This is a genomic window from Rhodococcus sp. NPDC127593 (assembly GCF_042671975.1).
GTDB lineage: Bacteria > Actinomycetota > Actinomycetes > Mycobacteriales > Mycobacteriaceae > Rhodococcus_F.
The window spans coordinates 1-115,343 of record NZ_JBHXWI010000016.1; the positions used below are offsets into that span (position 1 = coordinate 1).

At 68.3% G+C, this 115,343-nt stretch carries 70 protein-coding genes and 3 pseudogenes (1 of these 73 running past the window's edge); 38 read left to right on the plus strand and 35 right to left on the minus strand.

The features are described from left to right. The first annotated feature begins 123 nt into the window (after positions 1-123). A complete protein-coding gene (locus tag ACFVJ3_RS16740) occupies positions 124-663 on the plus strand; it encodes an alpha/beta fold hydrolase (RefSeq protein WP_378453093.1) in 540 nt (179 codons plus the stop codon). Here ACFVJ3_RS16740 and ACFVJ3_RS16745 read toward each other — a convergent pair. Continuing rightward, the gene (locus ACFVJ3_RS16745) at positions 639-1,385 is read right to left on the minus strand and encodes a response regulator transcription factor (protein WP_378453094.1); all 747 of its coding nucleotides are present in this window, start codon (positions 1,383-1,385) and stop codon (positions 639-641) included. The genes ACFVJ3_RS16740 and ACFVJ3_RS16745 overlap by 25 nt on opposite strands. 158 nt (positions 1,386-1,543) lie before the next feature. On the opposite strand from ACFVJ3_RS16745, the gene ACFVJ3_RS16750 reads away from it, so the two are divergent. Further along, the gene (locus ACFVJ3_RS16750) at positions 1,544-2,392 is read left to right on the plus strand and encodes an alpha/beta fold hydrolase (RefSeq protein WP_378453095.1); all 849 of its coding nucleotides are present in this window, start codon (positions 1,544-1,546) and stop codon (positions 2,390-2,392) included. Here the strand turns inward: ACFVJ3_RS16750 and ACFVJ3_RS16755 are convergent. Beyond that, on the minus strand, positions 2,352-3,059 hold the full coding sequence (locus ACFVJ3_RS16755) for a hypothetical protein (RefSeq protein ID WP_378453096.1): 708 nt from the start codon (positions 3,057-3,059) through the stop codon (positions 2,352-2,354). The genes ACFVJ3_RS16750 and ACFVJ3_RS16755 overlap by 41 nt on opposite strands. A gap of 250 nt (positions 3,060-3,309) precedes the next feature. On the opposite strand from ACFVJ3_RS16755, the gene ACFVJ3_RS16760 reads away from it, so the two are divergent. Beyond that, complete coding sequence (locus ACFVJ3_RS16760; protein WP_378453097.1) at positions 3,310-4,791, plus strand: MFS transporter; 1,482 nt, start codon at positions 3,310-3,312, stop codon at positions 4,789-4,791. Positions 4,792-4,948: 157 nt separating this feature from the next. Further along, the gene (locus tag ACFVJ3_RS16765) at positions 4,949-5,374 is read left to right on the plus strand and encodes a hypothetical protein (RefSeq protein WP_378453098.1); all 426 of its coding nucleotides are present in this window, start codon (positions 4,949-4,951) and stop codon (positions 5,372-5,374) included. Here the strand turns inward: ACFVJ3_RS16765 and ACFVJ3_RS16770 are convergent, their stop codons facing one another. Both ACFVJ3_RS16770 and ACFVJ3_RS16775 read right to left on the minus strand, forming a co-directional pair. Then, the gene (locus ACFVJ3_RS16770) at positions 5,375-6,199 is read right to left on the minus strand and encodes a mycofactocin-coupled SDR family oxidoreductase (protein ID WP_378453099.1); all 825 of its coding nucleotides are present in this window, start codon (positions 6,197-6,199) and stop codon (positions 5,375-5,377) included. It lies immediately after the preceding gene. 92 nt (positions 6,200-6,291) lie between these two features. Then, entirely contained in the window at positions 6,292-6,828 is a 537-nt protein-coding gene (locus ACFVJ3_RS16775) for a carboxymuconolactone decarboxylase family protein (RefSeq protein WP_378453100.1), read from the minus strand. Positions 6,829-6,951: 123 nt separating this feature from the next. Here ACFVJ3_RS16775 and ACFVJ3_RS16780 point away from each other — a divergent pair, with 123 nt between their 5' ends. Next, the gene (locus ACFVJ3_RS16780; protein WP_378453101.1) at positions 6,952-8,112 is read left to right on the plus strand and encodes a zinc-binding dehydrogenase; all 1,161 of its coding nucleotides are present in this window, start codon (positions 6,952-6,954) and stop codon (positions 8,110-8,112) included. 13 nt (positions 8,113-8,125) lie between these two features. Beyond that, positions 8,126-8,998 (plus strand): DUF4436 family protein, encoded by an 873-nt coding sequence (locus ACFVJ3_RS16785; protein ID WP_378453102.1) that lies wholly within the window; start codon positions 8,126-8,128, stop codon positions 8,996-8,998. A 6-nt stretch (positions 8,999-9,004) separates the two neighbouring features. On the opposite strand, the gene ACFVJ3_RS16790 is transcribed toward ACFVJ3_RS16785, so the two are convergent. Then, a complete protein-coding gene (locus ACFVJ3_RS16790; RefSeq protein ID WP_378453103.1) occupies positions 9,005-9,163 on the minus strand; it encodes a CGNR zinc finger domain-containing protein in 159 nt (52 codons plus the stop codon). Positions 9,164-9,321: 158 nt separating this feature from the next. Between ACFVJ3_RS16790 and ACFVJ3_RS16795 the strand changes: the two are divergent. From ACFVJ3_RS16795 to ACFVJ3_RS16810, 4 genes and pseudogenes are all read left to right on the plus strand, one after another. Beyond that, positions 9,322-10,352: pseudogene (locus ACFVJ3_RS16795) on the plus strand (MFS transporter). Positions 10,353-10,385: 33 nt separating this feature from the next. Beyond that, on the plus strand, positions 10,386-10,859 hold the full coding sequence (locus tag ACFVJ3_RS16800) for a DinB family protein (protein WP_378453104.1): 474 nt from the start codon (positions 10,386-10,388) through the stop codon (positions 10,857-10,859). Next, on the plus strand, positions 10,856-12,070 hold the full coding sequence (locus ACFVJ3_RS16805) for a MalY/PatB family protein (protein ID WP_378453105.1): 1,215 nt from the start codon (positions 10,856-10,858) through the stop codon (positions 12,068-12,070). The genes ACFVJ3_RS16800 and ACFVJ3_RS16805 overlap by 4 nt, the downstream gene beginning before the upstream one ends. A 54-nt stretch (positions 12,071-12,124) precedes the next feature. Next, a complete protein-coding gene (locus ACFVJ3_RS16810; RefSeq protein ID WP_378453106.1) occupies positions 12,125-12,577 on the plus strand; it encodes a nitroreductase family deazaflavin-dependent oxidoreductase in 453 nt (150 codons plus the stop codon). A gap of 5 nt (positions 12,578-12,582) precedes the next feature. Here ACFVJ3_RS16810 and ACFVJ3_RS16815 read toward each other — a convergent pair whose 3' ends face one another. Both ACFVJ3_RS16815 and ACFVJ3_RS16820 read right to left on the minus strand, forming a co-directional pair. After that, positions 12,583-13,020: a cupredoxin domain-containing protein gene (locus ACFVJ3_RS16815; protein WP_378453107.1), complete on the minus strand. Its 438-nt coding sequence runs from the start codon at positions 13,018-13,020 to the stop codon at positions 12,583-12,585. A 107-nt stretch (positions 13,021-13,127) separates the two neighbouring features. After that, positions 13,128-13,838: an enoyl-CoA hydratase/isomerase family protein gene (locus tag ACFVJ3_RS16820; protein WP_378453108.1), complete on the minus strand. Its 711-nt coding sequence runs from the start codon at positions 13,836-13,838 to the stop codon at positions 13,128-13,130. 119 nt (positions 13,839-13,957) lie between these two features. Between ACFVJ3_RS16820 and ACFVJ3_RS16825 the strand changes: the two genes are divergently transcribed. From ACFVJ3_RS16825 to ACFVJ3_RS16835, 3 genes are all read left to right on the plus strand, one after another. After that, on the plus strand, positions 13,958-14,407 hold the full coding sequence (locus ACFVJ3_RS16825) for a DUF6292 family protein (protein ID WP_378453109.1): 450 nt from the start codon (positions 13,958-13,960) through the stop codon (positions 14,405-14,407). Then, complete coding sequence (locus tag ACFVJ3_RS16830) at positions 14,404-15,570, plus strand: AI-2E family transporter (RefSeq protein WP_378453110.1); 1,167 nt, start codon at positions 14,404-14,406, stop codon at positions 15,568-15,570. Before ACFVJ3_RS16825 ends, ACFVJ3_RS16830 begins: the two co-directional genes overlap by 4 nt. Before the next feature lie 119 nt (positions 15,571-15,689). Next, positions 15,690-17,075: a wax ester/triacylglycerol synthase family O-acyltransferase gene (locus tag ACFVJ3_RS16835; RefSeq protein WP_378453111.1), complete on the plus strand. Its 1,386-nt coding sequence runs from the start codon at positions 15,690-15,692 to the stop codon at positions 17,073-17,075. A gap of 3 nt (positions 17,076-17,078) precedes the next feature. On the opposite strand, the gene ACFVJ3_RS16840 is transcribed toward ACFVJ3_RS16835, so the two are convergent. Further along, complete coding sequence (locus ACFVJ3_RS16840) at positions 17,079-18,125, minus strand: iron-containing redox enzyme family protein (RefSeq protein ID WP_378453213.1); 1,047 nt, start codon at positions 18,123-18,125, stop codon at positions 17,079-17,081. A 24-nt stretch (positions 18,126-18,149) separates the two neighbouring features. Between ACFVJ3_RS16840 and ACFVJ3_RS16845 the strand changes: the two genes are divergently transcribed. The 3 genes from ACFVJ3_RS16845 to ACFVJ3_RS16855 all read left to right on the plus strand — a co-directional run bounded on the left by ACFVJ3_RS16845 (position 18,150) and on the right by ACFVJ3_RS16855 (position 20,625). Next, on the plus strand, positions 18,150-18,365 hold the full coding sequence (locus tag ACFVJ3_RS16845) for a CDGSH iron-sulfur domain-containing protein (protein ID WP_378453112.1): 216 nt from the start codon (positions 18,150-18,152) through the stop codon (positions 18,363-18,365). A 368-nt stretch (positions 18,366-18,733) separates the two neighbouring features. After that, positions 18,734-19,189, plus strand: coding sequence for an STAS domain-containing protein (locus ACFVJ3_RS16850; RefSeq protein WP_378453113.1), 456 nt, complete (start codon positions 18,734-18,736; stop codon positions 19,187-19,189). Continuing rightward, positions 19,186-20,625: a trehalose-6-phosphate synthase gene (locus ACFVJ3_RS16855; protein ID WP_378453114.1), complete on the plus strand. Its 1,440-nt coding sequence runs from the start codon at positions 19,186-19,188 to the stop codon at positions 20,623-20,625. Before ACFVJ3_RS16850 ends, ACFVJ3_RS16855 begins: the two co-directional genes overlap by 4 nt. Before the next feature lie 22 nt (positions 20,626-20,647). Here ACFVJ3_RS16855 and ACFVJ3_RS16860 read toward each other — a convergent pair whose 3' ends face one another. Then, complete coding sequence (locus ACFVJ3_RS16860) at positions 20,648-20,905, minus strand: ANTAR domain-containing protein (protein ID WP_378453115.1); 258 nt, start codon at positions 20,903-20,905, stop codon at positions 20,648-20,650. Positions 20,906-20,997: 92 nt separating this feature from the next. Continuing rightward, positions 20,998-22,140, minus strand: a complete 1,143-nt coding sequence (locus tag ACFVJ3_RS16865; protein ID WP_378453116.1) for an aromatic acid exporter family protein — start codon at positions 22,138-22,140, stop codon at positions 20,998-21,000. A 103-nt stretch (positions 22,141-22,243) separates the two neighbouring features. Here ACFVJ3_RS16865 and ACFVJ3_RS16870 point away from each other — a divergent pair, with 103 nt between their 5' ends. Beyond that, a complete protein-coding gene (locus ACFVJ3_RS16870; RefSeq protein ID WP_037203835.1) occupies positions 22,244-22,498 on the plus strand; it encodes a hypothetical protein in 255 nt (84 codons plus the stop codon). Between the two features lie 10 nt (positions 22,499-22,508). On the opposite strand, the gene ACFVJ3_RS16875 is transcribed toward ACFVJ3_RS16870, so the two are convergent. From ACFVJ3_RS16875 to ACFVJ3_RS16885, 3 genes are all read right to left on the minus strand, one after another. Continuing rightward, complete coding sequence (locus ACFVJ3_RS16875; protein ID WP_378453117.1) at positions 22,509-23,306, minus strand: SigB/SigF/SigG family RNA polymerase sigma factor; 798 nt, start codon at positions 23,304-23,306, stop codon at positions 22,509-22,511. Beyond that, a complete protein-coding gene (locus ACFVJ3_RS16880) occupies positions 23,306-23,737 on the minus strand; it encodes an ATP-binding protein (protein ID WP_378453118.1) in 432 nt (143 codons plus the stop codon). The genes ACFVJ3_RS16875 and ACFVJ3_RS16880 overlap by 1 nt, the downstream gene beginning before the upstream one ends. Positions 23,738-23,881: 144 nt before the next feature. Beyond that, complete coding sequence (locus tag ACFVJ3_RS16885) at positions 23,882-24,127, minus strand: cold-shock protein (protein ID WP_378453119.1); 246 nt, start codon at positions 24,125-24,127, stop codon at positions 23,882-23,884. Positions 24,128-24,607: 480 nt separating this feature from the next. Between ACFVJ3_RS16885 and ACFVJ3_RS16890 the strand changes: the two genes are divergently transcribed. From ACFVJ3_RS16890 to ACFVJ3_RS16920, 7 genes are all read left to right on the plus strand, one after another. Beyond that, entirely contained in the window at positions 24,608-25,147 is a 540-nt protein-coding gene (locus tag ACFVJ3_RS16890; RefSeq protein ID WP_378453120.1) for a Dps family protein, read from the plus strand. Between the two features lie 41 nt (positions 25,148-25,188). Beyond that, positions 25,189-25,425, plus strand: coding sequence for a hypothetical protein (locus tag ACFVJ3_RS16895; protein ID WP_005570747.1), 237 nt, complete (start codon positions 25,189-25,191; stop codon positions 25,423-25,425). Between the two features lie 100 nt (positions 25,426-25,525). Next, positions 25,526-25,804 carry a GlsB/YeaQ/YmgE family stress response membrane protein gene (locus ACFVJ3_RS16900; protein ID WP_009472647.1) on the plus strand — a complete coding sequence of 93 codons (279 nt, stop codon included), beginning with the start codon at positions 25,526-25,528 and terminating at the stop codon, positions 25,802-25,804. A 162-nt stretch (positions 25,805-25,966) separates the two neighbouring features. Continuing rightward, positions 25,967-26,221, plus strand: a complete 255-nt coding sequence (locus ACFVJ3_RS16905) for a DUF6328 family protein (protein ID WP_378453121.1) — start codon at positions 25,967-25,969, stop codon at positions 26,219-26,221. Between the two features lie 75 nt (positions 26,222-26,296). Then, positions 26,297-26,716, plus strand: a complete 420-nt coding sequence (locus ACFVJ3_RS16910) for a phage holin family protein (protein ID WP_378453122.1) — start codon at positions 26,297-26,299, stop codon at positions 26,714-26,716. A 97-nt stretch (positions 26,717-26,813) separates the two neighbouring features. Beyond that, complete coding sequence (locus ACFVJ3_RS16915) at positions 26,814-26,966, plus strand: hypothetical protein (protein WP_378453123.1); 153 nt, start codon at positions 26,814-26,816, stop codon at positions 26,964-26,966. A gap of 38 nt (positions 26,967-27,004) precedes the next feature. Continuing rightward, a complete protein-coding gene (locus ACFVJ3_RS16920) occupies positions 27,005-27,328 on the plus strand; it encodes a hypothetical protein (protein WP_378453124.1) in 324 nt (107 codons plus the stop codon). A 232-nt stretch (positions 27,329-27,560) separates the two neighbouring features. Here the strand turns inward: ACFVJ3_RS16920 and ACFVJ3_RS16925 are convergent, their stop codons facing one another. Beyond that, on the minus strand, positions 27,561-29,279 hold the full coding sequence (locus ACFVJ3_RS16925) for a cutinase family protein (protein ID WP_378453125.1): 1,719 nt from the start codon (positions 29,277-29,279) through the stop codon (positions 27,561-27,563). Between the two features lie 114 nt (positions 29,280-29,393). Beyond that, positions 29,394-30,471 (minus strand): annotated as a pseudogene (locus tag ACFVJ3_RS16930) (HNH endonuclease signature motif containing protein). 210 nt (positions 30,472-30,681) lie between these two features. Here ACFVJ3_RS16930 and ACFVJ3_RS16935 point away from each other — a divergent pair. The 3 genes and pseudogenes from ACFVJ3_RS16935 to ACFVJ3_RS16945 all read left to right on the plus strand — a co-directional run bounded on the left by ACFVJ3_RS16935 (position 30,682) and on the right by ACFVJ3_RS16945 (position 32,821). Then, positions 30,682-31,407 (plus strand): ANTAR domain-containing protein, encoded by a 726-nt coding sequence (locus tag ACFVJ3_RS16935; RefSeq protein WP_378453126.1) that lies wholly within the window; start codon positions 30,682-30,684, stop codon positions 31,405-31,407. Between the two features lie 371 nt (positions 31,408-31,778). Continuing rightward, entirely contained in the window at positions 31,779-32,129 is a 351-nt protein-coding gene (locus ACFVJ3_RS16940) for an STAS domain-containing protein (protein WP_378453127.1), read from the plus strand. A gap of 11 nt (positions 32,130-32,140) precedes the next feature. Next, a pseudogene (locus ACFVJ3_RS16945) lies at positions 32,141-32,821 on the plus strand (endonuclease). A gap of 15 nt (positions 32,822-32,836) precedes the next feature. Here the strand turns inward: ACFVJ3_RS16945 and ACFVJ3_RS16950 are convergent. Both ACFVJ3_RS16950 and ACFVJ3_RS16955 read right to left on the minus strand, forming a co-directional pair. Beyond that, positions 32,837-32,986: a hypothetical protein gene (locus ACFVJ3_RS16950; protein ID WP_378453128.1), complete on the minus strand. Its 150-nt coding sequence runs from the start codon at positions 32,984-32,986 to the stop codon at positions 32,837-32,839. A gap of 72 nt (positions 32,987-33,058) precedes the next feature. After that, complete coding sequence (locus tag ACFVJ3_RS16955; protein WP_378453129.1) at positions 33,059-33,283, minus strand: hypothetical protein; 225 nt, start codon at positions 33,281-33,283, stop codon at positions 33,059-33,061. Positions 33,284-33,355: 72 nt separating this feature from the next. On the opposite strand from ACFVJ3_RS16955, the gene ACFVJ3_RS16960 reads away from it, so the two are divergent. The 3 genes from ACFVJ3_RS16960 to ACFVJ3_RS16970 all read left to right on the plus strand — a co-directional run bounded on the left by ACFVJ3_RS16960 (position 33,356) and on the right by ACFVJ3_RS16970 (position 35,263). Continuing rightward, entirely contained in the window at positions 33,356-33,580 is a 225-nt protein-coding gene (locus tag ACFVJ3_RS16960) for a hypothetical protein (protein WP_378453130.1), read from the plus strand. Between the two features lie 123 nt (positions 33,581-33,703). Then, complete coding sequence (locus ACFVJ3_RS16965) at positions 33,704-34,111, plus strand: YciI family protein (protein ID WP_378453131.1); 408 nt, start codon at positions 33,704-33,706, stop codon at positions 34,109-34,111. A gap of 6 nt (positions 34,112-34,117) precedes the next feature. After that, a complete protein-coding gene (locus ACFVJ3_RS16970) occupies positions 34,118-35,263 on the plus strand; it encodes an RNA polymerase sigma factor (RefSeq protein WP_378453132.1) in 1,146 nt (381 codons plus the stop codon). 375 nt (positions 35,264-35,638) lie between these two features. Here the strand turns inward: ACFVJ3_RS16970 and ACFVJ3_RS16975 are convergent, their stop codons facing one another. Beyond that, positions 35,639-36,622, minus strand: a complete 984-nt coding sequence (locus ACFVJ3_RS16975; protein WP_378453133.1) for a magnesium transporter CorA family protein — start codon at positions 36,620-36,622, stop codon at positions 35,639-35,641. Between the two features lie 74 nt (positions 36,623-36,696). On the opposite strand from ACFVJ3_RS16975, the gene ACFVJ3_RS16980 reads away from it, so the two are divergent. Continuing rightward, positions 36,697-37,116 (plus strand): hypothetical protein, encoded by a 420-nt coding sequence (locus ACFVJ3_RS16980; protein WP_378453134.1) that lies wholly within the window; start codon positions 36,697-36,699, stop codon positions 37,114-37,116. A 3-nt stretch (positions 37,117-37,119) separates the two neighbouring features. Here ACFVJ3_RS16980 and ACFVJ3_RS16985 read toward each other — a convergent pair whose 3' ends face one another. Together ACFVJ3_RS16985 and ACFVJ3_RS16990 are read right to left on the minus strand one after the other, a co-directional pair. After that, positions 37,120-38,742: a phytoene desaturase family protein gene (locus ACFVJ3_RS16985; protein ID WP_378453135.1), complete on the minus strand. Its 1,623-nt coding sequence runs from the start codon at positions 38,740-38,742 to the stop codon at positions 37,120-37,122. Between the two features lie 4 nt (positions 38,743-38,746). Next, positions 38,747-39,190: an SRPBCC family protein gene (locus ACFVJ3_RS16990; RefSeq protein WP_378453136.1), complete on the minus strand. Its 444-nt coding sequence runs from the start codon at positions 39,188-39,190 to the stop codon at positions 38,747-38,749. A gap of 112 nt (positions 39,191-39,302) precedes the next feature. Between ACFVJ3_RS16990 and ACFVJ3_RS16995 the strand changes: the two genes are divergently transcribed. Then, the gene (locus tag ACFVJ3_RS16995; RefSeq protein WP_378453137.1) at positions 39,303-39,992 is read left to right on the plus strand and encodes an HAD family hydrolase; all 690 of its coding nucleotides are present in this window, start codon (positions 39,303-39,305) and stop codon (positions 39,990-39,992) included. On the opposite strand, the gene ACFVJ3_RS17000 is transcribed toward ACFVJ3_RS16995, so the two are convergent. Continuing rightward, positions 39,989-41,305 carry an NAD(P)/FAD-dependent oxidoreductase gene (locus ACFVJ3_RS17000; RefSeq protein ID WP_378453138.1) on the minus strand — a complete coding sequence of 439 codons (1,317 nt, stop codon included), beginning with the start codon at positions 41,303-41,305 and terminating at the stop codon, positions 39,989-39,991. The two genes, ACFVJ3_RS16995 and ACFVJ3_RS17000, sit on opposite strands and share 4 nt — an antisense overlap. 134 nt (positions 41,306-41,439) lie before the next feature. On the opposite strand from ACFVJ3_RS17000, the gene ACFVJ3_RS17005 reads away from it, so the two are divergent. Further along, positions 41,440-41,709 carry a DUF4235 domain-containing protein gene (locus ACFVJ3_RS17005; protein ID WP_037203470.1) on the plus strand — a complete coding sequence of 90 codons (270 nt, stop codon included), beginning with the start codon at positions 41,440-41,442 and terminating at the stop codon, positions 41,707-41,709. 39 nt (positions 41,710-41,748) lie between these two features. Continuing rightward, entirely contained in the window at positions 41,749-42,396 is a 648-nt protein-coding gene (gene phoU / locus ACFVJ3_RS17010; RefSeq protein ID WP_378453139.1) for a phosphate signaling complex protein PhoU, read from the plus strand. Between the two features lie 13 nt (positions 42,397-42,409). On the opposite strand, the gene ACFVJ3_RS17015 is transcribed toward phoU, so the two are convergent. From ACFVJ3_RS17015 to ACFVJ3_RS17030, 4 genes are read right to left on the minus strand one after another with little or no spacing between them, the layout of a single operon-like run. Beyond that, complete coding sequence (locus tag ACFVJ3_RS17015) at positions 42,410-43,027, minus strand: class I SAM-dependent DNA methyltransferase (protein ID WP_378453214.1); 618 nt, start codon at positions 43,025-43,027, stop codon at positions 42,410-42,412. Then, positions 43,021-43,794, minus strand: coding sequence for a PIG-L deacetylase family protein (locus ACFVJ3_RS17020; protein WP_378453140.1), 774 nt, complete (start codon positions 43,792-43,794; stop codon positions 43,021-43,023). Before ACFVJ3_RS17020 ends, ACFVJ3_RS17015 begins: the two co-directional genes overlap by 7 nt. A 2-nt stretch (positions 43,795-43,796) precedes the next feature. Beyond that, entirely contained in the window at positions 43,797-44,762 is a 966-nt protein-coding gene (locus ACFVJ3_RS17025; RefSeq protein WP_378453141.1) for an acyl-CoA dehydrogenase family protein, read from the minus strand. Further along, on the minus strand, positions 44,759-45,424 hold the full coding sequence (locus ACFVJ3_RS17030; RefSeq protein ID WP_378453142.1) for a glycosyltransferase: 666 nt from the start codon (positions 45,422-45,424) through the stop codon (positions 44,759-44,761). The genes ACFVJ3_RS17025 and ACFVJ3_RS17030 overlap by 4 nt, the downstream gene beginning before the upstream one ends. A gap of 125 nt (positions 45,425-45,549) precedes the next feature. On the opposite strand from ACFVJ3_RS17030, the gene ACFVJ3_RS17035 reads away from it, so the two are divergent. From ACFVJ3_RS17035 to ACFVJ3_RS17045, 3 genes are read left to right on the plus strand one after another with little or no spacing between them, the layout of a single operon-like run. Continuing rightward, complete coding sequence (locus ACFVJ3_RS17035; RefSeq protein WP_378453143.1) at positions 45,550-46,077, plus strand: 2Fe-2S iron-sulfur cluster-binding protein; 528 nt, start codon at positions 45,550-45,552, stop codon at positions 46,075-46,077. Then, a complete protein-coding gene (locus ACFVJ3_RS17040; protein WP_378453144.1) occupies positions 46,074-47,066 on the plus strand; it encodes an FAD binding domain-containing protein in 993 nt (330 codons plus the stop codon). The genes ACFVJ3_RS17035 and ACFVJ3_RS17040 overlap by 4 nt, the downstream gene beginning before the upstream one ends. Next, a complete protein-coding gene (locus tag ACFVJ3_RS17045) occupies positions 47,063-49,159 on the plus strand; it encodes a xanthine dehydrogenase family protein molybdopterin-binding subunit (RefSeq protein WP_378453145.1) in 2,097 nt (698 codons plus the stop codon). The genes ACFVJ3_RS17040 and ACFVJ3_RS17045 overlap by 4 nt, the downstream gene beginning before the upstream one ends. A gap of 10 nt (positions 49,160-49,169) precedes the next feature. Here the strand turns inward: ACFVJ3_RS17045 and ACFVJ3_RS17050 are convergent, their stop codons facing one another. The 7 genes from ACFVJ3_RS17050 to ACFVJ3_RS17080 form a co-directional block, all read right to left on the minus strand. Next, positions 49,170-49,490, minus strand: coding sequence for a hypothetical protein (locus ACFVJ3_RS17050; RefSeq protein ID WP_378453146.1), 321 nt, complete (start codon positions 49,488-49,490; stop codon positions 49,170-49,172). Positions 49,491-49,495: 5 nt separating this feature from the next. Beyond that, positions 49,496-49,885, minus strand: a complete 390-nt coding sequence (locus ACFVJ3_RS17055) for a Zn-ribbon domain-containing OB-fold protein (RefSeq protein WP_378453147.1) — start codon at positions 49,883-49,885, stop codon at positions 49,496-49,498. 275 nt (positions 49,886-50,160) lie between these two features. After that, positions 50,161-52,518 (minus strand): ATP-binding protein, encoded by a 2,358-nt coding sequence (locus ACFVJ3_RS17060; protein ID WP_378453148.1) that lies wholly within the window; start codon positions 52,516-52,518, stop codon positions 50,161-50,163. A 75-nt stretch (positions 52,519-52,593) separates the two neighbouring features. Further along, on the minus strand, positions 52,594-53,280 hold the full coding sequence (locus ACFVJ3_RS17065) for an SDR family NAD(P)-dependent oxidoreductase (RefSeq protein WP_378453149.1): 687 nt from the start codon (positions 53,278-53,280) through the stop codon (positions 52,594-52,596). Positions 53,281-53,401: 121 nt separating this feature from the next. Then, positions 53,402-54,622, minus strand: a complete 1,221-nt coding sequence (locus ACFVJ3_RS17070; RefSeq protein ID WP_378453150.1) for a lipase family protein — start codon at positions 54,620-54,622, stop codon at positions 53,402-53,404. Positions 54,623-54,739: 117 nt separating this feature from the next. Beyond that, positions 54,740-81,526, minus strand: a complete 26,787-nt coding sequence (locus ACFVJ3_RS17075; RefSeq protein ID WP_378453151.1) for a non-ribosomal peptide synthase/polyketide synthase — start codon at positions 81,524-81,526, stop codon at positions 54,740-54,742. 215 nt (positions 81,527-81,741) lie between these two features. Then, entirely contained in the window at positions 81,742-82,074 is a 333-nt protein-coding gene (locus tag ACFVJ3_RS17080; RefSeq protein WP_005246337.1) for a hypothetical protein, read from the minus strand. 172 nt (positions 82,075-82,246) lie between these two features. Here ACFVJ3_RS17080 and ACFVJ3_RS17085 point away from each other — a divergent pair, with 172 nt between their 5' ends. Beyond that, on the plus strand, positions 82,247-82,585 hold the full coding sequence (locus ACFVJ3_RS17085) for an RNA polymerase-binding protein RbpA (RefSeq protein ID WP_073359666.1): 339 nt from the start codon (positions 82,247-82,249) through the stop codon (positions 82,583-82,585). 536 nt (positions 82,586-83,121) lie between these two features. On the opposite strand, the gene ACFVJ3_RS17090 is transcribed toward ACFVJ3_RS17085, so the two are convergent. The 3 genes from ACFVJ3_RS17090 to lnt all read right to left on the minus strand — a co-directional run. After that, positions 83,122-114,171, minus strand: a complete 31,050-nt coding sequence (locus ACFVJ3_RS17090) for a non-ribosomal peptide synthase/polyketide synthase (protein WP_378453152.1) — start codon at positions 114,169-114,171, stop codon at positions 83,122-83,124. 269 nt (positions 114,172-114,440) lie between these two features. Then, entirely contained in the window at positions 114,441-115,223 is a 783-nt protein-coding gene (locus ACFVJ3_RS17095; protein ID WP_378453153.1) for a polyprenol monophosphomannose synthase, read from the minus strand. Continuing rightward, positions 115,150-115,343, minus strand: the final stretch of a protein-coding gene (lnt, locus tag ACFVJ3_RS17100; protein ID WP_378453154.1) for an apolipoprotein N-acyltransferase. Its footprint extends 1,510 nt past the window's final position; the window shows 194 of its 1,704 coding nt (coding positions 1,511-1,704); its start codon lies off the right edge, out of view; its stop codon occupies positions 115,150-115,152. Before lnt ends, ACFVJ3_RS17095 begins: the two co-directional genes overlap by 74 nt.

Below are 115,343 nucleotides of genomic sequence, written 5' to 3' on the forward strand. Positions count from 1 at the left end.
CCGCCGCCCCGCCCAGCACCATCACGTCGGGAAACGCACGAAAATCGACATCACGGAGCCAAAAAGTGAAACCCAACCAGGTTAAATAACAAGCTGAGCGCGCCCCACCGTGTCCGGAAGTACGTGAGCCTCGGTGTCCCCCACCCGTTCATCCGGCTCGATCCACGGCTGCTGCTGACGATCGCACGGCACGGCTGGTTCGAGCCCGTGATCGCCGCACCGTTCCTCGGTCCACGCCTCCTCGGCCGGGGACGTCAACGGCTGACCCACCACCTATTGCGGAGTTTCACCACGAACCGGAACACCTGGTCGGAGCACGACATCGCGCTCTTCGCCGGACAGCTGCGCGAACCGGCCCGCGCCGACGCGGCGTCCGTCCTCTACCGCTGCTTCATCATGCGTCAGGCCGCGCGGATCATGACCGGCGCGTACAGGCGCAGCCGGCTCGGCACCCCCACCCGGGTGCTCATCGGCGCCGAGGACCCCATCATGCGCCCGGAATTCCTCGGCGGATTCGAGGAGCACACCGACGACTTCGGTGTCGAGTTCGTCGACGGCGCCTCACACTTCCTCGTCGACGAAAGGCCGGATGTCGTGCTCGAACGCGCGCTCGAATTCTTCGCGCCGCCGGGTCGGTGTCACGAGGCGGCGACGGGTACCTGACGGACGGGATCGATACTCCCCGGACGTTCGACCTCGCCGAGTGCGAATCCGACGCCGCGCACGGTGTGGACGACGTACGGCGATCCGACGGCCACCAGCTTCCGCCGCAGGGAGCAGACGTAGGCGTTGAGGACGTTCGTCTTCGATTCGACCGTCACACCCCACACCATGAGCATGAGGTCGCGGCGGGTGACGACTCGGTCGACATTCTGCGCGAGCACGGTGAAGAGGACGAATTCCGTCCTGGTCAGTGTGGTGCGCAGCCCGTCGTGGTCGGGTTCGTGAGGCTCCTCGCACAGGCAGACGTCCTGTGCGCCGGCGGCCGCCCGTGCCGGCACCTCGGGTTTCACCCGCCGGAGGATCGCGCGGAGCCGTGCGACGAGCTCGTCCGCCCCGACCGGCATCTCCATCACGTCGTCGGCGCCGGCCTCGAGGAGGTCGCTGCGACGGTTGCCGGAACGGAAGGTGCCGATCACCACGATGGCGAGCGCGAATCGCATCGCTTTCAAGGCCCGCACCGTGGTGTCGGCGTCGAGGTGTGGTGATCGCGCGTCGACGATCACCACGTCGGGAGGTTCGATCCGCGACCGCACCGGTTCCGCATAGGTTCTCGTGACGAAGAAGCCCGCATCCCGAAGGCGATCGACGAGGGATCTCTCCACGTCGGCGTCGATCAGCAGGAGACGCGGACGAGCGATGACCGGGCTCGACACAGAATTCATGCGGGTTCCTCCTGTTTTCGAGCCTCGCGTTGGTGTGCCAGCTAGATCAACCGGGTGCTGAGATCAAGTTCCCACGCCGCAGTCGATGACGATATCGAGCGAAACTCCCCTATCGTTACCGAGGAGACCACTACACCACCCGATCGGGAGGTCGTTGTATGTCCCAACTCCAGCACCTCGCACTGCACGGGGACGCAGTCGCATACCGGATGAGCGGTGAGGGCGAGACACTGCTGCTCGTCCACGGGATGGCGGGAAGTTCCGCGACGTGGCGTGCGGTTCTCCCCCAGTTGGTGCAGCGGTACCGGGTCCTGGCGCCGGACCTGCCCGGCCACGGTGATTCCGCCAAGCCTCGCGGCGACTACTCGCTGGGCGCGTTCGCGGCGTGGCTACGCGACCTACTGCAAGAACTGGACATCGAACGGGTGACCGTGATCGGTCAATCGCTCGGCGGAGGGGTGGCGATGCAGTTCAGCTATCAGCATCCCGAACTGTGCGGCCGACTGGTCCTCATCGGCAGCGGCGGACTCGGACCGGACGTGAACTGGACCCTGCGGTTGCTGGCGGCGCCGGGGTCCGAGTTCCTCCTGCCGTTGGTGGCGCCCGCCGCGGTTCGTGACGTCGGCAACAAGGTCCGTGGCTGGCTGGCGGCGGTCGGGGTCCACTCGGTGCGCGGCGACGAGATGTGGAACGCCTACTCGTCACTGTCCGATTCGGACACCCGGCAGGCGTTTCTGCGGACGCTCCGCGCGGTTGTCGACCATCGGGGGCAGGCGGTGAGCGCGCTGAGCCGCCTGTACCTGAACGAGGGTCTCCCGACGCAACTGATCTGGGGCGATTCCGACGGCATCATCCCGGTCGCGCACGGATATGCGGCGCACGAGGCGATCCCCGGGAGCCGACTCGCCGTCCTCGACGGTGTCGGGCACTATCCCCACCTCGAGGATCCCGCCGCGGTGGTCGACATCATCGACGACTTCGTCTCCACGACGCCGGCGCGAGCCTGAGCGATCGGTCGGCGTCGGCGCCCACGCGGCGTCCGGTGACGAGGATGTAGACGCTGATCAGCAGCACCCACGCCGGGAACGCCAACGTCGACCACAGGCTGAAGTCGACGATCACCAGCAGAGCCAGGGCCAGCAGATACGTGGTCACGACGAGCCATCGTGGCATCAGGCCGGTCCGCAGCCAGATCGTCCCCAGCGAGATCATGAACACCGCGGCCATACGCAGCGCGTAGACATGGTTGATCTGCAGCATGATCTCGCGGCCGAAGTAGACGATCTCGTTCGCGGAGCTGCCCGAGTGGCGGGCAATGGCGAGTACGCCGCCCGCCACCCCCATCGAGACGAAACCCATCGCGAGAAACAGCAATCCGCTGCCGAGGAACACTGTCGCGAAGAATCGGTCCTCGAGTTCGCCGAGACGGTCGCGGATGACGCCGATGAACCAGAGGAAGGCGATCCCCGCGAACGGAGCAAGTATGAGGGCCGTCTTGATCCGCGTCTCGCCGCTCCCCACCCAGGGGGTCTCGTCGAACGGGTCCGCCGGCAGCGCGGTCCGCAAAAGAACGAGGCTGGTTGCGAACAGCACGGCGAAGACGATCCCCGCGACGGCCGCCGAGCGTGGCGTTCTCAGCCGGCGGACCTCCTTCGCGCGCTGCGTTTCGGCCATGAGTCAATCCTCGCTCGAGCAGCGATCGGGATTCACCGATTCGGGTCAACCGGCGAAACACTCGCCGGTCGGTTTCCCGCTGGGCGGAACGCTGCATGGCGTGCCGCATCCCCGAGAACTGTGATGTCAATTACACATTCACGAGACTTCGACCACCGAATGTGACCACCCACCCCTACCGCCCGGCTCGGGCCCGCCGCAGTGCCGCGGCGCCGCCACGAGTTCCCGTGCAGGTATTCGAAAGGACCCGATGATGGTCACCCACGCGACTACCGAGCGATGGACGCCCCGCCTGATCTTCTCGCTCGCCTCGATCGTGTTGCTGCTGGAGATGCTCGCGGTCAGCTACATGATGATCTCGATCGCGTTGCCGCAGATCGTCACCCACTACCAGACGACGCAGGGCGCGTGGTTGCTCACGTCGTTCCTGCTGGTGGGAGCGATCACCTGCCCGCTGATCGGCAAACTCGCCGACACGCACGGCAAACGCAAGCTCCTCCTGACGGCCGTGGGCCTGTCGGCGGTCGGGTCGCTGATCTCGGCGATCGCACCGACGTACGCGGTGCTGATCGCCGGCCGCGCCCTGACCGGTCTGCTAGTGCCGTGCCTGTTCCTGAGTTATTCGCTCATCCGCGACGTCTTTCCCACCCGGACGGTGGCGTTGGCGGTCAGCATCGCCACGAGCGGTATGGGGCTCATCGCGATCCCCGCACCGTTCTTCACCGGCTGGCTGATCGATAATTTCGGCTTCCGGAGCATCTTCTGGTTCTTCCTGGCCGGTCTGGTGGTCCTCAGTGTCCTGATCCGGGCGACGACCGGCGAATCGTCCGTGCGTCTGCGTTCCCGCATCGACCTGATCGGTGCGGCGCTCCTCGGCGCCGGACTCGCCGGCATCCTCGTCGGTGTGAGCTTCGGGCCCTCCTGGGGCTGGACGTCGGGGTCGACGATCGGATTCATCGCCGGCGGTGCCGCCCTGCTGGTGGCGTGGATCGTGTCCGCCCGCCTGCTCGCGGACCCGCTGATCGACATCCGGTTCTTCAGTAAGCGGCCGGTGTTTCTGACGGCGCTCGGCGCGGGATTCTGCTACGGCACGTCCGCGGTGTTCACGATCATGCTCCCGATGATGTGCATGACCCCGGCGATCCTGGGGCTCGGCTACGGATTCGGCATCAGCGCAGAGGGATTCGCCATCTTCCAGGCACCGCTGGGTGGCGCGGTGGTGATCGGCGGACTGATCGTCGGAACCCTGGTGCCCCGCAGCGTCCGCCCGCGGATCCTGATGATCGTGGGCATGCTCGTGATGGCCTCCGCCTGCCTGCTCACGGCGATGATCCACGACGACAAGGCACTCCTGATCGGCTTCGCCGCACTCCTCGGTGTGGGGATGGGCATGGGGTACGCCTCCATCCCGAACCTGCTCATCGCCGCGGTGCCGCCGCAGTTGCAGGCGACGACGGCGAGCATGGTGGCGGTGTTCCAGAGCATCCTGCCCGCCATCCTTCCGGTGATCGCCTTCTCCGTGTTGAACTCGCACATCGCGACCGTCATGCAAGGTGCGGTCTTCTACACGGACACCGGCATCACGATCGCGTTCGTGATCGGCGCTACCTCGGCACTGCTGGGCGCGGTCGTGGCCCTCGCGTTGCCCCGCCGGATTTCGCAGCTGAGCGCACCCGGTGTGGGGTCCGCGGTCGCGGCCGACACGGACGGGGCCGTCGTCCTCGCCCACTGAGCCGCCGATCGCACACCGTCGTCGCCGCGACTCAGAAGGGTCGCGGCGACGACCACGATGCGCTCCCGCTCCGTCGAAACCGCTCCCGGCCGTCGACCGAGTGGGAGGCTGAGGAGAGGAACAGTTCTCTGGTTCGACCCGACGACAGGAGACCACCATGCGACTGACCACACTCGGCGACCTTCCCGCACGCATCGCGACCGGGGGTTTCATCCTCCATACGGGGATACAGAAATGGTCGGCGGACGAGCAGACCGCCCAGGGCGTTCACGGTATGGCGGCGGGAGCGTTCCCGTTCCTGAACGCGATTCCGCCGGACCGATTCATCAAGTTGCTCTCGGTCGCCGAGATAGGCACGGGCGCAGCGCTACTCGCGCCGTTCGTGCCCTCCGCCGTGGCCGGGGCGGCGCTCACCGGGTTCTCCGGGGGCCTCGTGGCCATGTACGCGAGGACACCCGCTCTGCGTAACCCCGGCAGCATCTGGCCCAACGAGAACGGCATCGCCGTCGCCAAGGACGTGTGGATGCTCGGCATCGGATTGGGCTTCGTGCTCGATGGGTTGTCCCGTTCCCGCTGCCGTTGACTATCTGGCGGTGAATCCGGCGTCGACGGGAAGCGCGACGCCGGTGACGTACCGCGCCTGGTCGGACACCAGCCAGGCGATGGCGTTGCTGACGTCCTCGGCCTCGATCAGGCCCACATTCAGGAGGTTGCCGACGTCCGCGCCACTGGACGCGGGGGCGTCGGCGAACAGTGCGGCCACCGCATCGTTCATCACCATCGGTGTGTTCGCACCCGCAGGATGCACCGAATTGACCCGAATGTCGTAGGGGGCCAGCCAGTGCGCCCACGTCCGTCGCAGTCCGACGACGGCGTGCTTGCTCGCGCAGTAGCCGTCGGACCCGCCGCGGCCGTTGCCCCCGCGCCCGACCAGACCGAGAGTCGAACCGGTCAGCACCACCGCGCCGCCGCGCCCGCGTTCGATCATCCCGGGCGCCGCCGCCTGCACGGTGTTCCACACGCCGAACAGGTTGACCTCGAGTTGGTCGCGGAACGCCTCCTCCTCGCCCGCGTCGTCCGACATCATCCCGATTCCGGCATTGGCGAGCACGATGTCGATCGGACCGAGCTCGGAGACCCCCTCGGCAACTGCCGCGCGCATCGCGGCGGCGTCGCGCACGTCGGCTTCGATGCCGACGATCCGGCGGCCGAGCGCCTCCACCTGCGCCTTCGTCTGCTTCAGGTCCTCCGGCGTCGCCATGGGGTAGGCGACCGAGTCGATCGGCCCGCAGATGTCGACGGCGATGACGTCCGCCCCGTCCTGCGCCAGACGCACCGCATGACTGCGGCCCTGCCCACGTGCGGCTCCTGTGATGAATGCGACCTTGCCTTCGAGCGGAGCTGTCATGAGCGCGGACCTCTCAGTCGGTGATGCGGCGGACGCCCCTCCGGACGTCTTCACAGATATCGACTTCCGCGCGTCCGCGAACTCATCGCGGGCTACTGCTCGGGCACGACGCAGAAGTCGCTGTCGGAGAAACCCGAGGGCCGGACACCGAGCGCCTGATTGAGACGTCCGCGGTGGTTCTCCCAGGCGATGGCCGCGGCGAGTTCGGTCAGTTGCGCCTCGGAGAACTCGGCGAGCAGCGAGCGCCGCAGGTCCTCGCCGATGTGCGCGGGCGTGCGGGTGATGGCCTCGGCGAACTCCAGCACCAGCTTCTCGGTGTCGTCGAATTCGCTGCTCTCACGAAATTTCGGGAGGGCGCGCAACTGGGCGTCACTCACTCCGAGTGCGCGGCTGAACGCCGATCCGATATCGAGGCAGTACTCGCAGTTGGTCAGCGCGGCCGCCTTGATCTCGCCGAGCGCTTTGAGGCGGGGGTCGACCCTGGCGCTCGTCGCGAGCGCGAACTCGTGGAACCCGACGGCGGCGAGCAGCTGCGGCCGGCGCCGCAACCAGCGCAACAGGTCTGCCCGGTTGCGGCGGGCGGTGGGAAAGACACGACGAAACGAGTCCATCTGACCGATGACGCTCATGCTGTCGGTCTACACCCATCGCGGGGACGGGACAACCCTGCGGCCATTCGGCAATCGTGGTGTCTCGGCGACGGGAGTGTTCTACGTTCGGAGCGGAGGCCCACCGCACCCCGAGGAGTCAGCATGAAGGCTGTCATCTGCACCGAGACTCGCCTGGAGGTGGGTGAGATCCCGGCTCCGATCCCGGCGAGGGGTCAGGTGTTGATCGATGTGTCGCGGTGCGGGATCTGCGGCTCGGACCTGCACGCCCGCGTGCACGCCGACGAGATGGCGGAACTGGCGGCCGAGACCGGCTACCGCGACTTCATGCGTTCCCACCAGCGAGTCGTGCTCGGGCACGAGTTCAGCGGCACCATTGCCGGCTACGGGCCCGGCTGCCGGAAGCGTTGGCCGGTGGGTACTGCGGTGGTTGCGTTGCCGATCGTCCGCACCCGGTCGGACATCCACCTGACCGGGCTGTCGGCCTCGGCGCCGGGCGGCTACGCGGAACAGGTGGTGGTGCAGGAGTCGATGACCCTGCCGGTGCCCAACGGGCTGTCGGCGGAGAAGGCCGCACTGACCGAGCCGATGGCGGTGGCGTGGCACGCGGTGCGGAAGGGTGACGTCGGCAAGCGCCGCACCGCGATCGTCATCGGATGCGGCCCGATCGGTCTCGCCGTGATCAGCATGCTGAAGGCGTCCGGTGTCCGCACCGTGGTGGCCGCCGACTTCTCCACCCGCCGGCGGGAGCTCGCCCGGCAATGCGGTGCCGACGTCGTGGTCGACCCTGCCGCGGCGTCGCCGTGGACGTCCTATCCGCGACGCAGGGAGACGACCTCGATCACGGAGGTGCTCGGCCTCGGACTGGACACAATGGAGAAGCTGCGTCGCATCCCGAAGCTGCCGTGGTGGCACGCCTTCGCCCTCGCCGACGCGGTGGGCGCGACACCGTCCGGGCCGGTCGTCTTCGAGTGTGTCGGCATGCCCGGGGTCATCGACGGCATTCTGGCAGGCGCCCCGCTGCGGTCACGTGTCGTCGTGGTCGGGGTCTGCATGGAGACCGACACCTTCCGGCCCGCACTGGCGATCAACAAGGAGATCGACCTGCGCTTCGCCATCGCCTACGACCCCCGTGAATTCCGCGACACGCTCCACATGCTCGCCGACGGAAAGGTCGATCCGACGCCGCTGATCACCGGAACGGTCGGACTGGCCGGTGTCGAATCCGCGTTCACCGCACTCGGCAACCCCGAGGTGCACGCGAAGATCCTGATCGACCCCGAGAACACCTCCGCGTCGCTGTGATTCGCCGACGCCCATGACATCCCACCATCCCCGGCTCCAGTGGGCCGTGCCGGCGCTTCTCCTCGCGCTGATCTACGCCGCGTCGCTCATCGTGTACGGGTTGAGCAGCCGCACCGGCGACGACGACGCACCGTTCGAGGTCGGTAGCGACGAGGTCGTGGTCCTCGTCACGGCGAAGTCGCTGCAGCCGACGACCGACCGGGTGCAGGCCGAGGTGACGATCAAAGCAGGTGAGGATTTCCTCCACGCCAACGGCGACACGTTGAACCGGGACATCACCCTGCTGCTCCTCCCGAGCACCGGTCACGAGGAGATCGTCTTCCGTGCGGGCGCCGCGCCCACGACGTTCGACACCGAGTTCATCGCCACCGGCAACGCGGCCTACTGGCCGTTCGACCGGTTCGAGGTGAACCCGATGGTGGTGGAGGCGTACCAGGGGCTCGGCGCCGACCGTGAACTGGTGCCCACGGCCCTGCTGCTGGACGGCCGGGTGGACGGGTGGAAGGCGCGCGCCGAAGCGGTGGCGGTCGATACGGACCTCTCCCGGAACGGCACCGGTGCCGCGTTGACGTTCGCGCGCACGGGCGGGAACCTGATCTACGCCGGAATCCTGCTGCTGATGATGACGATCCTGGCGGGGCTCGCCGCCTTCGTCGCGCTGCAGACGTTCCGCCGCAGACGTGCCGTCAACACCGACATGCTGGGCTGGATGGCGGCGATGCTGTTCGCCGTCGTGCCGTTGCGCGGAATCCTGCCGGGAAGCCCGCCGATCGGGTCGTGGGTCGACATCGCCCTCACGGTGTGGGTGGTCTCCACACTCGTCGCGTCGCTGGCCCTGTTCGTGTTCTGCTGGTGGCGCGACAGCGACGCGCCCGCCCAGCCCTGAGTGCAGCTACTCGATGCCCTGCAATTTCTTGCGGCGGCGGTAGTCTGCGGCCTTGATCCGGTTGCCGCACTCCGCCATTCCGCACCAGCGGCGCGAGAAGCCGCGGGAGAGATCGACGAACAGCCGGGTGCAGTCCGGGTTCGAGCACTCCTTCACCTTCGCCATCGCCGGGGAGCCGATCAGATCGATGGTGTCCCGGGCGAGGAGGCTCAGTGCGTTGCCGGGTGTGCCGGTGCTGGTCGTGTCGCCCTCGCGGGTGAGGGTGAGGGTGGGTCTTCAAGTACAGCATCGTCGCCTGGGGCCTGGCGAGCATCGGACTCGCCTTGTCCTGGAACTTCGAATCCCTGCTCACCTTCCGATTCCTGCTCGGTGTCGGCATGGGAGCGGAGTTCCCGGTGGCCGCGGCGATCCTCGCCGAATTCATGCCCTCGTCGAAGCGCGGGCGCTACGCCGCCCTGCTCGAGGGTGCTGGCCGATCGGATTCATCACCGCCGGCGCCGTGTCCTACCTCCTGGTCGCCTCCACCTTCGGTTGGCGCGGATTCTTTCTCATGCCGGCGGCCCTGGCCGTGGTCGCACTGATCATTCGGCGCAACCTGCCGGAGTCACCCCGGTGGCAGGTCTCCCGGGGGCACACAGCCGCAGCGGAACGCACCCGCGCCTCCATCGAAAGCGCAGTGCGTGACGCGACCGGACGGCCACTACCCGACCCCCAGCCCGTGCGCGGCGCACAGGGTGAAAACACCGGACGGGGCGGCTTCCGCGCACTCGTCCTTCCCGAACACAAAGCGCGCACCCTGACGGTATGGGCAGTGTGGTTTTGCCTGATGACCGGCTACTACGGGCTGACGACCTGGATCGGCAAGCTCCTGACCGACAACGGCCTCGACGTCACCAAGAGCATCGGGTTCGTCCTCGTCATGGCCCTGTGGGGAATCCCCAGATTCCTGTCGGCCGCGTACCTGATCGAGCGGCTCGGACGGCGCTACTGCCTGGCCGGGTACACCATCGGGTCCGGCATCGCCGCCTTCTTCTACGGCCAGAGTTCGGGCACGTTCGAGCTGATCCTCGCCGGATCGTTCCTGCAGTTCTTCTTCTTCGGCATGTTCTCCTCGATCTTCGCCTACACCCCCGAACTGTTCCCGACCCGCAGCCGCGGCGCGGGAATCGGCTCCGCCACCGCCCTGGGCCGGCTAGGTTCGGTCTTCGGCCCCATCGCGGTCCCCTTCCTGCTGGGCTTCGGCGGCACCGGCCTGGTCTTCTCCACCAGCGCGGTCCTGTTCGCGATCGGTGCGCTGATCGTGCTCACCCGCCTTCCCGAAACGAAAGACACTGTCCTCGAACAGATTCACTGACCCTCCGCACATCCCACCACGAAAGCGAATCCCGTGAACACCGACGAATACCTGTACTTCCTCGACCGCGCCTTCGACGGCATGCTCGCCGTTCTCGGCGAACTCGGCGACGAGCGCGCCAATCAGGCACCACCCTTCGACGGCGCGAACTCCCCCTGGGCCATCACCTACCACTGCACCGAGGTGGCCGAGTATTGGATCGGGCACCTGATCGGCGGCCGCGAGAGCAACCGGGACCGTGAATCGGAGTTCACCGCCCGGGGAACCATCGCCGACCTCACCCGCACGATCACCGCCCTGCGGGCGAACCTGCACAAGGACCTCGCGGGCTTCGACCCCGATGCGCCGCTGACGAATACCCCACCGGCCGACTACGAGGGGCCGAGCCGCCAACTGACCCCGAACGGGATCCTCCTCCACGTTCTCGAAGAACTCGCCCAACATCACGGACAGGTCGAGGTTTCCCGCGACGCCCTGTCGACCATACGAGTGGAAGCAGCACTGTGACTACCTCGACGACACCCCACCCCCTGTTCCCGGGATTCGACGACCTCGACCTCGGTGCCCTGTCCCGGCGCACCGGGGTGAAATGGGCGCGCGCTGTCGAAGCCGGGGCACTCCCGTCGTGGGTCGCCGACATGGACTTTCCCGTCGCCCCGGAGATCCGCGATGCACTGAAGGACGTCATCGACCGCGGCGACCTCGGCTACCCGAACTGGTTGGGCGGCACGCCCTTGCGTGCCGAGTTCGCCCGGCGGATGTCCGACCGCTACGGCTGGCAGATCGACCCCGCCGACGTGCGGGAGCAGACCGATCTGATCCAGGCACTGCAGCTGATCCTTCGTCTCGGCACCCGACCCGGGGATGCGGTGGTCATTCAGACCCCGAACTATCCACCGTTCCTGGCGACGATCGAAACGATGGGGCGGCGCACCGTCGAATTCCCCTTCGTCGACACCGGGAACGGGTGGGCGCTCGACTTCGACGAGTTCGAGCGGACCCTGGCACGGAATCGTCCCAAGGTGCTCGTCCTCGTCAATCCGCACAATCCGACGGGTCGAGTGCACACGCGCGGCGAACTCGAGCGCATCGCCGAACTCGCCGAACGGTACGACCTGCTGGTGATCAGCGACGAGATCCACGCCGAACTGATCTACGAACCGCACCGGCACATCCCGTTCGCCTCGATCAGCGAGGACGCCGCCTCGCGGACCGTCACGGTCACGTCCGCCGGGAAGGCATTCAACCTCGCCGGTTTGCGCTGTGCGGTGGTGCACTACGGTCCCACGGACCTGTTGGCGGTCCGGGACAACGAACCCCCCGACCTCTACGGCGCGGTGTCGGTTCTCGGGGTCGTCGGATCACTCGCCGCATGGCAGCACGGGCAGGCGTGGCAGGACACCCTCATACGGGTCCTCTACCGCAATCGCGCACGGGTCCACGACGTCCTGACCCGGGCGCTGCCCGAGGTCCGCCACCACACGCCCGAGGCCACGTACCTCAGCTGGGTGAACGTCTCGGCGCTGCCGGTGGACGATCCGATCGACCGCATCCGCCGCGCCGGGCACGTGCTCGTCGACGGCGGTGTGCCCTTCGGAAGGGCCGGGGACCGGTTCATCCGGATCAATTTCGCCACCTCGGAGGCCCTGCTCGACCGGGTGCTGTCCGGAATCACCCTCGCTCTCACTACCGAACTCGACCCCTGCAGTCTGACGTAGAGGACCGATGGAGGTGGTTGCCACGAGAGCGCCGCGTTCGGAATAGTCGAGGACATGGTGCGCCGGACCGGAAGAGTGCTGCCGCCCTGGTATCTCGCCCACGTCAACAAGGTGATCGTGGGCCTGCATCGCCTGGGCGTTCCGATGCCGATGCCGGCGCTCACCGTACCCGGCCGGAAGACGGGCGTACCCCGGTCGACCCCCGTCTCACCGTACGAGGTGGACGGCCGGCGCTACGTCGTCGCGGGATACGCCGAATCGGATTGGGCGAAGAACGCCCGGGCCGCCGGGCGCGGTGAGCTGACTCGGGGACGTCGTCGCGAGCGTGTCCGACTGGTCGCGCTGCCGGTGTCGGAGCGGGGCCGGATCCTCCGCGAATTCCCGACCCGGGTGCCGCACGGGGTCACGATGTTCCTGAAGGCCGGGACGGTCGCGAACTCCTCCCCGGAGGCGTTCGCGGCCGCCGCGGACCGGTGCGAGGTCTTCCGCATCGAGCCGCTCGACTGACGGGGTCACCGAACCTCGAGCGTGCCCACCATGTTCGGGTGATAGGTGCAGTGGAACGCGAACGTGCCCGGCTGGCCGGGGACGGTGAACGTCGCGGTCGCACCCGGTTCGACCTCCACGTCGAACAGGTCGCCGGTGTCGGCCGTCACCGTGTGTTCGGCGGTGTCGTCGTTGCGGACGGTGACCTGTTCTCCCGGCGCGAACGTGCCGGGCAGGGTGTACTTGAAATCGGAGATCACGATCTCCCGCCCGCCGGGCTGATCCGCCCCCGCAGGCATGGACATCGGCATCGACATGGACATCGACGGCATGCCGGACATGGAATGGTCCCCGCCGGTCGCCGATTCCGCCGAACCCGACGAGTCGTCACCGTCGCCTCCACACGCGGCCAGCGCAAAGACGGCCAGCAGGATCGGCAGGACAAGTGTCAGAACGCGTTTCATGGTGGTCGCCTCCGGATGACGGTGAGAACGGATGCCCGACGCCCCGCTCCTCGCGGGAGTAGTACCCGTTTTCACGCCAGACACCCCTCGAAGCACCTGGTGACTCGTCAGCCGTCGTTCAGCGCCTCCTGCGACTCGAGGTTCGCCACCGGAGTGCGGAGCGAGGCGACGGCGTCCGCGTAGAGGGAGGACTTGATCTCACCCAGTGTGCGTCCGCGGGTCGCGACGAGCCCCTGCGCGTGTTCGACGGCCCTGGCGAGCACCTGCTGCTCGGGGGCGACCTCGTCGACGAACCCGAGTTCGCTCGCCGCGACGCCGCCGTACCGACGGCCGGTCACCAGGGCGGTGTGCACGGCCCGCGCGGGCAGGCGGGCCGCGAGCAGCGCGATGCTGCCCGGCGCGTAGCTCGCCCCGATGGTGATGCCCGGCAGGCAGAAGTAGCCGCGGTCCTCACGCATCACCCGGTGATCGTGGGCCGCTGCGAGGATGGCGCCGCCGCCGAAGGTGTGCCCGGTCAGCGCGGCCACGGTCGGCAGGGGGAAGGTGAGGATCCGCGCGAACAGGGCCTGCACACGGTCGATGTAGGAGTTCAGCTTGTCGGTGTTGGCGACGACCCAGGCGGTGTCGAGACCGGTGGAGTAGAACTTGCCGAGTCCCGTCGTCACCAGTGCGGCGGGACCGTCGTGCTGTTCGACCTGATCGAGGAGGGCGTCGACCCTGTCGATCCAATCCGGGTGGAAGGCGTTCTCGCTGTCGGGTTCCCCCTCCTCGCCGAAGTACAGGACGAACACATCTCCCGAGCGCTCCACGTAAGGCATGCGGCGAGGCTACCCGGAGACGGGCGCGTCGCGCCGCTCGAGCACACACCTCGGTGGGTGAAGTTTCAACTGTCGCGGGGCAGGGTATGTCGATCGTCTAGCAGCTGAGGCGGTGGACGATGAAGAGCGGAACAGGCATTGCCGACACCCGCACCGTTCGGGACTACATCCACACGGTGGCCGGTAGCGTTCACGCCGATTCCATCGACTGGTGGGACAGCGACGGCATCGAAGTCGTCCTCGTTCTGCCGCTCCGGTTGCACTATCTGCCGGGACGCAACGCGGTGCTGGCGTGGAACCGGACCTTCGGCTGGTCGCTCGGCGTCGAAGGGCTGGGCCGCCGCAGTGTCATCGTGATCGACGGCCTCGGTGTCGGGCGGATGCCGTCGCCCGCCGTGTGCGCGGAACGTGCGGTGGAGTTGATCGACGACTATTGCCGCTCGACACCCGCGTTGCCGAGCGCGCCGGCCGCCGCGACCGACACGTCGACCCCCGCGGATCGGTGTCCCCGCATCGGTCGGGACACCGCCGCCAGCGGACGGCGGGACAGAGTCGTCAGACGGCCGTGAGCAGTGTCGCCGGGGGCCACGACGACAACGTGGCCCAACCGCATTCCCCCGCGGAGGAGCAGCCGATCATCGCCGCGGAGGAGGGCGCGGCGCGCATCAGTACGGCGGCGCATCCGCTCGGGAAGCCCGGACCGCGGTTCGATCGTCGGTCCCCGTTCCTCATCGGGATGGCCGGGGCCGCCGGTGTCGCCGTCACGTACGCCCTGATCGAGGTCGTTCTCGCGGCCCGCGGGGTGCTGGTCCTCATCGCCGTCGCCGCATTCCTCGCGATCGGTCTCGAACCCGCCGTGTCCTGGTTGGTGCGGCACAAATTTCCCCGATGGGCCGCGGTCGCAACGGTTTTCGTCCTGGCGTTCGCCGTGCTGGCGGGGTTCCTGGCCGCGGCGATCCCGCCGATGGTGACGCAGGGCGGCGCACTCGTGCACAACGCCCCGGACTACCTGGGGCACCTCGAACAGCGCTACCCGGTACTGGGGGAACTCAGCACCCGCTTCCACCTGCAGGACGAACTGCGCCGGGCACTCGATGCGGGCAACGTGCCGATGGTGGTCGGCGGGATCGTGGGTGCGGGCAAGTTCGTGTTCAGCGCCATCAGCGGCACCGTGATCGTGGTCGTGCTCACCGCCTATTTCCTGGCCGACTTCGCACACATCCGGTCGTCGATCTATCGCCTGGCCCCGAGCTCGCGGCGACCACGCACAATTCTGATCGGCGACGAAATCTTCGCGAAGGTCGGCGGATACGTACTGGGAAATCTCCTGATCTCGCTGATCACCGCCGTCCTCACGTTCGTGTGGCTGGTCGCCTTCGACGTCCCCTACCCGTTGCTGCTGGCCGTCCTGGTCGCCGTGCTGGATCTGATTCCGGTGATCGGATCCACCCTCGCCGGTGTCGTGGTGGCGCTGGTCGCCCTCACCGTGTCCCTGCCGGTGTCACTGGCCACCATCGTCTTCTTCATCGCCCTCCGCCTGTTCGAGGACTATCTTCTCGTTCCCCGCATCATCGGCCGAACCGTCAAGGTGCCCCCGATGGTCACCGTCGTCGCCGTCCTCGTCGGCGGCGCACTGCTGGGGATCGTCGGGGCGCTGCTCGCGATACCCGTCGCCGCCGCCGTTCTGCTCCTCGCCCGTGAGACGGTGTTTCCACAGCTCGACCGCGGCTGAGCAGGCGGGGCACGAAAACGGCCTTGCGGAAGAAGTTTCCGTGTTCTGCTTACCCTGGAGACGTGGGATGCGCCGGGGCATGCTCGGGCCGTGTCCCGAGCATGAGAAAGAGGCGCTGGATGTCGGTGATGAGTCCCACCGAGGCGATGTTCGTGCTGTTCGAGACGCCGTCGCATCCCATGCACGTGGGTGCGCTCGAACTGTTCGAACCGCCCCGCGAGTCGGGGCCCGATCACGCCCGGGCCATGTTCGAGGCGTTGATCTCGCACGAGGGTGCGTCGGACACGTTCCGCCGGCGCGCCGTCCGCCCGCTGCGCGGCGCCAGTTACCCCTGGTGGTCGTTCGACGACCGCATCGATCTCGGCTATCACGTCCGGCACACGGCGGTCCCGGGCCGCGGCCGGATGGAGGACCTGCTGTCGCTGGTGTCGCAGATGCACGGCATGCCGCTCGATCCGCAGCACCCGATGTGGGAGATGCACGTCATCGAGGGGCTCGCCGACGGACGGACGGCCGTGTTCTCGAAGATTCACCTGTCGCTGATGGACGGACCGGCCGGACTGCGGCTCCTCCATCACGCCCTGTCGACCGACCCCGACGCCCGCGACTGCCCCGCACCGTGGACGCCCGGGGTCGCCGGCACGTCGCGGCGGGAATCCGCGTTGCCGGTCGCGGTGGTCCGGGCGGGGGTGCGGGCCGCCACCAGCATCGTCGGGGTGGTGCCTGCGCTCGCGAAGGTCGCCTACGACGGCGTCCGCGAGCAGCATCTGACGCTTCCCCTGCAGTCACCGCCCACGATGCTCAACGTTCCGGTCGGCCGGGCACGGAAACTGGCGGCACGGTCGTGGCCGATCCGGCGCCTGGTGTCGGTGGCCACCGCGGCCCGCACCACGATCAACGCGGTGGTGCTCGCGATGTGTTCGGGGGCGCTGCGCCGGTATCTCCTCGAGCAGTACGCGCTGCCCGAAGCCCCGCTGACGGCGATGCTGCCCGTGCCCCTCGACCTCGGCGGCACGATGATCGGACCGCGCGGCCGCGACCACGGCGTCGGTGCAATGGTCGTCGGCCTGGCCACCGACGAAGCGGATCCGGCGGCACGCCTCGCCCGGATCAGCGAGTCGGTCGAGCACACCAACCGTGTGTTCGGCGCGCTGAGCCACACCCAGTTCCAGCTGATGAGCGCGCTGGCGATCAGCCCGATCCTGCTCGAACCGGTCCGCCGGTTCGTCGACGACACTCCCCCGCCGTTCAATGTGATGATCTCGTACATGCCGGGCCCGTCGAGGCCGCGGTACTGGAACGGCGCCCGCCTCGACGCGGTGTATCCGGCGCCGACGGTCCTCGGAGGTCAGGCGTTGAGCATCACCCTCACCAGCCGGTCCGGTCAGCTCGACGTCGGCGTCGTGGGCGACCGGCACGCCGTCCCGCATCTCCAACGGATCATCACGCACCTGGAGACGTCGCTCAGCGATCTCGAGCACGCGGTCGCCGCGTCCGGCTCCTGACCCTCAACCGGGCGGCTGCCGCAGTGACGTGCGATTCTCCTCCCAGCACCGTGTGACGTGGTCACCGACGAGGTCGTCGAAGGCGAGGCAGGCCGCGGCTCCCAGCAGGATGTCGTCGGCCACTGCGGGCCGTGCCGCGACCATTCCGCCGGCGAGGTCGCGGCAGACGATCTGTTCGTGCACGGAGTCGGCCTCCACGTGCTCGTCGAAGAACAGGGTGGCCGCCTTCCCGAATCCGAGGCGGCGCAGTCCGGCGGCGTATTTCTTACTCGGCAACGCGGACGTGGTCTCCACCGCGCACAGGTGCCCCACCAGGGCCCCGAGACGGCTGCGGTGCACGCCGAACAGGGACAGCGCGTTCAGGGACGCCAGCGTCACGGCTGGCACCTCGTCGATGTAGTGCGCGTAGTCGTCGCACAACCCGAGTTCACGCATCGTGGTCGCGAACAGCGCCGAGTGCATCCGCTCGGGCCTGCCGCCGCCGTACTCGTCGGACTGCACCTCCACCAGCGCCGCTTTCGGTGCGCCCGCGAGCCGCGGGATGCCGAGCGTGTGCACGTCGGCCTCACGCAACTGATTCAGGGAACGGTGGATCAGCAGTTCACGGAACTGGGTGAGATCCGCGTCGTGGGCCATGTGACCGGACAGCCCCGGCGCCGTGCTGGGGGCGGTCATCGCCCACAGCGCCGCCACCACGTCGTCGGCGCCGGTCGGCGCGTCCGCGACGTCACGGATCGCGGCGTCGAACGGAACCTCGAGCACCGACCGGGCGGCGATCAGGTCGCTGTTCCATTCCCACTCGTCGCCGACACCGGTGATCCCCTGCAGGTGCAGTTCGTAGAGAGCGGTCAGGCAGATCTGCGCGTCCTCCTCGAAGAGGAACGCCCGTGGACTGTCGCGCGCCGACGAGGCGAGGGAGCGTGCCGCCGCCACGAACGGTTCGGCATCGGCACCGTCTGCGCGCAGAATGGAGAACAGGAGATCGCTGACGGGACCGCGCGGCTTCGGAAAGGGCATGGACGTCCCAGACTGCGCCGCCGTGTCCGACATCGACCGAGAGTGCAAGGTAGTCATATGAACTCCATTCCCATTGCCGGGACCGACGAATCCGACGTCACGATCACAGTCTGCCCTGATGGTCCACTCCTGGTGCGTGGTGCTGCGCGGATCCTCGACACCGAAGGTAACCCGATCGACAACGACCGGGCCACCGTGGCGTTGTGCCGGTGCGGGCGGACGAGCATCGCCCCCTTCTGCGACTCTTCGCACAAGAAGCGGCGCCGCCCGTAGGACTGTCCCGCATCAGTACTGCTTCCGATTCTGCGTCCGTCGGCGCGCGATCACGAATGTCACGACGCCGACAAGGATCACGATGGCGATGATTTCCATCCGCACCGATTACCCAATCCGCGGAAAAGCTACGCCGCGCCGCGATTGCGTCCCCCGATTCGACGGCGAGAAGTGCAGTGGGACAACCGGAAACCCCGACGGCGTGGTGTCGGCGGCGGACCTGGGGCGAAAAGCGCGGCCCCCGCGATTGACACCATGGGGTAACGTCAGAGTCCTGCACGGTTGAGCCCCCAGCCGCAATGGACGGGCACGGTTCACGCGCCTAATTCGTGCCTGTCTCCTACGTCGCTCGACCGTGAGGAAACGACATGAAATCTGTTCTCAGTGCGCTGCCGACACGCTACGACCCTGCAGCGCAGTCGACGCTGTTCAGCTGGGCCGTCGAACCCGAGCACGGCCGGCTCTCCGTCGACAATGCACCGGGTGCCGGCGGGATCCTCGTCGTCCGGATATCCGGGGACGTCGACGTCACCACCCTCCACACCTTCGGGAACCACCTCGACGAGGCGATCAACGAACGACTTCCGTTCGTGCTCGACCTGACCGACGTGCAGTTCTTCTGCGCGTCTGCCCTGCCGATCCTCGACATCATGGCCGCCCGCGCCCGCAGGCTCACCGTGCCGTGGGCGGTGACCGGCAACAACGCTCTCCGCAGACCGTTGACGGCCATGAACATGGCCGCACAGATCCCCTTCTGCGCCGACCTCGAGGCTGCCTTCCGGCTGGTCGCCGCGGGAAGTCGCCAGGGTGGGCGCTCGGCGTGAAAGACACTGCTCCGCACGGCACGTCCGACTTCGTGGTGGTCGCCAACCGGCTGCCCGTGGACATGGAGACACTCGACGACGGGACGACACGCTGGAAGCGGAGCCCGGGAGGCCTCGTCACAGCGCTGGAGCCGATCCTTCTCGACCGGGAGCGCGGTTCCTGGGTTGGCTGGCCCGGGGTGCCCGACACGAAGGTCGAACCGATCCTCTCCGGTGGGATCGACCTGTACCCGGTGGAGCTGAGTTCGGACGAAGTATCTCGGTACTACGAAGGATTCTCGAACGCGACGCTGTGGCCGCTGTACCACGACGTGCTGGTGGCACCGGTCTTCGACCGGGACTGGTGGCACTCGTACCTGGATGTGAATCGCCACTTCGCCGAAGAGACCGCGCGCACCGCGGCCGAGGGCGCGACCGTGTGGGTGCAGGACTACCAGCTGCAGCTGGTGCCCCGTCTGCTGCGGGAGATGCGCCCCGACCTGACCATCGGGTTCTTCCTCCACATCCCCTTCCCGCCCGTCGAACTGTTCATGCAGTTGCCGTGGCGCAAGGAGATCGTGGAGGGGCTGCTCGGGGCCGACCTCATCGGCTTCCACCTGCCCGGCGGCGCCAACAATTTCCTGTTCCTGGCGCGCAGGCTGCTGGGACTCGACACCACCACCGCAGGCGTCGGCGTGCGCAGCGCACTCGGCCGGGTGACACTCGACGACCGGGTCGTGCAGGTCGGCGCGTTCCCCATTTCCGTCGACTCGCGGCAACTGGTCGAGCAGGCCACCGATCCCGCCATCGTCGAACGGGCCGCCGAGATCCGCCGCGAGCTCGGGAACCCTCGGAAGATCCTCCTCGGAGTCGACCGACTCGACTACACGAAGGGCATCGATATGCGGCTCTCAGCGCTCGGCGAACTGCTCGACGAGGGCCGTCTCGATCCGTCCGACACCGTGATGGTGCAGCTCGCCACCCCGAGCCGCGAACGCGTCGAGCACTACATGAAGATGCGCAGCTCCATCGAGGAGCAGGTCAGCCACATCAACGGTGATCACGGTCAGATCGGCCGGCCCGTCGTGCACTACCTCTATCAGCCGGTCGATCGCAGCGAGCTGATCGCGCTGTTCCTGGCCGCCGACGTCATGCTCGTCACCCCGATGCGTGACGGGATGAATCTCGTCGCGAAGGAGTACGTCGCCTGTCGGGCGGACCTGGGCGGTGCGCTGGTGCTCAGCGAGTTCGCCGGTGCCGCCGCCGAACTCCGGGGCGCCTACCTGGTGAACCCGCACGACCTCGACGGGGTGAAGAACACCATCGTGGCCGCGCTCGACCCGGAGCGCGAGCCGGGACGACGGCGCATGTCGCGGCTGCACCGCCAGGTGCTCGACCACGACGTGCACCGGTGGGCGCAGTCCTTCCTCGGCGCGCTTTCTCCGGTCGCGGACTGAGCGCACTGTCCCCGGCCCCGGTTCACTCGGGATTCGTCGTCACCGATTCGGCGATGCGGTGCGCCACCTCCGCCAACCTGATGTGCTCCTGCTGCGATTGCGCGACGAGGATCTCGAACGCCCGGTCCACGGAAACTCCCCGCAGCGCCATCACAATTCGCTTGGCCTGCTCGATGACCGCGCGGGTCTTCATGGCCCTCGTGAGCCCGAGACCTCGTTCCTGGCCAACTCCACGCTGCGGGCACTCCTGATCGCAGACCCGCTGAAGCAACAGGCTCATCTTCACCGCGAACCGGAATTGCGATTGAACTCGTCCAACGCGGTTGCCAAGGAGCCCAATTGGGCAGCGATCGTCGCGCTGTCCGGAAGACGTTACTCGACCCCGGGACCTTCTTCGTCCACCGATCCCGCCCCGGACGGCGAGGCGGGAGATTCCCCGGTCAGCAGACTCAGCGCCGCCGCGGACGGCCGCAGGATGCTTCCGGCGCTCATCGACGAACCCCGGGTCAGACCGCAGTGGGAGGACACAGCATCCTCGAAGTTGCGGAGCCGTTCCGCCGCCGTCCGGCAGGCGGCGACATGAGCGTCGCTGCTGTCGGCGAAGGCGAATTCGGCTCGGACCACGTCTGCGAGTGCTTCCACGAACGTGGCCGCACTCTCACGGATCTCCGGGTCGAGAGGACCGAACGGAGGTTGCGGTTCCAGCGCCAGCGACGTGGCGCGGACGATCTCCGTGCACTGGGGCCAGCCCTCGGACAATGCCACAACCGCCTGTCCCCATTTCCTTCCGGCGGCGACCGGACCGGCGGCGCGTCGCACGTTGGCTCGCGCACTCTCCTCCGTCCAGGCCACGGCATCCAGGGCGTCGTCCAGTTGCACCCGCACGTTCGCCGACCGTTCGGCCCATCGACCGGGATGTCCGCCGGTTCCCGGTTCTCGCAACTCCCGGGCGACGTCGCACAACAGCGCGGTGGCGGAGGAACCCAGTCCCGTCAGTGCGCGCTCCGACCGCCTCAGGTACAGCGGGGGCAGGAGCAGCGCGTTCACGGCCACCCCGGTTCCGGCACCCAGCGCGATCGCCAGGATACGGTCGCCGAGCATCGCCGGTTGATCGGAATCGCCGTACGTCACCATCAGCAGCGCGGTGACCGCCACCCACACCCCGCTCGAACCGAACCGGCGCCAACGGCCGAGCAGGAGACCCGTCAGGACCGCCACACCGACACCGACGGTGACCGAATCGAACAACATTCCGACCACCGCGGCCAGCGTCACCCCGAGCGAGACCGCCGCGAGTTGTTCGCCGGCCACCCTCAGTGATCGCGACACCGTCACCTCGATCATGAACACCGCGGCGTAGGGCGCGAGGAACGGCTGCGGCAGTCCGAGAAGGCGCTCGGCCAGAATCCACGCGAGCACGGCAGCGGTCGCGGCCTTCACCGACTGCACGACCACAATGTTTCGCTGACTGTCCCCCACCCACGAGCGCAGGCGCCGGAGTGCGGTGACGTGCAACAGTCTTCTCTCCCTTCGTGCAACGACAAGTGCCGTGTGCCCGACTCGTGGCAGCTCCAACCGGCGCGGTTCGAACGCGGCACGTCCGGGTATGCCGGGCACTATGAACACCCACGTGACCGCGACCCACCTGCAAACGCTCCTCGATTCGCCACTGCCGGATCCCGCCCTGATCCTGCAGAGCGGCGCCCCCACCATCGTCGATTCAGGCGAACTGGGTGACGAGCATCAGTCCCTGGTCATCGTGACCCGGGACGAGTTGCGCGAGCAGCTCCCGCAAGACCGCGACTGCTCGCAGAGCGATCTCGAGTTCCACGCCGCGTCGCTCGAATCGACCGTCGCGGGGCTGGGTGGCTGACGCGGGGTGATCAGCCGCCGCCCAGCTGCTCCCGCAGTCCGGACAGGGTGCGCGCCAGAATACGCGAGACCTGCATCTGCGAGACGCCCACGCGCTGGGCGATTTCCGTCTGGGTCATCGAGCCGAAGAACCGCAACATCAGCACGCGGCGTTCGAGCGGCGGCAGTTTCTCCAGCGCCGGCCGCACGGCAGCGTGACTTTCTACGTTCGCGAGCTCCGGATCCTCCTCACCGAGCGTCTCGGCGAGGGGAAGGTCGTCGGGATCATCACCCATGGCCGCATCCATCGACAGGGTTTGGTAGGCATTCTTCGCGAGCAGGCCCTCGGACACTTCCCGGACGTCGAGTTCGAGTTCGGCGGCGATCTCACTGGCCGAGGGCGAACGTCCCAGTTCCTGTGACAGTTCGTCGACGGCCTTGGTGATCAGCGCGTGGAGTTCCTGCATACGCCGGGGCACTCGCATCGACCAGCCGGTGTCGCGGAAGTACCGACGAACCTCGCCCATGATCGTGGGCACCGCGTAGGACACGAAGTCGAAACCGCGGTCCGGATCGAAACGGTCGACGGCCTTGACCAGCCCGAGCCGGGCGACCTGCAGCAGATCCTCGTGCGCCTCGCCGCGCCCACCGAACCGGCGGGCGATGTGATCGGCGAGCGGAAGGCAGCGTGTGATGACTTCGTCGCGCAGCGCGGACGCTTCCCCGGACGCCTCGTCCAAGGCTCGCAGGCGCGCAACCGTGGGCGCCACGTCCTTGTAGTCGTCTCTGCCGGGACGGTGCCGTTCACTGCGTTCCGAAACCGGTGACACTAGATGGTGCCCCGGTATTTGACCAGTTCCACCGCCACGGTTCGTTCGACGGACCCGTTGCCGACGGGTCCCTCCGATACCGAAACCGCATTCATCAACGTCTCGAGCACGTGCCAGCCGAAGCTCTCCCGGTTGGGCACTCCGCCCCGGCTGAGGGGTGCACTGATCGTCACGTGCAACCCCGTCTCCGTGACGGCGAACGAACACGTCAGTTCGGCACTTCCCGGCGTAGCCGCGATCAGTTCCGAACACACCTCGTCCACGGCAAGTTTGATATCGGCCACGTCGTCGAGCGTGAAGTCTCCCAGAACGGCGAGAGTTTCCGCGACGGCGCGCACCACAGGCAACTGTTCGAACTCCGCCGCCACACGAAGCTCCACGGGCACACCGGATCTCGTTTTCATTCGTCTAACCTCGTCGACCTCGGCCATCTGCACTCCACGTCTCTGTCGTCGGTTTCTGCGACTCTCGGCAGCGTACCCAGCTGCCGCGACCCTCAACCCGCCGGAACGAAAGTGTGAGCGTGTGCCGAATGCGTCCCGACTTGCGGGTTCGACGAACTCGATGCGGTGGGCTCAGGCGACCCGGACGTCGCGCGCCTGGTTACCGGTCTCGGTGCGGCAGACGGCGAAGCTGACGCGCTGACCTTCCTCGAGAATGCGGTGACCGTCTCCGGCGATTTCGGAGACGTGCACGAAGATGTCGTCGGATCCGTCGGCCGGGGCGAGGAAACCGAAACCCTGTTCGGCGTTGAACCATCGCACCGTGCCCGTCCGCAGTGCCGTCGACTGCGGGGCCGGCAGCGTGTGCCCGGCGCTCATCGCGCCGCCCTTCTATCGGCCAGTCCGTGGAGCGCAGCGCCGCCCCACAGACTCGCAACGAGCAGAACCACAAGTAGGGCCACGTTGAGCATTGCTCCTCCTCGGCGTGCGCACGGTCGACCCCTGGTCGAATCAGACCGAAGGTAATGCCTCGCTTTCGGGTGTGGGGCGATTCGGGCGCAGCGTTTGCACAATCGAGATCTGCCGGCCCCAACGCATCCGCTTCGCACCCCGCAGAAGATCTGATTTGCTCGACATAGATTTTGTAGTACGGTCGGGTTGTCGGAACTTCAGCGATCGAGTCAGGAACGTTGTTCGACACGAACGCAAGTTGCGGCGAGGCAGGGTCCCGGTGATTCGAGACTTCTCACCACGGGTACGCGGTGAGTTCATCCGACGCCTCGTCTCCCCGCAACCGGAGCGGGGCACCCAATGCCTCGAAGTTTCGCCGGCAGGTAGTAGCGAAAGAGAGGACCGAGAATGTCGAAGTTCACCGTGCCAGGTCTTTCCGACGATCAGGGAGCGCGAGTCGCCGACATACTTCAGAAGCGGCTCAGCGCATACAACGATCTTCATCTGACGCTCAAGCACGTTCACTGGAACGTGGTGGGTCCGAATTTCATCGGCGTGCACGAAATGATCGACCCGCAGGTCGAGCTGGTGCGTGGCTACGCGGACGCCGTCGCCGAACGCATCGCCGCGCTGGGGAAGTCGCCCGACGGCACCCCGGCCGCGATCGCCCGCGACCGCACCTGGGATGACTACTCGGTGAAGCGCGACACGGCGCAGGCGCACCTCGGTGCCCTCGACCTCGTCTACAGCGGTGTCGTCGAGGACAACCGCAAGGCCGTCTCCGAGACGGGCGAGCTCGACCCGATCACCGAGGACCTTCTCATCGGGCAGACCGGAGAACTCGAGAAGTTCCAGTGGTTCGTCCGCGCCCACCTCGAGAACTCCGGCGGCAGCCTCTCCAACGACGGCGCGCACTCCGAGAAGCAGGCAGCCGCGCAAGCGCGGTGAGCACTGGCAGATCTCCCACCCACAACCGAAAGGTGACGAACATGGCTGAGAACAACAGCGGTCCGGCAGAGGCCGTCAAGGGCGTCGTCGAAGACGTCAAGGGTAAAGCGAAGGAAGCCGCGGGTGCGGTGTCCGGTCAGGACGATCTCACCCGCGAGGGCAAGGCGCAGCAGGACAAAGCCGCGGCGCAACGCGAGGCCGCCGCAAAGGAAGCCGAAGCGGAGAAGGCCCGAGGCAAGGCCGAAGCGCAGGAAGCACGCCAGCGCGCCGAACAGTGAGACGGGTGCGGGCCGGATCACGACCGGCTGCACCGAGCGTCTCTTCTCCGAGTGGAATCGACCATCGCCGGTCACCACTCTCCCCTGAAAGGACTGATACGTGCTAGGACTGGGAATTCTGGGCTGGATCATCATCGGCGGCCTCGCCGGGTGGATCGGCAGCAAGATCATGAAGACCGACGCTCAGATGGGGATCATCCTCAACATCGTCGTCGGAATCGTCGGCGGTCTCCTCGGCGGCTTCATCCTCCGCCTCTTCGGCACCGATGTCGAAGGCGGCGGTCTGTGGTTCAGCTTCTTCACCTGCCTACTCGGCGCGGTGATACTCCTGTTCCTGGTCAAGCTCGTGACCGGGCGAAGCACCGCCGGGCGACGCTAGTACCCCGCACCCCGGAACCGGGCCTGTCCATCTCACGATGGGCAGGCCCGGTTCCGTCGCTCTCCCCGTACCCACGCGAAATCGTGCCCTCGACACCGGGAGTCGGATACTCGTGACGGATGGACAGCCGAGGACCGGCGTGCAGCTACGCACCGGGTCCTGTTGGCGTTGCCGTCCCTGCAACGGTTCGAGGACCTCTCGGACAGCCAGGTTGCCATCCAACTGGCGATCGTCGCACTGTCGGTGACGTCGACCATGCTCCCGGTGGCACCTGCCGGCCTGCTCCGCATGCTCGTCCGTCGGCACGAGCTCCCGGATCTCGTCGCTGCGTCGCATCGCCTCGCAACCTGCGGCATCGCCACCCTCGCGCCGGCGCTGATCGGCGTGGTGGCGTTTGGCGAATCCGCCGATCAATGAGCACGGCGGGAGAGCATCCTGTTTCGCCCGGAACTCTCGCGGGTAGGCGGAGCGGAGACGAGGAAGGAGCCGGACATGACCGATATCCATCGCGCCGATGCCCCGCGGGTCCAACCGCCCAGCGCTGCACACGATCTCGACGAGCTGCCGACGGTCCAACTCGTCGAACGACTCACCGAACAGGTATCGGGACTCGTACGGACCGAGATGACCCACGCACTCACCGAAGTGAAAGACAAAGGAGCACGCTTCGGGATCGGAGCGGGAGTCTCTGGAGCGGACGGCGAACAGCGTTCGCGCCGACGTCGACACCGTGAAGGAAGGGCTTCGATGACCGACCCACAGCCGCAACCGGAAGATTCCGTCGACCAGCGCGAGCCGCGCTGGCGTCCACCGTCGATGCGCTGCACCGCAAAGTGGACGTGCCCGCACGCGCGAAAGCCGAAGCGCGTCACGAACTCGCGAGGGTTCGTGAGCAACCCCGCGGTGCCATGACCGCCGGGCTCGTCACCGCATTCGTCGTTGCCTTCCTCGTCGTGCGAAAGCGCCGTCGGCACAGCCACAGCCACAGCCACTGAAGGAGAGTGTGATCATGACCGAGGACACCACCCATGGTGAGAAGGACGAGCCGAAAGGTGGCCGCCCGGGACCTGTCGACCACGGCAAGGACGGCGGCATGGCCACCAGAGAGAACGCACCTGAATTGGCGGAGGACTCCGCCGCCGCCGAAACCGAGACCGACTGACGACACTCGGATCACCGCTCGAGCACAGGAGGAACGCAGTGACGTACCAGCCGGACAACGGACCCAGCCGTGAGTTGAACTCCGAGCCGCGCCCGCAGGACGATGCCCACACCATGCGCAATCACGCCGGCGAGGCGATCACCGACAGCCGGAACTGGCCGGGATACATCCTGATCGCCGCCGGAATCGCCGTGCTCGGATTGACGTTGGTCGCGGCCGGCTACGGATTCGAGGGCTGGGCGCTGATCGGTGGAATCGCGTGCGTCCTGTGCCTCGTCCTTGGTACGGCTCTGGTCCTTCTCGAGCGGCGACGCGTCAAGGCTCTCGAGGGTCAGACACTGACCGATCAGGAAGGGCATTGACAGATCCGAAGGTGGACCTCCACCGCTGCCTACAGGCCGCCCGCGACGCAATGTGGACATGTGGGCGACCGCTGACGAGTCATGCGAGTACGTCGTCGGGCAGTACCGCACAGCGTGGGCGCACACCGACGACACCATCCGGACGCTGCCGCTCGACGCGCCCGGCCGGGGCAGAGCTACCGGACCCGTCTCGAACGTGCGGCACGCGAAGCCGAGCAGGGCTGATCGGGCGTCACCCAGCCGCCGGCTGAAGCGTCGTCGTGGTCACGACCGGCGTGGTGGTCGTCGGTGACTCCGATGCCGTGGTCGCAGTGGGTTCCGCCGCGGTGGTGGTCACCACGGATGTTTCCGAGACGGCCTGCGTCGCCGACGGCGGGGTCGTGGTTTCTGCCGCCACCTCCACGGCTGTCGTGGGTTCCGGCGAAGTAGTCGTCGCGACCGTTGTCGTGGGTGTCGGCGAACTGCTGGTCGTCGTGGTCGCGCCGACCGGGTTGCTCGCCAGCTGAGCCTTTTTCGCGCTGTCGGTGGTGGTGGGAGCGACCTGAGCCGTTTCCGTTTCCTTCGTGGAGGCAGCGGCGAGCTTCGCGGTCGACGGTTCCGCTGCGGCCGCGCGCGCCTCGCCCTTCTCCGCCTCCTGCGCCAGGTGCGTCAACCAGGCCGCAGCGTACTGGGCAGAAGTCAGCGGTTTCCCGCTGCCGGCGTTCGCATCACGCCAGTAGTCGAAGTGATGGCCGGTCCCCTCCCCCAGTGTCTGCTGATACGGGTCGCTCATCGCCACCTGGATCGTGTTCTGGTTGTCCGCGATGAACCCGATGATCTCGTTCCGCACCTTCGCGGGCAGGTAGACCAAGTCGACCGCCTGATTCGACGAGATCGGACCAGCTGACGTGTCCGATTGCGCCGCAACGGTATCGGGCTTGTAGGCCGGATCGGACACCTTGACCAGGACATCGAGGAACGTCTCATCGGACTGCATCCAATTGTCTTGCGACTGAATGTCCGCGAACGCGGCAAGAGCGACCTGCCCGAGTACCACCGCGAGGTCCTGTCCCGTCGCAGGGGTCAGCCCATCCTTCTGCAACGAGTCGACGTTCAATTGCCGTCCCACGTTGATCGCGAGCTGCAGTAGTGCAATGTTCTCGGGTGCGGAGCAGGTCAAGTCGCCTTCCGAGCAGAACGAGGCCACCTTCCCGTCCAGGGCACCGAAACTGCCCGACGTGCCGGGCAATGCTCCCCGCCCGGACGTGCCCGACTGCCCCGACTGATAAGCAAGGTCGAAGCCGTCGGGATTGCGGAATTCGTTCTCGGCGCCGGGAAATGCTCCTCCCCCGAGGTTGCGGCCGGCATCCGCCAGGATGACGACGCCGACCACGGACGCGGGATCGAGAATGTCGTATGAGCCGTCCTGGCCGTCCTGGTTGCCGACCTCCATCGCAACCCGCCGCGCCACATCGGCGCCCTCGCTGTAGCCGACAATCGAGAACTTCGTGTCCGGGCACGACGCGTGAATCGAACGCATGACGGTTTCGGTGTTGTCGACGCCGGCGTTCACGGCGTCCTCGTACGAATTCATGTTGGCCGGATACTCGACGTAGACCGCGGCATAGGACCCCCCGCCGACGGATTGCTGCGGCGCATTCACCACCTCGTCGATCCAGGGACTGCTGTAGTCGCTGGAGTACGACGCGGGAAGCCGCGTGCCGTCGGGCGCCACGAGCATCCGGGTCCCCTCGCGTGGGGTGTCACCGCGCCCGGCAACGGCGATACTCACCATGTCGTAACACGCGTCCGAGGCCGCCGCCGTCAGGGCTGTCGCCGTCGTGGCGGGTGAACCCGGGTTCGACCACGGTGTCGCGAGCAAGGCCGCCAGCCCCAACGCGCCGGGCGCGACCAGACTGCCTGCGATCCTTCGTCGATGCGCGACCTTGCGTACTGAAACGCGACGTTCCATGGTCTACCCCATCCGTTCGTAGCCCGTGTCGAACACCCGAGTAGGTGTCAACGCGTTAACAGACAAGTCGCACATTGCAGCAACGGTGTTACACCTCCGCTCGGCAGACGTCGTTCACGAGGCGCGGAGGTGTGTGATCAGAACGGTCTCGACCTTCGACTCTCGGGCCGGGGCCGGGAGTGGTGGCGCGACCGAGCGGTAGTGGTGCCCGGTCGGGGTGCCGAGGTCGATGAGGTGGGTGCGGCCCGGGTTGTGTACTGGGCGGGCCGTCCACCCCGGTGCTTCCTTCGCGTAGTTGCAGGCCTCGCACAGCCCGGACCCGTTGTGCACGCTCGTGGCACCCCGCCTTCGGCGGGAGCGGATGTGGTCGTGACGGCGGATCGGGGTATCGCCCCAGGGGTGCGGCACGTGCGGTCGCGAAGGTCGATCAGCGTCCGCAGGCTTTTCGGGAACGTCCGAGACTGCGACTCCATCGCCGTCAACGCACCCGACTGCGGGCACGAATACACCCGCCGCAGCGACGTCTCGGTGTCACTATCGATGGCGTTGGCCACCAGTTGCCGCGCGATCTCCGCCGGCACCGGCCCGAACCCCTGCAGCAGCGCAGCCTCCTGGCCGCCGGCCAGCAGCGTCTCGTCCGAGAGCACGAGATTCACCGCTACCGGCACACCCGACGCCAACGAGGCTCCGTTTCCGCGGTCGCCGACCCCGTCGAGGATGGCCGGCCCCGTCGAGGGTGGCCGGGACCGAGCACAACCGGCGGTCGACGATTCCCCGATCTGCCGCGGACAGGCACGCTGTTTCCCGCACGAGCAACGTCGCACGCCATTCGTTCAACCGGCCGGTCCGCAACATGGCCAACGTGTGGGGCATCTCGTGCACCAGAGCCTGCGCGAACCCCAGATGTCGACCGCCGCGGTTCGGAGACTCCCTGCGCGCCAACGCAATCTGCGACGCAATACCCCGACCCCACTCGGACTGCGGAAGTCGCCGAGCCCTGCGGTCCGCACGAATACTCGTCGCGACGTCGTCGGTGATCACCGCCTGCGCCGCACACCCCGACCGACTTCAACGCCTCGATCGCATCGAGCAGATCGATCCCCAACCCCGCATCCCCGTCAGCGGAAACCGCCCGCAGCCGCGCCGTGAACGCGCGCAACTCAGCCAGATCCGGCGCCATCAATTCTCCCACAACCAACCTCCCCCAAGGTCGTTCGAATACATGTTCGACTCTAGCAACCAACTCCGGGACCGGGCAATACCCGAGCGGAGGACTCCCCCGCGCGATGCCGACCCACCCTCGGCCCACCGGTGGTCGTTACCGTTCTGGCAGAATTGATCGGACGTCGCGAGAACTGCGACGCCGGTTCACGCCGCGTTGGTGCACCTCGGGAGGCGAATGATGCCGAATGATCCTTCGGAGATGACGCGTATCGGAGGCGACGGACCCAGCGCTGTCTTCGCGAAGCTGGCCGAGATGGTGTACAACGGCGACGACTTCGCTCAGGTCTACCAGGCCATCTGTGATGCCGCCGCCACCCTGATCCCCGGGTGTGCCCACGCCAGCCTCATGCTGAAGGAGAACGGTCGCCACGTCACCGTGGCTGCGAGCGACGACGTCGCAGCCCAAGTCGACGCGCTCGAACGAGCCGAGCAGGAAGGGCCCTGCCTCGATGCGATCGAGACCGACGCACCGCAGGTCGAGACCGAGCTCGCCCGTTCGACGCAGTGGCCACGCCTTGCCCGTCGGGCTGTTGCCGAAACCCCGGTCCGGGGCGCGGCCGGCTTCCGGCTCATGATCCGCGGCCGCAAGGTAGGCGCACTCAATCTGTTCTCGGACAACGCCGGAGAGTTCACCGACGACGCGATTGATCAGGCGATTCTGATCACGGCGTTCGCGGCGGTGACGCTGACAGCGCTCCACGAACACCAGGAAGCGCAGACGCTGCGTGAGGGTCTGGCAAGCAACCGCGAGATCGGAAAGGCCATCGGACTGTTGATGGCATTCCATGACATCTCCGAGGGCAGGGCCTTCGACCTGCTGCGCAAGACGTCGCAGGACATCAACATGAAGCTCACGGGTGTCGCACGGGAAGTCATCGCGCATCACAATTCGAAGTTCGACTGACGCGAGCTCACCGTTCGAGATCGGGCGGGTGACGGCGGTTCATGTGGTTGGGTCGCCGCCGTTCGACCGGCCTTGGCAATCGGTTGATGCCCGTCTGGTGTAGAAGTAGTGTTGATCGCGCGTGGTTGAGAACACAGCCGCAGATTGTCCGAAGGCCGCAGCAGTGCGCGGTGGACAAATATCGTGTGCACTCCCACTGCGGGCTTGGTGCCGCTGTGCTCCTTCCGGCCCACGGCTCGCGACCCCCGCAGATTGCACGCGATGGGAGGATCATGAAACCATCACGCACGTCGTTCCGAGTCGCTCCCCTGACTGCACGGCGGACCCGGCGCCGCACACGGGATGCGCTCACCAACGACCGTGGACTGCGGATGGCCGTCGAATTCGCGCCGGACGTCGACGCCACTGTGGGACGAATCTCCGGCGACATCGATGTGCTCGCCGCGCCTTCCTTCGCGCTTGCCCTCGCACACCTGACTGACGGGGGCTCCTCGTCACGCATCATCGTCGATATGACTGCAGTCGACTTCGTCGGAACCTCGGGCTTGTCGATACTGTCGGAGTTTGCGGAATCTGCTAGGCGGCAGCACATTACATGGGTGTTGGCAGGTAATCGGGCGGTGCTCCGGCCTGTCGAGGCCATCGGCCTCGACACGAGGATCCCCACGTGCCGCACGGTTCGCGACGCCTTCGACAGGGTGGAGAAAATCGCACACAGCTGATCGGAGTGGACATGTCCGGGCAGCAGCCCACTCGTAAGCATCCGAAAGCAGGCGTCGCGGAATTGGCGCGTGTGCTTCTCGACAAGGCCGGTCCGACGTACGCTTCTGCGTCGCACGTGACCCTGAAGGACACCCCCGCGCCTCTTTCCAACTGCTGACGCTGCCATTGCTGCTGAGCGCGCGGATCTCCTCGGAGATCGCTGTAGCGGCGGCCAGGGAACTGTTCCGAGCGGGCATGCGGAGCCCACGCGCGGTGCGCGCGGCTGACCACCACACGATCATCTCCGCACTCGGCAGGGCAGGTTACGTGCGCTATGACGAGAGCACAGCTACCCGTCTGCACGCTGCCGCGGTTCGCGTCGACGACGAGTATGGCGGCGACCTGCGTCGGCTTGCCCGCGCCTGCGAACACGAGATCTCCGCGGCAGTGCGGTTACTGACGGAGTTCGACGGGATCGGTCCGGTGGGCGCCGACATCTTTCTCCGGGAAGTGCAGGACGCGTGGACGTGGGTGCGCCCCTACTTCGACACGCGAGCGAGCGAGTCTGCGCGTGAGCTGGGGCTGCCCGACGATCCCGATGCACTGTCCGCCCTTGCCCCGGAGGGCCCGAGTTGCAGAACTGGCAGCGGCCCTGGTGCGGGTCTCTCTCGACTCGCAACTTCTGGCGGAAGTGCGCAGCGAAAGGGACTGAGAGCCGACGAAGGGACTACTCCGCTCGGACTGCCTTCGACTCGCGCTCGTCGTCCTCGCGGAACATTGCTTCGATACGGTTCTTGATCTCCACTGTGCTCATCGAGCCACGGGAAGGGGCGAAGCCGCGATTGCGGGCGGAAGTGGGCGTGATGAAGGCGTTCATATGAGTGCTTTCTGTCTGCTGCGCCGGCGAGTGCCGCGTGGTGGTCGAGGGGTTTGTCCGCGAGAGGGACGGTCAGATCAGGAGCGCGGCGAGTACTACGGCGGCGAGAACTGATACGGAAGTGGCCACCGCGACGAGGACGGATCCTGTCACGACGACGGCAGGCGCGGTTGCGGTTGCAGCCGAGACAGAGGCGATGTACACGGTCGGACGCAGCGTGTGGCGGCGTGGCGGCTCCTCCGCAGAGGGCGGCGACATTGTGCGCTGATCGTCCTGGTGCACCGTGGTGCGGGTCATGTGTTGGCGTTCCCCGTTGTAGCAGCTGAGTGACCTGAGTCACAAACTTACGAGTATGTTGTACATCACAACGTGCCCCTCGCGCCAGTCGGTGCTATCCACCACCAATCGCAGGCGCTCCCCGATCCGCTCACACTCAGCACCTCACCGTTCGCGTATTCGATCTGGGGTGCCAGGAACTCCGCACGCTTCCGGGTGTCGAGAATCGAGCTGGAGCGCTACGAGGACAGCTATCGGCTCTGCCACGTCCGCGGCCCGGAGGGGATCATCGTCGAACCGGCGGAGCAGATCAGCTGACGGTCCGTCGCGGAAAACGACAATGCGAGGGATATCCGTGCAGGGATGTCGAGAACACGCGCGCGGCTTCGTCCCCGGAGTGAAAACGGCCAGAATGGGCCTCACCGCACCAAGGAGAACATGATGACCAAGTACCTGCTGCTCAAGCACTACCGTGGCGCGCCGGCATCGCTCAACGACGTGCCGATGGACCAGTGGACGCCGGAGGAGATCTCTGCCCACGTGCAGTACATGCAGGACTTCGCCGCTCGGCTCGAGGGCACCGGCGAGTTCGTCGACAGTCAAGCACTCTCCCCGGAGGGCACGTTCGTCCGCTACGACGGCGAGGGACGGCCGCCGGTCACCGACGGCCCGTTCGCGGAGACCAAGGACCTGATCGCCGGCTGGATGGTGATCGACGTCGAGACCTACGAGCGGGCGCTCGAGCTGGCCGGCGAGTTGTCCGCTGCTCCGGGTGCGGGTGGGAAACCGATCCACGAGTGGCTCGAGGTGCGCCCGTTCCTGACCGCGCCCCCGACCATCACGGAGTGACACACGGTGGACGACGCCCTGCTGCGGACCCTCACCCCCACCGTGATCGGCGTCCTCGTCCGTCGCGGAGCCGACTTCGCCGCGGCCGAGGACGCCGTGCAGGACGCCCTGATCGAGGCCGTGCGCGCGTGGCCGGACGACCCGCCGCGGGACCCCAAGGGCTGGCTGGTCACCGTGGCCTGGCGCAAGTTCCTCGACGCCACCCGCGCCGATTCCTCGCGACGGCACCGCGAGGTCCGCGTCGAGGCCGAACCCTCGCCCGGCCCGGGCGAGGCGGTGGACGACACACTCCAGCTGTACTTCCTGTGCGCGCACCCGTCCCTGACACCCGCTTCGGCCGTCGCGCTGACGCTGCGCGCGGTCAGCGGCCTGACCACGCGACAGATCGCGCAGGCCTACCTCGTGCCCGAGTCGACCATGGCCCAGCGGATCAGCAGGGCCAAGCGGACCGTCTCGGAAGTCCGGTTCAACCAGCCCGGCGACGTCGCCACGGTGCTGCGCGTGCTCTACCTGGTCTTCAACGAGGGCTATGGCGGCAGTATCGATCTCGCCGCCGAGGCGATCCGGCTCACTCGCCAGCTGGCGGCCAAGACGAACCATGAGGAGGTCGCGGGCCTGCTCGCGCTCATGCTGCTCCACCACGCGCGGCGCCCGGCACGGACCCGCACCGACGGCAGCCTCGTGCCGCTTGCCGAGCAGGACCGCAGCCTGTGGGACACCCGCCTGATCGCCGAGGGCGTCGTCGTGCTCCAGGCAGCCCTCACCCGCGACCGACTGGGCGAGTTCCAGGCCCAAGCCGCCATCGCTGCGCTCCACGCCGACGCCCAGACGGCCGCGGAGACCGACTGGTTGCAGATCGTCGAGTGGTACGACGAACTGGTGCGCCTCACCGACAGCCCGGTGGCCCGGCTCAACCGGGCCGTCGCGGTCGGCGAGGCAGACGGCCCGAGGGCAGGCCTGGCCACCCTGGCTGGACTCGACCCCACCCTGCCCCGCTACGCCGCGGTCGCGGCGTACCTCCACGAGCGTGACGGTGACCCGGTAACCGCAGCACGGCTCTACGCCGAAGCTGCCCGATCGGCGCCCAATCTCCCCGAACGCGACCACCTCACGCGACAGGCCGCACGGCTCAACACGCAGCTGCGCAGTTGACCTGAGCGGCAGGCATTCGCTCTGCTCCCCCAGCCGTTGCGTATTTGCTGGGTATTGACGTGATTGTTGTGGTGAAGAACGGTGATGCTCGCGGTGACGACCGTTGTTGCGTGCTTAGGTAACCAAGGTGAGTTCGGAAAACTACGTAGTTCCGTGACGGTCCGACTCATGCATTGGAAATCGACGAGAATCGAGTGCGATGACCGGTGGAGACGCCATTCGCGCTCGCACGCGACCCCCTGACCGACTGATTGTTGGGCGAGATGCCCCACTTCCCTGTGGTCACTTCGGGCGGCCCGGCAGCGCCCTCCCCCGCGACAGGCGCGCCCTGCCGCCGAATCCACCACTCCCGAGTTGAACGCAACTACACGCGCCTCAGAACCAGCCTTTGCGCTTCGCCCAGACGAGCAGGGCCCCGGACATGGCGAGCATCACGAGCACGATCGCGGCCACCGCGAGCCATTGTGTCCGTTCGTTCACGATCACATTCATGCCGATGATCGAGGACAGGGCCGTGATCGGCAACGTGACGGCCGCGATGACGGCGAGTCGCTCTGCGGCGATGGTCATCTTGGTGTTCGTGCGTGCCTGGTAGAACTCGATCGTGCCCTGGAGGTAGTCCTTCTGCCCCTTGGCCATCACGGTCAGATGCTGGAACTGGTCGACCGCATCGAGCAGGAGGTCTTGCCCTTTACCGATGCCGAACGCCTCGATGGTGACCATCCGGCCGTAGACCTCTCGACTCAACGCGGCCATGGTGCCGACGGTGAGTAGACCGTGTCGGACCCGGAACATCTCGTCGAGAAAGGTTTCCGGATTACCGAGGTGCCCGCCGGTGACCTGTTGCTCGAGCTTCCACACGTCCTTGGTCAGCTCGGCGGTGTACGCCCGCATCCGAGCCGTCAACGCGGCGAGCAACGCGAACGACAACTCGAACGCGGTGCCCGGCTGCAACTTCCCCGACTCCAGCCGGCCCAGTACCGCATTCACCTCGACCATTGCGGTCGAGGGATCGATCGCGGGATTCACCGGGCCGTGCACCGTCACCAGGTACCGGCTGCCGATGAACTGGTCCAGTTCGACGTAATGCACGTGCCCGTGTGCTCCCGACTGTGGCGCGTGCAGAACCACGAAGAGGTGGTCCACATATCTGTGCACCTTCGGCACCTGATTGCGGTTCATCGAATCCCGCACGGCGAGTGGGTGAAAGCCGAAAACCGTGGTCAATGCGTCGTTCGCCTGGTCGTCCCAGGTCGGGACATCCACCCAGACCAGTCCGTCGGGCCGACCCAGCAACTCCCTCAGTTCCGTCACCGCACACGAACGGACACCGTCACGGGAGATGAAGCGGACATCCATATCGGCCTCCTCGCCACGACGGACCCTCACCTCTGTCATAGCACCTACAGCACGCGAGAGAGGAGACTGAGGGCGTGGCTGACGACAGGACTGCGCTGGTTGTGGTGGATGCTGCGAACGTCGTCGGCTCGCGACCCGACGGTTGGTGGCGTGATCGTGCCGGCGCGGCCCGACGACTGCTCGCCGAGCTCGGCACCCTCGAACAGCGCCTGGACCAGCCCGCCGAGGTGGTGGTCGTCCTCGAAGGCGCGGCGAAGGCCGCGGTCACCGATGCGACGGATCCGGAATTCGAGGGCCTGCACGTGGTATCGGCGGACGGTTCGGGCGACGACGCGATCGTGGACGTGGTGGCCGCAGCAGCCGAGGAGGACGGCGCCCGGCCGATCACCGTCGTCACCGCAGACCGGGGACTCCGCGACCGAGTCGAGGCGCTCGGGGCCCGCACGATCGGTCCGCGCTGGCTACTGGACCGCATCGACTCCAGACGGTCCTGACACTCAGCGGTGGCGCGGCGACCGCTTACCGTCGGGGGTGACCACGAGGTCGAGGATGCGACCACGGACCTTCCGCCGCACCAGCCCCCACCGTCCGTGGTCGGCCAGGGCGGCACGGGCGGCGTTGTATCCACACATACCGTGGACACCGCCGCCCGGATGGGTGGCCGAGCTGGCCAGGTACAGCCGGTCGATCGACGTGTAGGGCCCGGACGAACCCGGGGTCGGGCGGAAGACGAGCTGCTGGTACAGCTGGGCGGTGCCGCCGTTGACGGCGCCGCCGTGCAGGTTCGCGTTGCTCGCCTCGAGGTCGCCCGGACGCTGCACGTTGCGCCCCACCACCCGCTCGGCGAACCCCGGCGCGTGCGCTTCGAGCATCGCGTCCACCCGGTGCGCCAGCAACTCGGCCGACTCGTCGTCCGTGACTCCCCGTGGCAGATGCGTGTAGGCCCAGGCACTTTCGGTTCCCTCGGGCGAACGGCTGGGGTCGGACGTCGTCATCTGACCGAACAGCAGGAACGGGTGCGTCGGGATCACGCCTGTGGTCAGGTCGGCCATCCACCGGACCAGTCCGTTGTCGTCGGCGCCCAGATGCACGGTTCCGGCGGATTCGAGGCTCCGCGACCGCCACGGAATCTTGCGGTCGAGCGCGTAGTTCACCTTGACGACGGGGGTATCCCATTCGAACTTCTCGAGGTCTGCTCGGACGCCCGCCGGGACCACCGAGGAATCCAGCAACCGTCCGTACAGTGCGGGCGCGGAGACATCCGCGAGCACCGCGCGTCTGGCCAGATAGCGGTCGCCGCCCGCTGTCCGAACCTGTGTCGCCGCTCCCCCGGTGACCTCGATCGACGTCACCTCCTCGCCGCAATTGATTTCTGCGCCGTTCCGTCTCGCCCGTTCCGCCATCGCGGCGGTGAGCGCGCCGGCCCCACCGACCGGGACGACGTACCCGTCGTCCTGGGCGAGCATGGTCAGGAGATATCCCATGACTCCGCTTCCCGGTGCGTCGACAGGCGTGTCGGCGTGCATTGCGTTGCCCAGCAACAATACTCGGGCCGAGTCTCCGTCGAACAACTCGTGCGTCATCCGGCGTGCGGGTAGCATGAGGAAACGCACGAACCGGAGGGCTTCCGCGGTGCCGAGCTGCGACAACAGTCGCCGTGGTCCACGGATTGGGGGAAACGGGCTGAAGAGGGTGTCGAGGAACGGTTCCTTCACGTCCTTCCACTGCTCGAAGAGGCGGAGCCACGCCTGTCCGTCCCCAGGTTGCCTGCGCTCGAGGTCGGCCGCGGTGTAGGTCGCGTCCCGGTGGATCAGTGGGGCATCGTCGTCGTCCGGGTGCCTGGGGTGCCCGACCGCGGCGGGTGCCTGACTCCATCGCAGCCCCACACCCTCGAGGTCGAGGTGCCGGATCGCCGGAGACACCGCCGCCAGGGGATAGAACGCGCTGAACAGGTCGGTGCGGAAACCCGGGAAGAGTTCTGCCGACCTGACGGCGCCACCCGGTTCCGGTTGCTGTTCGAGGAGGACGACATCCCAGCCGGCCTCCGCCAGGGTCGCCGTCGCGGCGAGCCCGTTGGGCCCGGCACCGATGACGACGGCGTCAACTGTCCGCACTGTCACGGCGTCAGGGTTTCGTGTTTCGCTCGGCGAGGAACGAGAGCCGGCGCAGGCACTCCAGATTTCGCGGGAGGACCGCGAGGTCTTGCGCCATCCGCGGAACCCAGGTCAACGGTGCGGAGGCCGCGGCCTCGGACATCTGGAGGTGGCAGCCGGATTCACGCGGCTCCAGTCGCAGACGCACAACTGCCTTCGTGGGGGTCACTTTTGCCAGCAGCCGAAGTTCACGATTCTCTTCGGCGAAGAGGACCTCGGTGGAGTCGTCGATCAACGCCGGCCAGGCACCGACCGAATGATGCAAACGGCTTCCGACGGCGGGCCAGTCGGCGGAGACGGCCCGCATGCGTGACGCGCCGACCACCCAGGACGGGTACAGCCACCCGTTGGCGAGAACGGACCACACGTCCGAGGCCGAAGCCGACGTGTCGTGATGTGCCTCGATGACGACCACTCCCTCGAACGAGTACCTGACGGACTCTCCGCGCTTACCCTCGTTTACCGCATCGAAAACGTGAGCCGCGCAACGGTCGCCACGGACCGGGCACTGTGGTTTGCTCGAGACCATGTCTCCGGAATCCCCGTCCGCCGCCCGAGCAGTGCTGTTCGACGTCGACGGCACGTTGGTCGACTCCAACTATCTGCACGTGCGGGCGTGGCAGCGGGCGTTCCGGGAGGTCGGGCACGACGTGGACGCGTGGCGGGTGCATCGCGCGATCGGACTGGATTCGTCGCTTCTCCTGCAATCGCTACTCGGCGGCGACGCGGACACGCTCGGGGACCGCGCGAAGGATCTCCACACGACGTATTACCTCGGCGCGCGGGACAGCATGCGGCCGCTTTCCGGAGCCCGGGAGTTGATCCGGGAGTTGCACCGGCGCGGTGTGCAAGTCGTCCTCGCCACCTCCGCTCCCGAGGAGGAGCTGGACGTGTTGCGGGAGATCTTGTCGGTCGACTCGCACATCGCGCACACCACGTCGTCCGGGGACGTCGATCATGCCAAGCCGGATCCCGGAGTGGTTCGCGCAGCGATGGACCGATCTTCCACGTCGTCGGACACTGCGGTGATGGTGGGCGACGCCGTGTGGGACGGCGAGGCGGCGTCGCGGGCAGGTGTCACCTTCGTCGGTCTTCTCAGCGGAGGCATTTCCCGGGCCGAATTGACCGAAGCCGGCGCGGAGGCGGTGTTCGAGGACGCACAGGACCTGCTGGATCACCTCGAGTCCAGTCCGCTGGCAAGGTTGCTGGGGTCCTAGACTCCTACGCCCTCGCCGGCCGCGAACCGTGATTCCGAATCGGTGACCAGCCCGATCGACACGAGTGGGCGGGGGAACAGCAGATCGGTGAGGTAGGCGAGAGCGACCGCCCACCGATTCGCCGCGTTCGGCATGGCATAGAGGTGGTAGGCGCGCGTGACCACCTTCGCCAGGAACCCCGACAGCTGGATGCCGAGGGGGTTCGCGACGGCGAATCCCGGGCCGAGATCCACGACGAGGCCCATGTCGCGGTGGCTGTACGGTTTCGGGTCGCCGACGCCCAGGCTTGCCGCGACGTTGCGGGCCAGGGCCTGGCCTTGCCGGACGGCGTGCTGGGCGGTAGGAGGGGTGATCGAACCGCTGTTCTTCGGATCGGGAACAGCCCCGGCGTCGCCGCCTGCGAAGACGTCGGGATGCCCGTCCACCGAGAGGTCGGGTCGCACCGTCAACCGTCCCTTCTCGGTGGGCAGCCCGAGCGTGTCGATGAGGGGGCTGGCGGTCACTCCCGTCACCCAGGCGACGGTGCGGGTGGGGATCACGGTGCCGTCGTCGAGCGTGACATGTTCGGGTCCGAGTTCCGTCAGGGTGGTTTCCAGTCGAACGTCGATGCCACGGGCGCGCAGCACGTCCAGCACCTTGGCGCCCAGCTTCTCCCCCACCTCCGGCATCACCTTGTCGGCGGCGTCGAGCAGCAGGAACCGAATCTTCGCGGGGTCGAGGTTCCGCCGCGCGGCCGCTTCGTCGGCGAGGGCGCGCAGTTGGGCGGTGAGTTCCGTGCCCGCGTAGGACGCACCCACCACGACGACCGTCCGGCGGGCGTCGGCGACCCGGGGGTCGGTGTCCCGTTCGGCGAGTTCGATCTGGGTGAGGAGTTGGTCGCGGAAGTACAGCGCCTCAGCCGGCGTCTTGAGCCCCCTGGCGTGCGCGGCGAGACCGGGAATGTCGAACAGGCGGGTCACCGATCCCGGGGTGAGCACCACCCGGTCCCAGGCCACGTCCTCGACGCCCTGCTCGCAGTCGGTCACGTGCACTGTGCGGGCTTCGAAGTCGACGGAATCGACGCTGCCCTTCACCAGTTCGACGTTCGGCAGCGCCTCGGACAGAGGAACGGTGACGAACCGTGCGTCCAGGATTCCGCCGGCCACCTCGGGCAGGAGTGGGGTGTAGAGCATGTAGTCGTGCGGCGAGATCATGGTGATGCGGGCATCGGTCCCCCGGAGGCGCCGCGCGAGAGCGCGTGCGCATTCGAATCCGGCGAAGCCGCTTCCCACCACGACGATGCGAGTTGGCTCTCCAGCTGATTCGTTGGTCATACAGAACACTTTCCCCAACCTGGCCTCGAACGAAACAATCACCTGGCGTCGCGGCATCGCGGTGTGAGGACGGCGAATACGGGTACTCGCCGTACCGAGAGCGATCGACGGGATCGAATGCGAAGGGCGGGAACATGAGTGCCGTATCGAAGGCAATGTACAAACCGTTGGCGCTGGCCGCGAGTGTCGCCGGCGGAATCGCGGCCAGCGCGGTATTCGGTCAGGTGTGGAAGCGTGTCGCCGGCGAATCCGAGGCTCCCGACCCCAAGGATCTCTCACGCAGCACCCGCGAGGTGCTGATCGCGGCGGCCGTGCAGGGCACCGTATTCGGCCTGGTCAAGGCGGCGGTAGACCGCGCGGGCGCGCAGGGATACCGGAAGCTGGCCCACGCCGACCCCCGGTAGATCGAAGCAGTTGTCACAGAACACCCCTAGGCTGAGCCGATGCGCACTCAATTCGCGGAAAATCTCGACAGTCTGTCCGGCGATCTCGCCTCCATGTGCCGGCTGTCCGTTACCGCGATGTCGGAGGCGAGCGACGCACTGCTGCAGGCGGACCTCGAGCTCGCCGAGCACGTCATCGACGTGAGCGGCGAGCTCGACGATGCCGCGGCGCACTGGGAGAAGCGCGCCTTCGCCCTGCTGGCGCTGCAGGCGCCGGTCGCCCACGACCTCCGATTCATGGTGGGCGGCCTCCATATTTCCGCGGATCTGCACCGCATGGGAGGTCTCGCGGTGCACATCGCGAAGATCGCCCGCCGGCGGCATCCCGACCACGTCGTTCCCGACGAGGTCCTGGACGTGTTCACCGAGATGGGCGCCGTCGCTGTTGCTCAGGCGAAGGAAACCGAGCAGGTGCTGCAGCACCGCGACCCCGAGCGCGCGCGCGGATTGCTGACGGCGGACGAGGCGATGGACGATCTCCATCGGAGCCTGTTCACGATCACGCAGGCGGAGGACTGGCCGCACGGTGTCCAGTCGGCCGTCGACATCACCCTGCTGGGCCGCTTCTACGAGCGGTTCTGCGACCACACGGTCGAGGTCGGCAGGCGCGTCATCTTCCTCGAGACCGGCACCCTGCCCGAACAGTGAGGGCGTGGCCCGGTCAGCTCAACCCTTCCGCCGCGGCCACCGAGGGCATCGGTCCCCGGGTGTAGACGTCGAGGTGGAAGTCCGCGTCCTGGTACGACCCGGCACGGTGGAGGCCGGCGGTCGCGGCGACCGTCTCGTGCACCGCGCGGCCGGTCTGCGGATACTCGGCTACCGGATGTTGCCAGTGGACCGCCACGAGGGTGCCACCCTCTTCCAGGGCGTCGACGGCACGTCCCAGCGTGGTGGCGAGGTCGGCGGGCGTCAGGTAGTACAGCACCTCACTGAGTACGACGAGGTCGAAGACGCCGGGTGGCCACGCGTCGAGCAGCGATGCCCGGCCGAGTTCCACCCGGTCGGCCACTCCTTCGCGGCGCAGACGGTCCCGTGCGCTCTCCAGCGCACGGGGAACCACGTCCGTTGCGACGACCCGGTCGCAGCGTCTCGCCAAGTGCGTCGTCAGCACGCCGATCGAGCATCCGGGTTCGAACGCCCGGCGATAGTGCGGACGGGGCAGGGCGGCGAGAGTGAGCGCGTACTTGCGGCGTTCGTACCACCGTTCGTCGAAGCCCCACGGATCCGCCGATTCCGCGTACATCGTCTCGAAGTAGCCCGGATCCATCGCGTTCACCACAGCACCCACTCCGCCGTCCGAATCAGTCTCGTGAGCACCCACGGCGGGAGGATCGCGGCGTCCCGCGGGTCCTCGGACAGCGGGAGGATCTGGGTGCGGAATTCGTCGACGGCACGGCGTTTGCGTGCCAGGATCTCGGCGGCCGGGGTCAGTACGCGTATCCGGTCCCAGGGCACCGCCGGATCGGCCGGCCGCGCCCAGTGCCACATCCAGACCGGATACTCCACCAGATGGTGACCGGTGATCGAACATGCCTCTGCCGCAGCTCTTCCGGTGGCTTCGTGATCGGGGTGGCCGTCGCCTCGCCAGGTCGCGAGCACCCACACCCTCTCCCCTTCCCCGGAGGTCGCGGTGAACACGTCGACGAGGCGAGTGACGAGTTCCTGCTCGTGCGCGCTCACCCCGCCGTCCGGTAGTCCGAGTCGCAGTGGTTCGGAGACACCCAGCAGCGCTGTCGCCTGGTTCGATTCCGCGATCCGTGCGGCGGCCAGCCCGTCGGGCGACAGCGTCGGCGAGTCCGGGTGGGATGCCGCACCGTCCGTCACCGCCACCACCACGACGGGTACGCCGGCGGCCGCGGCGGTGGCCATCAACGCGCCCACGCCGAGTACCTCGTCGTCGGGATGTGGGGCGACGACGACCAACCGGTCGCATTCCGTGAGTGGTACCGGCAGGAAGTGGGTGGTCGCCAGCCACCGCTGCCACTCGTCCTCCGGTGTGCCGCGCGCGGCCACGGGGATCGCCTGGAATCTGGTGCCGTTCTCCACTGTCAGTCCTCCCCCGCGACGAGTGCGCCGAGTGTCGCGAGATCGCGCTCGGCGTGGGATTGCCGGATGTAGACGAGGAGGTCCGCGACGTTGCGGGCATGGTCGGCATCCGTCGCGAGCGGCGCGGCGCCCAGCGCGCGGCCGACGCGGTCGATCACGTCGCTCGCGGTCCGCTCGATCAGCCCCCGCACCCGGAAGGCACGCACCTGGGCGGACCTCCGATCGAGGGGACTCGTATCCACCTCCCCGGCCGCGGACCCCAGTGCCCATCGCGCCGCGCTGACGGCGACGTCGATCGCGCCGAGGTGCGCGAGCTGGTGACTGTCCGCGCGGCCACTCCGGGCTCGCACCCGCAGCGGTTCCGCGACGGCGAGCGCACCCCCGAACCAGCACGCCGCCACCCCGATGCCGCCGTGCCAGAACCCGGGACGGTCGAGGTACTCGGCCGCCGCGCCGACCGGTCGTGCGGGAACGCCGTCGAACGTCACCGACTCGGTGCCGGTCGCCGCCATGCCCGGATTCCGCCAGCCTCCGTGGCCCGCCGTGACCCCCGGTTCCCGCAGGTCGACGGCGAACAGCCGGGGCTGCCCGTCGACTCGTGCCGTGACCAGGGCGTGCGTGCACATCGACGCCCCGGAGCACCACGCCTTCGTCCCCTGCAGGTGCCACCCGGCCGCGTCGCGGAACGCGTTCAGCACCGGTTGCGGTGGCTCGCTGGCCCACACGCCCCAGAACTCGTTCCGGCCGGCGCGGGTGCCGTCGATCTCGGCGAGGATCGCGTCCGCGTCTGCGTGTGCCTCGAGGAGTCGGCCGGCCGAGAGGTCGTGGCGGCACCATTCCGTCAGCCGCGACCATCTTGCTGCGGTCGACCCACCGCCGGGCAGCGGCAGTTCCGCGTCCCCCGAACGGATGGTCGCCCGCACTGCGGCGTCGGTGGGACTGCTGTCGTGGGTCACGTCGGCGCTCATCGGTCCTGCAGTCCCTCGAGGTAGGTGGCGAAACCCTGCGGGGCTCGGGCCTCGACTCGCGCCGACGTCTCCACCGGGGCGTCGATACTCCACACCACGTTCGCTCCCCGCTCGACCATCCGCTGCACCAGATCCACGTCCTCGTGCGCGGGCAGTGCGGCAAACCCTCCCACCGTCCGATACAGATCCGCGGAGAATCCGAGGGACGCGCCGTGCACGTGCCCGTGGGCGGCCCCGGACCGGTAGGTGCTGCCGTACCGCGACCGGACATGGTCGGGCCACCCCGACCAATCGGTCACCGCCACCGTGCCCGCCACCAACTGCGCCCCACGACTCGCGTGCTGCAGGTGGGACGACAGCCAGTGCGCGGGGACGCGCGAGTCCGCGTCCGTCGTGGCGAACCACTCGTGTGGGCGCGGGGCGACCGACTCGAAACCCGCACGCCGGGCCGCGCCGACGTTCCGCGCACCCAGGACCACGACGTCGACGTCCGCCCTGCGGACGACGGCTTCGCTGCCGTCGGTGCACCCGTCCAGCACCACCACCGTCGTGACCGGCACGGACACCGCCCGCGCGGCGGTACGCAACCCCTCCAGGCAGCGCGGCAGCAGCGCTTCCTCGTCGTGGGCGGGCACGACCACCGTGATGTGCTCGACGCGCATGACGTCCCCTCCTGATCACTCACTGTTTCCGGGTTCAGCAAGTACCCAGTCCGCCGTCAGGGGAACCACCACTGTGGCACCGCCGACACTGATTCGGGATCTGTCACCGCGGGTAACCTTCCGCCATGAATGTCGCGGACAGCCCCCGCTACCGGAAGATCACCCTCACCGTGGACGGTGAGGAACGGACCCTCGAAGTCGACACCCGCACGACCCTGCTCGACGCGCTCCGCGACCACCTCGGGGTGACCGCACCGAAGAAGGGCTGCGATCACGGCCAGTGCGGCTCGTGCACCGTTCTCCTCGACGGCCGACGCGCCACGTCCTGCCTCACGTTCGCTGTCGCCCACGACGGGGAACGCGTCGTCACCGCACACGGACTGGCCGACGGCGAGGTGCTGCACTCCGTTCAGCAGGCGTTCGTCGAGCAGGACGGATTGCAGTGCGGTTACTGCACGCCTGGTCAGATCTGTTCGGCGATCGGGATGTTCGACGAGTTCCTGGCCCTGCACCCGAGCGCCGTCACCGACAACCTGACCGCACCGCCCGAACTCACCGACGACGAGATCCGGGAACGGATGAGCGGGAACCTCTGCCGGTGCGGCGCGTACCCGAACATCCTCGCGGCGATCAGGCAGGCGGCGGAGGCATGATTCCCTTCGACTACGAGCGGGCCGCCGACGTCGACAGTGCCGTCGCCACGGTCACGGGTGATCCTCGGGCGTCGTTCCTCGCCGGCGGCACCAACCTCGTCGACCACATGAAGCTGGGGGTGGCGCAACCGCATCTCCTCGTCGATGTGAGCCGTCTCCCCCTCGGCGACGTCGACGAACTACCGGACGGCGGGCTCCGGATCGGGGCGGCCGTCCGCAACAGCGACCTCGCCGCGCACGACGTCGTCCGCGCCCGGTACCCGATGCTGTCGCGCGCGCTCCTCTCCGGTGCGTCGGGACAATTGCGCAACCTCGCGACCACCGCAGGAAATCTGCTGCAGCGGACTCGCTGCGTGTACTTCCAGGACGTCACGACGCCGTGCAACAAGAGGGAGCCCGGCACCGGGTGTTCCGCGATCGGCGGTTACGTCCGCTACCACGCCATTCTCGGTGCCTCGGAGCACTGCGTCGCGGTGCACCCGTCCGACATGGCTGTCGCGATGACGGCGCTCGACGGGGTCGTGGTGGTGCGCGGTGCCGACGGTGAACGGCGAATCCCGCTGAGCGAGTTCTACCGGCTTCCCGGAGAGCGGCCCGACCACGACACCGTCCTCGCGCACGGCGACCTCGTGACCGCCGTGGAGCTGCCCCCGCCGCCTGCCGGGAACCGGTCCGCGTACCGGAAGGTGCGCGACCGCGCCTCGTTCGCGTTCGCGCTGGTGTCGGTGGCCGCCGAGCTGACGATCGGGGATGCGTCGATCACGTCGGCGCGGGTCGCGCTCGGCGGGGTCGCGCACCGGCCCTGGCGCGCCACGCTCGCCGAGGGGGTCCTCGTCGGGTCGCCGCCCACCGAGGACACGTTCACCGAGGCCGCCGCAGCGGAACTGGCAGCGGCGCAACCGCTTCCGGGAAACGAATTCAAGGTCGCACTGACCCGGCGGGTGCTCGCGTCGGTACTCCGTTCACTCGCCGAGGAGGCGCGCCGATGACCCTCGTCGATCCGAAGGTGATCGGAACCTCCGCCGAACGCCTGGACGCCCACGACAAGGTGACCGGTACCGCGTTGTACGCGTTCGAGTACCCGGTGGACGAGCCGACGTATCTGCATCCGATCCTGTCGACGATCGGACGCGGCCGGGTCACGGCGATGCACACGGCCGACGCAGAAGCCCTGGACGGGGTGCTCGCGGTCCTGACGGTGTTCGATGCGCCCCGCCTCGCGGACGCCTCGGACGGGGAACTCGCGATCCTGCAGGACCCCGAGGTCCACTTCCGCGGCCAATTCGTGGGTGCGGTGGTCGCGGAGTCACCGGAGGTCGCCCGGCACGGCGCGAGCCTCGTGCGCGTCGACTACGCCGTGGCATCCCACGACACCGACTTCCGTTCCGGCCGAGACGATCTGTACGCCCCCGAGGACGTCAACGCGGGGTTCCCGACCGACACCGAGGACGGCGACGTCGACGCGGCACTCGCCGCCGCCGCGGTCACCGTCGATCAGGTGTACTCCACCGCGATGGAACACAACAATCCGATGGAACCGCACGCCGCCATCGCCAGGTGGACCCCGGGCGGCAGCGGACCGGTTCTGACGCTGCACGATTCGACCCAGGGCGTCCACTCCGTGCGGCAGACGCTGGCACCGCTGTTCGGACTCGAAGTCGAGCAGATGCGGGTGATCGCCCCGTACGTCGGCGGCGGCTTCGGCTCCAAGGGACTGCCGCACGCGCACGACGTGCTCGTGGTGATGGCGGCGCAGCGGGTGGAAGGCCGGCCGGTGAAGTTCGCGCTCACACGGCAGCAGATGTTCGCCCTCTCCGCGTATCGCACGCCGACGGTGCAGCACATCCGACTCGGGGCGGATGCGGACGGACGGCTGACCGCGCTCTCCCACGAGGCGATCGTGCAGTCCGCGAAGATCAAGGAGTTCGCCGAACAGGCGGCGGTCCCGTCGCGGCTGATGTACTCCGCGTCTACCCGGTACACCACTCACCGTGTCGCGTCCCTCGACGTGCCGGCCCCCTCCTGGATGCGTGCCCCCGGCGAGACCCCGGGCATGTTCGCGGCCGAGGTGGCGATGGACGAACTGGCCGTGGCCCGCGGACTAGACCCGATCGAACTGCGGATCCGTAACGAACCCGAGGTCGACCCGAGTACGGGCCGTCCGTGGTCGGGGCGGCGCCTCACCGACTGTCTGAGGGAGGGCGCCCGGCGTTTCGGGTGGGCGGACCGCGACGCGACGGTGCGGGCCCGGTCGGACTCGGAGTGGCAGGTGGGGATGGGCGTCGCGTCCGCGACGTATCCCGCCAACACGTCACCGGGATCGGTTGCCCGGATCGTGTACGAATCCGACGGCATGTACACCGTGCAGATCGGGTCGGTCGACATCGGTACCGGCGCGTGGACTGCGCTCACCCAGATCGCCGCCGACGCGCTGAGCTGTCCCCTGGACGGGATCGCCCTGCAGATCGGTGACACGAATCTTCCGCCGGCGTCTGTCGCAGGCGGCTCCACGGGAACCAGTTCCTGGGGCAGTGCGATCGTCGCGGCGGCCCGCGCGTTCCGGGACGAGCACGGCACGTCCCCCGACCCGGGGGCGGAGGCGAGTGCGGGGACGCCCGACAACCCCGACGCCGGAAAGTTCGCGCTCCATTCGTTCGGTGCCCACTTCGTGGAGGCGCACATCCACCGCGACTCCTGCGAGATCCGCATCGAACGCATGCTCGGGGTGTTCGCGATCGGCCGGGTGATCAATGCCCGCACGGTTCGGTCGCAACTGCTCGGCGGGATGACGATGGGGATCTCGATGGCGTTGCACGAGAGCAGCGTGAACGACCCCCGGTTCGGTCACGTCGTGACCCAGGACCTTGCCTCCTATCACGTCAGCACGCACGCCGACATCAGGTACCTCGACGCGGTGTGCCTCGACGACGTCGACGAGCACGCCAATCCGATGGGATCGAAGGGCGTCGGTGAGATCGGCATCGTCGGGGCCGCGGCCGCGGTGGCGAACGCTGTCCGCCACGCCACCGGGGTCCGGGTCCGGAAGGTGCCGATCCACCTGGACGATCTGCTGCCCGGGTGATCGACCGGGGTTACTGCACGCCCCACGCCTGCGCGAGGGACGTGCGCAGGTGACTTTTCATCGCACGGATCTTCTGGACGTCGGTGGACTTCGGTGCGAGTCCCTCGAGTACGAGTTCCATGAAGCGCCGGCGGCTGACGCCGAATCGCTCCAGCAGTTCCGCCGCGCTCGCACCACCGAACGGTGCCCACTGGATCGCGAAGCTGATCATCCACCGGGCATCCGAGCTCACCGAGTGCATCTGCGCGAGCAGATCGCACCGGCGAAGCGCCAGGCGCAGCCAATCGGTGCCGAACGCTTCCTCCGGTTCGTCCGCGGTCTGTGTCGTCACGCCGATCACCGCTGACCGGCGGAGCGGACCGCGAACACCGGCAACTGTTCCGACCTCGACGCGGGACGGAACTCGACGCGAACCGGACAGTCTGACGGTGCCGGGACGTCGCCGTCGATCCAGGTGTACACCCACGGCCCCTCGTCGAGTTCGACGATCGCGATGGTGCAGGGGACGAGACCGCGGTCGGCCTCGTTCACCTCACGGTGGACCACTTTCGAGGACACGATCGATCCGACGCCGCACGACGGGACACGCTCGAGGTTCGAACCCTGACAAGCGGAGCAGGTGGCCATCAACGGCGCGAGCAGGGTCGTGCAGTTGAGGCAGCGTTGGATCATCAGTTCGCATTTCTGGGCAAGTCCCTGCCAGCGGGTCATGCCGTCCGTGGTCACGCCGTCACCCCCGCGAGTTCCTGCCCCACCACGTCGTCTGCCATTCGGTTTCCCCCGATCCACACAAGACACCGGTCGGTGTGCGCCCGACGGAGAATCGGGGGCCGTGGAAGTTGGGGGTCGGGCTTTCGGTGTGTTCGGGGATCAGTGGACATCGGGGGCCTCGGTCTGGAGCCGGATTGGGGGGACGCGTATGAGCATCCCGTCCGCGGCGGGGAAGTACAGCGGCTGAACGACCCGGGGACATACCTGTTTCGTCCCGTGCGGGTGCCCGGTCAGGGGTGCGGGTCCTGTGCGTGTTCGACGATCCACGCCGCGATCTGGGTGCGCGAGTTGAAACCCAGCTTCGCGAGAATGTGCTCGACGTGCCCCTGCGCCGTGCGCTGCGAGATCACCAACCGGGCTGCGATCGCCTTGTTGGTGAGCCCCTCGGCGACCAGTTCTGCGACCTGCCATTCACGTCGGGTCAGGTGCGACGCACCGTTCGACGCCGACACCGTCTCCGGTCGCTGCTCGTCGAGCGCGTAGGCGACCGCATCGTCGAAGGACGTGTGCATACCGTGGTCGAAGGCGGCGTCGAACGCGCGGTCCCCGATCACGGCGCGGGCCTGCTGCTCGCATTCCGCGTGGTGGACGAGCAGATTGGGGTAGACGGTGCTCGGGTTGCCGACGGTCTGCGCGACGGCCTCCGCGGCGCCCATCAGTTCGGCGGCCTGCTGCGCCCGGCCGGAGCCGACGGCGACCCAGGCGAGCACCTCGAGTGCCCCGCAGGCGCTGATCCGGTCGTCGACCAGATGGGACAGCCGCAGCCCCTGCTTCACGTAGTCGTCGGCGAGGGCGAGGTGTCCGCGTTGCCAGGCCGCCATTCCCGCCGCCCACAGCGACCAGCCCCGGTAGACGGACTCGCCGTGGGCCTCGGTGAGCGCGAAGATCTCGGATCCGCACATCTTCGCCACCGCCCCGTCACCCTGCATGCCGCTGACCAGTGCCACCCCGAGCAGTCCCCACGTCAGTTGGAGCAGGTTGCCCTTGTCGCGGAACTCGGCGAGCGCCTCCTCGAAGCACGCCCGTGCGCGAGGTAGGTCCCCGGCGAACATGGCGCAGCATCCGGCGGCGTGGACCACCAGGGCACGCATCAGCGTGTCACCGTTCCTCTCGGCGAGGACGACCCCCTCGTCGACCAGTGCTTTCGCGGCCTCGCGGTCGCCGTGCATGCCCGCGAGCACGCTGTCGACGTACAGCGCCTCGATCCGTTCCCGGCTCTCGCCGCCCGGGTGCCGTCCCAGCAGCTGTCCGAGCCAGCGGCGACCCTCGCGGAGCAGTCCGCGGGCGCGCCAGTACGGGTACAGTGCGGCGGCGATCCGCAGCCCCGTCTCGGCCTCCCCCGGTTCGGTCAGGCAGAAATGGAGAGCTGCCCGCACGTTCAGCTTCTCCGCGTCGAGCCGGCTGATCCACATCACCTGCCGGGGTCCGATCCACTCGGCCTCGCACTGCACCACCAACTGCTCGTACCAGTCGCGGTGCCGCCGGCGCAGCGACGCGTACTCCCCGGCCTCCTGCAATTTCTCGCGGCCGTAATCGCGCACCGTCTCGAGCAGGTGATAGCGCACCGCCGGCCCCGACTCCTCCCGAATCAGGATCGACTTGTCGATCAACGACGCGACCACGTCGAGGACGTTCTCCACCGGCAGGTCGCCGGCGCAGATTCCCTCGACCGCGTCCAGTTCGAAGCCGCCGGCGAACACCGACAGCCTCGCCCACAGCTCGCGTTCCTCCTCGGTGCACAGCTCGTGACTCCAGTCGACGCACAGCCGCAGGGTCTGCTGCCGGCTCGGCGCGCCCCGCGATCCGACCGTCAGCAACCGGTAGCGGTCGGTCAGCCGCTGCAGGATCTGTTCCGCCGACATCACCCGCAGCCGCACCGCCGCCAGCTCGATCGCCAACGGCAACCCGTCCAGCTGGCGGCAGATCCGGGCCACCGCCTCATGGTTGTCCTCGGTGAGTTCGAACTCCGGCACCGCCGTGGCCGCCCGCTCGACGAACAACGTCACCGCCTCGTACTGGGGCAGGCCCTGCAGGGACGAGCGGCCGGGTTCGGGCACCGTCAACGGCGGCACCCGCAGTACCGCCTCGCCGCCGATGGCCAGCGGTTCGCGGCTCGTCGCGAGGATCCGTAACTCCGGGCAGCTCCGCAACAACGTCTCCGACAACGCGGCGGCCGCCGCGACCACGTGCTCGCAGTTGTCGAGCACCAGCAGCAGTTGCCGGGTGGCGAGGAACTCGGTCAGCAGCACCTCCGGGTTCCCGGAGCGCTGCTCGCGCAGTCGCAATGCCGCCGACACCGCGTCGACGAGTGTCGTGTCGTCGTCCAGTTCCCCCAGCTCGACCAGCCACACGCCGTCCTCGAATGCGCGACTCGCGTCGGCGGCCACCCGCAACGCCAGCCGGGTCTTCCCGACACCACCGATCCCGGCGAGTGTCACCAGACGTGACACGGACAGCAGACGTCGCGCCTCGGTCACCTCACGGCGACGGCCGACGAAACTCGTCAGTTCGTGGGGCAGATTTCCCACTGTGCCCTTCACTGCCGCCGGCATCACACCGTCACTCTCGACTCGCAGCCCCCTGCGCACACGGTACTCCCGGTGCGCGGCGGCAACGACGCTTTCGGCTGCGGGTCCGCGAGTTTCGGGGTCCCGCGAACCGGATCACCGCGTCCAGCGGGTGGGCGCCCAGCGACCGGTGTAGGACCGGATGCGGTTGGCGCGGCGGGCCGGCCGCCGAGTGCCGGCCTCGGTCAGGCTGTGCGGGATCATGGCGATCCGGGTGCCGTCGACCACGTAGGCGGCCCCGGTGACGAACATTGCGGCAGGCGCGGTCAGATACGACGCGACGGCGGCGACTTCGCTGTCGTCGGGGCCGGGCGATGCGAAGTCCGATTCGTCCGCGGGCACCACGACCGAATTGACGGTGATCGAATATCGCGCCAGTTCGGCGGCGAGTAGACCGGTGAGTCCGCCGAGCCCGGACGAGGAGGGGGTGATGTTGACGATCCGGCCACCCTCGCCGCTCGCGATCATGTATCGCACGGCGCGCTGGATGCACTCGACGGCGGTACTGCCGGGGCAGCTGACGAGAACGCCGATTCCGCCCAGCTCCCGGGCGAACTCGTCGACGGCGGCCGCGGAGTCGGGCAGGTCCGCCAGATCCATGCGCTGCACGGCCGCGTTCACCGATCTGGACCGGACCTCGGCGGCGGTGGATTCGGCACTGTCCCGGTCCGCGGCGTAGGCGAGGCCGATGTGGAACCCGTCATCCGCGAGCGCCAGTGCGACCGCCCGGCCCATCGGCGAGTCCGATCCCGTCACGACTGCGGTGCGTGTGCTGGGGTGCATGGATTCCGAATACCCCCTGGTAGATCTGCTCAAACGCTCAACTTTCGGACTGTGTACGGGCAGAACACAATCCGGCGACGAGCCGCACGGGCGACCCGTCGCGGATCGGCGCCCCCGTCGATCAGCAGTTGGACGGCGCCGGGTCGCCCCGGAACCGGGCGTCGAGGTAGTCCAGCGCGGTCGGCAGGCCCAGCACGGCGGTGGTCAGGTGGTCGGGACTCGGGAAGAGATCGGACTGCACCTTGGCGCCGGCGGCGCAGTATCGCGCGATGGTCGCCTCGATCGAGTCGACCGGGATGAGCACGTCGGTCGGGCTGTGCCATTCGAAGATCGGCGCGGTCGGAACCCCCGGGTACAGCTCGACGCTGTTCTCGTTCAGCACCTCCCAGGCCTGCGGACTGCTCATGAGGTCGGTGGTCTTGGCGACCTCCGTCGCGCTGCGGCCGGCGCCGGCCGCGAGAATGCCGTTGGTGCACGCGTTGACCATCTCGTCGCGCATCGCCAGGCCGCGATCGTTGAGTTGCTCGCTGATCGGAAGGCGGTCCGGGTACTCACGCTCGAGTCCGAGTGCCGCCGCCATCGCGAGGCCGAACGCCGGATGCGGTTGCATGCCGAGTCCGTTGGCCATTTTGCCGATGTTCATGGGCACGCCGCCCTCGGCGACACCGACGATGTTCAGTTCCGGCGCGTACGTGGGTGCGAGCGCCGCGGCCCAGGCCGACGCCATGCCGCCGCCGGAGTATCCGGCCAGCGCGACCGGGCTCTCCGCCACGGCGAGTTCCGGCACCCGCTGAACCGCGCGGATGCCGTCCAGGGTGATGGTTCCGCCGAGTCTCGCGGCGCCGTAGGCACTGTTCGGGCCGAGGTGGTCGGGAAGGGCGACCGTCCAGCCGCGCTGCAATGCGAGGTTCAGTGCCGGCGCCTCCTTGATCTGGAGGTCGGGGTCGTTCGAGTACAGCGTCCGCGACGGCGCGCACCGCGGTCCGAGCGCGTTGATGATGTGCTGATACGACAGCAGCGGCCCGTTCACCGGCCGGGTGCGGGGTACGAGCACGGTGGTGACCGACGAGATCGGGTGGTCCTCCGAGTTGGTGGTGCGGTACTTGACCTGCCAGACGTCGGTGTCGGGGAAGGCGAGCAGCGGCGGCATCGGACGGACCGCGAGCGGCTCGCCGACCGCGGTAGCCGCCAGACCCTGCGGCTGCAGATAGAAGGGGTCGGGGTCGGAGGCAGGATAGATCGGCATGGCGGCCGCGACCCCGACGTTGGCGACCGTGGCGCAGGCGACGAATGCGGCACACAGTGCACCCGCGGTGAGGCTCGTGATACGTGAGCGCTTCATGCCGCCTCCTAGTTTGCGTAGAGCTCGATTGTTACCGAGTTCGCAGGAGATATCGGTATTCGGGCCCGCCCGTTACGGCAATGCAATCGACGGCGGGCCCGCCGCAACGAAAACGGGTCAATGCGCGCTCAGATAATCCTCGAGGACCGGCCCCACCACGGCCAGGACCTCGGGTTCGATCATCTGGTTGTGCTCGCACTCGATCTTCACTTCCCGGATGCCTCCGGTGACGGAACTCCGCCACTCCTCCGGTGAATGCTGGTCCGTCGACGCCGATCCGGCGGCGGTGAAGAACAGCAGATCCCCGTCGAACACCTGCGGGCGGAAGTTGTTCATGATCCGCGAGGAGTTCGTGAATCCGGCGCTGATCCGCTCGAGGTGCTGCGGGGTCAGCCCCGTCTTCTGCCCGAATGCGTCGTCCAGCAACTCGACCGCCCGCTCGTAGGTGAGTTCCTCCCCGGAGACGGACTCGAGGTCGAGTCCGAGCCCGTGGAGCAACTCGGACACGGTGAGGCTCTCCGGGCCCTGGTCGGTCCCGTTCGTCACGTAGCTGTCCATGACGGCCAGCGTGTCGACCGCCTCGCCTTCCCGCCGCAGTTCGACGGCCATCGCGTGGGCGATGACGCCGCCGAGCGACCAGCCCAGCAGGTGGTAGGGCCCGTGCGCCTGCACCTTGCGCATCTCCAGCACGTACTGGTGCGCCAGCTGCTCGATCGACTCGAAGCTCGGGCCGCCGCTGATGATCGGCAACTGCAGGCCGAACGCCGGACGGTCCTGCGAGAGGTGCTGCAGGAGACCCGCGTACCCCCACGACAGGCCGATCCCGGGATGGATGCAGAACAGGGGCGGCTTCTCCCCTGTCGGACGCAGCGGGATGACCACGCCGAGCGCCTCGTCCACCGGCGACCCCGCCGCGTTCTCGGTGTCGACCCGCAGTGCCAGGCCCGCGGGCGTCGGGTCCAGGAACATGGACTGCAACGGGATCTGCCGTCCGAGGCGTTCCTGCAGCACCGTGATCACGCGGGTGGCGACGATCGAGTTACCGCCGAGGTCGAAGAAGCTGTCGGCGGTGCCGACCCGGTCCACGCCCAGCACCTCGGCGAAGGCCTCGACGATGATCCGCTCGGTCGCCGTCGTCGGGGCCCGGAAGGCCGCGCCGGTGGTGCCGAACTCGGGCGCGGGCAGCGCCTTACGGTCGAGCTTGCCGACCGGGGTCATCGGGATCTGATCGAGAACGACCACGGCGGACGGGACCATGTGCGCGGGCAGGCGGTCGGCCGCGTGGGTACGCAACTCCGCCGGCTCGAGATCGTGTCCCTCGGCCGCCCGCACGTACGACGCGAGGAGCGTGTCGCCGGACGGCCCGGTGTGACCGATGGTGGCCGCGAACGCAACCGCAGGGTGGCGGGCGAGGACGGCGTCGATCTCACCGAGCTCGATGCGGAAGCCGCGGACCTTCACCTGGAAGTCGGTGCGGCCGATGTACTCGATGGTGTGGTCGCCGCGCCAGCGCACCACGTCGCCGGTGCGGTACATCCGGCGACCGGGCTCCCCGAACGGGCAGGCGACGAACCGTTCCGACGTCAGAGCCGACCGGTTGTGGTACCCGCGTGCCAGTCCGGGTCCGGTGATGTACAGCTCGCCGGGCACGCCGACCGGGACGGGCTGCAGGCGTTCGTCGAGGACCAGCGAACCGAATCCCAGCGCGGGTGCGCCGATGTTCACGACCCCACCCGGTCGCATCGGGGCACTGACGCTCGCCTGGATGGTCGTCTCCGTCGGCCCGTACCCGTTGTGCATGTTGCGGTGCTTGCCCCAGATCTCCACCAGCTCCGGCGGGCACGCCTCACCGGCCACCGCGAGGACCCGGAGCGATTCGAGTCCCACATCCTCGATGGACGACAGCGCGGTAGGCGTGATGAACGCGTGCGTCACCGCGTTCCGCCGGAACAGGTCGGCCAGCTCCGTGCCACCGAAGACGGTCGGCGGCACGATCACGACCCGCGCCGACGCGCCGAACGCCATCATCAGCTCGAAGATCGACGCGTCGAAGCTCGGAGACGCCAGATGCGAGACCCGGGAGTCGTGCGTGACGTGGAACCGTTCGTGTTCCTCCGCGGTGAGGTTGGCCATGCCGCGGTGAGTGACGATGACCCCCTTCGGTTTACCGGTCGACCCCGACGTGTAGATCAGGTACGCCGGGTTGGCCAGATGGAGCGGGCGGGTGCGGTCGGCGTCGGTGACCGGCGCCGAGGAGACGGCCGCGACCTGCTCGGCGAAGGACTCGTCGTCGAGCACCAGCCACGGCACGGTGTCCGGCAGGTTGTCGCGGCGATCGGCGACGGTCAGGCCGACCGAGGCCCGGCAGTCGGTCAGCATGTAGTCGATGCGGTCCCGCGGGTAGGTCGGGTCGACGGGCACGAACGCCGCACCCGACTTCGCGACCGACCAGATCGACACGACTTCCTCGATCGACCGCGGCATTCCGATCGCCACGAACGTCTCCGGTCCGACCCCCTGGGCGCACAGCACCCGCGCCAGCCGGTTCGACCATTCGTCGAGTTCGCGGTAGGTGACCTGCCGGTCCTCGAAGGACAACGCCACCGAATCGGGGTCGAGCGCCGCAGCGGCCGTCAGCAGGTCGGGCCACACCTCGGGCCGCACGTCGGGCTTGCCGCGGGCGGGGACCATCTCGTCGATCTCTGCCTCGTCGAGCAGCGGGAGGGTGCCGATCGGCCGGTCCGGATCGGCGGTGACGGCCGCGAGGATCCGGACGAAGCGGTCCGCGATCGAGCGTGCCGTGGCGGGGTCGAAGAGGGAGACCGCGAAGTCGAGTCCGCCGGCGACGCCCGCGGGCGCGCCGTCCTGATCGAACCGCTCGGCCAGGATCACCTCGAGATCTTCTTTCACCACCTTGGTTTCGAGGTCCACGTTCTCGACCCGAAGGCCCGGCAGTTCCAGTGTCGGGTTCTCGTTGTTCTGGAATTCGAGGGCCACCTGGAACAGCGGTGAGTACGACGTGGACCGGGTCGGGTTGAGCTCCTCGACGAGCCGCTCGAACGGCAGGTCCGAGTGCTGGAACGCGGCCAGGTCGGTTTCCCGGATCCGCTGCACCAGTTCGGTGAACGTCGAGGCCGGGTCGATCCGGTTCCGCAGGACCAGGGTGTTGACGAACATGCCGACCATGTCGTCGAGGGCGGCTTCACCGCGCCCGGCGACGGGGGTGCCGATGACCACGTCGTCGGTGCTGCCGAGCCGCGCGAGCAGCACGGCCAGTGCGGCATGGACGGTCATGAACATGGTGGCGTTGTTGGCCCGGGCCAGCGCCGTCAGCCGCTGATGGAGGTCGGCGTCGATCGCGAACTCGACCCGATCGCCCTCGAACGTCTGCTGGATCGGGCGGGGCCGGTCGGTCGGCAACTGGATGACGTCCGGCACCCCGGCCAGCGTCTCCGACCAGAACCGCAACTGCCGGTTGATCATCGACTCGGGATCGTTCTCCGAGCCGAGTCCGGCGTGCTGCCACAGCGTGTAGTCCGCGTACTGGACGTCCAGCGCGTTCCACGCCGGGCCGTCGCCGCCGAGCCGGGACGTGTAGGCCACCATCACGTCGCGGGCGAGCGGCGCCAGGGAGAACCCGTCCGCGCTGATGTGGTGCACCACGATCGTCAGCACGTGATGGTCGGGCGCGGTCCGGAACAGGGCTGCGCGGACCGGGACGTCGGTGCTGACGTCGAACCCGCGCGACACCAGATCCATGATGTGCCGCGGCAGGTCGTCCGCTGCCACGGCGACCGTGTCGACGTCCGGTTGCGCATCGGCGGCGGGCAGGATCCGCTGGGTCGGTTCGTTGTCGACCGTCGGGAAGACGGTGCGCAGCGTCTCGTGGCGTTCGAGGACGTCGGCCATCGCCAGCCGCAGGGCGTCCTCGTCCAGGGTTCCGGTCAGCCGGACGGCCAACGGAATGTTGTAGGCCGGTGAGGACGTGTCGAACTGGTTGAGGAACCACATCCGCTTCTGCGCCAGCGACAGCGGAATCCGGTCCGGACGTTCGACCGGTGCGAGGGCGGGGCGGGCGCCGCCGCTCACACTGTCGGCGACACGTGCGGCCAGCGACCGGACGTCGGGGGCCTCGAACAGGGCGCGCACACCGATGTCGGTGTCGAGGGCGTCCCGCAACCGTGCCGTGACACGGGTGGCGACCAGCGAGTTTCCGCCGAGATCGAAGAAGTTGTCGTCGATGCCGATCCGTTCGATTCCGAGGACGTCGGCGAAGATGTCCACGATCTTGCGCTCGAGATCGTTGGTCGGCGGCTGGAACTCGGTGGTGGTGACGTGGAATTCGGGCGCGGGCAGCGCCGACCGGTCCAGTTTGCCCACCGGGGTCAACGGGATCTCGTCCAGGAACATGATGCTCGTCGGGACCATGTGCCCGGGGAGCCGGGTCGACAGGTGCGCGGTCAGCTCGGCCGGGTCGACGCCGTCGGCGGTGTTGGGCAGCAGGTAGGTCACCAGCACCGTGTCACCGGACGGGCCGGGGACACCGAGGGTCGCGGCGAAGCTGACCCCGGGGAACGCGGCGATCTCGTTGTCGATCTCGCCGAGTTCGATGCGGAACCCGCGGATCTTCACCTGGAAGTCGCTGCGGCCCACGTACTCGACGGTGTGGTCGGCGCGCCAGCGGACGATGTCGCCGGTGCGGTACATCCGCTCCCCCGCCTCCCCGAACGGGTTGGCGACGAACCGCTGGCTGCTCAGTTCCGGGCGCCGGTGGTAGCCGCGGGCGAGACCCGCACCGGTGATGTACAGCTCGCCGGGAACTCCGACGGGCACCGGCTGGAGACGTGAATCGAGCACGAGCTCACCGACTCCGCGGATCGGGCCGCCGAGAGTGATGGGGTCGCCCACCGTCATCGGGTCGCTGATGTTGGCCATCACCGTGGTCTCGGTGGGGCCGTACGCGTTGGACAGCTGCCGGCCGGGTGCCCAGCGGGTCACCAGTTCCGGCGGGCACGCCTCGCCGCCGAACACGACGTGCTGGAACTCGTCGAGCCCCTCCGGGTCGACCGTGGACAGCGCCGCGGTGGTGACGAATGCGTGGGTGACGTGTTCGGTCCTGATCAGTTCGGCCAGTTCCGCTCCGCCGTACACCGTCGGCGGTGCGATCACCATCGTGGCGCCGACCCCGAACGCCTGCAGGTACTCGAACACCGACCCGTCGAAGCTGGGCGTCGAGAAGTGCAGTGTGCGGGACGTCTGCGCGGCGGCGAAACGCTGCCGCTGGTCCTCGGCGAAGTTGTCGAGGCCCTCGTGGGTGACCACGACACCCTTCGGCTTGCCCGTCGAACCGGACGTATAGACGATGTAGGCGGCGTTGTCGAGGCTTATCGGCGAGCGCCGATCCGAATCAGCCACCGGCAGAGCCGGTTTCGACTGGCACGCCTTCTCGAACTTGGGCGAGTCGAGCTGCAGCCACGGCACCGAGTCGGGCAGCGCCTTCTCGTACGCGGCCATGGTCAATCCAATGGTGGCACCCGAATCGGTGAGCATGTGCTCGATGCGGTCCATCGGGTAGTTCGGGTCGACGGGGACGAATGCGGCGCCCGTCTTGGCCACCGCCCACACGGCGAGGACCGACTCGATCGATCGGGGAATGCCGAGCGCCACGAATGTCTCCGGGCCGGCCCCACGGGAGATGAGAACCCGGGCGAGCTGGTTGGAGCGTTCGTTGAGTTCCCGGTAGGACACGTTGCGGCCCTCGAACGTGAGCGCCGTGCGGTTCGGATCCAGTGCGGCGGCGTCCTCGAAGATCTGCGGCAGCGTCCGGACGGAGAACCCGGGGCGGCCGCGTACCGGCGCGAACTCGGCGAGTTCGGCCTCGGTGAGCAATTGCATGTGGGCCAGCGGGATCTCGGGCCGGTCGGCGAGGGCGTCGAGCACCCGCTGCAGCCGATCCGCGATCTCGTCGACCGCGCTTTCCTCGAAGACCTCGGGGAGGTACTCGAACTTGAAATTCAGCCGCGTGTCCCCGGAGGCGACGACGGCGAGCGGGTAGTGCGCGGAGTCCTTGCCGTCGATGCCGGTGACGAACATCCCGGCGATGTCGGTCTGTTCCGTCAGCCCCGCCTCGTCCACCGGGTACGACTCGAACACGGTCAGCGTGTCGAAGGCACCGCCGCCGCCGACCGCCGACTGGATGTCGGTCAGACCCACGTAATGGTGATCGAGCAGCGTGGCCTGTTCGCTCTGCACACGTTCGAGCAACTCGCCCAGCGACTCCCACGGGTCGAGAGTCACCCGCACCGGCAGCGTGTTGATGAACAGACCCACCATCGACTCGATGCCCGCGATCTGCGGCGGCCGGCCCGACACCGTCCCGCCGAACACCACGTCGGAGCGGCCGACCAAGCCGCCCAGCACGATTCCCCACGCCGTCTGGACGACGGTGTTGAGGGTGAGCCCGCGTTCCCGGCTCAGGTCCCGCAACCGGGTGGTCTGCTCCTCCGACAGCGTGAAGGCGGTCTCCTCCGCGACGGCGGAGTGCGCCTCACCCCGCTCCAGCGGGGCCAGGAGGGTCGGCTCCTCGACACCGTCGAGCGCGGTGCGCCAGGCGTCGAGGGAGTCCGTGGTGTCGTGCCGCTTCATCCACGACAGGTAGTCGCGGTAGGAGTGGACCCGCGGAAGCAGGCTGCCGTCGGCGTCCAACGCGTACAGCGTCAGCAGGTCGCGGATGACCAGCGGAGTCGACCAGCCGTCGAGCAGGATGTGGTGGTTGGTCAGGATCAGCCGGTAGTCCTCCTCGGTGAGCCGGACCAGTGCGAGGCGCAGCAACGGCGCGTTCGCCATGTCGAACTTCACCGACCGGTCCCGTGCCGCGATCCGGTCGTATTCGCGGGTGGTCTCGTCCGGGTCGAGTGCCGAGAGGTCGAACTCCGACCAGGGCAGTTCCACATGCTGCTGGATGATCTGCGCCGAGGCGCCCGCACTGTCGTGGACGAACGCGGCCCGCAAGTTGGGGTGCCGGTCCAGCAGGGCCTGCCCGGCCCGGCGGATCCGGTCCGGGTTGATGTCGCCGCGCAGTTTCAGCGCCAGCTGCACCAGGTACGGGTCGACCGAGGCGTCCGAGAACTGGGCGTGGAACAGGAGCCCGGACTGCAGCGGTGACAGCGACCAGATGTCCGACAGCGCCGGGAACCTGGCCTCGAGCCGGTCGATCGCGTCCTGGTCGAGGGTGACCAGGTCCAGATCGGACGGGGTCACGCCGCCGGCGTCGGGCCGCGCGACGTGGGTGGTCAGCGCGGTCAGCGCCTGCACCCACAGGTCGGCGAGCGCGCGGACCTCGGACGGGGTGAGGACCCCGGTCGGGAACGCCCACGTGGCCCGCAGCCGGTTGCCGTCGGCCCCGGTGCCGGTGACGGCGTTGATGTCGAGCGCCGACGCCACCGGGATGTCGGAGGCGGGAATGTCGTCGAGCTTCGTGTCCGTCACCGGAACCCAGGCGTGACCGTGGATGTCGGTGGACGTCGCACCGCCCAGCCGTCCCAGGTAGTTGAACGTGACCTGCGGCTTCGCCAGCGCCCGCAGCTGATCCGCGCTCTCCGCGTCCAGGTAGCGGAGCATGCCGTAGCCGATGCCGTGGTCCGGGATGGCCAGCAGTTGTTCCTTGATCGCCTTGACCGCGGAACCGGCGGCCTTGCCACCGGCGAACGCGTCGTCGAGGTCGATGCCCGACAGGTCCAGGCGCACCGGGAACATCGCCGTGAACCAGCCGACGGTGCGGCCCAGATCGGCGCCCGGCAGCACCTGGTCCTCGCGGCCGTGGCCTTCGAGGCTGACCAGCGACTCGCGCGTGAAGTCGCCGTGGGTGCGCCGCCACTGCGCCAGTGCCAGCGCCAGCGCGGTCAGCAGTCCGTCGTTGACGCCGCCGTGGAACGCCTCCGGGACACGGGTCAGCAGCGCGTCCGTGACGTCGGCGGGCACCTCCACGGTGACCTTCTCGACGGTCCCCGCCACGTCGATCGCGGTGTCGAGCGTCCGCGATCCGATCAGCGGGTCGTCGGCCTCGAGCACCCGGCGCCACAGTTCTATCTCGTCGGTGCGTTCGCGGGTCGCCTCGACGAGTCCGTGCGACCAGCGCCGCATCGACGTGCCGACCGGCTCCAGGGCCGGTTCCTGACCCGCGGAGATCTGCGCCCACGCGGTCGCCAGGTCGGGGACGAGGATTCGCCACGACACACCGTCGACCACCAGGTGATGGGCCACGACCAGCAGCCGCCCACCCTCGTCGCCGGCGTCGAACCACACCATCTGCAGCATGACCCCGGCCTCGGGGTCCAGTCGTCCCGCCGCGGCATCGAGTTCACCGGTCGCGACCTCCGCGAACCCGGAACCGACCACCGACGCGACCTCGACACGGTGCAGCACGTCGTCGACGTCGACCGCGCCCACGGCCTGCACCTCGATCCGCCACTGCGGCTCGGCACCGAGGAGACGCGCCCGCAGCATGTCGTGGTGATCCACGACGGCCGCGATCGTGCGCTTCAGCAGCGTCTCGTCGGCCGCGGCGGGCAGGGAGAGCAGCGCGGTCTGCGTGTAGCGGCGGAAGTCGCCGCCGCGTTCGAGCAGCCACGCGGTGATCGGGGTGACCGGCATCTCGCCGATCCCGCCGCCCGGCAGTTCGTCGAGTACCACCACCTCGGCGGCGCCCGCCCAGGAGGCGGACTCGGCGAGCGCGGCAACCGTCTTGGCCTCGAACACGTCCCGCGGGGTGAGCACCACACCGGCGGCCTTCGCACGCGCTACCAGCTGGATCGACATGATGCTGTCGCCGCCGAGGGCGAAGAACGAATCGTCCACACCCACCGATTCCAGACCGAGCACCTCGGCGAACAGCCCGGCGAGGACGGTTTCCATCTCCGTCGCCGGGGCGCGGCCCGCCGACACCCGGGCCCCGAAGTCGGGTTCCGGCAGCGCGCGGCGGTCGAGTTTGCCGTTGCTCGTCAACGGCAGCGCGTCGAGCACCACGAGGGTGGCGGGCACCATGTACGAGGTGAGCTGGGTGCCGACGAATTCGAGCGCCGACGACACCTCGACGGTGCCGCCGGATTCCGGAACCACGTAACCGATCAGCCGGTGACCGCCGTGCCCGTCGTCGCGGGTGAGGACGACGGCCTGGGCGATGCCGCGGTACCGGAGCAGCGCGGATTCGATCTCGCCGAGTTCGATGCGGAAACCGCGGATCTTCACCTGGAAGTCGCTGCGACCCAGGTACTCGAGCTGGCCGTCGGTGTTCCAGCGCGCCAGGTCGCCCGTGCGGTACATCCGTGCTCCGGGACGGAGCGGGTCGGCCACGAACCGGGTCGAACTGAGCCCGGCCCGGCCGAGGTAACCGCGGGTCACCTGGTCACCCGAGACGTACATCTCCCCGATGGTGCCCGGGGGAACCGGGTGCAGGCGCCGGTCGAGGACGTGCACGTGCAGCCCGGCGATTCCGCGGCCGATCACACTGGCCGACGCGAACTCGGCGAACTCGCGGTCGAGCGCGAGGTAGCTGACGTGGACCGTCGTCTCGGTGATGCCGTACATGTTCACCAGGGTCGGGGCGGAGTCGTCGTGTCGGGAGTACCAGCGGCCGAGCTGACCGAGGTCGAGAGCCTCACCACCGAAGATCACGTACCGCAGCGCCAGTGCCGCCGCGTTCACGTCGATCTCCGAGACGATGCGGTCGGTCTCGGCGAGCTGATAGAACGCGGTCGGGGTCTGGTTGAGGACGGTGACCTGCTCGTTCCGCAGAAGTTCGTGGAACATTTCCGGCGACCGCGCCGTGTAATAGTCGACGACGACGAGTCGGCCGCCGTAGAGCAGCGGACCCCACAGCTCCCACACGGAGAAGTCGAACGCGTACGAGTGGAACATCGTCCACACGTCGTTCTCGTCGAACCCGTAGAGCGGCTGCGTGTTCGCGAACAGCGTCAGCACGTTGCGGTGCGAGACGACCACGCCCTTGGGGCGGCCCGTCGACCCGGAGGTGTAGATGACGTACGCCACCGACGCGGAGTCGAGCGGTGTCACCCGGTCTGCGTCGGTGATCGTCGCCGGCGACTGCTGCGCGAGGTCCGCGGTGGTCTCGGGGTCGTCGAGCAGGATCGCCGGGGTCTCCGAATCGGGCAGGGCGGAGACGTCCCCGGTGGTGGTGATGACGCAATTCGGTGCCGCGTCCTCGAACACGAACGCCAGCCGATCCGCCGGGTAGGTGATATCGACGGGCAGGTAACCGCCGCCGGACTTGATCACCGCGAGCAGGGCGATGATCAGATCGCAGGTGCGTGGGAGTGCCACGGCCACCAGGGTTTCCGGACCCACGCCCTGGGAGATGAGCAGGCGGGCCAACCGGTTCGACCGGGCGTCGAGTTCCGCGTACGTCAGAGCCACGTCCTCCGACGTCACCGCTGTGGCGTCCGGGAACCGGGCCACACTCTGTGCGAACCGGTCCGCGAGGGTGTCGGTGCCGGCGTCGACACCGGCGGTGTTCCATTCGGTCGCCATCGCCGACCGCTCGGCGGCGTCGGTGATCACGATGTCACCGACCGGGGCCTGCGGGTCGGTGGTGACCGCGCCGAGGATCCGCAGGAACCGGTCGGCGAATGTGCGGACAGTGCCCGCGTCGAACAGATCGGTGGCGAAGATGAACGACGCGGCGATACCCGACGCCACCCCGTCCGCGTCGAATCTTTCCTCGACGCCGAGCTGCAGGTCGAACTTGGCGACCTCGAGATCGAAATCGACGGCGGCCGCTGTCAGTTCCGGGAGCTCGAGCCGCGGTGTCTCGTTGTTCCGGAACTCGAGCAGCGCCTGGAACAGCGGCGAGTGCGCGGTGGAGCGCTCCGGCGCGAGGACGTCGACGAGTCGCTCGAACGGCAGGTCCGAATGGTGGAACGCGGCGAGGTCGGTGGCCCGCACCTGATCCATCAGGGCGCCGAAACCCTCCGCGGGGTCGACGGCGCTCCGCAGCACCAGGGTGTTGACGAACATGCCGACCATGTCGTCGAGCGCCGCGTCACCGCGGCCCGCGATGGGTGTGCCGACCGCGATGTCCTCGGTGGACGAGAGCGCCGACAGCAGCACCGACAGGGCCGCGTGGACGGCCATGAACATGGTGGAGTTGTGCTTGCGCGCCAATGCCGCCAGCGCCCGGTGCACCTCCGCCGGAATCGTGAAGTCGACCTGCGCACCGCGGAACGACTGCTGGACCGGTCGCGCCCGGTCGGTCGGCAGCTGCAGGAGTTCGGGCAGGTCGGCCAGCTGATCCGTCCAGTACCGGAGTTGCTGGGAGATCAGCGATTCGGCGTCGCTCTCGTCACCCAGGAGTTGGAGCTGCCACAGGGTGTAGTCGGCGTACTGCACCGACAGCGGGTTCCACTGCGGTGCGCTTCCCGCGATGCGGGCGGCGTACGCGGTCATGACGTCCCGCGCGAGTGGGGTGAGTGAGAACCCGTCGGCGCAGATGTGGTGCACCACGATGACGAGCACGTGATCGTCGGGGGCGAGTGCGAACAGCGCCGACCGTATCGGCACGTCGGCCGTCACGTCGAAGCCGGCGGTCGCGAGACCGGCGATGTGCTCCCGGAGTTCGTCCTCGGACACCCCGACGATCTCGAGGTTCGGCGTCCACTGACCGGGTGAGAGCACCACCTGGGTCGGTTCGCCGTCGTGGGACGGGAATACGGTCCGCAACGATTCGTGGCGGACGAAGACGTCCGTCACCGCCGCGCGCAGCGACTCCACGTCCAGGTGACCGGTCAGCCGCACGGCCAGGGGGATGTTGTAGGCCGCCGACGACGTGTCGAACTGGTTGAGGAACCACATCCTCTTCTGCGCCAGCGACACCGGCACGTGCGCGGGCCGCGGCATCGGGCCGAGCGGGATCCGGACGTGGGCACCGTCCTGCGCGGGTGCGAATGCCGTCGACTCGATGAGGCGGGCCAGCTGATGGATCGTCGGCGCCTCGAACAGCGTGCGGACGCCGATGTCGGTGTCCAGTTCCGCGGTCAGGCGTGCGGCGACACGGGTCGCGATCAGCGAGTTTCCGCCGATGTCGAAGAAGTTGTCGTCGATGCCGACTCGTTCGATTCCCAGGACCGTGGTGATGACGTCGGCGATCGTGTGTTCGAGGACCGTCGACGGCGGCCGGAAGTCGTCCGACGTGGGCAGGAACTGCGGTTCGGGCAGCGCCGCCCGATCGAGCTTGCCGACGGGGGTGAGCGGGATCTCGTCGAGGATCATGATGCTCGACGGCACCATGTGCGCGGGCAGCAGGTTCGCCGTCCACTCCTTCAGTTCCGGTGGTTCGAGCACCGACTCGGCCTCCGGCAGCACGTACGAGACAAGCACGGTGTCGCCGGCGGGACCGGGACGCCCGAGGGTGACGGCGAACGCGACGGACGGGTGCCCGGCGAGCGCGCTGTCGATGTCGCCGAGCTCGATGCGGAAGCCGCGGATCTTCACCTGGAAGTCGGTGCGGCCCAGGTATTCGACCGTGTGATCGGACCGCCACCGCGCGAGGTCGCCGGTGCGGTACATCCGGTCGCCCGGGTCGCCGTAGGGGTTGGCGACGAACCGCTCGCCGGTCAGCCCGGCGCGTGCATGATAGCCGCGGGCCAGGCCCTCACCGGAGATGTAGAGCTCGCCGGCGACGCCGACGGAGACCGGTTGCAGCCGCGAGTCGAGAATTACCTCGGAGACGCCGCGGACGGGGGCACCGATGGTGACCGTCTCACCCGCCTGCAGGTGATCGCTGAGGTTGCTCATGATGGTGGTCTCGGTGGGACCGTAGCCGTTGTACATGGTGCGGCCCGGCGCCCAGCGGGTCACCAGTTCCGGAGGGACGGCCTCGCCGCCGGCGACCACGTTCTGGAACACGTCGAGACCCTCGGGGTCCACGGAGGCCAGCGCCGCGGGGGTGACGAACCCGTGGGTGACGCCCTCGGTCCGGATCAGCTCCGCGAGTTCCTCACCGCCGTACACGGACGGCGGCACGATCACCATGGTCGCGCCGACGGCGAAGGACAGCAGGTATTCGAGGACCGAAGCGTCGAAGCTCGGTGAGGAGAAGTGCAGCGTCCGCGACGTCGAATCCGTCGCGTAGCGGGCCCGCTGCTCCTCGGCGAAATTGTCGAGACCGCGGTGGCTGACCACCACTCCCTTCGGCTTGCCGGTGGAGCCGGACGTGTAGATGACGTACGCGGGGTGTGCGAAGCGCAGGGGCGCGACGCGGTCGTCGTCGGTCACGGTGTCGGTGGACATCGCCCGTGTGGTGGCTTCGGTCTCGGCGTCGTCGAGGGTCAGCCAGCTGACCGTGCCCGGGAGCCGGCCGTGGTCGGCCTCCAGACGGAGGCCGAACGTGCACCCGGAATCGGTGACCATGTGCTCGACCCGCTCACGCGGGTAGGTCGGGTCGACCGGAACGAACGCCGCGCCGGTCTTGGTGATCGACCAGACCGCGAGGACCGATTCGATGGACCGTGAGATACCCAGGGCCACGATGTCTTCCGGGCCGACGCCGCGGTCGATGAGCAGCCGCGCAAGCTGGTTGGAGCGGTCGTCGAGTTCCCGGTAGGACATCCGGCGGTCCCCGAACACGAGCGCGGTCGCGGCGCCCGCCGCGGCGGCCGTCTCGGTGAACATTTGCGGCAGTGTGCGCACGGAGCGGCCGGGCCTCCCGCGGGCCGGAACCAGTTCGGCTTCTTCGACGTCGGTGAGCAGGCGCAGCTGCGCGAGCTTCATCCCGGGGTGCTCGGCGAGCGCGATCAGAGCCCGGATGATCCGGTCGCCGATCCGCTCGACGTCGGCCCGGTCGAACAGTTCCTCGACGTACTCGAGCTTCAGTTGCAGATTCTCGTGCGCCGACGCGATCAGCGCGAGCGGGTAGTGGGCGGCGTTCGCGCTGTCGTGCACGTCGAGGACGTGCATGCCGGCGATGTCGGTCTGGTCGCTCAGCCCCTCCCGATCGACGGGATAGGACTCGAAGACGGTCAGCGTGTCGAAACCGGCGCCGGAACCGGCCACCGACTGGATGTCCGTCAGTCCGACGTAGTGGTGGTCGAGCAGCCCGGCTTGCTCGCCCTGAATGCGTTCGAGCAACTCCCCCAGCGTTTCCCGCGGGTCGAGAACCACCCGCACCGGCAGGGTGTTGATGAACAGGCCCACCATCGACTCGATCCCCGCGATCTGCGGAGGCCGACCCGACACCGTCCCACCGAAGACCACATCGGAGCGACCGACCAAGCCGCCCAGCACGATTCCCCACGCGGTGCGGATCAGGGTGCTGAGGGTCAGGCCGTGCTCGCGTGCGAGCACACTCAGCTGATCGGTGCGGTCGACGTCGAGTTCGACGAGCAGTTCACTGGACTGCGTGTCGCTCTGCACCGACGCGTCGGCCGGCGCGAGCAGCGTCGGCTCCTCCACCCCGGCGAGGGCACGCTGCCACACACCGAGGGAGTCCTCGGTGCTGCGGTGCGACATCCAGGTGAGGTAGTCGCGGTAGGGGTGCACCCGCGGCAGTGCCGTGGCGTCACCCTCCGTGGCGTACAGGGTCAGGAGGTCGCGGATCAGCAGCGGCATCGACCAGCCGTCGAGCAGGATGTGGTGATTGGTGACGATCAGGCGCTGCTCGTCCCCACCGAGCTGGATCAGCATGAACCGCAACAGCGGCGGGGTGGCCATGTCGAACCCACGGCGCCGGTCGGCGTCGAGGAGTCGCGCGATCTCGGCTTCGCGGCTCTCCACGTCGAGACCGGACAGGTCGATCTCCGTCCAGGGCAGTTCCGCGTACCGGTGGATCGCCTGGACTGGGGTGCCACCCTCGTCGTGGACGAACGACGCCCGCAGATTCGCGTGCCGGTCGAGCAGGGCCTGCCCGGCCACCCGCATGCGGGACGGGACGGCACCGCGCAGTTCGAGTGTCACCTGCACGGTGTACGAGTCGATCGTCTGATCGGCCAGCAGTGCGTGGAAGAGCAGTCCGGACTGCAGCGGCGACAGCGACCAGATGTCGGACAGCGCCGGGAAGCGCGATTCGATGCGGTCGATGGCGTCCTGGTCGAGGCTGACCAGTTCGAGGTCGGACGGGGTCACGCCGCCGGCGTCGGGGCGGGCCGCGTACGTCGTGAGCGCGGTGAGCGCCTGCACCCACAGTTCGGCGAGTTCCCGGACCTCGGCGACGGTGAGGACACCGGCCGCGTACGCCCAGGTGGCACGCAGCTGAGGCCGGTCCTCCACCTCGGTGGTGACCGCGTTGACGTCGATGGCCGAGGTGACCGGGGTGTCGAGGTCCTGCGCACGGTCCATGTCGACTTCACCGGTCGGCGTCCAGCCGGCGCGGGTGGCCGCCTCGGACAGGTCGGCGGCGAAGCGTCCCAGGTAGTTGAAGCTGATCTGAGGCAGCGAGCGGGCCGCGAGCAGCGGTGCGGTGTCGGCGTTGAGGTAACGCAGCATGCCGTACCCCATGCCGTGGTCCGGGATCGCGAGCAACTGTTCCTTGATCGCCTTGATCGCCGAGCCTGCGGCCTTGCCGCCGTCGAACGCGTCGTCGAGGTCGATACCCGACAGGTCGAGCCGCACGGGGAACATGGCCGTGAACCAGCCGACGGTGCGGCCCAGATCGGCGCCCGGCACGACCTGGTCTTCACGGCCGTGCCCCTCGAGGCTCACCAGTGTCCCGTCGACGGACCTGCCGTGCAGGGTGTGGCCGCGGGTGCGCCGCCACTGGGTGACCGCCATCGCCAGCGCGGTGAGCAGTCCGTCGTTCACGCTGCCGCGGATCGCCTCCGGCAGAGCCGTGAGGACGGCTTCGCTGACCTCGGCGGGCAGCTGCACCGTGACGCGGCCGACGGTCGCGTTGACGTCGATGTCGGGGTCGAGCGGACGGCTGCCGACGAGCGGGTCCTCGCAGTCGAGGATGCGCTGCCACAGGTCCAGTTCGCCTGCCCGGTTCGCCGCCTCGTCGACCAGGCCGTGCGCCCATCGGCGCATGGACGTGCCGACCTGGTCGAGGACCGGTTCCTGGCCTGCCGAGATCTGCGCCCACGCGGTCGCGAGGTCGGGGACGAGGATGCGCCACGACACACCGTCGACCACGAGGTGATGCGCAACCACGAGCAGGCGGCCGCCGGACTCCCCGGCGTCGAACCACACCACCTGGACCATGACCCCGGCCGCGGGATCGAGCCGGTCCAGCGCGGCGTCGAGTTCCGCGATCACCGACGCCGCGAACGCCCGGGTTCCCGGGGCCGTGGACACGGCGACCCGGCGGATCAGGTCCTGAGCGTCGACCGCACCGACCGGGCGAACGGCGAGGTGCGAGTCCTCGGCGGAGACGATCAGCTGCGCGCGCAGCATGTCGTGCCGGTCGAGGACGGCCTGGAACGTGGCGCTCAGGGGTTCGAGTTCGCGGAGGTTCGGCGGTGCGGTCAGCAGCGCGGACTGCGACATCCGGTTGAACTCGCCGCCCCGTTCGAGCAGCCACTTCGTGATCGGGGTGGTCGGCATGTCGCCGACTCCGCCACCCGGCAGTTCGTCGAGGACGACGACGTCGGCGGCGCCCACCCACGACGCCACCGCGGCGAGACCGGCAACGGTCTTGGCCTCGAACACGTCCCGCGGGGTGAGTACCACACCCGCCGCCTTCGCACGGGCCACCAACTGGATCGACATGATGCTGTCGCCGCCGAGGGCGAAGAACGAGTCCTCGACACCGGCGGATTCGAGACCGAGGACCTCGGCGAACAGTCCGGCGAGCACCTCTTCCATCTCCGACACCGGCGCGCGGCCCGCCGACACCCGGGCCCCGAAATCGGGCTCGGGCAGCGCGCGGCGATCCAGCTTGCCTGCGGGGGTGAGCGGCAACTCGTCGAGCACGATCAGCGCGGACGGCACCATGTACGGGGCGAGGAATCCGCCGACGAAATCGAGGACCGCCTCCGGGTCGAGTTCCGCGCCCGCCGTGGGGACGAGGTACCCGACGAGCCGGTTGGCGCCGGTGCTGCCCGTGTGTGCGGACACCACCGAACGGGCGACCCCCGGGAAACGCGTGAGGGCGGTCTCGATCTCGCCGAGTTCGATGCGGAACCCGCGGATCTTCACCTGGAAATCGCTGCGGCCCAGGTACTCGAGCTGGCCGGCACCGTTCCAGCGCGCCAGGTCACCGGTCCGGTACATGCGGGCTCCGAGGCCTCCGTACGGGTTGGCGACGAAACGCTCCGCTGTCGTGCCCGCCCGGTCCTTGTAGCCACGGGCCAGACCGGAACCGGTGACGTACAGTTCGCCGGTCACCCCGTTGGGCACCGGGTGCAGGCGTGAATCGAGCACCATCTCCCCGGTTCCCATCGGCGGACGGCCGATGGTGACACCCTCACCGGGAAGCATCGGTCCCGTCACGCTCGACACGACCGTCGCCTCGGTGGGGCCGTAGGCGTTGAACATCCGCCTGCCCCCGGTCACCCACTGCGTCACCAGCTCCGGCGGGCACACGTCGCCACCGGTGGCGACGCACTCGAGCTGGTCGAGGCCCGCGGGGTCCACGGACGCCATGGCCGCCGGGGTGATGAACGCGTGCGTGACCCGGCCCTCCCGGAGCACGTCGGCGAGTTCGGTGCCGCCGATGACGGACGCCGGCGCGATCACCATGGTCGCGCCGGAGCCGACCGCGAGCAGCAGTTCCAGGATCGAGGCGTCGAAGCTCGGCGACGAGAAATGCAGCGTGCGCGACCGCGGGGTGACCCCGAAGCGGACGCGTTCGTCGGTGGCGAAGTTCGCCAGGCCGCGATGGGTGACGACGACGCCCTTCGGGGTGCCGGTGGACCCGGACGTGTAGATCAGGTAGGCGGGGTTCTCCAGCGCGAGCGGGTGGGTCCGGTCGGCGTCGGTGACGACCGCGGCGGAGTGTGCGCTCACCTCGTCGTCGAATCCGGGTGCGTCGACCACGACGTAGGACGTGCAGTCCGGCAGCGTGGGACGGAACTCGGCGACGGTGAGCGCGAGCGCCGCACCGGAGTCGCTGAGCATGTGGACGATCCGGTCGGTCGGGTAGTTCGGGTCGACGGGGACGAACGCGGCGCCGGTCTTGGCGACCGCCCACAGCGACAGCACCGATTCCGGCGACCGCGCCAGCGCCAGCGCGACCACCGATTCCGGGCCGATACCGCGCCCGATCAGCAGGCGGGCGAGACGGTTCGACCGCTCGTCGAGTTCGCGGTAGGTCACTTCGCTGCCCTCGTAGGACAGCGCGGCCGCCTTGGGATCCACGGAGGCCGCGGCCGCGAGCAGTTCGGGCAGGGTCCGCGGTTCGGCGTCGGGCCCGTCCATCACCGGGGTGAGCGCCGCACGTTCGGACGCCACCATCAGGTCGATGTCGCCGACGGCCATGCCAGGCTCGGACGTCACCGCGTCGAAGATCCGCTGCAGGTAATCGGCGAAACCGGCGATCGTGGACGTGTCGAACAGACTCGACGCGTAGGTGAACGCCGCGGAGATCCCGGCGGGCTCCCCCGACACCCCGAACTCCTCGGTGAGCGTCAGTTGCAGGTCGAAGTTGGAGATGTCGGTGGCCAGGTCGAGACCGGTGACGGTCAACCCGGGCAGCTCCAGCCGCGGCCGCTCGTTGTTGCGGAACTCCAGCACCACCTGGAACAGCGGCGAATGCGATGTCGCGCGTTCGGGCGAGATCGCGTCGACCAGCCGCTCGAACGGCAGATCCGCATGGTGGAAGGCGTTCAGGTCGGTGTCGCGGACCGTGGACAGCAGGTCGGTGAACGTGCCGGCCGGTTCGACCGGGGTGCGCAGCACCAGGGTGTTGACGAACATGCCGACCATGTCGTCCAGGGCGGCGTCGCCACGGCCGGCGATGGGGGTGCCCACCGCCACGTCGTCCGTGTCACCCAGCCGGGCCAGCAGCACGGCCAGCGCGGCGTGCACGGCCATGAACACACTCGAATTGTGTTCGCGGGCAGTCGTGATCAACCGGCTGTGCACCTGCGGATCGATACTGAACGGGTGGATGCCGCCGCGCATCGACTGCTGTATCGGGCGGGGGTGGTCCGTCGGCAGCGCGAGCAGTTCCGGAAGCCCGGCGAGCGTGTGTGTCCAGTAGTCGAGCTGGGCGGCGAGCAGGCTGTCGGGGTCGTCGGCGTTGCCGAGGACCCGGTGCTGCCAGAGCGCGAAGTCGGCGTACTGCACGGGCAGGGCCGTCCAGTCCGGTGCCTGTCCCCCGGTGCGGGCCGCGTAGGCGGTCATCACGTCCCGGGCGAGCGGGGCCATGGAGAAGCCGTCCGCGCTGATGTGGTGGACGACGATGACGAGAACGTGCTCGCCGGGATCGGTGCGGAACAGGGCGGCGCGCACCGGCACCGACACCGTGACGTCGAACCCGTCGCCCGCCAGTCGCGAGATGTGCTCGGGCAGTTCCGCTTCCGTCGTCGCGATCGGTGACAGATCCGGCACCACGTCCTCGGTCGGCAGGATCACCTGGACGGGTTCGCCCTCCACCATCGGGAACCGGGTGCGCAACGACTCGTGCCGGTCCATCACGTCGGCGACGGCGTCCTGCATCGCGTCCTCGTCGAGGTCGCCCGTCAACCGCACCGCGAGCGCGATGTTGTAGGCCGGGGAGTCGAGGTCGAACTGGTTGATGAACCACATGCGCTTCTGCGCCAGCGAGACCGGCAGCCGGTCGGGACGCACCCCGGCCACCAGCGGCGGGCGTTCGGCGCCCTGCACGGCCTCGGATTCGATCCGGGTGGCCAGTGTCGCCACAGTCGGGGCGTCGAAGATCTCCCGCACCCCGATCCGGCTGCCCAGCGCGGCGTTGACCCGCGCCACCAGCCGGGTAGCCACCAGCGAGTTGCCGCCGAGGTCGAAGAAGCTGTCGTACACACCGATACGGGGCGCGTCGAGCAGATCCGCGAAGATCGACGCGAGGATCTCCTCGATCGGGTTGCGCGGAGTGACGAATTCTGCGGACGGGCTGAGGAATTCCGGCTCGGGCAGGGCACCCCGGTCCAGCTTGCCGGTGGCCCCGAGCGGGAACCGGTCGAGGACGATGATCCGGGTGGGCACCATGTAGGCGGGCAGCGCCTCCGCCGCTGCGTCGCGCACGACGGCGGTGTCGATGTCGGCGCCGGCCACGGGGATCACGTAGCCGACGAGGCTTTCGCCGGTGGCCTCGCTGCGGTGCACCGTCACGACGGCCTGCGCCACCGAAGGGTGCGCCAGCACGGCCGCCTCGACCTCGCCGAGTTCGATGCGCTGACCCCGGAGCTTGACCTGGAAGTCGCGGCGGCCGATGTACTCGACGTTGCCGTCGGCACGCCAGCGGACGACGTCGCCGGTGCGGTACATCCGCTGTCCCGGCTCGCCGAACGGGTTCGCCACGAACCGGTCCGACGTCAGATCGCTGCGACCGACGTAGCCGCGGGCCAGCTGGATGCCGGCCAGATACAGTTCGCCGTGCACCCCGACCGGCACCGGGTGCAGCCGGGAGTCGAGGACGTACAGCTGCGTGTTCCACACGGGCGCGCCGATCGGGACCGAGGCCCGGTCGCCCTCGGTGCACTCCCAGTAGGTGACGTCGACCGCGGCCTCCGTCGGGCCGTACAGGTTGTGCAGTGCCGCGGATCCGAAGTCCCGGAACGAGTCGGCGGTGGCGGGCGGGAGCGCCTCACCACTGCAGAACACCTGGCGCAGCGAACCGCAGAGTTCCGGTTCGGCGCCCGCGGTGAACACCGCCAGCATCGACGGCACGAAGTGCATGGTGGTGACCTGGTGGTCGGCGATGATGTGGGACAGGTACGTCGGGTCGCGGTGACCGTCCGGCGCAGCGAGGACGAGTCGCGCACCGACCTCGAGGGGCCAGAACAGTTCCCACACGGACACGTCGAACGTGACGGGCGTCTTCTGCAGCACCACGTCCGTGTGGTCCATCCGGTACGTGTCCTGCATCCACAGCAGCCGGTTCACGATCGCGCGGTGGCTGACCGCGACGCCCTTGGGCCGGCCCGTCGATCCGGATGTGTAGATCACGTAGGCGGTGGAATCGGGGTGGATCGGACCGCCCCGCTCGGCGTCGGTGATCGGGGTGCTCGGCCGCCGGGACAGGTTCAGGGTGTCGATCTCGATCGCGGTCGCACCGGCCGCGCTGTCGACGCCCTCGCACCGGTCGCGCGAGGAGGTGAGAACGCATGCGGGTTCGGCACTCTCGATCACGTAGGCGATTCGGGAGGCGGGATGGTCGGGGTCGAGCGGAACGTACGCTGCCCCGGTCTTCTCCACCGCGTAGATCGCGATCATCAGCTCGAGTGAACGGCGCAGGGCGACGGCGACCCGGGATTCGGGTCCGACGCCGCGGGCGAGGAGTTCGCGTGCCAGCCGGTTGGCGCGGGCATCGAATTCCGCGTACAGCAGTTCCTCTTCGGCGAACACCACTGCCACGGCGTCCGGGGTGCGGGCCACCTGCGCCTCGAACAGGCTGACCAGGGTCGCCGAGTCCGGTACGGCGACGTCGGTGTCGATCCACTGCTCGAGCATCCGGTGGGTCTCGTCCGCGCCGATCAGGTCGATGTCGCCGACCTTCGCGTCCGATCCGGCGGTGATGGTCTCGAGGAGGGTGACGAAGCGTTCCGCCAGCGCCGTCATCGTCGGCGGGTCGAACAGTTCCGACGCGTACGAGAATTGGACGTCGATCGCACCAGGGGCGCCGGATTGCTCGGTGTGCTCGGTGAGGATGACCTGGAGGTCGAATTTGGCGGCGCCGGTCTCGAGGGCCTCGACTTCCACGTCGAGCCCGGGCAGCTCGAGCCGCGTGTTCGCGAATCCCTGCAGCACCAGCATCACCTGGAACAGCGGTGAATGTGCCTCGGAGCGGGTCGGCTTCAGTTCGTCGACGAGCCGCTCGTAGGGCAGATCGGTGTTGCTGAACGCCTCCAGATCCACGGAGCGGGTGTGCGAGAGGATCTCGGGGAAGCTGCGATCGGGGTCGACGGTGGTGCGCAGGACGACGGTGTTGACGAACATGCCGACGACGTCGTCGAGTTGGCGTTCCCCACGACCGGAGACCGGGGACCCGATCGACACGTCGGACGACCCGCTCGACCGGGACAGCAGGACCGCGAGGGCGGCGTGCACCACCATGAACAGGCTGGCGTCGTTGGCGCCTGCGATGTCGAGCAGCGCGGCGTGGATCCGCGCCGGGATCGAGAAGTCGGCGGTGGCACCGATCATCGACTGCCGGGCCGGGCGCGGACGGTCGGTCGGCAGATCCATGACCTCGGGGGCGCCGTCGAGGGTGCGGGCCCAGAACGCCAGCTGCCGGGCGAGGAGGCTCGTCGGATCGTCGGGGGAACCGAGCAGCTCGCGCTGCCACACCGCGAAATCGGCGTACTGCACCTCGAGCGGCGCCCACTGCGGTGTGTCGCCGGCGGCGCGGGCGTGGTACGCCACCATCACGTCCCGGGTCAGCGGTGTCATCGACAGGCCGTCGGCGGCGATGTGGTGCACCACGAACACCAGCACGTGATGGTCGGTCGCGGTGCGGTAGAGCTCCGCCCGGATCGGCGGTTCGACGGTGACGTCGAAACCGGCTGCGGCGTCGGCGATCAGGCGGGATTCGAGCTCGTTCTCGGCCACCTCGACCGCGTCGAGGTGCGGGCTCACCTCCGCGACCGGCAGAACCACCTGGATGGGACCGTTGGGGGTGTTCGGGAACACCGTCCGCAGCGACTCGTGCCGGGTGAGGACGTCACTCACCGCCGTCCGCAGCGCCTCCACGTCGAGCGTGCCACGCAGCCGGATACCGACGGGAATGTTGTACGCGGGCGAGGCGGTGTCGAGCTGGTTGATGAACCACATCCGCTGCTGCGCCAACGACACCTGCACCGGACCGGACCCGGCCCGCGGCGCGAGCACGGGGCGGGCGGAGGTGCGGGGCCCGAGTGCGTCCACGCGGGCACTGAGCATCGCGACGCTGGGCGCCTCGAACAGATCGAGCACCCCGATCTCCGTGCTCAGGGCTGCGTTGACCCGGGACACCACGCGGGTCGCGACGAGGGAGTCGCCGCCCAGGTCGAAGAAGCTGTCGTCGACGCCGATGCGCTCGACTCCCAGAAGCGCCGCGAACACCTCCGCGATCTGCATCTCGGTGGGGGTCACCGGCGCCCGGTAGACGGTGGAGGTGGCCTCGAACTGCGGTTCGGGCAACGCCTTCCGGTCGAGTTTGCCCGCCGGTGTCAGCGGGACCTCGAGGAGCACCATCACCCGGGCGGGCACCATGTGCGCGGGCAGCGCGGCCGCGGCGTGTTCGAGGATGTCGCCGACGGCGATGTCGGCTCCGTCCTCGGGGAGCACGTACGTCACCAGCACCGTGTCGCCGGACGGTGCTGTCCGTCCGACCGTGGTCGCGAACGCCACACTCGGGTGCGAGCGGACGACGGCGTCGATCTCGCCGAGTTCGATGCGGAATCCGCGGATCTTCACCTGGAAGTCGGTGCGGCCCAGGTATTCCAGCTGACCGTCCGTGTTCCACCGCGCCAGGTCGCCGGTGCGGTACATCCGCTCGCCCGGCGCCCCGTGAGGGTCGGCGACGAACCGTTCGGCCGTCGAGATCGACCGATTGTGGTACCCGCGTGCCACACCGTCGCCGGTGATGTACAGCTCGCCGGGGACCCCTCTCGGGACGGGGTGCAAGCGCGAATCGAGCACCAGCAGACCGCAACCGCGGGACGGGCGGCCGATCGTCACCGGTTCGCCGACCGTCAACGGTCCGGCCACGCTCGCGACGACGGTGGCCTCGGTGGGACCGTAGGCGTTGAACATGACCCGCCCCGGCGCCCACTGCGCCACCAGCGCAGGAGGACAGCTCTCACCACCGGTGACGACGCACCGGATGTGGTCGAGCCCGGTGGGATCGACGGATGCCAGCGCGGCCGGGGTCACGAACGCGTGCGTCACCCGTTCACGACGCAACAGGTCCCCCAGTTCGGTGCCGCCGTACACCGTCGACGGTGCCACCACCATCGTGGCGCCGGCACCCACTGCGAGAAGCAGTTCCAGGATGGACGCGTCGAAACTCGGCGAGGAGAAGTGCAGGGTGCGGGCGCCGGCGGTGATCTCGAACCGCTGCCGCTCGTCCTCGGCGAAATTGGCCAGGCCGACGTGGGTGACGACGACACCCTTGGGTGTGCCGGTGGAGCCGGACGTGTAGATCAGGTAGGCCGGATCCGCGGTCCGCAGCGGCCGGAGACGGTCGGCGTCGGTGATCGCGCCGGCCGCGTGTTTCGCCAGGTCCCGGCCGAACGACGCATCGTCCATCACGAGCCACGAAGTGGCCTCGGGCAGCGACGACCGGTGCGCCGCCGCGGTGAGACCGACGACCGCACCGGAATCGGTGAGCATGTGCTCGATGCGATCGGCCGGATAGTTCGGGTCGACCGGGACGAACGCGGCCCCGGACTTCGCGACCGCCCAGGTGGCCAGCACCGACTCGATCGACCGCGCGATCGCGAGCGCCACAACCGAACCCGGTCCCACGCCGTGGCCGATCAGCATGCGGGCCAGACGGTCCGACTGCTCGTCGAGTTCGGGGTAAGTCAGGGTGCGCCCCTGGTAGACGAGGGCGTCCCCGTCGCCGCCCGCCTCCACGGCGCGCGCGAGCAGCGCGGGAAGCGTGCGGGGTTCCACCGACGGCTCGTCGCGGACCGGCGCGAGTTCCGCGTACTCGACGTGCTCGAGGAGGTCGACGTCCCCGATCGGTGCGGTGGGGTCCGCCGTCACCGCCTGCAGGATGCGGACGAAGCGCGCGGCGAGCGCCTCCGCGCTGTCACGGTCCCACACGTCCGTGGCGAACCGCAGCCGGCCGTTGATGCCGCCCGACTCCGATTCGGTAAGGGAGAACACGAGATCCAGCCCCAGCGCTCGGTGTTCGCGCTGGATCGGACTGACCGTCACGTTCCCGGACGAGTCGTGAGGATGGCCGCCGTCGGTGAATTCGAGCATCACCTGGAACAGCGGCGTGTGCGAGGGATCGGATTCGGCTCCTAGGGCGGCGACGAGATCGTCGAAGGGCAGCGCCGCATTCGCGAACGCGTCCCGGTCGGCGTCCCGGACCCGGCTCAGGTGGTCGACGAACGACGATGCAGTGTCCACCTGCGACCGCAGGACGGTCTTGTTGAAGAATGCACCGGCCTCCGGGTCGTCGGAGTCGGCCGCCTCGCGCCCGACGATCGGTGTTCCGATCACGACGTCGTCGGTGTCGCCCAGCCGGCCCAGCAGGACGGCCAGAGCCGCGTGCAGCGTCGTGAAGATCCCGGTGCCCGCCTCCTCGGCCCGCTGTGCCGCGCGCCTCTGCACGACGGCGTCGACGGCGAATCCGACGACCTCGCCCGCCCCGGCCCGCTCGGTCGGGCGCGGCCGGTCCAGCGGCAGTGCCGTCACCTCCGGCAGACCCGCCAACTCCCGCTTCCAGAACGCGAGCTGGGCCTCCCGCTCGAGGAACCGCGCGCCGAGGCGTCCGCTCTCGGCGTGAATGTCGGCGGTCCGCGTCTGCGGCTCGGCGGTGACGAACTCCTCGACCAGCTCCACGAACCTGCGGTGGTGGGCGCGCAACTCCTCCGAGCCGTACCGGTTGGGATTGCCGCGGAAATCGAGGAGCGTCTGGCCGTCACCGCTTTGATAGATGTTCACCAGCAGGTCGTCCACCGGGCCCGACGTCACGATGTGGTACTCGCCCGTGACCGTGCCCAGCGTGAACGCCTGATGGAACAGCATGACGTTCACCATCGGACCGGCGAGGCCCTCCGCGGTCCCGGCGAGTCCGGCATCGCGGCGGATGTCCTCGAGGCTGCACCGCTGATGGCGCAGCGCGCCCATCAGTTCGAGCTGCGTCCGCTGCACGAGCTCGGCCACCGTGTCCTCCGGGCGGACGGTGATCCGCAGCGGGGCGACGTTGACGAGCATGCCACCGGACCGCTGCAACGGCGCCGTGGTGCGCGCCGACACCGGCAGGTTGATGAGTACGTCCCGCTTGCCCGTCATGCGGGACAGATAGCAGGCGAACCCGGCGAGCAGCACAGCCGCCGACGTGGCGCCGACCCGCTGATCCGACTCTCCGAGGAAACCCAGTGCAGTTTCGGAGATCTTCGCGCTCTCGAGCCGGCTCTTCGCCGCCGCGGGGGCGTCGTGGGTGGCGAGCGTCGACCCGTGCTCGATGCCGACAATGCGTTCGGCCCAGTACAACCGGTCGTTCTCGAAGCGGCTCGACGCCCGGTACTTCTGGTCGAGTTCGTATAGTTCACGCAGGTCCAGCGCACGGTTCGGTTCCGGCTCGGTTCCCTCGACCGCCGCAGTGTACAGCGCCGCGATCCGGTTCACCATGGTCATACCGCTGTACCCGTCGAGTGCGACGTGGTGAATCCTGGTGTACCACAAGTAGTGCTGCTCACCGACTTGGAGGACGTTCATCTCGACGAGCCGGTCCCGGGTGAGCCGGAGCGGCGTCGCGTAATCCTCGTCGATCCACACCTGCGCGGCGGAAATCGGGTCGGGCTCGCCCCGGAAGTCGAGGAAGCCGATCGACGGATCGATGCTGAAATCGACCGCCTGGTAGGGCTCCCCGTCGACGTCCAGCAGTCGCAGGAACGGCGACTGGAACTCCTGACCGGCCCGGACCGCCGCGTCGCTCAACAGGTCCAGGTCGATCTCGCCCCGCAACTCGATGTACTGGGCGATGAACTTGGGAACCGTGGGGCTCAGTTGCTGGGCAAACCACATACTCCGTTGCACCGAGGAGAGCGGGAAGGCCCCTTCGGGAACGTTCACATCTTCGGCGCCGTTATTCGGCTGCGGCGAATTCACAGTCGTCATCTCGTTCCCCCAGCGGGTAGAAGACCTTGGATGCGCAAGTCCTGCGCGTGAGACGGACCAACCGACGCCGGTCTCCCACGCTGTACTGATCGTGCTGTACCTGTGGGCCCGGTGTGCGTCGAATCGTGATGTTCGTTTCGGAATCGCCGTCGACGGGCGACGGTCGGACCGGTCGAGCCGAGTGCGTCCTACACTCCCCCGCCTCTGTCCGAGGCTCAGCGGAAGCGTTCGGCCTCACGTGCGAGTTGCACGAGGTCGGCGCACAGGGACTCCACCTCATGGGCCGCCGCACCTTCGGCAACGGCTGTCGCCACGTCCTCGGCGGCACATCGAACCTGGAAAACCCGGTCGACCATGGCGGAGGCTTCCTCCGAGGTGAGCACCACCGCATCGGCGGGGATGCTCGTGCCCTTGACCTGGTTGCGCTGTTCGTACGCGCGCTGCCGGCAGGATTGGCGGCAGTACCGGCGGCGCCGCCCCATCCCCGTCTCGGCCACTTCCCGGCCGCACCACACACAGGAATCGGGTCTGCGGGAGGCGCCGGTCATGGTCAACCACCTTACTGCGCGGCGCCTCGAGGCCCGCCCGGTAAGATGTCGAGGTTGCATCTGCGCGGCGTGCGGGAACCAATCGGGAGGCCGTGGCGTTGTAGATGAGTGTGAACGCTTGGTTCTGGTCCAGGCGTACTCGCGCGGAGACGATCGAGGAGAGGACACAACCATGGCAGATCGCGTACTTCGAGGGAGTCGACTCGGAGCGGTGAGCTACGAGACCGACCGTGACCACGACCTCGCGCCCCGTCGGATGGCCAAGTACCGGTGCGACAACGGTGAGGTCTTCGACATTCCCTTCGCCGACGAAGCCGAGATTCCCGGTACGTGGCTGTGCCGTAACGGCCTCGAGGGAACCCTGGTCGAGGGGACTGCGCCCGAGGCCAAGAAGGTCAAGCCGCCGCGTACCCACTGGGACATGCTGCTCGAACGCCGTTCCAAGGAGGAACTGGAAGAGCTGCTGAAGGAGCGCCTCGACCTGCTGAAGGCGAAGCGCCGCGGAGCCTGACCCAGGCCACCGAACCGTACGAACGCCGTCTCGGCTCTGCCGGGGCGGCGTTCGCCGCGTCCGGGGAGGCTGCGACCCCCGCTTCGGCACGGACGGGGTGTTCGACACGGACAAGCTTCTGTTGGTCACTGGGCTGGTCACCGTCTCGACAGGACTCATCCAAGTACTCCGATCTGCTGAACGCGGGCGCGTTACATTCCGAGCACACAAAGCACCGAGCGTCACGCCCCGAACACGCAGTCGAAGAAACCACGTATGACCGACCTCTCGGGCTTCCGTACCATTTGAGAGGTAGGTCACATGACCGCTCTCAATCTACTATTCGGTACCGCGGAGTCAAGGGTTTGGTCTTCTCTTCGGGTCGATCTCACACCTGGGGTATGAAATCGGCACCCTGAAACCACGGTCGGTCGGGCGCCCACGATATTTCGGGTGGTCAACCGCTCGTTTCCACTACAACCGCTCACATTTCGTGGTATTCCCCCACCACCACCCAAACCAAACCTTCCGGTCTGTCGGGCGGCGGGCGGGTGCGATCAGCGCACCGAATGCGGCCGGTTCGCGCTGTCGTCGGGATCGCTGTCCCTGCCGGTGTCGGGCGCGGCGTGCCGTGGCCGGCGACGCGGACGCTCGAGGTGCGGTGCGATCGCGGCGAGAGCGTCCGGCGTCGTCATCGTCCAGTGCGTCGCGTCCACCGGATGCTCGTCGATGCCCCCGCGCACGAACTGGCCCCAGCAGGTCACCGGGTCCACGTGGAAACCGTCGTCGAGGGCGGCGGTGAAGAACACCAGATCGCCGTCGAACACCCTCGGCCGGTGTGCGTCGATCAGTTCGGGGGCCCGCAGCGCAGTTCCGTAGATCCGCTCGAGTTCCGGCGCGGTCAGTGCCGCCAGCGGCCCTCCGACGACCCGCAGCAACGCCGCCGCCCGCTCGGCGTCGAACTGCCCGTCCGGCGCGAGCTCGTCGAGCACACCGTCGTCCGGGAGGTCCAGGCCGACACCGCCGAGAAGATCCGCGGTGGTCGCGGAGTTCTCCACACTGCGGTCGAGCCCGACGTAGCTGTCGAGGAGCCCCAGCAGACGCACCTCCTCACCGGCATCCTGCAACTGCACCGCCATCTCGTGAGCGATGACCCCGCCCAGCGACCACCCCACCAGGTGGTACGGGCCGTGCGGCTGGATCGAACGGATCTCCCGGACGTAGCGGCCCGCGAAGTCGGTGATCGTCTCCAGATGCGGCTCGTCCTCGGTCAGCGCCGGCGACTGTAGCCCGTAGATCGGCCGGTCCTCGGTCAGCTCGCGGCTGAGGCCCGCGTAGCTCCACGCGAGCCCGATGAACGGATGCACGCAGAACAGCGGTTCCGCCGTCCCTCTCGACCGGATCGGGAGAAGCACGTCGAGTGACGCACCGGCACCGTCGACCCCGTCGTTCGTCCACTTCTGGATGCGCTGTCCCAGCGACTGCGGCGTGGGGTCGCTGAACATCCATTGCAACGGGAAGTCGATTCCCAACTCGGATCCGAGCGCGGGCGCGACCCGGGTGGCAATCAGCGAGTTGCCCCCGAGGTCGAAGAAGCTGTCCGTGACGCCGACGCGGTCGATGCCGAGCACGTCGGCGAACACCGCGGCGACGGCGCGCTCGGCCGCCGTCCGCGGGGCCTGATACTCGTCGGCCGCCGACCGGACCGCCGGTGCGGGCAGGGCCTGGCGGTCGAGTTTGCCGTTGACCGACAGCGGCAGGGTGTCCAGATGCACGACGTGCGCGGGGATCATGTACGACGGGACGCGGGCCGACAGGTGTGCGCGCACGTCGGACCAGTCGGCCGCGCGCCGCCCCACCAGGTATGCCACGAGGGCTTCCTCGCCGCGGTCGTCGCGGTGCACCACTACCACCGCCTGCATCACGTCCGAATGCGTCTCCAGCGCCGCCTCGATCTCCCCCAGCTCGATCCGCTGCCCCCGCAACTTCACCTGAAGATCGGTACGCCCCAGATATTCCAGAACCCCATCCGAGCGGCGACGCACAAGATCACCCGTCCTATACATCCGCCCACCAGCCACGTGCGGGTTCGCCACGAACCGATCCGCCGACAGATCCGCCCGATTCAGATACCCCCGCGCCAGCTGATCACCCGCCAGATACAACTCCCCCGCCACCCTGTTCGGCACCGGATGCAACCGGGAATCGAGCACATGCAACTGCGTGTTCCACACCGGACGCCCGATCGGCACCGTCAGTGTGTCCGCCGCACCAGTTTCCCAATGGGTGACGTCGACCGCGGCCTCCGTCGGACCGTACAGATTGTGCAGATCCGCACCACTGACCGCCCGGAACCGGGCCACCTGCTCCGGCGTCAGCGCCTCACCCGAACAGAACACCAACCGCAACGAATCACACTCCGCCGCAAGAGGTTCGGCAGTGAATACCGACAGCATCGACGGCACGAAGTGGGTGGTCGTCACGTGACGTTCCTGGACGAGCCCCGTCAGGTACCGCGGATCGCGGTGTCCGTCGGGTGCGGCGATCACCAGAGAGGCTCCCACCTGCAGCGGCCAGAACAGCTCCCACACCGACACGTCGAACGTCACCGGAGTCTTCTGCAGAACGACGTCCGCGCTGGTCAGGGTGTATTCGTGCTGCATCCACAGCAGGCGGTTCACGATCGCGCCATGAGTGACCGCGACGCCCTTCGGCCGGCCCGTCGACCCGGACGTGAAGATCACGTACGCCGTGTTCGCCGGGGACAGCGGCCGCAGCCGGTCCGCATCGGTGACGGGCGAGCTGGCGAAGCCGGAGACGTCCTCGGACGCGACGTCGATGACGGGGACCGATCCGCCGCCGGGGTGTCCGGCACCGCTGACCAGCACACATGCCGGCCGTGCGGTGTCGAGTACATACGCGGTCCGCTCGGCCGGATGGTCCGGATCCACCGGCAGGTACGCGCCACCCGCCTTCACCACGGCGTAAATCGCGACGAGCAGATCGATCGAACGGCGCATCGCGACCGCCACCACCGACTCGGGGCCGACGCCCTGCTCGACCAACCGGCGCGCCAGCCTGTTCACGCGGGCGTCGAAGTCGGCGTACGTCAATTCCTCCCGGTCGAAGACCACCGAGATCCGGTCGGGATCCGCCGCGACCCTCATGTCGAACAGCGACGCCAGGGTGCCGGCGAGCACATCGTGCGATGTCGCGTTGGTACCGGCGATCTGCTTCCGTTCGCCGCTGCCGAGGACGTCGATGTCGCCGACCGCGGTGTCCGGACTATCGGTGGCCGCCCGCAGAACCTGCAGGAACCGCTGCCCGAACACATACATGGACCGCTCGTCGAACAGGTCGGAGGCGTACGTGAGGCGGGCGGCGATCCCGTCCGGACCTCCCTCGGAGTCGAATTGCTCCATCAGGGTGAGCTGCAGATCGAACTTGGCAATGTCGACATCGAAGTCGACGCCGCTCACCGACAGGTCGCCCAGTTCCAGGGTCGCCTGGTCGAGGTTCTGGAACGTGAGCATCACCTGGAACAAGGGATGCCGCCCCGTGGACCGCGACGGATTGACGACCTCCACGAGGCGCTCGAACGGGACGTCCGCGTGGGAGAAGGCGGCGAGATCGGTCTCGCGCACGTCTGCGACCAGTTCGGCGAAAGACTTGCCTCCGTCGACCTGCTGGCGCAGGACCAGCGTGTTGACGAACATGCCGATCAGGTCGTCGAGTTCGCGTTCACCACGTCCCGCGACGGGGGTGCCGATGGCGATGTCACCGCTTCCGGAGAGTCGGCTCAGCAGCACCGCGAGCGCCGAGTGCACGAGCATGAACAGGGACGCGTTCGCGTCCCGCGCGGCGCCCAGGAGCGTGCCGTGCAGGTCGGCCGGCACGGCGAAGTCGACGGTGCCGCCCTGGTACGACGCGACCGCGGGACGCGGGCGGTCGGTGGGCAGGTCCAGCTGATCCGGTGCGCCCGCGAGGGTCTGCGTCCAGAACGCGAGTTGCCGGGCCGACACCGATTCGGGGTCGGTCTCGTCGCCGAGGAGTGCCCGCTGCCACAGTGCATAGTCGGCGTACTGCACCGGTAACGGAGCCCAGTCGGGGGTGGTGCCCGCCGACCGCGCCGCGTACGCCGTCATCACGTCGCGCACCATCGGCGCCATCGACCAGCCGTCGCCGGAGATGTGATGGACCACCAGGGCGAGAACGTGCTCCGCCGGGGACATGCGGAAGATCCGCACCCGCACCGGAACCTCCGTGGTGACGTCGAATCCGGTGGTCACCAGGGCGGCGATCAGAGCGGGCATCGTGGCCTCGTCCGTCGCGACGACGGACAGTGCGCCCCCTACCCGGTCGGTGGGCAGGATCACCTGGTGCGGACCGTCCGCGGAGTCCGGGTATACCGTCCGCAGCGACTCGTGCCTGCGGACGACGTCGGTGACCGCGTGCTGCAGTGCGTCGACGTCCAGCGCGCCCGACAGCCGGACCGCCGCGGGAATGTTGTGCACGGCGGAGTTCGGGTCGAACCTGTTGAGGAACCACATCCGTTGCTGCGCCGACGACAGCGGAATCCGTTCGGGACGCACTGCCGGCGTCAGCGTCGGGCGGGTGGGTGCGGTCGCGTCGATCGAATCCAGCAGTGCTGCAAGGGCGGCGACGGTGGGCGCCTCGAACAGGGTTCGAATCTCCACACGGCGCCCGAGTCGCTCGGACAGCCGGGCGACCACCCGGGTGGCGACGAGGGAGTTGCCACCCAGGTCGAAGAAGTTCGCGGCGGCGCCGACCTGTTCGACGCCGAGCACGTCGGCGAAGGCGGCGGCGACCGCTTCCTCGGTGGGTGTCGCGGGGGCGCGGTATTCGACTGTTGCCGAGGCGAAGTCGGGTGCGGGAAGGCCCTTGCGGTCGACTTTGCCGTTCGAGGTCAGGGGCAGTTGCGCGAGCACGACGAGGACGGCGGGAACCATGTAGTTCGGCACCGCGGCGCCGACCTCGGCCAGAACCGCGGCGGAGTCGACGGTGGCGCCGTCCTCGGGGACCACGTACGCGACCAGGGCGGTCCCGGTGTGTGGGTGCTGGTGGGCGATGACGACGGCCTGCCCCACCCCCGCGCTCGACACCAGTGCGGACTCGATCTCGCCGAGTTCGATGCGGAACCCGCGGACCTTCACCTGGAAGTCGGAGCGCTCGAGGTACTCGAGGACGCCCCTCCCGTCCCGGACGCGCCAGCGGACCACGTCACCGGTGCGGTAGAGCCGCGAACCGGGTGCGCCGAAGGGGTTGGCGACGAAGCGCTCGCCCGTCAGGTCGGCGCGCGCAACGTAGCCGCGGGCCAGCTGGTCGCCGGCCAGGTACAGCTCACCCGACACCCCGACGGGGACCGGGTTCAGCCGGGCATCCAGCACGAACACCTGTGTGTTCCACTCGGGTCCGCCGATGGGGACGGTGTCGACGTCGGTGGCGGTGTGTGTCCAGGCGGTCACGGACACGGCGGCCTCGGTGGGCCCGTACAGGTTGTGCAGTGCGACGGTGGCGAACCGGCGGCGGAAGCGGGCGGCGGTGTCGACGGGCAGCGCCTCGCCGATGCACAGCACCCGCCGCAGGGCCGGCTGCTCCCCCGCACCCGGGGTGGCCATGAAGGCCTCCAGCAGGGACGGCACGAAATGTGCTGTCGTGACGCGCTGCTGACGCATCAGGTCCGCCAGATAGGCCGGGTCGCGGTGACCGTCCGGGTGGGCGATGACGAGTCGGGCGCCCGAGGTCAGCGGCCAGAACAGTTCCCACACCGACAGGTCGAACGTGACGGGTGTCTTATGCACGACGGCGTCGGTGGTGTCGAGCGGGTATTCGTGCTGCTTCCAGCGGAGTTGGTTCGCGATGGCACCGTGTGTCACGGCGACACCCTTGGGTCTGCCGGTGGACCCGGACGTGAAGATCAGGTACGCCGTGTTCTCCGGCCGCAGCGGGGCGAGACGATGCGCATCGGTCACCGGTCCGCGTGGCGAGCCGGCGGGGTCGAGGGTGTCGATCTCGATGACCGGGACGGTCTCGGCGGCGAACCCGTCCGAGTATGTGGTGAGGATGCACACCGGGCGCGCAGTCTCGAGCACGTAGGCGAGTCGGTCGGCCGGATGGGCGAGATCGATCGGCAGGTACGCGCCGCCGGCTCGCAGCACCGCGTACATTCCGACCAGTAGTTCGATCGACCGGTTCATCGCCAGTCCCACCACGGTTTCCGGCCCCACCCCGCGATCGATCAGCAGGTGGGCGAGCCCGTCGACACGGCGGTCGAACTCCGCATACGTGAGTTCGGTGCCCTCGAAGACCACCGCGGCCTCGTCGGGAGTGCGCGCCACCTGGGCGGAGAACAGTTCGGCGAGGGTCGTCGGCGACAGATCGACGCCGGTGTCGTTGAATTCGGCGAGGACCGACTGCCGTTCGGGGCCGTCGAGCAGGTCGATGGCACCGACGGCCACGTCCGGATCCTGTACGACCGACTCGAGGACGCGGGTGAAGCGTTCCGCGAACGCCACCACGGTCGATTCGTCGAAGAGGTCGGTCGCGTACGTGAACTGGGCCTCGATCACGTCCGGGGCCCCGCCGGCGTCATGTTTCTCCGACAATGTCAGGTGCAGATCGAAGTTGGAGATCGTGTTCGGCACATCGAGTCCCTCGACGTGCAGCCCGGGAAGTTCGAGTGTGGTGGTGGCGAGGTTCTGGAACGAGAACGCGACCTGGAACAGCGGGTGGTGTGAGCGGGACCGGGCCGGGTTCAGCACGTCGACGAGGCGCTCGAACGGAATGTCGGAGTGCGCGAACGCACTCAGATCGGTAGAGCGTGCGTCGGCGAGGCTGTCCGCGAACGAACTCGCGAGGTCCACGTGGGTGCGCAGCACCAGGGTGTTCACGAACATGCCGACGAGTTCGTCGAGGGATTCCTCACCGCGGCCGGCGATGGGTGCGCCGACGGCGATGTCGGACTCGTTGCTCAGTCGCGCGAGCAGTACCGCGAGCGCGGTGTGCATCACCATGAACAGGGAGGTGTTCCGGCCGCGCGCGAGCGCCAGCAGGGCGCGGTGGGTGCCGGCGTCGACGGTGAACGGCACGTGCCCGCCCCGGTGCGACGCGACCGCGGGACGGGGACGGTCGGTCGGCAGGGGCAGCCGGTCCGGCAGACCCTCCAGGGCGCGGGTCCAGTACGCGATCTGAGCGGCGGCGACCGATTCGGGATCGGCCTCGTCGCCGAGGAGTTCCCGCTGCCACAGGCTGTAGTCGGCGTACTGCACCGGCAGCGGCGCCCAGCGGGGAACGTGTCCCTCGGCGCGGGCGGTGTAGGCGAGCATGACGTCGCGCGCCAGCGGGGCGAGTGACCAGCCGTCACCCGAGATGTGGTGGGCGACCATCACGAGCACGTAGTCGTCGGCGCCGACGCGGTACATCCGCGCTCGCAGGGGCACGTCCGCGGTCACGTCGAAGCCCGTCGTCACGAGTGCGAGCACCCGCTCGAGGATGTCGTCGGGGTGCGCCGCCACCGGTGTCAGGTCGGGCACCGCGTCCCCGGTGGGCACGATCACCTGGTGCGGACCGTCGGCGGAATCGGGATAGACGGTGCGCAGCGCCTCGTGCCGCCCGACGAGGTCGGCGATCGCGATCTGCATGGCACGCAGGTCCACCTCGCCCGACAGCCGGAGCGCGACCGGCAGGTTGTAGGCGGGCGATGCGGTGTCGAACTGGTTGATGAACCACATCCGCTGCTGGGCGAGCGAGAGCGGAATGTGTTCGGGCCGAGGCTTCGCCGTCAGCGCGGGGCGTCGCACACCGTGGGTGGTGGTCTCGATGATGCGTGCCGCGAGGGAGGCGACAGTCGGCGATTCGAACACTTCGCGGACACCGACGTGGACGTCGAGTGCCGCGTTGATCCGCGACACCACCTGCGTGGCGAGCAGCGAGTTGCCGCCGAGGTCGAAGAAGCTGTCGTGGATGCCGATCTCGGGCAACGCGAGGATGTCCGCGAAGATGCCGGCGACGATCACCTCCATCGGGTTCCGCGGTGCCTCGAATGTCGTGGCCGCGGCGGCGAAAATCGGCTCGGGTAGCGCTGCCCGGTCGAGCTTGCCTGCCGGGGTGAGCGGCAGGGCGTCGAGGAGGGTGACGGAGGCGGGAACCATGTAGGCGGGCAGGGTGCGCCCGACGAAGTTCGCGACCTCGACCCGGTCCACGTCCTCACCGGTGAACGGCAGCACGTACGCGACGAGGGAGGTCTCCCCGTTCGGGTGCTCGTACCCGATCGTGGTGGCGTACTCGATCTGGGGGTGTGCGGTGAGCGCGGCGTCGATCTCGCCGAGTTCGATGCGGAATCCGCGGATCTTCACCTGGTGGTCGGTGCGGCCGACGAAATCGAGGACGCGGTTCTCCCGCCACCGGACGAGGTCGCCGGTGCGGTACAGGAGGTCGCCGGGCTCGCCGTACGGGTCGGCGACGAAACGTTCGGCGGTCAGTCCCGGCCGTCCGAGGTAGCCGCGGGCGAGGCTCGGGCCTCCGACGTACAGTTCGCCCGGCACACCCACCGGCACGGGACGCAGCCGGCCGTCCAGCACGAGTGCCCGCACTCCGCGGCTCGGGCCGCCGATGGTGACCGGTTCACCGGCGCGGAGGGGTTCGGTGATGGACGACATGATCGTCGCCTCGCTGGGGCCGTACGCGTTGACCATGCGACGCCCCGGCGCCCAGCGCGCGACGAGTTCCGGCGGGCACACGTCACCGGCGACCACGACCACGGCGAGGTCGTCGAGCCCGTGATGATCCACCGACGCCAGCGCCGCCGGAGTGGAGAACGCATGGGTGACGTGCTCGGCGGCGAGCAGTTCCGCGAGTTCCGATCCGCCGTAGATCGTGGGCGGGGCGATGACCATGGTGGCTCCCGCCCCGAGTGCCATCAGCATCTCGAACACCGAGGCGTCGAAGCTCGGGGACGCGAAATGCAGTGTCCGCGAACGGGACGTGACACCGAGGAGCTCACGCTCGTCGGTCACCAGGTTCATCAGACCGCGATGTGTGACTGCGACCCCCTTGGGCCGGCCGGTGGATCCCGACGTGTAGATGACGTACGCCACCTGGTCGGACAGGATCGGCCGCATGCGGTCGCGGTTGGTGACCGGCAACCGGGATTCGTGGGTACAGCACACCTCGAGCGCCGGGTCGTCGAGGAGCATCCACCGGATCGAGTCCGGGAGAAGAGCCTGTTTCGCGGACACGGTGATCCCGACCATCGCCCCGGAGTCCTCCACCATGTGCAGGATGCGGTCCGCGGGATAGCCGGGGTCGACGGGCACGAACGCGGCACCGGTCTTGGCCACCGCCCACACGGCCACCACGGAGTCGAAGGACCGCGGCAGCGCCAGCGCGACCCGGGTTTCGGGTCCCACCCCCCTGTCGACGAGCAACCGGGCCAGCTGGTTCGACTGTTCGTCGAGGTCACGGTAGGTGAGGCTTTCCCCCTCGAAGACGACGGCGGCTCCGTCGGGTGCCGCGGCGACGGCGCCGGCCAGGATCTCGGGCAGCACCTGCACCGGTCGCGCGTCGGCGCCGCGCACCGGGGTGAGCGCCGCGTATTCCTCGTCGCCGAGGACCGGGATGTCGCCGATGGGCCGGTGGGGGTCGGCGACGACCGCCTCGAAGATCCGCTGCAGCCGGGTCGCGTACTCGGCGGCGGTGCTTTCGTCGAAAATGTCTGTCGCGTAGACCAGTTCGGCGTCGATTCCGGCTGCCTCGGCCGCGTCGTCGAGCCGCTCTATGAGCGTGAAGTGGAGGTCGAACTTCGCGATGCCGGCGTCGAGGGTGAGCGGTTCCACCGACAACCCCTCCAGTTCGAGTCGGTCGGCAGAGACCGCCTGCACGCCGAGCGCCACCTGGAACAGCGGGTGGTGCGAGGTGGAGCGGACCGGGCTCAGGACCTCTACCAGCCGCTCGAACGGCAGATCCGCGTGGGCGAACGCCTCGAGGTCGACGTCCCGGGCCTGCTCGAGCAGCGACACGAACGACGCTCCCGGGTCCAGCGTCGTGCGCAACACGAGGGTGTTGACGAACATGCCGATGATGTCGTCGAGCTCCACCCGGCCGCGGCCGGCAATGGCCGTGCCGACGGTGATGTCGGAGGTGGTGCTGAGCCGGCCCAGCAGGACGCTGAGCGCGGCGTGGGCGACCATGAAGATGCTGGCGCCGTGCGTGCGTGCCAGCTCGGCCAGGGCCCGGTGCGTGTCGGCGTCCAGGGCGAAACGGGTTGCCGCACCCCGATGCGACGGAACGGCCGGCCTGCCCCGGTCGCCCGGCAGGTACAGCTGGTCCGGGACACCGGCGAGTGTCCGGGTCCAATACTCGAGTTGCGCGGCGGCGAGGCTGCCCGGGTCGGACTCGGCGCCGAGCACCTCCCGCTGCCACAGCGCGTAGTCGGCGTACTGCACCGGCAGCGGCGCCCAGGTGGGCACCTGGCCTGCCGCGCGGCTCGCGTACGCGATCATCACGTCCCGGATCAGCGGTTCCATGGACACGCCGTCGGCGGAGATGTGATGGACGACGAGTGCGAGCACGTGCTCGGCGTCGCCGAGCGAGTACACCTTCACCCGCAGTGGCACGGCCTGGGAGACGTCGAAGCCGGTCAGCAGGAACTGCTGGAGATCCGCGCGCAGCCCGGTCTCGCTCACGCGGACCGGTGCGACGTCGGGGGTGAACTCTCCGGGCTCGAGGATCACCTGGTGCGGTCCGCCCCGGGAATCGGGGAAGACGGTCCGCAGCGGTTCGTGCCGGGTGATCAGATCGTCGATCGCGGCGGCCAGAGCCGCAATGTCCAGCGGTCCGGTCAGCCGGACGGCCGCGGGCAGGTTGTACGTCGCCGACGAGGTGTCGAATTGGTTGAGGAACCACATCCGCTGCTGTGCGAGTGACAGCGGGATCCGGTCGGGACGCGGCTGCGGCACGAGGGCTGGTGCGGCGGAAGCGCCGTCGCCGGCCCTGGACATACGCGGCGCCAGCGAATCTGCCAGCGCGAGGACGGTCGGGGCTTCGAAGATGTCACGCACCGTGACCCGGATGTCGAGTAGGGCGCCCACCCGGGCGGTCACCCGCGTCGCGGAGAGCGAGTTACCACCTGCATCGAAGAAATCCGTGTCGAGACCGATGTCCGTACCGCCCAGCACTTCGGCAAACGCGTCCGCGATCGACCGCTCCAGTGCGTTCCGCGGCGCCCGGTACACGATCTCCTTGACTGCCGCGCCGAAGTCCGGCGCGGGCAGGGCGCCCCGGTCGAGTTTGCCATTCGGGGTCAGAGGGATGGTGTCCAGGAACACCAGCGCCGCCGGAACCATGTACCCCGGCAATGCCTGACGCAGGAACGCGAGCAGAGCTGCCGAATCACGGTCGGCGCCCTCACCGACGAGCACGTGCGATGCCAGTCGTGTTTCCGATGGAGACTTGTAGCCGAGGGTGGCAGCGAATTCGACATCGGGATGTGCGTTGAGGGCGGCATCGATCTCGCCGAGTTCGATACGAAGTCCACGGACCTTGACCTGGTGGTCGGAGCGGCCGAGGTATTCGATCGCATGTCCGGGAAGAGTTCCATCGGTCATGCTGCCGGTCACACCGGAATGCACTGCGCGCCAGCGCACTATGTCACCGGTGCGGTACATCCGGGCACCCGCGGCGTCGAACGGACTGGCCACGAATCGGTTTGCCGTGAGCGCGGCACGCTTGTGATATCCGCGGGCCAGAGCCGGTCCCAGCAGGTACAACTCTCCCACGACACCGACCGGCACGGGCCTCAACCTCGAATCGAGAACCACGGCGGCGACGCCGGGCAGCGGCCCGCCGATGGTGATGTCTCCGCCCGGGTCGAGCACCGAGCTGAACGTGGCGCCCACCGTCACTTCGGTGGGACCGTACCCGTTGACGAGTTCGATCCGGTCAGCCCATCGCGCCACCGTCTCCGGTGGGCAGGCGTCGCCGCCGACGACGATCGACCGTAGATCGTCCAGTCCCTCCGGGTCGACCGACGCCAGAGCGGCATTCGTGATGGTCATGTGCGTGACGCGCTCGGACTGCAGCACCTCGTGCAGCTCTGTGCCGCCGTACACACCGGGCGGACAGACCACCAGCGCGGCCCCGGAAGTGTGGGCCAGGAGCAGTTCGAGGACGGACAGGTCGAACGTCGGGGACGCGAGGTGCGCGACCCGGGACTCCGCGGTGGCCCGCACTGCGGTGGTATACGCGCCGGCGAGATTCGCGAGACCGCGGTGGGAGACCACGACGCCCTTGGGCAGTCCCGTCGAACCCGACGTGTAGATGAGATAGGCGGGATGATCGACGTGCAGAGCGGATGTGCGGTCCGCGTCCCCGACCGGCTCCGTGCTCGCCGAGGACAATTCGCGGAGCACCTCCGGGTCGTCGAACACGAGCCAGTCGGTCACACCCGGGAGGTGTTCGGCGAACTCGGCGCGGGTGACACCGACGACGACTCCCGAATCCCGCAGAATGTGCGCGATGCGGTCCACCGGATGCGCGGGGTCGATCGGAACATAGGCCGCACCGGTCTTGGCAGCGGCCCACACGCACAGCACCGACTCGACGGAGCGCGGCAATGCCACTGCGACGTAGGTTTCCGGGCCGACGCCCATCCCGATGAGTGCACGTGCCAGCTGCGTCGATCGCCGGTCCAATTCGCGGTAGTCGACCGAGACACCGTCGAAGACGAGCGCAGTCGAATCCGGATACCGTTCCGCCGTCGCGACGAGCAGCTCCGGAAGGGTGGCGTTCGCGAGAGGCGGCCCGCCCCACACCGGTGCGAGGGACTGTTGCTCGGCGGCACCCAGGATGGCGATATCGCCGACGGCGATGTCGGCGGCGGCAGCGACCGCCTCGAGGATCCGCAGGAATCGGTCCGCGAATCCCGCGACCGTGGCGCGTTCGAATAGTTCCGATGCGAACGTGAAGGCACCGGAGATCCCGTGGTGGTGTCCGGCGTCGTCCACGGTTTCGGCGAGCGCCAGATCCAGATCGAACTTCGCGATGTGGGGATCGAAGTCGACGGCCTCCACCACCAACTGCGTCAGTTCCAGCTTCACCGGTCGCAGGTTCTGGAAGGCGAACATCACCTGGAACAGCGGGTGCCGATCGGACGACCGGGTGGGACGCAGGATCTCGACGAGCCGGTCGAAGGGAACCTCTGTGTCCTGGAACGCCGTGAGATCGACATCGCGCACCTGTTCCAGGAGAGCGCCGAAACTCTCGCCGGGGTGAAGCCGTGTGCGCAAGGCCAGGGTGTTCACGAACATTCCGACGAGCGGGTCGAGTCCCTCGTCGCCGCGGCCGGCGACGGGTGTGCCGATCACGATGTCCGTGCTGCCGCTGAGCCTGTGCAGGAGCGTCGCGAACGCAGCATGAACGACCATGAACAGCGTGGTGCCGCCCTTCTGGGCGCGCTCGACCAGCCCCCGGTGGGTGTCGGCACCGATCACGAAGTCCACCCGTTCGCCGCGGTGCGACGCTACCGCGGGACGAGGGTGGTCCGTAGGCAGATCGATTGCCTCGGGTGCACCGTCCAGAGCCGCACGCCAACGCTCGATCTGCTTGGCGGACAGACTGTCCGGATCGTCCTCGGCGCCGAGCAGTTCCCGCTGCCAGACACTGTAGTCGGCGTACTGGACGGGTAGCGGCTCCCAGGACGGCGCCAGCCCTTCCACTCGGGATGCATATGCGGCCATCACGTCGGCGGCGAGCGGACCGAACGACCATCCGTCTGCAGCGATGTGGTGCGCGACGAGCAGCAGCACATGTTCGGAACGGTTCTCCCGGAACAGGTGGATTCGGAACGGGATCTCCCCGGTCACGTCGAAACCGGCGGCCGCGTACTCGGCGATCCGGAGCATCAGCTGGTCCGGCGCGGTTCGGATCGGTGTGAGATCGAACTCTGCCGCGGCGGCCGGCAGGACCTCCTGATGCGCACCGTCCGCCGAACCCGGATACACGGTCCGCAACGACTCGTGACGTTCGAGAACGTCACCGAGCGCTGCACGCAAGGCCGGGAGGTCGATCCGGCCCGACATCCGCAGTGCGAGTGGGATGTTGTACGCAGAGGACGAAGGATCGAACTGGTTGAGGAACCAGATCCGCTGCTGCGCCAGCGACAACGGGATCCGTCCCGGACGCTCGCGCCGCGTCAGCGCGGGCCGCCCCGAGGGCGCGTCCGGCCCCGACGTGGCCACTGCGGACACCAGTTGACGCACAGTGGGGTTGTCGAACAGTGTGCGAACGGAGACACGGGTGCCGAACGCCGAACCGACCCGGGAAACCACCTGGGTGGCGGACAACGAGTTGCCACCGAGAGCGAAGAAGTTGTCGTCCACACCGATACGTGATTCGCCCAGCACATCCGCGAACGCTGCGGCGACGGCGAGCTCGTCCGCCGTGTTCGGTGCGGTGAATCGGGTGTGGCTCGCGAACACGGGTTCGGGGAGGGCGCGGCGGTCGAGCTTGCCCGCCGGTGTCAGCGGGATCGAGTCGAGAACCATGATCGAACCGGGGACCATGTGCGCAGGCAACGCCCCGCCGACGAATGCGGTCAGGTCGTCGACGTCGACGTCGTTCCCCGACGCAGCACAGACATAGGTGACCAGTGCTGTGACGCCGGATTCGGTGTCGTGCGCGACGGTCGCGGCGAATCCGACCGCAGGATGCGCTCGGAACACGGAGTCGATCTCACCGAGTTCCACTCGGAATCCGCGAATCTTCACTTGGAAGTCGCTGCGCCCGACGTATTCGATGACGTACGTCCCGGTGCGGGACTCGACCCACCGGACGAGGTCGCCGGTGCGGTACATCCGCCGGCCGGGTGCGCCGTGGGGGTTCGCGACGAAACGCTCCGCGGTGAGACCGAGGCGCTGGTGGTAGCCGCGGGCAAGCGCTGGTCCCGACACGTACAGCTCCCCCGGCACACCGGGGGGCACGGGATGCAGCCGCGCATCGAGGACGAACGCCTCGACACCGCGCACAGGGCCGCCGATGGTCATCCGCTCGCCGACCATCAGCGGTCCACTCTGCGTCACCATCATCGAGGACTCGGTCGGCCCGTAGCCGTTGAACAGTGCCCGCCCCGGTACCCAACGCTCGGCGAGGTCGGCCCCCCAGGCCTCTCCGCCGACGACGATGACGGCGAGTTCATCGAGTCCCGTGGGATCGACGGACGCCAACGCGGCCGGGGTGATGAAGGCGTGCGTGACTCTCTGCTCGCCCAGGAGTTCGGCGAGCTCCGTACCGCCGTACACCGAGTGGGGAACGACTACCATCGTCGCGCCCCCGCAGAAGGCCATCAGATACTCGAACACGGAGGCGTCGAAACTGGGTGATGCGAAGTGCAGGGTCCGGGCGTCGGCGGTGAGTTCGTACTCGTCGGCCAGCTCCGTCAGGAGGTTCGCGAGCCCCGAATGTGTGACGGCGACGCCCTTGGGCAGTCCGGTGGATCCGGACGTGTAGATGAGGTAGGCGAGTTGGTCCGCGTGCATCCGTCCGAGGCGATCGGCCGCTGTCATCGCCGCCGGGGAATGGGACGCCACCAGCGCAGCGTGGTCGGGATCGTCCATCACCAGCCACTGCGTCGAGTCGGGCAATCCGCCGCGGAACTCGATCGTCGTGAGGCCGAGCGCGGCTCCCGAATCGCCGAGCATGTGTGCGATCCGTTCGGCCGGGTAGCTCGGGTCCACCGGCACGAACGCGGCACCTGTCTTGGCAACGGCCCAGACGGCGAGCACCGATTCGATCGAGCGGGCCAGCGCGACGGCCACGAACGTCTCGGGGCCGGCTCCGGCCTCGATCAATTCGCGCGCCCAGAGGTTGGATCGCCGGTCCAGTTCTCCGTAGGTCATCGAACGGCCGCCGAAGACGAGCGCAGTCGCGGACGGGTCGGCCGCCGACTCGGCCAGGACTTCGGGCAGCAGTCGAGTAGGTCGACTCGGTGCCCCGCGAACCGGTGCCAGGCGGGCCCTCTCGGCCTCGTCGAGGAGATTCACGTCGCCGACCACCGTGGTGGGGTCTGCGATCACCGTTTCGAAGATTCTCACGAGCTGCACCGCGTACCGGCGCACAGTAACGTCGTCGAACAAGTCTGCGGCGTAGGTGAACTCGGCGCGCATACCCGACGGAACGCCCGCGGGGTCGATGGTCTCTCCCAATGTCAGCTGCAGGTCGAATTTCGCGACGCGCGCGTCGATGTCCTCGACACGCACCCGGAGTCCGGGGAGTTCGATGTCGTCGAGTGCCGTCGGCTGCATCGACAGCGCAGTCTGGATGAGCGGGTGATGCGCGGACGTCCGCACGGGGTCGAGAACGTCGACGAGACGCTCGAAGGGGAGGTCCGCGTGGCCGAATGCCCCGATGTCGCCGTCGCGCACCCGCGTCAGCAACTCCGCGAACGTCTCGGCGCCCTCGATGCGCGTGCGGAGCACGAGCGTGTTGACGAACATTCCGACCAGGTTGTCGAGAACGCGTTCGCCACGTCCGGCGATCGGCGCTCCGACGGCGATATCGTCCGACGCGGACAAGCGGGCCAACAGGAGCGCGAAGGCAGCGTGCGCCACCATGAAGACCGTGGCTCCGTGTTCGCGCGCCAACCGCTCGATGCCGCTGTGGATCTCGGGGGTGATGGTGAAGCCCACGGATCCCCCGGCGTAGGACTGCTCGGTCCGGCGTGGGCGGTCGAAGGGGAGTTTCAGCTCGTCTGGGAGTCCGTCGAGCGTCCGCGTCCAGTACTCGAGTTGGCGTCGGGCGAGGGACTCCGGCTCGTCCTCGCTGCCGAGAACCGCCCTGTGCCACAGACTGTAGTCGGCGTACTGGACCGCGAGCGGAATCCACTCCGGACTGCGGGACTCTGCTCGGGCCGCGTACGCGGTCATGACATCCCCGCCGAGAGGTCCGAACGACCAACCGTCGGCGGCGATGTGATGCAGCGTGATCGCCAGGACATGGTCGCCGGGACCGGTACGGAACAGCGTGGCCCGTACCGGCAATTCCTCGGACACGTCGAATCCGCGGGACGCGAACGCGACCATCCGGGAATCGAGCTCGCCCTCCGGTACGTCCACGACCTCGAGGGGCATCGAGAGATCCGCCGCGGACACGACGACCTGAGCGGGTCCGTCCTCGGTGTCGGGGAAAACGGTACGAAGCGACTCGTGACGTCCGACGACGTCGTCGAGTGCCTGCGACAACGCTGCGACATCGAGAGCACCGGACATGCGGACCGCGAGCGGCAGGTTGTACGCGGGCGAGGCCGGGTCGAACTGGTTGATGAACCACATCCGCTGCTGCGCCGGTGACAGCGGTATCCGGGCCGGTCGCTGCACCGCGGACAGCACCGGGCGCGCGCCTCCTGCGGCCGTGGGCTCGGCGAGGCGAAGAGCCAACTCGGCGACCGTGGGCGCGGTGAACACATCGCGCACAGACAGTCCGGTGCCCGACGACTCACCGAGCCGCGCCGCCACTCGTGTGACGGAGAGCGAGTTGCCGCCGAGGTCGAAGAAGTTGTCGTGCGCACCGACCCGGCCCGAACCGAGCACGTCCGCGAACACTGCCGCGACCGTGCGCTCGGCCGCATTTCGCGGTGCGATGTACTCGGTGGCAACGTGGAATTCAGGGTCGGGCAACTCCTTGCGATCGAGCTTCCCGCTGGTGTTCAGCGGGAACTCGTCGAGCACTGTGATCGCGGACGGCACCATGTACGACGGCAGGGATTCCGAAGCCTGTCGGCGAAGCTCCGCACCGTCCAGCTCGCCTCCGGGTGTACCGACGACGTACGCGACCAGATGATCGCCGACGGTGGTGTCGGAGTACACCGACACGACGGCCCCGGTGACCGCCGGGTGCGACCGGAGCACTGTCTCGATCTCGCCGAGTTCGATGCGCTGACCACGGAACTTCACCTGGAAGTCGGTACGTCCGATGTAGACGAGCGCTCCCGCCGACGTCCATCGCACGAGGTCGCCGGTGCGGTACATGCGCTCACCCGTGCGTCCGAACGGGTTCGCGACGAATCGATCGGAAGTGAGATCGACGCGGCCGAGGTATCCGCGTGCGAGCTGAGCACCGCCGAGGTAGAGCTCCCCCGGAACACCGACGGGAACCGGGTGCAGCCGGGAATCGAGCACGTAGGCCTGGGTATTCCATTCCGGCACACCGATCGGCACGTTCGTGGTGTCGGCTTCACCGGTCTTCCAGTACGTCACCGACACTGCGGCCTCGGTGGGCCCGTACAGGTTGTGCAGTCCGGCCGCGGAGAGTTCCCGGAAACGCTGGACGGTCGCGGGCGGCAGCGCTTCGCCGATGACGAACACATGCCGCAGCGAACGGCACGACCCCACGGCGGCGGCAGCGACGAACACGTCGAGCATGGACGGCACGAAATCGGTGACCGTCACCGAACGCTCGTCGATGACCCGAGTCAGATAGGCAGGCTCTCGATGCCCGTCCGGAGTGGCCAGCACCATCGTGGCACCCACCTGCAGGGGCCAGAAGTAACCCCACAACGACACGTCGAACGTGGTTGCGGTCTTCTGCAACCACACATCCCGATCGGTGAGTGTGTACTCCGACTGCATCCAGAGCAGTTGATTCACGATGGCCGCATGCGGTACCGCGACTCCCTTGGGCTTGCCGGTGGAGCCGGACGTGTAGATGACGTACGCAGGGTGTGCAGGCCGCAACGGTTCGATACGTTCGGCGTCGGTCAACGGCGCCGTGGAGACACCCGAAAGGTCGAGAGTGTCGAGGTCCGCCACGGGGATCCCGTTCGGCAGGTCCGGTCGGTCGGCCGAGGTGGTCAGTACGCACACCGGCTGTGCCGACCCGAGCACGTAACTCGTTCGCTCTGCCGGGTGATCGGGATCGACCGGCACGTATGCACCACCGGCCTTGAGTACGGCGTAGATTCCGACGACCAGTTCCAGCGACCGCCGCATCACCACGGCCACTCGGGTTTCGGGGGCCACACCCAGTGCGATCAGATGCCGGGCAAGCTGGTTCGCGCGCGCATCGAGGGCTGCGTACGTCAGTACGTCACCGTCGAAATCGACGGCAACAGCATCGGGTGTACGCGCCGCCTGCGCCTCGAACGACGTCAGCAGCGTCGACTCCGGCACGTGGTGGTCGGTGGCGTTCCACTCGTGCATCACCCGCGCGTACTCGCCCGGGATGAATCCGGTGACCTCGGCTACCGCGGCGGAGGGCTCTGCGATCAACGCACGGATGACCGAATCGAGCCGCGCCGCAATCAGCTTCGCCTCGTCGCTCTCGAAGGTGTCCGGCAGGTAGGCAACCCCGAGCCGCAGGGTGTCGTCGACCTGGGCCATCAGGCTCAATGGGTAGTGGGTGACACTGTGCACCTCGACCGAGTCCACGCGCATACCGGCGATGTCGGTCTGCGCCTGCAGCGCCGCCTGATCCACGGGGTACGACTCGAAGACGGTGAGCGTGTCGAACAGCACCCCGACCCCCGCCTCGGCCTGGATTTCCGTCAGGCCGAGATAGTGGTGATCGAGCAAATCGGCCTGCTGCCCCTGCACCCGTGCCAGCAACCCGGCCACCGACTCGTCGGCGTCGATTCGTACCCGGACGGGGACGGTGTTGATGAAGAGCCCGACCATCGATTCGATCCCGGGGATGTGCGGGGGGCGGCCCGAGACGGTGGCGCCGAATACGACGTCGTCCCGTCCGGTAAGTCGCCTGAGCAGCAGGGCCCACGCAGTCTGGATCACCGTGTTCGGCGTGACGCCGTGCTGTCGGGCGAACGCCAGCAGCTCGGCGGTGTCCGCCTCGGAAAAGTGGATCGGAACTTCCTCCGGGTCCACCGTCACGGTGCCGCCGGTGCGGGCAGGCGCGAGCAGAGTCGGCTCGTCGAGGCCATCCAACGCGTGCGCCCACGCGGCCCGCGAGGCGGAGGGGTCTCGGCGGGCCAGCCAGTCGAGGTATTCCCGGTACGGCCGCACCGCCGGGAGCGCGGACTGATCGCCCGCGGTCGCGTAGAGCACCAGCAGGTCCTGGACGATCAGCGGGATGGACCATCCGTCGAGGAGGATGTGGTGGTTGGTCATCGCCAACTCGTACCGCCCGGCGCCCGTGCGCACGAGCAGCAGACGCAGCAGCGGCGCGTCGGACAAGTCGAACGGGGCGGTCCGGTTCTCTGCGACCAGCGCCTCGAGTTCCCTTTCCCCGAAATCACTCTCACGGCCCGACAGGTCTACCACGGTCAGTGGGACCTCCACCCCGCGGAGGGGGATCTGCGCCGTGACGTCGCCGTCCTGCACGAACACCACCCGCAGGTTGGAATACCGCTCCAGGAGCGCAGCGGCGGCGGCCCGCATCCGATCCGCCGACACGTCGCCGAGCAGGGTCATCCGCAGCTGAGAATGGTAGACATCGACACTGTGCTCGGCGGCCAACAGCGAATGGAAATGGAAACCGGCCTGCAGCGGCGACAGCGCCCACACATCCTCGAGGGTCGGGTACGCCCGCTCCCAGACCTCGATCTGGGACTGGGTGAGCGCCACCGTACCGACGTCCGACGGGGTCAGTCCCCCACCGGATCCGGCGACGACGTGCTCGATCTGTGAGACGAGCGCCTGCTGCCACAGATCGACGAGTTCGCGAACGTCGTCGGCTGCGAGCAGTTCACCGGCGAACCGCACTGAAGCACCGAGTCGCGGTCCGGCATCGGTATCCGTCACTCCGACATTGATCTCGATCACTGCGGAAGCGCTCATCTCCGGATCGGTGTCACCCGAGAAGACGCGCGACGACGCAAGATCCGGCACCCAGCCGATCTCACGCATCTCCGGGGACAGATCGCCCATCCCGGTCTTTCCGAGGTAGTTGAAGACGACCTGGGGCGGGTCGAATCCCGCGAGAACGGTTGCCGTCGCCGGATTGATGTATCGCAGCAGTCCGTACCCGACGCCCCGGTCGGGGACCGCCAGAAGTTGCTCTTTCACCGCCTTGATCGCGGCGCCGGCCGACGCGCCGCCGACGAGTGCGTCCTGTGTGTCCACTCCGTCCAGGGCGAGCCGAACCGGATACACGCTGGTGAACCAGCCGACGGTTCGAGACAGATCGGCGCCCGGCACGACCGACTCCTCGCGGCCGTGACCCTCGAGGGTGACGTATGCAGAAGCGGCGGGCACCCCGCGCGCACGGCGCCACTCGGTGAGGGCCACCGCGAAGCCGGCAAGCAGCGAATCACCGACCGAGCACCGGAATGCCTCCGGCACGCGGGCCAGCAGCGTGCCCGTGATCTCGGTGGACAGCTCGACGTGCAGCTCCTGCGTGGTCGAGGTCCGGTCCCGCACCGGATCGAGAGCCCTGTCGCCGAGGAGCGGGTCCGGAGCGTCGACAACGCTTCGCCAGTAGTCGAACTGCGCGAGGGCGGACGGCTGACGGGCAGCCTCCGACAACCCGTGCGACCACCGCCGCAACGACGTGCCGACCTCCGGCAGGTTCGGAGCGTGACCGGCTGCGACGGCACCTCCCGCCGCAACGAGGTCCGGCACGAGGATCCGCCAGGACACACCGTCGACGACCAGGTGATGAGCAACCACGAGGAGCCGCCCGGGCCGGGTCGCACCGCAGTCCAACCAGACGAACTGCGTGAGCACCGGGGTCTCGAAGTCGAACCGGTCGGCCGCGGCGGAGAGTTCGCGGTCGATCAGCGCATCGAAGGCTTCGTCGCCGAGGTCGGGATCCACCGGCACCGTCGTGACCAGTCGATCGGCGTCGACGGCACCGGCGGGCAACACCGAGTGACGCACGTCGGCACCGTCGCGGACCAGTCGGGACCGCAGCGCGTCGTGCCTGTCGAGTACCGCCTGCACCGTTGCCACGATGTCCGATCGCTCGATCCCGGTCGGCAGCGTGAGTAGCACGGACTGCGAATACCGGCCCACCGGACCCGACCGGTCGAGCAGCGATCGGACAACCGGGGTCAGCTCGACGTTCCCCACGCCGCCACCCGCCAGTTCGGCGAGCGCGAGCCGGTCCGCCGACGCGACGGTAGCCACTTCGGCGAGCGCGGCAATGCTCTTGCGCTCGAACACGTCCCGTGGGGTGAAGACGATCCCCGCGGCCTTGGCTCGCGACACCAGCTGGATCGACACGATGCTGTCGCCGCCGAGAGCGAAGAACGAGTCGTTCACCCCCAGGTCTTCGACGCCGAGCGCCTCCCGGAACAAGGCCGCGAGTGTTTCCTCCATCGGAGTACGTGGCTCCACTCGAGCGACCGCGACGTCACCGACGGCCGGGGCAGGCAACGCCGCGCGATCCAGTTTGCCGCTCGCGTTGAGCGGGAAGGCGTCGAGCGTGACGAACCCGTCCGGAATCATGTACTCGGGCAGCCGGCTCTCGGCATATGTCGTCAGTGCCTCTGTGTCGACCGTCGTGCCCGTACGTGTGACGAGATAGGCCACCAATTGTTCGCTCGCCGCTCCGGAGTACACGGTCACGACCGCCTGGGCAACGGAGTCCGCGGATTCGAGTACCGCCTCGATCTCACCGAGCTCGATCCGCAGTCCGCGCAGCTTCACCTGGAAATCGTTGCGGCCGAGGTATTCCAATTCGCCGCGGTTATTCCAGCGAAGACGGTCACCGGTCCGGTACATCCGAGTGCCTGGCGCGTCGAAGGGGTTGGCCACGAACCGTTCGGCGGTGAGGTCGGGGCGTCCCGCGTATCCGCGAGACACCTGGGTGCCGGCCAGGTACAACTCGCCGGTCACTCCGGCAGGACTGGGGTGGAGCCGCTGGTCCAACACGTAGGCTCGGGTGTTCCACACCGGTGTACCCACGGTGACGATGCCCGAGTTCGAGGTGTCCACCCATGAGGTGGTGGAGGCGGGCGCGACCTCCGCGGGACCGTACGCGTTGAGGACGGCCGCGTCGGAGACGGCCGCGAACCGCCGCGCCACAGTGACGGACAGTGCCTCGCCGCCGACGAACACGGTACGCAGCGACGAGAACCGGGACGGCACGATCACGTCGGTGAAGACGGCGAGCATCGACGGGACGAAATGTATCGCCGTGATCTGCTCGGTGTCGATCAGTTCCGCGAGGTAGTCGGGATCCTTGTGTCCGTCCGGTTCCGCGATCACGACGCGTGCTCCCACAGCCAGGGGCCACAACAATTCCCAGAGCGATGCGTCGAACGACTGTGGTGTCTTGACGGCAACCCGATCGGTCTCGTCCAGCGCGCCGAGAGACACCAGGAACCCGAAGTGGCTTCCGAGACCGGCGTGCGAGACGGCCACTCCCTTGGGTCGGCCGGTCGAACCCGAGGTGAAGATGACGTAGGCGAGGTTGTCGGCCGCGAGAGGCCGCAGCCGGTCGCGGTCCGTCACCGGGGCGTCGTCGAACCGGTCGAGTTCGAGACCGTCCATCGAGAGCACCTGGACTCCGGAGTCTGCCTCGAACTCGCCTCGAACTGCGGTCAGGACGAGAACCGGGTCGGCTGCCTCGATGACGTGGGCCGCTCGCTCCGCCGGAAGGTCGACGTCGAGTGGCACGTACGCCGCGCCACTCCGCAGCACGGCGTGCAGGGCGATCAGAAACTCGATCGACCGGCGGGCCGCGACCGCGACGGTGGTTTCGGTTCCGGCGCCTTCGGCGATGAGTGTGCGGGCCAACCGGTTGACCCGCGAGTTGAATTCCCGGTACGTCACAGACACGTCGCGGTACACCACCGCCACCGCATCAGGTGTCCGTGCCGCCTGCTCGTCGTAGCGGGCGAGGTAGGGCCGCTCGCTCACCTCCACGTCCGTGGCGTTCCATTCGCGCAGTACGCGAACGAGTTCCCGTTGATCCAGCACCGGCAGGTCCCCCACCGCCGTGCCCGGATCGGCCAGCGCCGCCGCCACGATCCGCGCGAAACGGTCCGCGAACGACTCCACCGTGTCACGGTCGAACAGATCGACCGCGTACGTGATCGCACCGGTGAGACCGGACACGGTGCCGCGCTCGTCTCGGATCTCGGTGAGCGTCACGTTCAGATCGAATTTCGCGATCTCCGGATTCATCTCGACGGCGCTCACCGTCAGACCCGGCAGTTTCAGCACTCCCGGTTCGAAGTTCTCGTATGACAGACCCACCTGGAACAGTGGGTGACGGGCTGTGGACCGGGCGGGTTCGAGTACCTCCACGAGACGCTCGAATGGCAGATCGGCGTGCGCGAATGCGGCGAGGTCGAACTCCCGCACCTGTGCGAGCAAGTCGGCGAATGACAGGTCGCCGGAAACTCGCGCGCGCAGGGTGAGAGTGTTGACGAACATGCCGACGAGGTCCTGCAGGGAGGGTTCGGCTCGGCCGGCGACGGGCGTGCCGACGGTGACGTCCACCGCGTTCGACAGCCGTGAGAGCAGAACCGACAGCGCGGCGTGCCACACCATGAACGGCGTGGCAGCGGAGCGGGCCGCGAGGTCGGCGACGGCTTTCGCCGTGGCAGCGTCGACCGAGAACGGTATTGTCGCACCCGAATTCGTCGGCACGGCCGGGCGGGGCCGATCAGCGGGCAGCTCCAGCAGGTCGGGGATGCCGTCGAGCGCCGCGGACCAGAATTCGATCTGCTCGGCGGCCTGCGACCGACCGTCGGTCTCGTCGCCGAGAAACTCCGCCTGCCAGTAGCTGTAGTCCGCGTACTGCACGTCCATCGGCGCCCACGACGGTGCCCGCCCAGCCGTACGCGCCGTGTAGGCGAGCAGGATGTCACGTGCGAGCGGGGCCATCGACGATCCGTCGGCGGAGATGTGGTGCACCACCACGGCCAGCACGTGTTCGTCGACGGACAGTCGCAGCAATGCCGTGCGCAATGGCACCGCGGACGTGACGTCGAACCCCCCGGTGGCGAGCGTCAGGAGTCGTGCCGGCAGCTCGGCCTCGGTAGTCGGCTGCACGTCGAGATCGAGCGACACCTCGTCGGCGCCGACGATCACCTGATGCGGGCCGTCCGTCGAGTCCGGATACAGGGTACGCAGGGACTCGTGACGGCCGAGGACGTCGCGGATCGCCGAACGCAGTCCGTCGCCGTCGAGCTTGCCGGACAGGCGCAGGGCGAAGGGCATGTTGTAGGCCGCTGATGCGGTATCGAACTGGTTGAGGAACCACATGCGACGTTGCGCCGGGGACAGCGGAATCCGTCCGGCACGCGTGGCGGCGACCAGTGGGGCACGTGGTGCCGTCGGCACTGTTCCCTCGATGCGCTCCGCGAGGGCCCCGACGGTGGGGGCATCGAACAGGTCACGCAGGGCGAGCGGCGCACCCAGCTCGGCCCGAATACGAGAGGTGACCCGGGTGGCGACGAGCGAGTTACCGCCGACGTCGAAGAAGTTGTCCCGGACGCCGATACGGTCGAGACCGAGAACCTCGGCGAAGATCTCCGCGAGGTTGGCCTCGACGGACGTGCGCGGGGCCACGTACTCCGTGTCGGAGCCACCGAATTCGGGTGCGGGCAGCGCCTTGCGATCGAGCTTTCCACTCGTATTGAGCGGGAATTCGTCGACGACCATCAGCGCTGCCGGAATCATGTACGCCGGCAGGGACGCCGCCGTGCACTCTCGAAGTCGCGTGACATCGAGGTCGTGTCCCGGCTCGGGCACGACGTACGCGACGAGGTGATCGCCGGTGCCGGGATCGGAATGGACCAGCACGGCAGCGCTGGTGACCGACGGGTGTGCCCGCAGGACGAATTCGATCTCGCCGAGCTCGATGCGCTGGCCTCGGAACTTGACCTGGAAGTCGGTGCGCCCGATGTATTCGAGTGCGCCCGCCGACGTCCATCGCACGAGGTCGCCGGTGCGGTACATGCGCAGGCCGGCCGTGAACGGATTGGCCACGAACCGGTCCGAGGTGAGATCGACGCGGCCGAGGTATCCCCGGGCCAGCTGCTCGCCCGCCAGATAGAGCTCACCGGCAACGCCGGGGGGAACCGGGTGCAGACGCGAATCGAGAACGTAGACCCGGGTGTTCCACTCGGGCACGCCGATCGGCACCGTGCCGGTGACCGTGGTCGCGGTGTCCCAGTACGTGACCGAGACTGCCGCCTCGGTGGGCCCGTACAGGTTGTGCAGTCCGGCATCGGACAGTGCCCGGAACCGCGTGACGGTCTCGGGGGGCAGCGCCTCGCCGATCACGAAGACGTGCCGCAGGGTGGCGCACGAGGTGGTGGGCACGGACGCGACGAAGGCGTCGAGCATCGAAGGCACGAAGTCGGTGACCGTGACACCGTGCTCGTCGATGACCCGGGCGAGGTACTCGGGGTCGCGGTGACCGTCCGGGGTCGCCAGCACCATCGTGGCGCCCGTGTGCAGCGGCCAGAAGTAACCCCACAGCGATACGTCGAAAGTGGTTGCGGTCTTCTGCAGTAGCACGTCCCGTTCGGTGAGCGCGTATTCCGACTGCATCCACAGGATCTGATTGACGATCCCGCGGTGCGGCACCGATACCCCCTTGGGCCGACCGGTGGAGCCCGAGGTGTAGATGACGTATGCGGGGTTGTCCGGGCGGAGCGGTGCCAGTCGGTCGGAGTCGGTGACGGGTTCGCCGGAATAGGAATCCAGCGCGATCCGATCGATCTCCACGAATGACGAACCCGCGGGAAGTGCGCTGCGGTCGGACGAGGTCGTGAGCACGCAGACGGGCTGTGCGGAGTCGAGCACATACCCTATCCGGTCCATCGGGTGATCGGGATCGACCGGCACATAGGCACCGCCGGCTTTGACGATCGCGTACATGCCCACCAGCAGGTCCGGTGAACGCCGCATCGCCAGCCCGACACGCGATTCGGGCCCCACCCCTCTGTCGATCAGGTCGCGCGCCAGACTGTTTGCGCGGCAATCGAGTTGGGAATACGACAATGTGACGTCATCGAACACCACCGCCACCGCATCCGGTGTGCGGGCAACCTGTGCGTCGAACAACTCGGGCAGACACATCGCGGGCACGCGGTGCCCGGTGTCGTTCCACGTGCCGAGGAGACGGTCGCGTTCGGCGGCGTGGAGCAGGGGAAGATCACCGACTGCCGTCGCGGAGGATTCCGCGACCGAGCGCAGCAGGTTCACGAATCGCTCGGCCATCGACACGACGGTCGGCTCGTCGAACAGATCGGTGGCGTACTCGAAGCCGGCCGCGAGACCGCCCGGCGTCCCCGCGTCACCGAACCGTTCGGCGACGGTCAACTGGAGGTCGAATTTCGCCACGTGTACATCGATTTCTGCCGCCGCGACCTCGAGGCCTGACAGTTCGACGGAGGTGGGCGCGGTGTTCTGGAACGAGAGCATGACCTGGAACAACGGATGACGCGCAGCGGACCGGTCGGGGCTGAGCACCTCCACGAGTCGCTCGAACGGGACGTCCGCGTGGGAGAACGCCGCAAGGTCGGCGTCGCGGACCCGGTCGAGAACCTCCTCGAACGTATCGCCCGGCTCGGCGGTCGCGCGAAGCACCAGGGTGTTGACGAACATGCCCACGAGGTCGTCGAGCGCTTCTTCGCCGCGTCCGGCGACCGGAGTGCCGATGACGATGTCCGTTCCGGCGCCGAGGCGTTGGAACAGCACCACGAGGGCTGCGTGGGTGACCATGAACAGTGTGGTGCCGGTGCTCTGTGCCAGATCGACGAGACGCCCGTGGACGTCGGCCGGGATCGTGAATTCGACACGACTACCTCGATGCGACATCTCGGCGGGCCGTGGCCTGTCGGTGGGCAGCTCGAGCATCTGGGGCACTCCGGCGAGCGCCGACTGCCAGTGGGCGATCTGTCTGGCGGACAGGCTGTCCGGGTCGTCTTCCGAACCCAGTAGTTCGCGCTGCCAGAGCGTGTAGTCGGCGTACTGCACCGGGAGGGGCACCCACGTGGGCGCGTGACCGGCGACGCGCGCCGCGTACGCGACCATCACATCGGCGGCCAGCGGGTTCATGGACCAGCCGTCGGCGGCGATGTGATGAACCACGAGGACGAGGACGTGCCGGTCGGGCGCCTCCCGGAACAGTCCGGCGCGCAGCGGTGTGTCGGCGGTGAGGTCGAATCCGGCACCGCCGAGGGCCGTCACCGCGGCGGTGAGCGACTCGGCGTCGACGTCGATCGGATCCGTCTCGGACAGCACGCTCGCGGCGGGCATGATCAGCTGGTGGGGTCCGTCCGGGGTGTCGGGGAAGACGGTGCGCAGCGCCTCGTGCCGTTCCTGGACATCGCCGAGCGCCGCTCGCAGGGCTTCCCGGTCGAGAGCGCCGGTGAGCCGCAGGGCGATCGGCAGGTTGTAGGCGGCCGAGTCCGTGTCGAACTGGTTGAGGAACCACATTCGTTGCTGCGCAACGGAGAGGGGTATGTGGGCGGGTCGGTCCCGCGCTTCCAGCACCGGCCGCGAGTCGGCCTGCGGGCCGGCGTGCGACGCCGCGACCGCCAGTTGCGACACCGACGGCGACTGGAACAGATCCCGGACCCCGATCCGCACACCGAGGGCGGCGTTCACTCGGGATACGACCTGGGTGGCCATCAACGAGTTGCCGCCGAGTTCGAAGAAACCGGTGTCGACGCTCAGTTCGGGGAGGCCGAGGACGTCGCGGAAGATCTCGAGAAGGATCTCCTCGGTAACCGTTCTCGGGCGCACGATGTCGGTCGAGCGTGCGGCGAATACCGGTGCGGGCAGTGCGTTGCGGTCGAGTTTGCCCGCCGGGGTCAGCGGCAGCGAATCCAACACCATGATCGACGACGGCACCATGTATCCGGGAAGACGCTTCCCGACGAACTCCGACAACACCCGGGTTTCGACGTCAGTTCCCGGCGCCGGCAGAACATACGAGACCAGGCGACTGCTGCCGCTCCCGTCGTCATTGCCGACCGTGTGGGCGAACTCCACCACCGGATGCGCAGTCAGCGCGGCGTCGATCTCACCCAGTTCGATCCGGAACCCCCGGATCTTCACCTGAAAATCACTGCGGCCCAGAAACTCCAGAACCGGGGGTCCGTCAGGGGCGGTCATCCAGCGGACCACGTCACCGGTGCGGTACATCCGCCCGCCGGTGCCGAACGGGCTCGCCACGAACCGCTCCGCCGTCAACCCGGTCCTGTGCACATACCCGCGAGCCAAGCTGGAGCCGAGGACGTATAGTTCGCCGCGCACTCCGGCCGGGACCGGACGCAACCGGTGGTCGAGGACGACGAGGTCGACCCCGACGGTCGGTGACCCGATGCTCACCGTCTGCCCGGGGACCATCGGACCGGTCGCCGACGATATGATCGTCGTCTCACTCGGACCGTACGCATTGACCATGATCCGGCCCGGCGCCCACCGCCCCACCAACTCCGGCGGACACACATCGCCCGCCACCACCACAGTTTTCAGATGGTCCAGACCGCGGTGATCGAGCGACGCCAATGCCGCTGGAGTGCAAAACGCATGCGTCACCCGCTGTTCGGCAAGGAACTCCGCCAACTCGGTGCCACCGTAGATCGTGGTCGGCGCCACCACCAGGGTCGCACCCACACACACCGCCATCACCAACTCGAACACCGAGGCGTCGAAACTCGGCGACGCGAAATGCAACACCCGCGACCCCGCCGACACCCCCAACCGATCCCGCTCGTCCGCGGCGAGGTTCACCAGACCCCGGTGCGTGACCGCCACACCCTTCGGCCGACCCGTCGACCCCGACGTATAAATCACATACGCCGAATGATCCAACGACAATGCGCCCGTCCGGTCGGCGTCGGTGACCGCATCCGCCGGATACGAGGCGAGGGCCGACAAGAACTCGTCGTCGTCGAGGACGATCCAGTGGGTGGTGTCGGGCAGGTTCTTCTTCAGCGCGGCAGTGGTCACACCGATCGGCGCCCCGCAATCCTCGAGCATGTGCACGATCCGCTCGAACGGATAACCCGGATCCACCGGAACGAACGCCGCCCCCGTCTTCGCCACCGCCCACATACTCGATACGGACTCGACCGACCGCGGCAACGCCAGCGCGACGGCAGCCTCGGGACCGACCTGGAGGTCGATCAGGACGCGCGCGAGCCGGTTCGACGTCTCGTCCAGGGCGCGGTAGCTCAGGGCGTCGGTGGACGTCCCGTGCCCGGGTGCGACGAGGGCATCCCCGTCCGGGTTGCTGCGGACGGCGCCGGCGAGTAGATCCGGCAGCGTGACCGGTGCGAATCCGGTTCTCCCGGTGGCGGGCACCAGGCTGCGGCGTTCGTCCTCCTCGAGGATCTCGAGGTCGCCGACCCGTCGTGGTTCATCGGTGTCGGCGGTGAGGAACGCGCCGAGGAACCGGGTGAAGCGAATGTGATGGGCGCGGAGGGTGTCTTCGGAGTACAGGTCCGGGTTGGCCTCGAAGTCCAGGTTGAGGCTGGTGCCGGCGACCCCGTGATAGACGTTGACCGCGAGGTCGGTGATCGGACCGGTGGACAGCAGTTCGAGCCTGCCGACGATGCTCCCGAGGGTGATCTCGTCGTGGAACAGCATGACGTTGATCAGGGGGCCGTAGAAACCCTGCTGCTCGGTGGCCGCGTCGCGTCGGATGTCGATGTGCGGGTAGCGCTGGTGGCGGAGCGCCGCGGTGACTTCCAGCCGGACCGCTGCCACCAGCTCCGCGTTCGTCATGTCCGGGCGGACATGCAGGCGCAGCGGGACCACATTGGAGACCATGCCGCCGGAGCGGCGGAGCAGCGCGGTGGTGCGGGCGGTGACGGGCAGGCTGACCGCGACCTCTTCGCGTCCGGTCATCCGGGACAGGTACGCGGCGAACGCGGCGATGACCTCGAACGCGGTCGACGAGTCGTGACGGTCCGTCGCGGCCTCGAGGTGGTCGACGAGGGTGCCGGGGATCTGCCCACCCGTCGTCCGGCTTCGTGCCCGCGCGGGCGCGGAGCGGTCGACGAGGCTGTGCGGTTCACCGATCGTGGACACCCGCTCGGACCAGTACTTCTGGTCGGCGCGGTAGCGCGGCGAGATCCGGTAGTCCTCGTCGACCCCGGCGACTTCGGTGAGTGCGGCCGCCTTGGACGGTGTGGCGGCACGCCCCTGGACGGCTGCGGTGTACAGCTGCGTGGTCCGGTCGACGAGCGTCATCGATCCCATGCCGTCGAGCGCGACGTGGTGGACGCGGCTGTACCAGTAGTGACGATCCGGCCCGGTGCACAGGACCGCCGAGGTGACGAGCCGGTCGCGGCACATGTCGAGCGGGGTGGTGTACTCCCGCCGCATCCACTCCTTGGCCGCCGCCCTCGGATCGGGCTCGTGCTGCAGGTCGACGAACCTGACCGACGCGTCCAGGGTCGGATCGACCAGCTGATAGGGAACTCCGTCGACCTCGACGAGGCGAAGGAAGGCGGAGCCGAGTTCGCGGCCGGCGGCGACCAACGACTCCGACAGCAACGTCACGTCGAGGACACCCACCAGTTCGACGCACTGCGCGATAGTGACGGGCACGGCGGGATCGAGCTGCTGGGCGAACCACATACCCCGTTGAGCGGTGGAGAGTGGGAAGGCACCGTCCGGAATACGACCCACGGCGGTCACGTCACCACTCGGCACAGCTTCGACCACCTTGTCGTCCTCTTCCCACTCCGGCGGTGGGCACGACACCCACCGGCCACCCAAGAAACTTATAGTGACCTGCGAACCTGGGAATTTACCGAACCTTACCCGGGAGTACGCTTCAGGTTCCTATCGGACGTACGGTTCAGACCGTTTCAGGGCGTCTCAGAATGTGGACATATGGCGGATTTGCCCACGGGTACCAGGTTTCAAAGCACCTAACCCAGCGCTGCCCACGCGTTCCGAAGAAGTAATGGGGCAGCGGTCGGTACCCGGTGCTATCGGGCTGGCACACCCTTGATTCTGGCGAGCCGGTTCCGCAGCCCCCATTGCGTGACCTTGAGAAGCGCTTCGCGGACGATCCCGCCGCTCATCTTGGATTCACCGATTTCTCGTTCCGTGAATGTAATGGGAACCTCCCGGACGGTAAAGCCCTCCTGGATCGCCCGCCACGCCAGGTCGACCTGGAAGCAGTAGCCGTGCGACTCCACCGCAGCGAGGTCGAGCTTCTCGAGCACCTCGCGGCGGTACGCCCGGTATCCGCCGGTGATGTCCTTGATCTTCACGCCCAGGGCGAGTCGCGAGTAGATGTTCCCGCCACGCGAGAGCCACTCGCGGTGCTTCGGCCAGTTGACCACCGTGCCGCCCGGCACGTAGCGCGAACCGAGCACGAGGTCGGCGCCGGCGTCGACCTGGTCGAGGAGGCGATGCAACTGCTCGGGCGCGTGGCTGCCGTCCGCGTCCATTTCGACGAGGACGGTGTAGTCGCGGTCCAGGCCCCAGCGGAAACCGGCGATGTAGGCGGCTCCGAGACCGTTCTTCTCGGTGCGGTGCATCACGTGGATGCGACCGGCGTCGTCGTTCGACGCGAGGGCGTCCGCGACGTCTCCGGTGCCGTCCGGGCTGCCGTCGTCGACGACGAGAACATGCGTCCGGGGTAGCGCCGCATGCAGGCGCCCCACGATCAGGCCGAGATTTTCCCGCTCGTCATACGTCGGAATGATCACCAGAGTCCGTGCGCTCGGTGCCCCGCTCTGCCCGGAATCGGTCTCCGATGCCATGAGGATCCTCCCTGCCGGCAACTGCCGGCGCCTTCTCGGTACTGCGTTGAATCAGTGTGCGAACTGTGCGTCGTCGTTGCACCACGGCGAACGCGACGGCAGCGACGGCGCCGACACAGA

Excerpts from the sequence above, each read along its gene's own strand:
- ACFVJ3_RS16745 (WP_378453094.1), bottom strand. The coding sequence starts at position 1,385 with ATGAATTCTGTGTCGAGCCCGGTCATCGCTCGTCCGCGTCTCCTGCTG.
- ACFVJ3_RS16750 (WP_378453095.1), top strand. The coding sequence starts at position 1,544 with ATGTCCCAACTCCAGCACCTCGCACTGCACGGGGACGCAGTCGCATAC.
- ACFVJ3_RS16755 (WP_378453096.1), bottom strand. The coding sequence starts at position 3,059 with ATGGCCGAAACGCAGCGCGCGAAGGAGGTCCGCCGGCTGAGAACGCCA.
- ACFVJ3_RS16760 (WP_378453097.1), top strand. The coding sequence starts at position 3,310 with ATGATGGTCACCCACGCGACTACCGAGCGATGGACGCCCCGCCTGATC.
- ACFVJ3_RS16765 (WP_378453098.1), top strand. The coding sequence starts at position 4,949 with ATGCGACTGACCACACTCGGCGACCTTCCCGCACGCATCGCGACCGGG.
- ACFVJ3_RS16770 (WP_378453099.1), bottom strand. The coding sequence starts at position 6,199 with ATGACAGCTCCGCTCGAAGGCAAGGTCGCATTCATCACAGGAGCCGCA.
- ACFVJ3_RS16775 (WP_378453100.1), bottom strand. The coding sequence starts at position 6,828 with ATGAGCGTCATCGGTCAGATGGACTCGTTTCGTCGTGTCTTTCCCACC.
- ACFVJ3_RS16780 (WP_378453101.1), top strand. The coding sequence starts at position 6,952 with ATGAAGGCTGTCATCTGCACCGAGACTCGCCTGGAGGTGGGTGAGATC.
- ACFVJ3_RS16785 (WP_378453102.1), top strand. The coding sequence starts at position 8,126 with ATGACATCCCACCATCCCCGGCTCCAGTGGGCCGTGCCGGCGCTTCTC.
- ACFVJ3_RS16790 (WP_378453103.1), bottom strand. The coding sequence starts at position 9,163 with ATGGCGAAGGTGAAGGAGTGCTCGAACCCGGACTGCACCCGGCTGTTC.
- ACFVJ3_RS16810 (WP_378453106.1), top strand. The coding sequence starts at position 12,125 with ATGGTGCGCCGGACCGGAAGAGTGCTGCCGCCCTGGTATCTCGCCCAC.
- ACFVJ3_RS16815 (WP_378453107.1), bottom strand. The coding sequence starts at position 13,020 with ATGAAACGCGTTCTGACACTTGTCCTGCCGATCCTGCTGGCCGTCTTT.
- ACFVJ3_RS16820 (WP_378453108.1), bottom strand. The coding sequence starts at position 13,838 with ATGCCTTACGTGGAGCGCTCGGGAGATGTGTTCGTCCTGTACTTCGGC.
- ACFVJ3_RS16825 (WP_378453109.1), top strand. The coding sequence starts at position 13,958 with ATGAAGAGCGGAACAGGCATTGCCGACACCCGCACCGTTCGGGACTAC.
- ACFVJ3_RS16835 (WP_378453111.1), top strand. The coding sequence starts at position 15,690 with ATGTCGGTGATGAGTCCCACCGAGGCGATGTTCGTGCTGTTCGAGACG.
- ACFVJ3_RS16840 (WP_378453213.1), bottom strand. The coding sequence starts at position 18,125 with ATGTCGGACACGGCGGCGCAGTCTGGGACGTCCATGCCCTTTCCGAAG.
- ACFVJ3_RS16845 (WP_378453112.1), top strand. The coding sequence starts at position 18,150 with ATGAACTCCATTCCCATTGCCGGGACCGACGAATCCGACGTCACGATC.
- ACFVJ3_RS16850 (WP_378453113.1), top strand. The coding sequence starts at position 18,734 with ATGAAATCTGTTCTCAGTGCGCTGCCGACACGCTACGACCCTGCAGCG.
- ACFVJ3_RS16860 (WP_378453115.1), bottom strand. The coding sequence starts at position 20,905 with ATGAGCCTGTTGCTTCAGCGGGTCTGCGATCAGGAGTGCCCGCAGCGT.
- ACFVJ3_RS16870 (WP_037203835.1), top strand. The coding sequence starts at position 22,244 with ATGAACACCCACGTGACCGCGACCCACCTGCAAACGCTCCTCGATTCG.
- ACFVJ3_RS16880 (WP_378453118.1), bottom strand. The coding sequence starts at position 23,737 with ATGGCCGAGGTCGACGAGGTTAGACGAATGAAAACGAGATCCGGTGTG.
- ACFVJ3_RS16885 (WP_378453119.1), bottom strand. The coding sequence starts at position 24,127 with ATGAGCGCCGGGCACACGCTGCCGGCCCCGCAGTCGACGGCACTGCGG.
- ACFVJ3_RS16890 (WP_378453120.1), top strand. The coding sequence starts at position 24,608 with ATGTCGAAGTTCACCGTGCCAGGTCTTTCCGACGATCAGGGAGCGCGA.
- ACFVJ3_RS16895 (WP_005570747.1), top strand. The coding sequence starts at position 25,189 with ATGGCTGAGAACAACAGCGGTCCGGCAGAGGCCGTCAAGGGCGTCGTC.
- ACFVJ3_RS16910 (WP_378453122.1), top strand. The coding sequence starts at position 26,297 with ATGACCGATATCCATCGCGCCGATGCCCCGCGGGTCCAACCGCCCAGC.
- ACFVJ3_RS16915 (WP_378453123.1), top strand. The coding sequence starts at position 26,814 with ATGACCGAGGACACCACCCATGGTGAGAAGGACGAGCCGAAAGGTGGC.
- ACFVJ3_RS16925 (WP_378453125.1), bottom strand. The coding sequence starts at position 29,279 with ATGGAACGTCGCGTTTCAGTACGCAAGGTCGCGCATCGACGAAGGATC.
- ACFVJ3_RS16935 (WP_378453126.1), top strand. The coding sequence starts at position 30,682 with ATGCCGAATGATCCTTCGGAGATGACGCGTATCGGAGGCGACGGACCC.
- ACFVJ3_RS16940 (WP_378453127.1), top strand. The coding sequence starts at position 31,779 with ATGGCCGTCGAATTCGCGCCGGACGTCGACGCCACTGTGGGACGAATC.
- ACFVJ3_RS16950 (WP_378453128.1), bottom strand. The coding sequence starts at position 32,986 with ATGAACGCCTTCATCACGCCCACTTCCGCCCGCAATCGCGGCTTCGCC.
- ACFVJ3_RS16955 (WP_378453129.1), bottom strand. The coding sequence starts at position 33,283 with ATGACCCGCACCACGGTGCACCAGGACGATCAGCGCACAATGTCGCCG.
- ACFVJ3_RS16965 (WP_378453131.1), top strand. The coding sequence starts at position 33,704 with ATGACCAAGTACCTGCTGCTCAAGCACTACCGTGGCGCGCCGGCATCG.
- ACFVJ3_RS16975 (WP_378453133.1), bottom strand. The coding sequence starts at position 36,622 with ATGGATGTCCGCTTCATCTCCCGTGACGGTGTCCGTTCGTGTGCGGTG.
- ACFVJ3_RS16995 (WP_378453137.1), top strand. The coding sequence starts at position 39,303 with ATGTCTCCGGAATCCCCGTCCGCCGCCCGAGCAGTGCTGTTCGACGTC.
- ACFVJ3_RS17000 (WP_378453138.1), bottom strand. The coding sequence starts at position 41,305 with ATGACCAACGAATCAGCTGGAGAGCCAACTCGCATCGTCGTGGTGGGA.
- ACFVJ3_RS17005 (WP_037203470.1), top strand. The coding sequence starts at position 41,440 with ATGAGTGCCGTATCGAAGGCAATGTACAAACCGTTGGCGCTGGCCGCG.
- phoU (WP_378453139.1), top strand. The coding sequence starts at position 41,749 with ATGCGCACTCAATTCGCGGAAAATCTCGACAGTCTGTCCGGCGATCTC.
- ACFVJ3_RS17025 (WP_378453141.1), bottom strand. The coding sequence starts at position 44,762 with ATGAGCGCCGACGTGACCCACGACAGCAGTCCCACCGACGCCGCAGTG.
- ACFVJ3_RS17030 (WP_378453142.1), bottom strand. The coding sequence starts at position 45,424 with ATGCGCGTCGAGCACATCACGGTGGTCGTGCCCGCCCACGACGAGGAA.
- ACFVJ3_RS17035 (WP_378453143.1), top strand. The coding sequence starts at position 45,550 with ATGAATGTCGCGGACAGCCCCCGCTACCGGAAGATCACCCTCACCGTG.
- ACFVJ3_RS17040 (WP_378453144.1), top strand. The coding sequence starts at position 46,074 with ATGATTCCCTTCGACTACGAGCGGGCCGCCGACGTCGACAGTGCCGTC.
- ACFVJ3_RS17045 (WP_378453145.1), top strand. The coding sequence starts at position 47,063 with ATGACCCTCGTCGATCCGAAGGTGATCGGAACCTCCGCCGAACGCCTG.
- ACFVJ3_RS17065 (WP_378453149.1), bottom strand. The coding sequence starts at position 53,280 with ATGCACCCCAGCACACGCACCGCAGTCGTGACGGGATCGGACTCGCCG.
- ACFVJ3_RS17070 (WP_378453150.1), bottom strand. The coding sequence starts at position 54,622 with ATGAAGCGCTCACGTATCACGAGCCTCACCGCGGGTGCACTGTGTGCC.
- ACFVJ3_RS17075 (WP_378453151.1), bottom strand. The coding sequence starts at position 81,526 with ATGACGACTGTGAATTCGCCGCAGCCGAATAACGGCGCCGAAGATGTG.
- ACFVJ3_RS17080 (WP_005246337.1), bottom strand. The coding sequence starts at position 82,074 with ATGACCGGCGCCTCCCGCAGACCCGATTCCTGTGTGTGGTGCGGCCGG.
- ACFVJ3_RS17085 (WP_073359666.1), top strand. The coding sequence starts at position 82,247 with ATGGCAGATCGCGTACTTCGAGGGAGTCGACTCGGAGCGGTGAGCTAC.
- ACFVJ3_RS17095 (WP_378453153.1), bottom strand. The coding sequence starts at position 115,223 with ATGGCATCGGAGACCGATTCCGGGCAGAGCGGGGCACCGAGCGCACGG.